The 113231-nt window shown below is 58.6% G+C and carries 109 protein-coding genes and 1 tRNA gene (2 of these 110 only partly in view); 41 read left to right on the top strand and 69 right to left on the bottom strand.

All coding sequences use genetic code 11. The features are described from left to right. The 3 genes from ACM6I0_RS23865 to cmoB all read left to right on the top strand — a co-directional run. A protein-coding gene (locus ACM6I0_RS23865) for a lysoplasmalogenase (protein WP_414923430.1) crosses the window boundary here: on the top strand, positions 1–340 show its 3' portion. It extends 296 nt beyond the left edge of the window; 340 of the gene's 636 nt are visible here — the last part of the coding sequence; the start codon falls outside the window, past its left edge; its stop codon occupies positions 338–340. 152 nt (positions 341–492) lie between these two features. Then, positions 493–1272 (top strand): carboxy-S-adenosyl-L-methionine synthase CmoA, encoded by a 780-nt coding sequence (gene cmoA / locus ACM6I0_RS23860; RefSeq protein ID WP_197678923.1) that lies wholly within the window; start codon positions 493–495, stop codon positions 1270–1272. Further along, complete coding sequence (cmoB, locus tag ACM6I0_RS23855) at positions 1269–2225, top strand: tRNA 5-methoxyuridine(34)/uridine 5-oxyacetic acid(34) synthase CmoB (protein WP_285432265.1); 957 nt, start codon at positions 1269–1271, stop codon at positions 2223–2225. Before cmoA ends, cmoB begins: the two co-directional genes overlap by 4 nt. Positions 2226–2415: 190 nt before the next feature. Here the strand turns inward: cmoB and tadA are convergent, their stop codons facing one another. Continuing rightward, entirely contained in the window at positions 2416–2913 is a 498-nt protein-coding gene (gene tadA, locus ACM6I0_RS23850) for a tRNA adenosine(34) deaminase TadA (protein WP_414923429.1), read from the bottom strand. Further along, entirely contained in the window at positions 2913–4289 is a 1377-nt protein-coding gene (locus ACM6I0_RS23845) for a multicopper oxidase family protein (RefSeq protein WP_414923428.1), read from the bottom strand. Before ACM6I0_RS23845 ends, tadA begins: the two co-directional genes overlap by 1 nt. A gap of 219 nt (positions 4290–4508) precedes the next feature. Between ACM6I0_RS23845 and ACM6I0_RS23840 the strand changes: the two genes are divergently transcribed. Beyond that, on the top strand, positions 4509–7487 hold the full coding sequence (locus ACM6I0_RS23840; protein ID WP_414923427.1) for a dermonecrotic toxin domain-containing protein: 2979 nt from the start codon (positions 4509–4511) through the stop codon (positions 7485–7487). 70 nt (positions 7488–7557) lie between these two features. On the opposite strand, the gene guaA is transcribed toward ACM6I0_RS23840, so the two are convergent. The 4 genes from guaA to ACM6I0_RS23820 form a co-directional block, all read right to left on the bottom strand. Continuing rightward, on the bottom strand, positions 7558–9135 hold the full coding sequence (guaA, locus tag ACM6I0_RS23835) for a glutamine-hydrolyzing GMP synthase (protein WP_090180527.1): 1578 nt from the start codon (positions 9133–9135) through the stop codon (positions 7558–7560). Positions 9136–9234: 99 nt separating this feature from the next. Next, entirely contained in the window at positions 9235–10704 is a 1470-nt protein-coding gene (gene guaB / locus ACM6I0_RS23830) for an IMP dehydrogenase (RefSeq protein WP_090180524.1), read from the bottom strand. A gap of 117 nt (positions 10705–10821) precedes the next feature. Then, complete coding sequence (locus ACM6I0_RS23825) at positions 10822–11370, bottom strand: sugar ABC transporter ATPase (RefSeq protein ID WP_414923426.1); 549 nt, start codon at positions 11368–11370, stop codon at positions 10822–10824. Between the two features lie 74 nt (positions 11371–11444). Next, positions 11445–12212, bottom strand: coding sequence for a sulfite exporter TauE/SafE family protein (locus ACM6I0_RS23820; protein ID WP_414923425.1), 768 nt, complete (start codon positions 12210–12212; stop codon positions 11445–11447). A 100-nt stretch (positions 12213–12312) separates the two neighbouring features. Here ACM6I0_RS23820 and ACM6I0_RS23815 point away from each other — a divergent pair, with 100 nt between their 5' ends. From ACM6I0_RS23815 to ACM6I0_RS23805, 3 genes are read left to right on the top strand one after another with little or no spacing between them, the layout of a single operon-like run. After that, positions 12313–13260 carry a LysR family transcriptional regulator gene (locus ACM6I0_RS23815; RefSeq protein ID WP_414923424.1) on the top strand — a complete coding sequence of 316 codons (948 nt, stop codon included), beginning with the start codon at positions 12313–12315 and terminating at the stop codon, positions 13258–13260. Positions 13261–13287: 27 nt separating this feature from the next. Further along, positions 13288–14667: an exodeoxyribonuclease VII large subunit gene (gene xseA, locus ACM6I0_RS23810; protein ID WP_285432256.1), complete on the top strand. Its 1380-nt coding sequence runs from the start codon at positions 13288–13290 to the stop codon at positions 14665–14667. A gap of 3 nt (positions 14668–14670) precedes the next feature. Then, complete coding sequence (locus ACM6I0_RS23805) at positions 14671–15492, top strand: peptidoglycan DD-metalloendopeptidase family protein (protein WP_208669752.1); 822 nt, start codon at positions 14671–14673, stop codon at positions 15490–15492. A gap of 136 nt (positions 15493–15628) precedes the next feature. Here the strand turns inward: ACM6I0_RS23805 and ACM6I0_RS23800 are convergent, their stop codons facing one another. Beyond that, positions 15629–15985, bottom strand: a complete 357-nt coding sequence (locus tag ACM6I0_RS23800) for a hypothetical protein (RefSeq protein WP_414923423.1) — start codon at positions 15983–15985, stop codon at positions 15629–15631. A gap of 398 nt (positions 15986–16383) precedes the next feature. Between ACM6I0_RS23800 and leuA the strand changes: the two genes are divergently transcribed. After that, positions 16384–18063 carry a 2-isopropylmalate synthase gene (leuA, locus tag ACM6I0_RS23795; protein WP_090180500.1) on the top strand — a complete coding sequence of 560 codons (1680 nt, stop codon included), beginning with the start codon at positions 16384–16386 and terminating at the stop codon, positions 18061–18063. A gap of 172 nt (positions 18064–18235) precedes the next feature. Here the strand turns inward: leuA and ACM6I0_RS23790 are convergent, their stop codons facing one another. The 21 genes from ACM6I0_RS23790 to trmJ all read right to left on the bottom strand — a co-directional run bounded on the left by ACM6I0_RS23790 (position 18236) and on the right by trmJ (position 37038). Then, complete coding sequence (locus tag ACM6I0_RS23790) at positions 18236–19027, bottom strand: amidohydrolase (RefSeq protein ID WP_414923422.1); 792 nt, start codon at positions 19025–19027, stop codon at positions 18236–18238. Next, complete coding sequence (locus ACM6I0_RS23785) at positions 19015–20163, bottom strand: pyridoxal phosphate-dependent aminotransferase (protein ID WP_285432249.1); 1149 nt, start codon at positions 20161–20163, stop codon at positions 19015–19017. Before ACM6I0_RS23785 ends, ACM6I0_RS23790 begins: the two co-directional genes overlap by 13 nt. A 158-nt stretch (positions 20164–20321) precedes the next feature. After that, entirely contained in the window at positions 20322–21791 is a 1470-nt protein-coding gene (der, locus tag ACM6I0_RS23780) for a ribosome biogenesis GTPase Der (RefSeq protein WP_090180494.1), read from the bottom strand. Positions 21792–21931: 140 nt separating this feature from the next. Then, positions 21932–23083, bottom strand: a complete 1152-nt coding sequence (gene bamB, locus ACM6I0_RS23775; protein ID WP_222588328.1) for an outer membrane protein assembly factor BamB — start codon at positions 23081–23083, stop codon at positions 21932–21934. Further along, positions 23076–23717, bottom strand: coding sequence for a tetratricopeptide repeat protein (locus tag ACM6I0_RS23770; RefSeq protein WP_222588329.1), 642 nt, complete (start codon positions 23715–23717; stop codon positions 23076–23078). The genes bamB and ACM6I0_RS23770 overlap by 8 nt, the downstream gene beginning before the upstream one ends. A 40-nt stretch (positions 23718–23757) precedes the next feature. Continuing rightward, positions 23758–25047 (bottom strand): histidine--tRNA ligase, encoded by a 1290-nt coding sequence (hisS, locus tag ACM6I0_RS23765; protein ID WP_090180486.1) that lies wholly within the window; start codon positions 25045–25047, stop codon positions 23758–23760. Between the two features lie 37 nt (positions 25048–25084). Further along, on the bottom strand, positions 25085–26194 hold the full coding sequence (ispG, locus tag ACM6I0_RS23760) for a flavodoxin-dependent (E)-4-hydroxy-3-methylbut-2-enyl-diphosphate synthase (RefSeq protein ID WP_008147751.1): 1110 nt from the start codon (positions 26192–26194) through the stop codon (positions 25085–25087). Positions 26195–26197: 3 nt separating this feature from the next. After that, complete coding sequence (locus tag ACM6I0_RS23755) at positions 26198–27250, bottom strand: RodZ domain-containing protein (protein WP_414923421.1); 1053 nt, start codon at positions 27248–27250, stop codon at positions 26198–26200. Next, positions 27250–28008, bottom strand: coding sequence for a type IV pilus biogenesis/stability protein PilW (pilW, locus tag ACM6I0_RS23750; RefSeq protein ID WP_222588332.1), 759 nt, complete (start codon positions 28006–28008; stop codon positions 27250–27252). The genes ACM6I0_RS23755 and pilW overlap by 1 nt, the downstream gene beginning before the upstream one ends. 12 nt (positions 28009–28020) lie before the next feature. Next, positions 28021–29169: a 23S rRNA (adenine(2503)-C(2))-methyltransferase RlmN gene (rlmN, locus tag ACM6I0_RS23745; protein ID WP_414923420.1), complete on the bottom strand. Its 1149-nt coding sequence runs from the start codon at positions 29167–29169 to the stop codon at positions 28021–28023. 28 nt (positions 29170–29197) lie between these two features. Further along, on the bottom strand, positions 29198–29623 hold the full coding sequence (gene ndk / locus ACM6I0_RS23740) for a nucleoside-diphosphate kinase (RefSeq protein WP_007903599.1): 426 nt from the start codon (positions 29621–29623) through the stop codon (positions 29198–29200). A 92-nt stretch (positions 29624–29715) separates the two neighbouring features. Next, a complete protein-coding gene (gene iscX, locus ACM6I0_RS23735) occupies positions 29716–29916 on the bottom strand; it encodes a Fe-S cluster assembly protein IscX (RefSeq protein WP_017340315.1) in 201 nt (66 codons plus the stop codon). A gap of 14 nt (positions 29917–29930) precedes the next feature. After that, complete coding sequence (gene fdx, locus ACM6I0_RS23730; protein ID WP_222588333.1) at positions 29931–30272, bottom strand: ISC system 2Fe-2S type ferredoxin; 342 nt, start codon at positions 30270–30272, stop codon at positions 29931–29933. 2 nt (positions 30273–30274) lie between these two features. Further along, complete coding sequence (hscA, locus tag ACM6I0_RS23725) at positions 30275–32137, bottom strand: Fe-S protein assembly chaperone HscA (protein ID WP_285432244.1); 1863 nt, start codon at positions 32135–32137, stop codon at positions 30275–30277. Between the two features lie 51 nt (positions 32138–32188). Continuing rightward, positions 32189–32710, bottom strand: a complete 522-nt coding sequence (hscB, locus tag ACM6I0_RS23720) for a co-chaperone HscB (protein ID WP_285432242.1) — start codon at positions 32708–32710, stop codon at positions 32189–32191. An 8-nt stretch (positions 32711–32718) separates the two neighbouring features. Further along, entirely contained in the window at positions 32719–33042 is a 324-nt protein-coding gene (iscA, locus tag ACM6I0_RS23715; protein WP_007903589.1) for an iron-sulfur cluster assembly protein IscA, read from the bottom strand. 34 nt (positions 33043–33076) lie between these two features. Then, on the bottom strand, positions 33077–33463 hold the full coding sequence (iscU, locus tag ACM6I0_RS23710) for a Fe-S cluster assembly scaffold IscU (RefSeq protein ID WP_003443374.1): 387 nt from the start codon (positions 33461–33463) through the stop codon (positions 33077–33079). Between the two features lie 83 nt (positions 33464–33546). Continuing rightward, positions 33547–34761, bottom strand: a complete 1215-nt coding sequence (locus ACM6I0_RS23705) for an IscS subfamily cysteine desulfurase (RefSeq protein WP_090180466.1) — start codon at positions 34759–34761, stop codon at positions 33547–33549. Positions 34762–34812: 51 nt separating this feature from the next. Continuing rightward, positions 34813–35304, bottom strand: coding sequence for a Fe-S cluster assembly transcriptional regulator IscR (gene iscR / locus ACM6I0_RS23700; protein WP_007903581.1), 492 nt, complete (start codon positions 35302–35304; stop codon positions 34813–34815). Positions 35305–35488: 184 nt separating this feature from the next. Continuing rightward, positions 35489–36265: a serine O-acetyltransferase gene (cysE, locus tag ACM6I0_RS23695; RefSeq protein WP_090180462.1), complete on the bottom strand. Its 777-nt coding sequence runs from the start codon at positions 36263–36265 to the stop codon at positions 35489–35491. 2 nt (positions 36266–36267) lie between these two features. Beyond that, positions 36268–37038, bottom strand: a complete 771-nt coding sequence (trmJ, locus tag ACM6I0_RS23690) for a tRNA (cytosine(32)/uridine(32)-2'-O)-methyltransferase TrmJ (RefSeq protein WP_201193707.1) — start codon at positions 37036–37038, stop codon at positions 36268–36270. A gap of 146 nt (positions 37039–37184) precedes the next feature. Here trmJ and suhB point away from each other — a divergent pair, with 146 nt between their 5' ends. Further along, complete coding sequence (gene suhB / locus ACM6I0_RS23685; RefSeq protein ID WP_008014726.1) at positions 37185–38003, top strand: inositol-phosphate phosphatase; 819 nt, start codon at positions 37185–37187, stop codon at positions 38001–38003. Positions 38004–38253: 250 nt separating this feature from the next. On the opposite strand, the gene ACM6I0_RS23680 is transcribed toward suhB, so the two are convergent. The 6 genes from ACM6I0_RS23680 to queA form a co-directional block, all read right to left on the bottom strand. Continuing rightward, the gene (locus ACM6I0_RS23680) at positions 38254–38805 is read right to left on the bottom strand and encodes a glycine zipper 2TM domain-containing protein (RefSeq protein WP_285432238.1); all 552 of its coding nucleotides are present in this window, start codon (positions 38803–38805) and stop codon (positions 38254–38256) included. Positions 38806–38925: 120 nt separating this feature from the next. Continuing rightward, a complete protein-coding gene (gene secF, locus ACM6I0_RS23675) occupies positions 38926–39840 on the bottom strand; it encodes a protein translocase subunit SecF (protein ID WP_285432237.1) in 915 nt (304 codons plus the stop codon). Between the two features lie 9 nt (positions 39841–39849). Then, positions 39850–41718, bottom strand: coding sequence for a protein translocase subunit SecD (gene secD, locus ACM6I0_RS23670; protein WP_090180453.1), 1869 nt, complete (start codon positions 41716–41718; stop codon positions 39850–39852). Between the two features lie 63 nt (positions 41719–41781). Then, positions 41782–42120, bottom strand: a complete 339-nt coding sequence (yajC, locus tag ACM6I0_RS23665) for a preprotein translocase subunit YajC (RefSeq protein ID WP_007916913.1) — start codon at positions 42118–42120, stop codon at positions 41782–41784. A 43-nt stretch (positions 42121–42163) separates the two neighbouring features. Further along, positions 42164–43279, bottom strand: coding sequence for a tRNA guanosine(34) transglycosylase Tgt (tgt, locus tag ACM6I0_RS23660; protein WP_167360532.1), 1116 nt, complete (start codon positions 43277–43279; stop codon positions 42164–42166). A gap of 14 nt (positions 43280–43293) precedes the next feature. Beyond that, a complete protein-coding gene (gene queA / locus ACM6I0_RS23655) occupies positions 43294–44343 on the bottom strand; it encodes a tRNA preQ1(34) S-adenosylmethionine ribosyltransferase-isomerase QueA (RefSeq protein ID WP_414923419.1) in 1050 nt (349 codons plus the stop codon). A gap of 107 nt (positions 44344–44450) precedes the next feature. Between queA and ACM6I0_RS23650 the strand changes: the two genes are divergently transcribed. From ACM6I0_RS23650 to ACM6I0_RS23630, 5 genes are all read left to right on the top strand, one after another. Next, positions 44451–44535: transfer RNA gene (locus tag ACM6I0_RS23650), tRNA-Leu, on the top strand. 161 nt (positions 44536–44696) lie between these two features. Next, positions 44697–45026 carry a hypothetical protein gene (locus ACM6I0_RS23645; protein ID WP_414923418.1) on the top strand — a complete coding sequence of 110 codons (330 nt, stop codon included), beginning with the start codon at positions 44697–44699 and terminating at the stop codon, positions 45024–45026. A 398-nt stretch (positions 45027–45424) separates the two neighbouring features. Beyond that, positions 45425–46120 (top strand): hypothetical protein, encoded by a 696-nt coding sequence (locus tag ACM6I0_RS23640; protein ID WP_414923417.1) that lies wholly within the window; start codon positions 45425–45427, stop codon positions 46118–46120. Then, the gene (csx15, locus tag ACM6I0_RS23635) at positions 46117–46509 is read left to right on the top strand and encodes a CRISPR-associated protein Csx15 (RefSeq protein WP_414923416.1); all 393 of its coding nucleotides are present in this window, start codon (positions 46117–46119) and stop codon (positions 46507–46509) included. Before ACM6I0_RS23640 ends, csx15 begins: the two co-directional genes overlap by 4 nt. 81 nt (positions 46510–46590) lie before the next feature. Then, positions 46591–47031 (top strand): hypothetical protein, encoded by a 441-nt coding sequence (locus ACM6I0_RS23630; protein ID WP_414923415.1) that lies wholly within the window; start codon positions 46591–46593, stop codon positions 47029–47031. A gap of 126 nt (positions 47032–47157) precedes the next feature. Here ACM6I0_RS23630 and ACM6I0_RS23625 read toward each other — a convergent pair whose 3' ends face one another. The 5 genes from ACM6I0_RS23625 to ACM6I0_RS23605 all read right to left on the bottom strand — a co-directional run bounded on the left by ACM6I0_RS23625 (position 47158) and on the right by ACM6I0_RS23605 (position 51500). Beyond that, complete coding sequence (locus tag ACM6I0_RS23625; protein WP_414923414.1) at positions 47158–47400, bottom strand: hypothetical protein; 243 nt, start codon at positions 47398–47400, stop codon at positions 47158–47160. Between the two features lie 407 nt (positions 47401–47807). Beyond that, on the bottom strand, positions 47808–47966 hold the full coding sequence (locus tag ACM6I0_RS23620) for a hypothetical protein (RefSeq protein WP_414923413.1): 159 nt from the start codon (positions 47964–47966) through the stop codon (positions 47808–47810). Between the two features lie 251 nt (positions 47967–48217). Beyond that, complete coding sequence (locus ACM6I0_RS23615; protein ID WP_414923412.1) at positions 48218–49297, bottom strand: serine/threonine-protein kinase; 1080 nt, start codon at positions 49295–49297, stop codon at positions 48218–48220. Next, positions 49294–50349, bottom strand: coding sequence for a serine/threonine-protein kinase (locus tag ACM6I0_RS23610; RefSeq protein WP_414923411.1), 1056 nt, complete (start codon positions 50347–50349; stop codon positions 49294–49296). Before ACM6I0_RS23610 ends, ACM6I0_RS23615 begins: the two co-directional genes overlap by 4 nt. 14 nt (positions 50350–50363) lie before the next feature. Next, entirely contained in the window at positions 50364–51500 is a 1137-nt protein-coding gene (locus ACM6I0_RS23605; RefSeq protein ID WP_414923410.1) for a PP2C family protein-serine/threonine phosphatase, read from the bottom strand. A gap of 558 nt (positions 51501–52058) precedes the next feature. Here ACM6I0_RS23605 and ACM6I0_RS23600 point away from each other — a divergent pair. After that, entirely contained in the window at positions 52059–52367 is a 309-nt protein-coding gene (locus tag ACM6I0_RS23600) for a DUF3077 domain-containing protein (RefSeq protein ID WP_414923409.1), read from the top strand. Positions 52368–52825: 458 nt separating this feature from the next. On the opposite strand, the gene ACM6I0_RS23595 is transcribed toward ACM6I0_RS23600, so the two are convergent. Together ACM6I0_RS23595 and ACM6I0_RS23590 are read right to left on the bottom strand one after the other, a co-directional pair. Then, the gene (locus tag ACM6I0_RS23595) at positions 52826–53194 is read right to left on the bottom strand and encodes a PH domain-containing protein (protein WP_090180398.1); all 369 of its coding nucleotides are present in this window, start codon (positions 53192–53194) and stop codon (positions 52826–52828) included. 73 nt (positions 53195–53267) lie between these two features. Then, positions 53268–53609 carry a potassium channel family protein gene (locus ACM6I0_RS23590; RefSeq protein ID WP_414923408.1) on the bottom strand — a complete coding sequence of 114 codons (342 nt, stop codon included), beginning with the start codon at positions 53607–53609 and terminating at the stop codon, positions 53268–53270. Between the two features lie 417 nt (positions 53610–54026). On the opposite strand from ACM6I0_RS23590, the gene ACM6I0_RS23585 reads away from it, so the two are divergent. The 7 genes from ACM6I0_RS23585 to ACM6I0_RS23555 all read left to right on the top strand — a co-directional run bounded on the left by ACM6I0_RS23585 (position 54027) and on the right by ACM6I0_RS23555 (position 62344). After that, positions 54027–54503: a formate dehydrogenase subunit gamma gene (locus ACM6I0_RS23585; protein WP_285432227.1), complete on the top strand. Its 477-nt coding sequence runs from the start codon at positions 54027–54029 to the stop codon at positions 54501–54503. Then, entirely contained in the window at positions 54500–56047 is a 1548-nt protein-coding gene (locus ACM6I0_RS23580; protein WP_414923407.1) for a formate dehydrogenase beta subunit, read from the top strand. Before ACM6I0_RS23585 ends, ACM6I0_RS23580 begins: the two co-directional genes overlap by 4 nt. Next, positions 56044–58926 carry a formate dehydrogenase subunit alpha gene (gene fdhF / locus ACM6I0_RS23575; protein WP_414923406.1) on the top strand — a complete coding sequence of 961 codons (2883 nt, stop codon included), beginning with the start codon at positions 56044–56046 and terminating at the stop codon, positions 58924–58926. Before ACM6I0_RS23580 ends, fdhF begins: the two co-directional genes overlap by 4 nt. Beyond that, positions 58923–59144 (top strand): formate dehydrogenase subunit delta, encoded by a 222-nt coding sequence (locus ACM6I0_RS23570; protein WP_414923405.1) that lies wholly within the window; start codon positions 58923–58925, stop codon positions 59142–59144. The genes fdhF and ACM6I0_RS23570 overlap by 4 nt, the downstream gene beginning before the upstream one ends. 278 nt (positions 59145–59422) lie before the next feature. Beyond that, complete coding sequence (locus ACM6I0_RS23565) at positions 59423–59788, top strand: hypothetical protein (protein WP_414923404.1); 366 nt, start codon at positions 59423–59425, stop codon at positions 59786–59788. Between the two features lie 130 nt (positions 59789–59918). Next, the gene (locus tag ACM6I0_RS23560; protein WP_414923403.1) at positions 59919–61829 is read left to right on the top strand and encodes an alkaline phosphatase D family protein; all 1911 of its coding nucleotides are present in this window, start codon (positions 59919–59921) and stop codon (positions 61827–61829) included. A gap of 14 nt (positions 61830–61843) precedes the next feature. Then, positions 61844–62344, top strand: a complete 501-nt coding sequence (locus ACM6I0_RS23555; RefSeq protein ID WP_414923402.1) for an adenylate kinase — start codon at positions 61844–61846, stop codon at positions 62342–62344. A 113-nt stretch (positions 62345–62457) separates the two neighbouring features. Here the strand turns inward: ACM6I0_RS23555 and ACM6I0_RS23550 are convergent, their stop codons facing one another. Continuing rightward, positions 62458–63633, bottom strand: a complete 1176-nt coding sequence (locus ACM6I0_RS23550) for an aspartate aminotransferase family protein (RefSeq protein WP_414923401.1) — start codon at positions 63631–63633, stop codon at positions 62458–62460. 102 nt (positions 63634–63735) lie between these two features. Between ACM6I0_RS23550 and ACM6I0_RS23545 the strand changes: the two genes are divergently transcribed. After that, complete coding sequence (locus tag ACM6I0_RS23545; protein ID WP_285432220.1) at positions 63736–64641, top strand: LysR family transcriptional regulator; 906 nt, start codon at positions 63736–63738, stop codon at positions 64639–64641. A 75-nt stretch (positions 64642–64716) separates the two neighbouring features. After that, positions 64717–65730 (top strand): diguanylate cyclase domain-containing protein, encoded by a 1014-nt coding sequence (locus ACM6I0_RS23540; protein WP_414923400.1) that lies wholly within the window; start codon positions 64717–64719, stop codon positions 65728–65730. Here the strand turns inward: ACM6I0_RS23540 and msrA are convergent. The 3 genes from msrA to msrB are packed head-to-tail and all read right to left on the bottom strand — an operon-like array spanning position 65727 to position 68797. Continuing rightward, positions 65727–66440: a peptide-methionine (S)-S-oxide reductase MsrA gene (gene msrA / locus ACM6I0_RS23535; protein ID WP_414923399.1), complete on the bottom strand. Its 714-nt coding sequence runs from the start codon at positions 66438–66440 to the stop codon at positions 65727–65729. The genes ACM6I0_RS23540 and msrA overlap by 4 nt on opposite strands. Positions 66441–66471: 31 nt before the next feature. Continuing rightward, on the bottom strand, positions 66472–68235 hold the full coding sequence (locus ACM6I0_RS23530) for a cytochrome c biogenesis protein DipZ (protein WP_414923398.1): 1764 nt from the start codon (positions 68233–68235) through the stop codon (positions 66472–66474). A 43-nt stretch (positions 68236–68278) separates the two neighbouring features. Further along, positions 68279–68797 (bottom strand): peptide-methionine (R)-S-oxide reductase MsrB, encoded by a 519-nt coding sequence (gene msrB / locus ACM6I0_RS23525; RefSeq protein WP_414923397.1) that lies wholly within the window; start codon positions 68795–68797, stop codon positions 68279–68281. Between the two features lie 152 nt (positions 68798–68949). On the opposite strand from msrB, the gene ACM6I0_RS23520 reads away from it, so the two are divergent. The 4 genes from ACM6I0_RS23520 (at position 68950) to ACM6I0_RS23505 (ending at position 72856) form a co-directional block, all read left to right on the top strand. Then, the gene (locus tag ACM6I0_RS23520; protein ID WP_090180352.1) at positions 68950–69666 is read left to right on the top strand and encodes a response regulator transcription factor; all 717 of its coding nucleotides are present in this window, start codon (positions 68950–68952) and stop codon (positions 69664–69666) included. Continuing rightward, entirely contained in the window at positions 69663–71180 is a 1518-nt protein-coding gene (locus tag ACM6I0_RS23515) for a sensor histidine kinase (protein ID WP_285432212.1), read from the top strand. Before ACM6I0_RS23520 ends, ACM6I0_RS23515 begins: the two co-directional genes overlap by 4 nt. Before the next feature lie 58 nt (positions 71181–71238). Further along, the gene (locus ACM6I0_RS23510; RefSeq protein ID WP_414923396.1) at positions 71239–71979 is read left to right on the top strand and encodes a DUF72 domain-containing protein; all 741 of its coding nucleotides are present in this window, start codon (positions 71239–71241) and stop codon (positions 71977–71979) included. A gap of 172 nt (positions 71980–72151) precedes the next feature. Then, complete coding sequence (locus ACM6I0_RS23505; RefSeq protein ID WP_222588362.1) at positions 72152–72856, top strand: hypothetical protein; 705 nt, start codon at positions 72152–72154, stop codon at positions 72854–72856. Positions 72857–72916: 60 nt separating this feature from the next. Here the strand turns inward: ACM6I0_RS23505 and ACM6I0_RS23500 are convergent, their stop codons facing one another. Continuing rightward, on the bottom strand, positions 72917–73408 hold the full coding sequence (locus tag ACM6I0_RS23500; protein WP_414923395.1) for a RidA family protein: 492 nt from the start codon (positions 73406–73408) through the stop codon (positions 72917–72919). Positions 73409–73530: 122 nt separating this feature from the next. On the opposite strand from ACM6I0_RS23500, the gene ACM6I0_RS23495 reads away from it, so the two are divergent. Next, on the top strand, positions 73531–74940 hold the full coding sequence (locus tag ACM6I0_RS23495) for a PLP-dependent aminotransferase family protein (RefSeq protein ID WP_414923394.1): 1410 nt from the start codon (positions 73531–73533) through the stop codon (positions 74938–74940). Between the two features lie 9 nt (positions 74941–74949). Here ACM6I0_RS23495 and ACM6I0_RS23490 read toward each other — a convergent pair whose 3' ends face one another. The 9 genes from ACM6I0_RS23490 to hmpA form a co-directional block, all read right to left on the bottom strand. Then, positions 74950–75402 carry a hypothetical protein gene (locus ACM6I0_RS23490; protein WP_414923393.1) on the bottom strand — a complete coding sequence of 151 codons (453 nt, stop codon included), beginning with the start codon at positions 75400–75402 and terminating at the stop codon, positions 74950–74952. Further along, entirely contained in the window at positions 75386–76024 is a 639-nt protein-coding gene (locus ACM6I0_RS23485; RefSeq protein WP_285432204.1) for a DUF6036 family nucleotidyltransferase, read from the bottom strand. Before ACM6I0_RS23485 ends, ACM6I0_RS23490 begins: the two co-directional genes overlap by 17 nt. Before the next feature lie 298 nt (positions 76025–76322). Beyond that, positions 76323–77210, bottom strand: coding sequence for a heme o synthase (gene cyoE, locus ACM6I0_RS23480; protein ID WP_090180333.1), 888 nt, complete (start codon positions 77208–77210; stop codon positions 76323–76325). 11 nt (positions 77211–77221) lie between these two features. After that, the gene (gene cyoD, locus ACM6I0_RS23475) at positions 77222–77563 is read right to left on the bottom strand and encodes a cytochrome o ubiquinol oxidase subunit IV (RefSeq protein ID WP_027922712.1); all 342 of its coding nucleotides are present in this window, start codon (positions 77561–77563) and stop codon (positions 77222–77224) included. Then, on the bottom strand, positions 77563–78189 hold the full coding sequence (locus ACM6I0_RS23470; protein ID WP_027922711.1) for a cytochrome o ubiquinol oxidase subunit III: 627 nt from the start codon (positions 78187–78189) through the stop codon (positions 77563–77565). The genes cyoD and ACM6I0_RS23470 overlap by 1 nt, the downstream gene beginning before the upstream one ends. A 3-nt stretch (positions 78190–78192) precedes the next feature. After that, complete coding sequence (gene cyoB / locus ACM6I0_RS23465) at positions 78193–80223, bottom strand: cytochrome o ubiquinol oxidase subunit I (protein ID WP_414923392.1); 2031 nt, start codon at positions 80221–80223, stop codon at positions 78193–78195. A 3-nt stretch (positions 80224–80226) separates the two neighbouring features. Next, entirely contained in the window at positions 80227–81171 is a 945-nt protein-coding gene (gene cyoA, locus ACM6I0_RS23460; RefSeq protein ID WP_285432201.1) for a ubiquinol oxidase subunit II, read from the bottom strand. 816 nt (positions 81172–81987) lie between these two features. Then, positions 81988–82497 (bottom strand): disulfide bond formation protein B, encoded by a 510-nt coding sequence (locus ACM6I0_RS23455; RefSeq protein WP_414923391.1) that lies wholly within the window; start codon positions 82495–82497, stop codon positions 81988–81990. Between the two features lie 284 nt (positions 82498–82781). Beyond that, on the bottom strand, positions 82782–83963 hold the full coding sequence (hmpA, locus tag ACM6I0_RS23450; RefSeq protein ID WP_414923390.1) for an NO-inducible flavohemoprotein: 1182 nt from the start codon (positions 83961–83963) through the stop codon (positions 82782–82784). Positions 83964–84109: 146 nt separating this feature from the next. On the opposite strand from hmpA, the gene norR reads away from it, so the two are divergent. The 5 genes from norR to ACM6I0_RS23425 all read left to right on the top strand — a co-directional run bounded on the left by norR (position 84110) and on the right by ACM6I0_RS23425 (position 88486). Next, positions 84110–85660 (top strand): nitric oxide reductase transcriptional regulator NorR, encoded by a 1551-nt coding sequence (gene norR / locus ACM6I0_RS23445; protein ID WP_414923389.1) that lies wholly within the window; start codon positions 84110–84112, stop codon positions 85658–85660. A 123-nt stretch (positions 85661–85783) separates the two neighbouring features. Beyond that, positions 85784–86686 (top strand): chemotaxis protein CheV, encoded by a 903-nt coding sequence (locus ACM6I0_RS23440; RefSeq protein ID WP_017340667.1) that lies wholly within the window; start codon positions 85784–85786, stop codon positions 86684–86686. Between the two features lie 27 nt (positions 86687–86713). Next, the gene (locus tag ACM6I0_RS23435; protein WP_414923484.1) at positions 86714–87172 is read left to right on the top strand and encodes a GNAT family N-acetyltransferase; all 459 of its coding nucleotides are present in this window, start codon (positions 86714–86716) and stop codon (positions 87170–87172) included. Between the two features lie 153 nt (positions 87173–87325). Further along, entirely contained in the window at positions 87326–87652 is a 327-nt protein-coding gene (locus tag ACM6I0_RS23430; RefSeq protein ID WP_414923388.1) for a hypothetical protein, read from the top strand. A gap of 84 nt (positions 87653–87736) precedes the next feature. Next, positions 87737–88486 carry a YkgJ family cysteine cluster protein gene (locus ACM6I0_RS23425; protein ID WP_414923387.1) on the top strand — a complete coding sequence of 250 codons (750 nt, stop codon included), beginning with the start codon at positions 87737–87739 and terminating at the stop codon, positions 88484–88486. Between the two features lie 137 nt (positions 88487–88623). Here the strand turns inward: ACM6I0_RS23425 and ACM6I0_RS23420 are convergent, their stop codons facing one another. Together ACM6I0_RS23420 and ACM6I0_RS23415 are read right to left on the bottom strand one after the other, a co-directional pair. Beyond that, positions 88624–88881, bottom strand: a complete 258-nt coding sequence (locus tag ACM6I0_RS23420; protein ID WP_259156762.1) for a hypothetical protein — start codon at positions 88879–88881, stop codon at positions 88624–88626. 213 nt (positions 88882–89094) lie between these two features. After that, positions 89095–89466, bottom strand: a complete 372-nt coding sequence (locus ACM6I0_RS23415) for a DUF6124 family protein (protein ID WP_414923386.1) — start codon at positions 89464–89466, stop codon at positions 89095–89097. Positions 89467–90513: 1047 nt separating this feature from the next. Here ACM6I0_RS23415 and ACM6I0_RS23410 point away from each other — a divergent pair. The 7 genes from ACM6I0_RS23410 (at position 90514) to ACM6I0_RS23380 (ending at position 99927) form a co-directional block, all read left to right on the top strand. Beyond that, positions 90514–91674 (top strand): efflux RND transporter periplasmic adaptor subunit, encoded by a 1161-nt coding sequence (locus tag ACM6I0_RS23410; protein ID WP_285435324.1) that lies wholly within the window; start codon positions 90514–90516, stop codon positions 91672–91674. Next, positions 91671–94772 carry a multidrug efflux RND transporter permease subunit gene (locus ACM6I0_RS23405; protein WP_414923385.1) on the top strand — a complete coding sequence of 1034 codons (3102 nt, stop codon included), beginning with the start codon at positions 91671–91673 and terminating at the stop codon, positions 94770–94772. Before ACM6I0_RS23410 ends, ACM6I0_RS23405 begins: the two co-directional genes overlap by 4 nt. A gap of 9 nt (positions 94773–94781) precedes the next feature. After that, the gene (locus ACM6I0_RS23400) at positions 94782–95459 is read left to right on the top strand and encodes a heavy metal response regulator transcription factor (protein ID WP_007916978.1); all 678 of its coding nucleotides are present in this window, start codon (positions 94782–94784) and stop codon (positions 95457–95459) included. Further along, positions 95449–96813 (top strand): heavy metal sensor histidine kinase, encoded by a 1365-nt coding sequence (locus ACM6I0_RS23395; protein ID WP_285435321.1) that lies wholly within the window; start codon positions 95449–95451, stop codon positions 96811–96813. The genes ACM6I0_RS23400 and ACM6I0_RS23395 overlap by 11 nt, the downstream gene beginning before the upstream one ends. 258 nt (positions 96814–97071) lie before the next feature. Then, entirely contained in the window at positions 97072–97296 is a 225-nt protein-coding gene (locus ACM6I0_RS23390; protein ID WP_285435320.1) for a hypothetical protein, read from the top strand. 462 nt (positions 97297–97758) lie between these two features. Then, complete coding sequence (locus tag ACM6I0_RS23385) at positions 97759–98220, top strand: hypothetical protein (protein ID WP_414923384.1); 462 nt, start codon at positions 97759–97761, stop codon at positions 98218–98220. Between the two features lie 210 nt (positions 98221–98430). Next, positions 98431–99927 carry a diguanylate cyclase gene (locus ACM6I0_RS23380; RefSeq protein WP_414923383.1) on the top strand — a complete coding sequence of 499 codons (1497 nt, stop codon included), beginning with the start codon at positions 98431–98433 and terminating at the stop codon, positions 99925–99927. A 71-nt stretch (positions 99928–99998) separates the two neighbouring features. Here ACM6I0_RS23380 and lpxC read toward each other — a convergent pair whose 3' ends face one another. From lpxC to ACM6I0_RS23320, 12 genes are all read right to left on the bottom strand, one after another. Next, entirely contained in the window at positions 99999–100910 is a 912-nt protein-coding gene (gene lpxC / locus ACM6I0_RS23375; protein ID WP_222588379.1) for a UDP-3-O-acyl-N-acetylglucosamine deacetylase, read from the bottom strand. Between the two features lie 112 nt (positions 100911–101022). Beyond that, positions 101023–102216: a cell division protein FtsZ gene (ftsZ, locus tag ACM6I0_RS23370; protein ID WP_007943486.1), complete on the bottom strand. Its 1194-nt coding sequence runs from the start codon at positions 102214–102216 to the stop codon at positions 101023–101025. Between the two features lie 71 nt (positions 102217–102287). Beyond that, a complete protein-coding gene (gene ftsA / locus ACM6I0_RS23365; RefSeq protein WP_046048247.1) occupies positions 102288–103547 on the bottom strand; it encodes a cell division protein FtsA in 1260 nt (419 codons plus the stop codon). A gap of 15 nt (positions 103548–103562) precedes the next feature. Then, positions 103563–104432, bottom strand: coding sequence for a cell division protein FtsQ/DivIB (locus tag ACM6I0_RS23360; RefSeq protein WP_090180278.1), 870 nt, complete (start codon positions 104430–104432; stop codon positions 103563–103565). A gap of 4 nt (positions 104433–104436) precedes the next feature. Then, the gene (locus tag ACM6I0_RS23355; RefSeq protein ID WP_222588380.1) at positions 104437–105405 is read right to left on the bottom strand and encodes a D-alanine--D-alanine ligase; all 969 of its coding nucleotides are present in this window, start codon (positions 105403–105405) and stop codon (positions 104437–104439) included. Next, positions 105402–106862, bottom strand: a complete 1461-nt coding sequence (gene murC, locus ACM6I0_RS23350) for a UDP-N-acetylmuramate--L-alanine ligase (RefSeq protein WP_285435312.1) — start codon at positions 106860–106862, stop codon at positions 105402–105404. The genes ACM6I0_RS23355 and murC overlap by 4 nt, the downstream gene beginning before the upstream one ends. Next, positions 106855–107925, bottom strand: coding sequence for an undecaprenyldiphospho-muramoylpentapeptide beta-N-acetylglucosaminyltransferase (gene murG / locus ACM6I0_RS23345; RefSeq protein WP_285435310.1), 1071 nt, complete (start codon positions 107923–107925; stop codon positions 106855–106857). The genes murC and murG overlap by 8 nt, the downstream gene beginning before the upstream one ends. After that, the gene (gene ftsW / locus ACM6I0_RS23340; RefSeq protein ID WP_414923382.1) at positions 107915–109132 is read right to left on the bottom strand and encodes a putative lipid II flippase FtsW; all 1218 of its coding nucleotides are present in this window, start codon (positions 109130–109132) and stop codon (positions 107915–107917) included. The genes murG and ftsW overlap by 11 nt, the downstream gene beginning before the upstream one ends. Then, positions 109129–110475, bottom strand: a complete 1347-nt coding sequence (murD, locus tag ACM6I0_RS23335; RefSeq protein ID WP_414923381.1) for a UDP-N-acetylmuramoyl-L-alanine--D-glutamate ligase — start codon at positions 110473–110475, stop codon at positions 109129–109131. The genes ftsW and murD overlap by 4 nt, the downstream gene beginning before the upstream one ends. 6 nt (positions 110476–110481) lie before the next feature. Beyond that, positions 110482–111564, bottom strand: a complete 1083-nt coding sequence (gene mraY / locus ACM6I0_RS23330) for a phospho-N-acetylmuramoyl-pentapeptide-transferase (RefSeq protein WP_090180261.1) — start codon at positions 111562–111564, stop codon at positions 110482–110484. Continuing rightward, the gene (locus tag ACM6I0_RS23325; RefSeq protein WP_414923380.1) at positions 111564–112931 is read right to left on the bottom strand and encodes a UDP-N-acetylmuramoyl-tripeptide--D-alanyl-D-alanine ligase; all 1368 of its coding nucleotides are present in this window, start codon (positions 112929–112931) and stop codon (positions 111564–111566) included. The genes mraY and ACM6I0_RS23325 overlap by 1 nt, the downstream gene beginning before the upstream one ends. Beyond that, positions 112924–113231, bottom strand: the 3' portion of a protein-coding gene (locus ACM6I0_RS23320) for a UDP-N-acetylmuramoyl-L-alanyl-D-glutamate--2,6-diaminopimelate ligase (protein WP_285435304.1). It continues 1156 nt past the right edge of the window; the window shows 308 of its 1464 coding nt (coding positions 1157–1464); its start codon lies off the right edge, out of view — the gene reads right to left on this strand; it ends in the stop codon at positions 112924–112926. The genes ACM6I0_RS23325 and ACM6I0_RS23320 overlap by 8 nt, the downstream gene beginning before the upstream one ends.

The raw sequence follows: 113231 nt of genomic DNA, 5'->3' as shown, positions 1-113231 counted from the left end.
GGCGTTGTTGCCGTTGGTGATGGCCCTCGTGGTGGGCTCGGTGCTGCTGGGGATCCTGATTTCCCACGGACTGGGCCCGTTACTGATTCCGGTGATCGTCTACGGTTTGGCCATCAGCGCGATGCTCTGGCGCGCGCTGGCTCGTTTGGGCAGCAATGTGCCCCAACGTTCGGCCCTGCTGGCGGCGGCCGGTGCGGTGGCGTTTGTGTTCTCCGACAGCGTGATTGGCATCAGCCGATTTGTCGTGCCGTTCGACGCAGCGCCTTACGTGATCATCCTCAGCTATTGGTTGGGGCAATGGGGGATCACCGCATCGGCGTTTGGCCCGAAACCGCACTGAGTTCATCGCGGGCAAGTCCGCTCCCACAGGGACAGCGCTGTACCTGTGGGAGCGGACTTGCCCGCGATAGCGGTCTCCCTGAAAACATAGAGTCCGGATCTGCCCGGCGCTTTATCAGACAACCCGCGCATCCCCCCGTCAATTTGGCTAAAATGCCAGCCTTTTCAACCGAAGCTGCTGGAACCGCCGTGAGCAAAGAACCCGATCGCCTTTTCGCCCAGCCTTTGGCCCAGGTGCCCGACTTCGCCTTTAACGAGGACGTGGTGCGGGTGTTCCCGGACATGATCAAGCGCTCGGTGCCAGGTTATCCGACCATCGTTGAAAACCTCGGCGTGCTCGCCGCGCAATTCGCCCAACCCAACAGCGTGCTCTACGACCTCGGTTCATCTTTGGGGGCCGTGACTCAAGCGTTGCGTCGCCACGTACGCACCGACGGTTGCCGCGTCATCGCTGTGGATAACTCCGCAGCGATGGTCGAGCGTTGCCGCGAATACCTCAACGGTCAGGACTCGATGTTCCAGGAGTTGCTGCCGGTGGAAGTGATCGAAGGCGACATCCTCGCCCTTGAGTTCCAGCCTGCTTCGGTCGTTGCGCTGAACTTCACCCTGCAATTCATCGCCCCCGACCAGCGCACCGCCTTGCTCTCGCGCATCCGTCAATCGCTGCTGCCCGGCGGCGCGCTGATTCTGTCGGAGAAACTGCGCTTCAACGATCCTGAAGAACATGCGCTGCTCACCGATCTGCACGTCGCGTTCAAGCGCGCCAACGGCTACAGCGAACTGGAAATCGCCCAGAAACGCAGCGCCATCGAAAACGTCATGAAGCCCGACAGCCTCGAAGAACACCGCGAACGCCTGATGGCGGCCGGGTTCTCGAAAGTCGTGCCGTGGTTCCAGTGTCTTAACTTTGCCTCGTTGATTGCCTTGCCATGATTGATCTGTCCCCCCTCGCCCGCCGTCTGGCTGGCACCCCACTGGCCGAATGGGCCAACACCCTGCAAGCGCAACTCGACAAGAAAATGGAGAAGGGTCACGGCGACCTGGAACGTTGGCAAAGTGCGCTGGACGCGTTGCCAAAAATTCAGCCGAGTGAAGTCGACCTGCTCAATGGCCTGACGCTGGACACCGAGTGCGACGACGAAACCCGTGCGCAAATGCGCACAGCGCTGATGGGGCTGTCGCCGTGGCGCAAAGGGCCGTTCGACTTGTTTGGCGTGCACGTCGACACCGAATGGCGCTCGGACTGGAAGTGGTCGCGGGTCGCGCCGCATCTGGACCTCAAGGGCAAACGCATCCTCGATGTCGGCTGTGGCAACGGCTACTACATGTGGCGCATGCTCGGCGCAGGGGCCGACAGTGTGATTGGCGTCGATCCGAACTGGCTGTTTTTCTGCCAGTTCCAGGCCGTGCAGCGTTACCTGTCTGAACCCAATGCCTGGCACCTGCCATTCCCGTTCGAAGACCTGCCGCCGAACATGGAAGGCTTTGACACGGTGTTTTCCATGGGCGTGTTCTATCACCGGCGCTCGCCAATCGAGCACTTGCTGGCGCTGAAGGATTGCCTGGTCAAGGGCGGTGAGCTGGTCCTGGAAACGCTGGTGATCGAAGGTGATCAGCAACAGGTGCTGGTGCCGGAAGACCGTTATGCGCAGATGCGTAACGTGTGGTTTCTGCCGTCGGTGCCGGCGCTGGAGTTGTGGTTGCGCCGCGCCGGGTTTACCGATGTTCGCTGTGTCGACGTGAGCGTGACCACGGTCGAGGAACAACGCGGGACGGAGTGGATGAAGTTTCAGTCGCTGAGTGACTTCCTTGATCCCGAGGATCACAGCAAGACCATTGAAGGACTGCCGGCGCCGATGCGTGCCGTCATCGTCGCCCGCAAGTAAAACTCCAATTTCTCAGACACCAGATCGATCGTTCCCACGCTCCGCGTGGGAATGCATCCGGTGACGCTCTGCGTCACGCTTGCAAAGGGACGCGGAGCGTCCCGGGCGGCATTCCCACGCAGAGCGTGGGAACGATCATGGACTGATACGCCGCCATCGCGAGCAAGCTCGCTCCCACAGGTGTCGGTGTTCAGTCTGCTGGTTTAGCTCTTCGGGCCTTGAAGAACTCGCTCAACACCGCCCCGCACTCCTCGGCCAACACCCCGCCTTCATACAGCACCCGGTGATTCAAAAAGCCCTGGGTAAAAAACTGCCCCTGACTCTGCACAATCCCGGCTTTCGGTTCCAGGGCGCCATACACCACCCGCGCAATCCGCGAATGCACGATCAGCCCGGCGCACATGCTGCACGGTTCAAGCGTCACGTAGAGCGTGCTGCCCGGCAGGCGATAGTTGCTGGCCGCTAATGCTGCAGCACGAATCGCGACCATCTCGGCATGGGCACTCGGGTCGTGGCGGCTGATCGGGCAATTGAATCCGCGCCCGATGATTTCACCGTCCTGCACCAGCACCGCACCGACCGGCACTTCGCCAAGGGCCGCGCCTTGAGCCGCGAGGGCCAGGGCTTCGCGCATGAAGTCGCGGTCGCGGCTGCGGTCAATGATTGCGGCGGGACGAATCTGACGCATCAGGCCACCTCGATTGCGGCCATCAGGCCGGTTTCCATGTGGTCGATCACATGGCAATGGAACATCCACACCCCCGGGTTATCCGCCACCAAGGCCACTTGTGCACGCTCGTTCTTGCCCAGCAAGTAAGTGTCGGTGAAATACGGAATGACCTTGTGCCGGTTCGAGGCGATGACTTTGAAGCTCATGCCATGCAGGTGAATCGGGTGCTGATACTGAGTCATATTCTTCAATTCGAATATGTAGCTCTTGCCCTTCTCGAGCTTGGCAATCGGGCGGTCGGCGCAGGTCTTGTCGGTGATGTCCCAGGCCTTGCCGTTAATCTGCCACAAGCTGGGTGGCTTGCCGTTGTCGACGTTCACCGAGACCGAGCCCACCCATTCGAAATTGAAGTTGAGTTTCTCGGCATTGGCCAGGTCCGGCTCGGCCACCGGGTTGGCGGGCAGCGCGGGCGGCCACGCGGTGGGAGCATCGGTGTTCGCCACCGAACGAAACGTGCCCAAGCGAACCGGGCCGTTGCGCAGGGACAACTCCTCACCGGCCGGCGGTGCCTTGATCGCCAGGCAAATCCGCATGCCCGGGCCAAGCCAGTATTCCTTGCCTAACGGGCGCGGTTCGATCGGGTTGCCGTCCAGCGCGTAGATCTGCGCTTCGACGCCGGGAATATTGAGGCGATACGTCAGCGTGTTATCGAGGTTGAGCAAACGCACGCGGGTGATTTGCCCGGCGGGCAAGTCGATCACCGCTTGCGATTCACCGTTGATGGTCGACAGGCGCCCGGCGGTGCCACCACGGGCGGCTTCGCGAGGAACGCTGAAAGCGACGAAAGCGCCCTCTTCATCCACGTGCCAGCTCTTGAGGCTCAGGGTTTTCTCGTACTTGAAACCGGTGGGCTCGCGCTCTTCGATGATCAGCGGGCCGACCAGGCCGCGACCAAGTTCTTCGCTGCTGTTCACGTGCGGGTGATACCAGTAGCTGCCAGCGTCGGGCACGCGGAATTTGTAGTCGAAGTATTCGCCGGGCAGCACCGGCAATTGCGAAACGTACGGCACACCGTCCATTTCCAGCGGCAGGCGGATGCCATGCCAATGGATGGTGGTCGCCACCGGCAGGTGGTTGATGAACCGCACCCGCAGCCAGTCGCCCTGACGCACGCGCAACTCGGTGCCAGGTGCCGACGGGCCGAACGCCCAGGCTTGAGTCTTGTGCCCGGCGACCAGCTCGACGTCCAGCGGCGCAGCGATCAGCTCATAGTCATGGCCGGCGTCAGCGTCGGCCATCTTGCCCAACCAATAGCGCGACGCGCCACCGGCCCCCACGCCAACCACCACAAGACCGGCCAGACCACCGAGTATTTGTCGACGGGTAAAGGACATGAACTCAACTACCTCACGTATCAGCGACAGGCCTGCGGGCCTGCAAAAGGCGAATACGATACACCTGCGGATGAGAAACAGTAAGGGCTGCGTGGCGGATGGCCGCAGTGCGTCGCTGCCTCTACACGATTGCGCATCCCGTGTGGGCATATCTATGTAGTGCACTCCTCCTGAGCAAATGGGCGATCCTCACCGTCCCATTTTCTCAAGGAGCGAGAAATGAACTTACCTGAATCAATTGCCCCATCCCTTTTGCCGAATCCCACGGACGAGCAATCCCTGAAAGCACTGGTGCTGCCTTTTACCGAGGCCTGCCCCGACATGCATGCGATGGCCTACGACGTCGCAAAAGGCATACTCGATAAACACGGAATCAAAGGTATCGACCCGGACAAGGTCTGGTGGCACCGTTTCGATAATGTGTCAGTCAGCAGCACCAAGGCTTTTCTGGGCTGGGAGCGTTATCCGAAGCCTTGCGAGTCGCTGACCTTGCCGCAACTGGTGGTCCAGCGATTCCGCCTCAGCGATCAGGAAGACCCTGGCATGCCGGATGGCGACGGCGGCTTCTACAGCGTAGGCCCTCACGCCTCGATTTTTAACGAAACCAACGAAATCAGGATGTACCCAAGGGATGTTCTGAAGGACTTCTGGGCCCTCAATTTCGCTCAGTCCTACCGAGAAAAAATGGAGCGATTCTGGCCACTCCATTCGGACGATTTTCGGACCCTCGCCAAACTCAACTTCCTGGTGCAGGCACTGGACGAACACGACGGCGCCCGACTGAACAACGAAAACCTCAAGACAGTGATCAAAGCCGTGGCCGGCAATGTGAGCTGGCCAGTCAGCCTCGACATGCTGCAAGCGCAGGCACCGACGGTGGACGGATTACGCGTGTGCGCACTGGATATCGGCGGTTATCAGGCGACCGATATCCTGTGCATCACCGATCGCAACGGCGTGAACATTCTTTACACACCGGGTGAAACCCAGACGTTCCACATCTTTACCACCCTGCTCGATTTTCATTGGTGGCTATTACTGCAAAACAACTATGCAGAGAATCGGGCGCGATTCATGAGCCATTTCCCGTTGTCCGCCCAACAGCAGGACGACGGCAAAATCGGTTTGAACGCCACGATCGACCTGCTCTACACCACGTGGGGCGCCTACGACCATCACCTAATCAATCAAAACGCCGAGCCGATCACCGGCGATGTTTTCAGCTGGTTGCGCGACTCGGTGAAGGCGCGCATGTACAGCGATGCGGACCTGTCCCTGCACTCCAACGGACAACTGCGAAAAAAGATGTGGATCGGTTATTTGAACGCGTTCGTCCACCTCTTCAGTTCGATGGCGGGCCTTGGATGGCCCGTGGCGCTGGCTGCCGTTGGCGCCGGCATTGCCGATATGGGTTTGAACATTGACCAGGCAATCAATGGCAGCACTAAGGCTGAGCGTAAGGCGGGGGTCTTGGGTGCCATCTTCAGCGGTATCGAAACCCTGTTCAACCTGCCTTTCCTGCGTGGGGCAACGGAGCTCGCCGAAGTCAGTGAAGCCAGCGAAACCTTCACGCCACAGGACAGCGTCACTGAACCTGCCAATGAACGCCCCACCAGCCCTTCAGGGCTCCCACCCATCGCCCGATTCGCCCCCGGCCCGGCGTATGCCGAGCAAGGTGCGGAGCTGCTGTCATCCTTTGAAACCAATGAAGTGCTGGATGGCTTGTTGCCTGTAAGCGACGAAGGCAAATTCGCTGGCATCTATCAGCCGCCGAACGGCGGCAACTATGTGCTGATCAACGACAGTTACTACCTTGTACGCTACGTCGAGGCACTGAAAACCTGGGTCATCATCGACCCGGCCAACCCCTATTCGTTTTATCGCAGCCTGCCGGTCCGGCTGGATGCAGCGGGAGAATGGCAACCCATCAACCGTCCGGGTCTGTTCGGTGGCGGCAAGTTCGACGGACTATGGCCGTGGGGCCGTGACAGCACCGCACTGCCTGACATCGATAGCCCGCCCAGCGCATACGATATGCCACAGGCCTCGCGCGAGCAGCTCAAAAACCTTGCTCAAGGGGGAGGAAGCAAATACGACCTCAAAGACTACACCGCCAGCCTGCCCAAGCCTGACGGCAGCAATCCCGTTGCCGACTTCAAGGACATGCGCAAAACCCTGTACCGGGACGCCACAGAATTCTTCGAATCAAACACCCTTCCGGCCAGGCCCGAAATCCCTACGCTGCCAGCGCGTCTGCCCTACAAAGACATCATCAAGAAGCTGTTTCGCCAGGCATCAGGACTGGTGGTCGGTGAGAGCCATTCAAGTGTCGCCAGCAAGCAGTTCCTGATTGAAAACATGGAGGTGCTCAGCAAGCAAAAGGTCAAGACGCTCTACATGGAGCACTTGCTGACCGACTTTCATCAGGCCGACCTGGATGTCTTCAACCGAACGGGAACGATGTCGGAAAATCTCGAGAACTACCTGAAAGTTCTGGATCAAGGGCACGGCACCGACCCCAGCGGTCAGTTCACCTTTCTGGAAGTGGTCAAGGCGGCCCGCCGAAACCATATCCGGATACAGGCCATCGATTGCATGGCCAGCTACCGGAGCACGGGAATGACCGGTGTCGAACCTGATTTCCGGCAAAGGATGATGAATTTTTTTGCCCATCAGGTCATCAGCGCCGACCAGGCTGCCCGAAGTGCTCATCGCTGGGTCGCACTAATGGGCGACAGTCACGCCAGCACATGGGGCGGCGTGCCCGGTGTCAGCGAACTGGAGGGCGGCATCAGCTTGCGCATAGAAAGCACCGATGCAGGTACGGCGCGAGGTATCGAAGTGGACCCGGGACGCATTCCCACCGATAACTTCGGCCGGCCGCTGGCCAGCGTCAAAGGTGATCTGCGTCTGCAACTGGATACACCGCCCAGTGTTGTGCTGGCCGAAACACTGGAAAAGAGCCTGCGCAATACGGGTGATTGCATAGTGACGAATATCGATAACACGCCCACGCTCATTCACCGCAGCAGCGACGGCACTATCGCTCGCACAGTGATCCATCGTGATTCCGGTACGTTCTACATTGAGCGGCCAAGTTGGCCGTCCCTCAACGGCCGACGTTTCCCCAACATCACGGACCTCTCGACAGCGTTAAGACTCATCGGCCTGAGACCGATCAGAGTGGCTGGCTCCTGATATAAAAAAAGCCCCGTGAACTCGCGTTCACGGGGCTTTCAGGTGTTACAGACGATCAATCAGACCGGGATCACTCCCACTCAATCGTCGCTGGCGGCTTGCTCGACACGTCGTAAGTGACGCGCGAAATACCTTCGATTTCGTTGATGATCCGGCCGCTGACGGTTTCCAGCAGTTCGTAAGGCAGGTGTGCCCAACGCGCGGTCATGAAGTCGATGGTTTCAACGGCACGCAGGGCAACTACCCAGGCGTAACGACGGCCATCGCCAACCACGCCAACCGATTTCACCGGCTGGAACACCACGAATGCCTGGCTGACCTTGTGGTACCAGTCGGCCTTGCGCAGTTCTTCGATGAAGATGTGGTCGGCACGACGCAGCAGGTCGGCGTATTCCTTCTTCACTTCACCGAGGATCCGCACGCCCAGGCCCGGGCCCGGGAACGGGTGACGGTAGACCATGTCGTACGGCAGGCCGAGTTCCAGGCCCAGACGACGGACTTCGTCCTTGAACAGCTCGCGCAGGGGTTCAACCAGCTTGAGGTTCATTTCTTCCGGCAGGCCGCCCACGTTGTGGTGCGACTTGATCACGTGAGCCTTGCCGCTTTTGGCGCCAGCCGACTCGATCACGTCCGGGTAGATAGTGCCTTGAGCGAGGTACTTGATGTTGTCCAGTTTGTTGGACTGGGCATCAAACACGTCGATGAAGGTACGACCGATGATCTTGCGTTTTTTCTCTGGGTCGGACTCGCCGGCCAGGTTGTTCAGGAACTGCTCTTCGGCATTGGCGCGGATCACTTTGACGCCCATGTTCTCAGCGAACATGGCCATCACTTGCTCGCCTTCGTGCAGACGCAGCAGACCGTTGTCGACGAAGACGCAGGTCAGTTGGTCGCCGATGGCTTTGTGCAACAGCGCGGCAACTACCGAGGAGTCAACGCCGCCGGACAAGCCGAGCAGTACGTTGTCGGTGCCGACCTGGGCGCGAATGTTGGCAATGGCGTCTTCAGCAATCTTCGACGGCGTCCACAGGGCTTCACAGCCGCAGATGTCGAGGATGAAGCGCGACAGGATGCGACCGCCCTGCTTGGTGTGGGTCACTTCCGGGTGGAACTGCACGCCGTAGTAGCCGCGAGCATCGTCGAACATGCCGGCAATCGGGCAGCTCGGGGTGCTGGCCAGGATGTGGAATTCCTGCGGCATCTTAGTGACTTTGTCACCGTGGCTCATCCATACGTCGAGGCCGAACAGGCCATCGGCGTCGATGTGGTCTTCGATGCCGTCGAGCAGGCGGCTCTTGCCGACCACGTCGACACGGGCGTAACCGAACTCACGCAGATCGGAGCCTTCAACCTTGCCGCCCAGTTGTTCGGCCATGGTTTGCATGCCGTAGCAGATACCGAAGACCGGCACGCCCAGGTCAAACACCGCTTGCGGGCAACGAGGGCTGTTGGCTTCGTGCACGGACTCGGGGCCGCCGGCGAGAATGACGCCTTTTGGAGCGAATTCGCGAATCGCTTCTTCATCCATGTCGAACGGATGCAGTTCGCAGTACACGCCGATTTCACGCACGCGGCGGGCAATCAGCTGGGTGTACTGGGAACCGAAGTCGAGGATCAGGATGCGGTGAGCGTGAATGTCGAGGGCCATGATTCAGTCTCGTCTAAGTAATTCAGAAACAGTCGTGATTCAGAAACAACTCGGGGCTGAATAAAACAGCCCCGGTTACTTAACTTTTTGCTTGAAGCCTCAACCTACGCGGTAGTTTGGCGCTTCTTTGGTGATTTGCACGTCGTGAACGTGGGACTCGGCCATGCCAGCACCGGTGATCCGCACGAACTCAGGCTTGGTGCGCATTTCTTCGATGTCGGCACTGCCGGTGTAACCCATCGAGGAGCGCAGGCCACCCATCAGTTGATGAATGATGGCGCTCAGGCTGCCCTTGTACGGCACACGGCCTTCGATGCCTTCCGGTACGAGCTTCTCGGCGCCTGCCGAGGAGTCCTGGAAGTAACGGTCGGAAGAACCTTGAGCCTGGGACATGGCGCCCAGCGAACCCATGCCGCGATAAGCCTTGTACGAACGGCCCTGGAACAGTTCGATCTCGCCCGGCGCTTCTTCAGTACCGGCGAACATCGAGCCCATCATCACGCAGGAAGCACCGGCTACGATGGCCTTGGACAGGTCACCGGAGAAGCGGATGCCGCCGTCGGCGATCAACGGCACGCCTGTGCCTTCAAGGGCAGCGGCGACGTTGGCGATGGCACTGATTTGCGGGACGCCGACACCGGCGACGATCCGGGTGGTGCAGATAGAGCCAGGGCCGATACCGACCTTGACTGCATCGGCGCCGGCTTCGGCCAGGGCCTTGGCGGCAGCGCCGGTGGCGATGTTGCCGCCGATGACCTGCACTTCAGGGAAATTCTGTTTGACCCAGCGAACGCGGTCGATCACGCCTTTGGAGTGACCGTGTGCGGTGTCGACCACCACCACGTCAACGCCGGCATTGACCAGGGCCGCGACGCGGTCACCGGTGTCTTTACCGGTGCCGACCGCAGCGCCTACGCGCAGACGACCTTGATCGTCCTTGCTGGCCAGCGGGTAAGCCTTGGCTTTTTCGATGTCGTTGACGGTCATCATGCCTTTGAGGGCGAATTTGTCGTCGACGATCAGGACGCGTTCGATGCGGTGCTTGTGCAACAGCTCGCGGACGTCGTTCTTGTCGGCGCCTTCCTTGACCGTGACCAGACGCTCTTTAGGCGTCATCACTTCACGGACGGTGGCGTCCAGACGGTTTTCGAAGCGCACGTCACGGGAAGTGACGATGCCGACCAGGTCGCCATCGTGCAATACCGGAACACCGGAGATGTTGTGCATGCGGGTCAGTTCGAACAGCTCACGAACCGTGGCATCGGCCTCGATAGTGATCGGGTCCTTGACCACGCCGGCCTCGTAACGCTTGACCTTGCGCACTTCGGCAGCTTGCTGCTCGATGGTCATGTTCTTGTGGATGATACCGATGCCACCTTCCTGAGCCATGGCGATTGCCAGACGGGCTTCAGTAACGGTGTCCATGGCGGCAGAAACCAGAGGAATATTCAGCTCGATGCCACGGGTTAGGCGGGTCTTGAGACTGACTTCGTTAGGAAGCACCTCGGAATAACCAGGCACTAGGAGAATGTCGTCGAATGTCAGAGCTTCTTGGCTGATACGCAGCATCGCGGGGGCTCCCGAGCGGGAAAATGGAAGCGCGCCATTATAGTCAGACACCCCCTCGGGTTCAATGTAAAACTCTGTCTATTATTAGCATTACTGATATACGGGGATTGTCACTTCCTACAACTCGACTTTCACCCAACTGACGGGCAGATCAAGCCAATCGGCAAACTCGTCGATAAAGCCCTGCTTGAACCCGGCCTCGGCCCAGTTGTTAAAGATGAACCCCAGGTTGGAAAAGCCGCATTCCTGCAAGAAAAGAAACCCGTTGATGTCATCTTCATGCCCGCACTCGGGGCAGGTGAAATTATCGGTGCGTCCTGGCATCCAGTCTTCCAGGCTTTCGAACAACGCTTCACCGATTTCCTTGCGACACTCGGGGCAGCCAGCCTCACTCAGGAACCCCTTGGCGGGCGTATAGATGCAGCGTTTGGTGATGATCTCCAGGCCATTGATCGGCTCGCCGAATGGCAGCGCTTCGGGGCGCAACACCACGTCGCGAGCCCCCTCGGCAATGGCGTGGGCCATGCGGTTACCGGTACGACCGCACGTGGTCAGCTCTTCCTTGACGATGTTCTTGCGCACCAGCCAACGCACGACGGCCCGGGCCCGGGGTTCGTGAACCGGCAGCGTGGAGATTTTCGGGACGATGATGCTTTGCGAGTTCATGGTGCAAGCCTGCCAATACTTAATGATCCCCCTGTGGGATTGCGGCCGGCAGCTTAATCCCTGACGAAATCCGGTCAAGTACTCAAGTAACGCCCGATCAAGGCGATCCCGCTGGCCAATACCAACCAGGTCACCAGCCGCACGAACGCCTCGCGGGACAACTTCATGGTCAATCGCCGGCCGATCCACAGCCCCACCGCCATCGCTGGCAACAAACACAACGCCAATATCAACAAGGGTAGCTCGGCATACACCCCGGCGATGGCAAACAGACTCAAACGCACCACCGTGCTGCAACTGATCAGCGCACTTTGGGTGGCCCGGGCCTCGTCCTTGGGTAACCGACTGTTCAAATAGATCGCATACAGAAAACCACCGCTGCCAAACAGTGCCCCGAACATCCCGCCCACCGTGCCCATCGGCACCGCCCAAATAGCGGACAATTGCGTCGGCCGGGTTTTGACCCACAGGCTGTAAATCGCATAGGCGCTGATAAACAGCCCCATCAACAGCAGCAACACATCGGACTTCAGGTTCAGCAGAAAAATCACCCCCAACGTGCAACCCACCGCCATGCACGGCAGCAGTCGCAGCAACTCCGACCGCTCTACATTTCGCCGCGAGGGCAGCAGATTGCCGAACGCGGCGACGAAATCCAGCAGTACCAACAGCGGCACGATTTTCGACAGAGGCATGAACAGAATCAGAACCGGCCCAGCCACCAGCGCGGTGCCAAAACCAGCGATGCCGAACACGATGTAGGCCAGGGCGATGCCCAGCCCAATCACCAACCAATCCACCGCACCCCACGGCCACTGGTTTAACAACTCCAACACATTCATCGACGCGGCTTCCTTTTATTCCTGTGATGACTTTAGCCAGCACCCGGCGTTGCGACTAATATCTTCAACACCGGCCACTCATCTCAAAAAGGCATACCTCGTGCTTTCAACCCGCCAATTGCGTTACTTCGTGGAAATCGCCGAGAGCGGCAGCTTCAGCGCGGCGGCCGAACGCCTGTTTATTGCTCAATCGGCCTTGAGCCGACAGATCAAGGATATGGAAACCCGCCTGCAAACACCGCTGTTCGAGCGTACCGCGCGCCAGCCACGATTGACGGCGGCGGGTGAAGCCTTTTTGCCTCGCGCCAGAAACCTGCTGAACGAACTGACCAAGGCCAGCGAAATGGCCACCCAGGTGGGAACCGGTCAACGGGGCATTTTGCGCCTGAGTCACTCAAGCACCGTGACGATGAGCGGCCAACTGCTGCGCGGCATCAGTGTTTATCTGGATCAGCACGCCGGCGTGTCCATGGAAATCGCCAAGCTGTCTTCCGAAGCGCAACTGGAAGACCTGGCCGAAGGTCGCCTTGATGTGGGTTTGTTACGCCTGCCGGTGCTGCGTCAGCGTGAGGGGGTGCACATCGTTCCGCTGTACAGCGAACGTCTGTTGCTCGCGGTGCCGCCGAATCATCGGCTGGCTGTGGATAAGTCCGCAGGCGGCATCGATCTGGCACAGTTGAAAGATGAAGCGTTCATTTCCATCCCTCATCCACAGCGCGGCGGCCTGAGCTATCTATCCGCCGAGTTGTGCATGCGCCAAGGCTTCTTTCCCCGGGCGGCTCGGGTGGTGTCGCGTAAAACCACGCAGCTGCAATTGATCCAGGCCGGGTTCGGCATCGCGCTATTGCCGGAATCGATGCAGGACATTGCGCCGCCGGATATCCACTTTCTCCCCTTGGCCGATCCGGATTGCCACAGCACCGTCGCCCTCGCCTGCCGGCAAGATCCCAGCGCGCTGGTTCAGCACTTCATCAACACCTGCACGGATCATTGTGGGAGTGAGCCTGCTAGCTCCCACAGGGGATTTTCGCCGGATCATGGAGATTGAGCGCCGAATGCCTTTAAACTGCGCCCCATGATTAAAGATCCCTTTGCAAGACTCGGCCTGGACCGTGAAGTCCTGACTGTCAGCCAGCTCAACGGCCGCGCGCGGGTGTTGCTCGAAGACGTGTTCAGCAATATCTGGGTCGAAGGCGAGATCTCCAACCTCGCCCGCCCGGCATCCGGCCACGTGTACTTCACCCTCAAGGACAGCGGCGCCCAGGTGCGTTGTGCGTTGTTTCGGCAGAATGCGGCGCGGGTTCGCCAGGCGTTGAAAGATGGCCTGGCGGTGAAAGTGCGCGGCAAGGTTTCGCTGTTCGAAGGTCGCGGCGATTATCAGCTGATCCTCGACACGGTGGAGCCGGCGGGTGACGGCGCCCTGCGCCTGGCTTTCGATGCCTTGAAGGAAAAGCTCAGTGCCGAAGGCCTGTTCAGCGCCGAACGGAAGGTGCCGCTGCCGGCGCATCCGCAGCGCATCGGCATCATCAGTTCGCCGACAGGCGCAGTGATTCGCGACATCATCAGCGTATTCCGCCGCCGCGCGCCGCAGGTTCAACTGACGCTGATCCCCACCGCCGTGCAAGGCCGCGAAGCCACCGCGCAGATTGTCCGTGCGTTGAAACTGGCGGACGCCCGGGGTTTTGATGCGTTGATCCTGGCCCGGGGCGGCGGTTCGCTGGAAGACCTCTGGTGTTTCAACGAAGAAGCCGTGGCCCGCGCCGTGGATGCCTGCGTGACGCCGATTGTCAGCGCCGTTGGCCATGAAACCGACGTGTCGATCAGTGACTTCGTGGCCGACGTTCGCGCCCCCACGCCATCGGCCGCCGCCGAACTGCTCGCCCCGGACTCCAGCGACCTGGTGCGTCGGGTCGAAAGCCTGCATCGTCGCCTGGTGATGCGCATCCGTGACCGCCTGATGCGCGATCGGCTGCGCCTGGAAGGCATATCCCGCCGCCTGCGTCATCCCGGCGAACGCCTGCGCCAGCAAGCACAACGTCTGGATGATCTGGACATGCGCCTGCGACGAGCCTTCGAGCGCAGCCTCAATACCCGTCGCGAACGACTGATCCGTCTGGAAACCCGCCTCGCCGGGCAACACCCGGGGCGGCAACTGGCGCTGCTGCGCCAGCGCCTCGACAACTTTGCCGAACGCCTGCCTCGAGCCATGCGCGAAGGCCTCAAGTCCCGTCGCCTGCAACTGCAAAGCCAGGTGCAGACGCTGCAAGTGGTCAGCCCGCTGGCGACGCTCGCTCGTGGTTACAGCATCTTGCTGGATGAGCGCGGCAATGCGATTCGCAGCGCCGGGCAAACCCACACTGGTCAACGCTTGAAAGCCAAGCTCGGTGACGGCGAGTTGCAAGTGCGGGTCGAAGACAACCACCTGACGCCAGTCACCCTTTCTTTACTGGATTAATCGATGCCGCGTTTTTTTGCTTCACTGCTGTTGCTGTGCCTGACCTTCAACGCTCACGCCGACAGTTACATCACCCGCCTGCTTAACAAGCCGGTCCCGGGCGGCGTGGCCGTGGTGGATCTGGGCGCTGCGGCGCAGGCGCCGAAAGCCAGCTATCAAGGCAAACCGGTGCTGGTGGTCAAGGAACAGAATAATTGGCTGGCGATTGTCGGCGTGCCGTTGACGGTCAAACCGGGCACGCAACAGGTCAGCAGTGGCGGGCGTAATCTGAGTTTCACGGTCGGCAACAAGAAATACCCGGAACAGCACATCACCCTGAAAAATACGCAACAGGTCAATCCGAACCCGGAGAATCTCAAGCGTATCGAGGGCGAACTGGCCGAACAGATCCAGGCCTACCGCAGCTTCAGCCCCAACACCCCAAGCAACCTGCTGCTGGACAAACCGGTCAACGGGCCGCTGTCGAGCAAGTTCGGGGTGCGCCGGTTCTTCAACGGTGAGGAGCGCAATCCGCATGCGGGACTGGACTTCGCGGTGCCCGCGGGCACACCGATCAAGACTCCGGCGGCGGGCAAGGTGATTCTGATCGGCAACTACTTCTTTAATGGCAACACGGTGTTTGTCGACCACGGGCAGGGCTTTATCAGCATGTTTTGCCACATGTCGAAGATTGATGTGAAGGTCGGCCAGTCACTGGCACGTGGCGATGTGGTCGGCAAAGTCGGCTCCACCGGGCGCGCGACCGGGCCGCACATGCACTGGAATGTCAGCCTGAATGATGCTCGGGTGGATCCGGCGATTTTTATCGGGGCGTTTCAACCATAAACAATTGTTGAGGCTGATGGCCTTATCGCGGGCAAGCCCGCTCCCACATTAGCTTTTCGGCGTTCACAGAATATGTGTTCACGCCGATCAAATGTGGGAGCGGGCTTGCTCGCGAAAGCGGTCTCATTGGCACCACTTACTCAGCCTCCAGATCCTCAATCCCATGGACTTCCCGGTGCGCCAGACACTCTTTGATCCAGTCCTGGGTTTCCTGCGAGAAGCCCGCCAGCTCTTCGGCCGTGATCAACTCACGCGAACACAGCCCCAGCAAGTGACCGGGCGCTTCATTGCGTGAATGCCTGAATGCGTCAAACGCCCAATACAGCTCCTTCTGACCGGCTTTGAGCCTTTCTTCACAGGCTTCGATACGCTCGTAGGGCGTCAGGCTTTTATCCAGCACCGTGCGCTCGACCTCATCCATGATCCCGATGCACATCCGCTCGTGGGCCCATGGACGCAACGCGCTATAGAGCTTCCAATCCGACTCGTTCATGGCTGACTCCTGCGTACAAGTCGTCCTGTTGAGGCTTTAAGAATAGCTGTACTGACACGTCCCATCCGCTGAAGCCTGCGATTGCGCATCGCTCAAACCTCGCGCAACCATCCAGACGATCATCGTCATTCAGAACAATAAAATCGCGACAAATCCGCTTTTTCGGGTATTCCTCTCAATTTTTTTCGACTGCTTGCCATCCTCCACAACGGCGGTTAGGGTTGAAGACATGAAAACCTCTCACACCCTCATTCAGCTTCGCCAGCACCGCAGCCTGTGCCTCGTCAGTGCACGACTGCCGGGCTGAATTTGCGGTGCCTCGCCCTACGCTTTTCCCCAAGAACATTTGATCCACCGGCAGGCCGCCTTTTTTCGGCCCACACAATAAGGATTTCCCGATGAGCATGCTCAAAGACCCGTCTTCGAAATACCGCGCGTTCCCGACCATCGACATCCCAGACCGTACCTGGCCATCGAAGACCATCACCGCCGCGCCGATCTGGTGCAGTTCCGACCTTCGTGACGGCAACCAGTCGTTGATCGAACCCATGGACGCGGTCAAGAAGCTGCGTTTCTGGAAAACCCTGGTGCAGGTCGGCGTGAAAGAAATCGAAGCCTCCTTCCCGGCCGCTTCGCAAACCGACTTCGACTTCGTACGCACCCTGATCGAAGGCAATCACATCCCGGACGACACCACCATTCAGGTGCTGACCCAAGGCCGTGAAGACTTGATCGAGCGCACCTTCGAATCCCTGCGCGGGGCGAAGAAAGCCATCGTTCACCTGTACAACGCGACCTCCCCTTCCTTCCGCCGCATTGTCTTCAACCAGGACAAGGACGGGATCAAGGCCATCGCCGTGAACGCGGCCAAGCTGTTCGTCAAATACGCAGCCCAGCAGCCGGACACCCAGTGGACCTTCGAGTACTCGCCGGAAACCTTCAGCGCGACCGAGCTCGAGTTCGCCAAGGAAGTCTGTGACGCCGTGATCGAAGTCTGGAACCCGACGCCTGAGCACAAGGTGATCCTCAACCTGCCAGCGACGGTTGAATGTGCGACCCCGAACATCTATGCCGACCAGATCGAATGGTTCGGCCGTCACATCAACCGTCGTGACAGCGTGATCATCAGCCTGCACACCCACAACGACCGTGGCACTGGCGTTGCCGCCACCGAGCTGGGCCTGATGGCCGGCGCCGACCGCGTTGAAGGCTGCCTCTTCGGTAACGGCGAGCGCACCGGTAACGTCGACCTCGTGACCGTGGCCTTGAACCTCTACACCCAGGGCATTCACCCTGAGCTGGACTTCTCCGACATCGACGGCGTGCGCAAAGTCGTCGAAGAATGCAACCAGATCCAGGTGCACCCACGTCACCCTTACGTTGGCGACCTGGTTCACACCGCGTTCTCCGGCTCCCACCAGGATGCCATCCGCAAGGGCTTCGCCCAGCAGAAACCGGACGCGCTGTGGGAAGTGCCGTACTTGCCGATCGACCCTGCGGACATCGGCCGCAGCTACGAGGCGGTGATCCGCGTCAACAGCCAGTCGGGCAAAGGCGGGATTGCTTACCTGCTGGAACAGGAATACGGCATCAGCTTGCCGCGCCGCATGCAGATCGAGTTCAGTCAGGTCGTGCAGCGTGAAACCGATCGCCTCGGCCTGGAAATGACTGCCCAGCAGATCCACGCGTTGCTGCACAGCGAATACTTGCAGGCCAACACTCCGTACGCGCTGGTCAGCCATCGCCTGCAGGAAGAAAACGGTCACAGCGCCGTCGAAGTGGAAGTCTCGGGCAAAGGCCAGGGCGAAACCAACCTGCACTGGCGCGGCAAGGGCAACGGTGCCCTGGAAGCGTTGGTGGCCGGTCTGCCGATTCCGGTTGAGATTATGGACTACAACGAACACGCGATCGGCGCGGGCACCAATGCCAAGGCTGCGGCCTACATTGAACTGCGCGTGAACGGTGAACGTGCGGTGCACGGCGTCGGTATCGACGAAAACATCACCACCGCCAGCTTCAAGGCCCTGTTCAGCGCGCTGAACCGCTCCCTGAGCCAGCCGGAAGCGAAAGCGGCGTAAGCCTTCGCTGCAATGCAAAAGGCCCCGAGGTGCGAACCTCGGGGCCTTTTTGTTTGCCTGATCGTTCCCACGCTCCGCGTGGGAATGCAGCCCGGGACGCTCTGCGTCCCATCAGAAGCCGAACGCAGAGCGTCCGTAGAGGCATTCCCACGCAGAGCGTGGGAACGATCAGTTAGGTGAATTCGAAGGTATCGGCATCCAGATTCGCTGGAAAACGCGTGCGATAAGCCTGCAGATCCGCAGCATTCAACACCACCTGAAACACCCCATCCGCCTCGCCTGCACTGAGCAATGTCTCGCCCTGGAAGTCCAGCACCTGACTGTCGCCGGTATAGGCAAACCCTTTACCGTCAGTCCCGATGCGATTCACCGCCGCCACATAGCAGAGGTTTTCAATCGCCCGCGCCGGCAGCAAACGGTTCCAGTGTTGGCGCCGGGCACCCGGCCAGTTGGCGGTGTACAGCAACAGGTCGGTGTCCTGTGCATCGCGGCTCCAGACCGGGAAGCGCAGGTCGTAGCAAATCAGTGGCCGCACACGCCAGCCCTTGAGCTCAAACTGCATCTGACGCTCACCAGGCGTGAAGTGGTTGTGCTCGCCAGCCATGCGGAACAGGTGGCGCTTGTCGTAATGCCACACCTCCCCGTCCGGTCGCGCCCAGAGCAGACGGTTGCGATGGCTGCCGTCAGCGGCCTGGACGATGATGCTGCCGGTAATCACCGCATCGAGCTTCGCAGCCTGAACCCGCAACCATTTGCTGGTAGGACCGTTTTCCGGCTCGCAGAGGGTTTGCGACTCCATGGAAAAACCGGTGGTGAACATCTCCGGCAGGATAATCAGGTCAGCGCCGCGAGCCTGTTCAAGCAATTGCTCGAAATGCTCCAGGTTGGCCTGGCGGTCATGCCAGGCCAGGGTGGTCTGGATCAGCGCGATATTCAGATTGGGCAGAGCACTCAAATCACGCATAGTTTTGCCGCTGCTTCACGCAGGGTCTCCTCGCGTTTGGCGAAGCACAGTCGCACCAGGCGCTGGCCTTCGGGCGGGGTCTGGTAGAACACCGAAATCGGGATGCTCGCCACACCATGTTCGCGGGTCATCCACAACGCCATTTCGACGTCATTGAGGTCCGGGCGGATCTGCGAATAATCAACCAGCTGAAAATAGGTGCCGGTCACCCGCTTAAAGCTGAATCGCGACGGCGTCAGCAGATCGCAGAACAAATCGCGCTTGGCCTGGTAGAAACCAGGGAGCTCCTCGACGTGTTCCGGGTGCTCGGCCATGAAGTCGGCCAAGGCATATTGCAACGGCGTCACGCCGCAGAAACTGACGTACTGGTGCACTTTGCGCAGTTCTGCAGTCAGGGCCGGCGGTGCAACCACGTAACCGGTTTTCCAGCCCGTCACGTGATAGGTCTTGCCGAAGGAACTGACCACGAACGCTCGTTGATACAGCTCTTCGTGATTCAGCACGCTGACGTGAGGCACGCCGTCGAAGACCAGGTGTTCGTAGACTTCGTCGCTGACGATGTAGATGTCGCGGTCTCGAATCAAGGTCGCCAGCTGATCCAGTTCCGCACGGCTGATCAGTGCGCCACTTGGGTTATGCGGAGCGTTGAGAACGATCATCTTCGTGCGGGGCGTAATCGCCGCCGCGAGCTTTTCAAAGTCGATGGCAAAATCATTCAGGCCCAGTTGCACATGCACGCAACGGCCACCGGCCAGCTCCACCGACGGTTCATAGCTGTCGTAGCACGGATCAAAAACGATCACTTCGTCGCCGCTGTGGATAACTGCCTGTATGGCACAGAAGATCGCCTGGGTGGCGCCGGGCGTGACCGTCACTTCATGGTCGGCATCCACGTTGACGCCGTAGCTGCGAGCAATCTTGGCCGAGATTTGCTGACGCAACGCCGGCAGGCCGGTCATCGGCGAGTATTGGTTATGGCCATTGGCAACATGCCGACCGACCGCATCGCACAGGGCTTGCGGCGCATCGAAATCGGGAAAACCCTGGGACAGGTTGATCGCCCCGGTTTGCGCCGCGAGCTGAGACATCTGAGTGAAGATAGTGATGCCGACATTCGGCAGCTTACTGGTGATCATCGGTGATTCCCTGCTCAACACCCGGCTCTAACGGCGGCGCGGGAGAGCCCGAGGATAGCCCATCCGGCGCCCATAAAAAAAGGGCACCCATTGGCGGGTGCCCTCTCTATGTTGATCGTTCCCACGCCGGAGCGTGGGAACTATCATTGAAGCTGCTTCTACTTCTTATCGCGGCGCTTTTTGTCGGCTTTCTTGTGGTGCGACATCATGCGACGCTTCTTGTTGACCTGGCGGTCGGTCAGCGTGGTCTTTTTGCCTTCGAACGGGTTCTCGCCGCCCTTGAACTCGATACGGATCGGCGTACCGACCAGCTTCAACACGCGACGGTAGGTGTTTTCCAGGTAACGAACGTACGACTTCGGCACCTTCTCGATCTGGTTACCGTGGATCACGATGATCGGCGGGTTCGCACCACCCAAGTGGGCATAACGCAGCTTGATCCGGCGGTTGTTGACCATCGGTGGTGCGTGCTCGCCAACCGCATCTTCCAGAATCTGGGTCAGGCGGTTGGTCGGCCAGCGGGTGACCGCAGACTTGAACGAGTTCTGTACGGACGCGTAGAGGTTGCCCACGCCAGTGCCATGCAGGGCCGAGATGAAGTGGATGTCGGCGTAGTCAACGAAGAACAGTCGACGTTGCAGCTCGACCTTCACGAAGTCGCGCTCGCTTGGCGTCATGCCGTCCCACTTGTTGATCGCGATGACCAGCGCACGACCCGACTCAATGGCAAAGCCCAGCAGGTTGAGGTCGTGGTCCACCACGCCTTCGCGGGCGTCCATCACAAAGATCACCACGTTGGCGTCTTTGATCGCTTGCAGGGTTTTGACCACGGAGAATTTTTCGACTTCTTCGTGGATCTTGCCGCGCTTGCGCACACCGGCGGTGTCGATCAGCGTGTACTTCTCGTCGTTACGCTCGAACGGGATGTAGATACTGTCGCGGGTAGTGCCGGGCTGGTCATAGACGATTACCCGGTCTTCACCGAGCATGCGGTTGACCAGGGTCGACTTGCCGACGTTCGGGCGGCCGATGATTGCGATCTTGATCCCGTCTTTTTCGCTTGGACCAGGAATGCGCTTGGCTTCCTCGCCTTCGGCAACGATCTCTTCTTCGCCTTCTTCCTGCTCATCTTCGTCTTTCGGGAAGTCGCTCAGGGCGATTTCCAGCATCTGGGTGATGCCACGACCATGAGCACCGGCGATTGGAATCGCGTGGCCCATGCCCAACGGGGCGAATTCAGCGCGGGCCATTTCAGGGTCGATGTTGTCGACCTTGTTAGCCACTACGTAGGAACGCTTGTTACGTTTGCGCAAATGCTCGGCGATCATCTGGTCGGCGGCGGTGAAACCGGCCTTGGCATCTACCAGGAACAGAACGACATCCGCTTCTTCAATGGCCAGCAGCGATTGCTCGGCCATTTTTTCGTCCATACCGTGCTCGTCACCGGAGATACCGCCGGTGTCGACCAGAATGTAGGAACGCCCTTGCCACTTGGCCTCACCGTATTGGCGATCACGGGTCAGACCGGACAAGTCGCCGACGATGGCGTCACGAGTCCTGGTCAGGCGGTTGAACAAGGTGGACTTGCCGACGTTCGGTCGGCCCACCAGGGCGATTACGGGAACCATGCGGCTCTCCACTTCGTTATTTCAGAAAATACAAAAGCCGCTGCGAGGCAGCGGCTGGTGCTCGGGGCAGCGCTTGAGGGCGCTGCGAACCCCGTGGTTACGGGGCTGCCTGGGGAATAACCCCAAGCATAGTCAAACCTTTACTTAATGGTCAGGGCTTCCAGCTTGCCACTGTTGCCATAGACATAAATCGTGTCACCCACCACCAGCGGACGGGCACGCAGGCCGTCGCTGTCGATGCGCTCGCGACCGACGAAACGACCGTCCACCTGGCTCAGCAGGTGCAGGTAGCCTTCCATGTCGCCGACTGCAACGTAGCTGGAGAACACTTCCGGAGCCGACAGTTGACGACGGGCCAGCGAATCGTTGCTCCACAAGGCTGTGGTGGAACGTTCGTCGACGCCTTCAACGGTGCCCGAAGACAGGCTCACGTAAACGTTGCCAAAACCCTGGGCGACACCGGCATAGCTGGAAGCATCACGCTGCCAGAGCTGACGACCGCTTTCCAGGTCCAGTGCCGCAACGCGACCCTGGTAGCTGGCAACGTACAGAGTGCCGCCGGACAACAGCAGACCGCCGTCGATATCGACAACGCGCTCCAGTTCCGAACGACCCTGTGGAATCGCAACCCGTTGTTCCCATACCGGCACGCCGTTGGAAATATCGAGAGCGACCACTTTACCGGTCGACAGGCCAGCCACAGCGAGGCGGTTGGTCACGATCGGTGCGCTGGTGCCGCGCAGGGTCAGGACCGCAGGCGTGCTGTCATACAACCAGCGCTGGTTGCCGGTGGCGGCATCCAGACCGATCAGACGGTCGTCCTGAGTCTGAACCACAACCACGTCACCGTTGTTGGCCGGCGGTGCGAGTACTTCGCTGGACACGCGAGCGCGCCATTTCTCTTCACCGTTGATCGCATCCAGGGCAACGATTTCGCCCTTGAGCGTACCGAACGTAACCAGACCGTAACCCACGCCAACGGCGCCGGAAACAGGCAGATCAAGATCCTTCTTCCATTTGACGTCGCCGTTGCTGCGATCCATCGCCATCACCACACCAGTGACGTCCGCGGCATAAATGGTATCGCCGTCGATCGCCGGAACCAGCATGTTGTAGGTTTCGCCCTGACCGTTACCGATCGAACGACTCCACTGCTTGTGCAGAACCACTTCTTCCTTGAAGTCGGTCAACTCGGCCGGAGGCAATTCTTTTTTGCCGTTGCTGCTGCAACCCGCGGCCAATATGGCCAGAGCCAGCAATGCTGCATGTTTCCAACGAATCACGTCACGCATCCCCTTTGGCCAGGTCGTCCAGCTTGATTTGTAGGCCACCGACTGCCGCTTCATCCGACAGTGCCGCCTTGGCTTTTTGATACGCCGTATTTGCTTCGTCGGTACGACCCAACTGCACCAGCAGGTCACCCTTGAGTTCTTCGCGAGTAGCCAGGAACGCCTTGTCGGCATCGCCTTCGAGCAGCTTCAAGGCCTCATCGGCCTTGTTCTGCGCGGCCAGTACCTGCGCCAGACGCTGACGGGCGATTTCGCCCAGCGCCGGGTTTGCCGGTTTGTCGACAATGGCTTTCAGTTCGGTGCCAGCATCGTCCAGCTTGCCGCTGTCGACCGCGACTTTCGCCACGAACAGGCTGCCGTACTGCGCATAAGCGGTGCCGCCGAACTCGCTTTTAAGCTTGCCGGCCAGATCCGAAACACGGGCAGCGTCAGGCTTGCCGTCAGGCGTCAGCGTGGTTTCCAGCAGTTGCTGATAGAGAATCGAGGCAGTTTGCGACTGATTGCTCTGATACTTGTGAAAGGCCTGCCAGCCGAACACGATGACCAGCGCCAACAGGCCGCCAGTGACCAGGGGCTTGCCGTTGCGTGTCCACCAGTCCTTCAAATCCGCCAGCTGTTCGTCTTCGGTACTCGACACCCCAATACTCCTTAATCGCTAATTCGGCTGTTTGACAGCTTCAACCCTGCACGACGCAGGTGGCCAGGTGTGCAGCAAGCGCATCCCAGGCAATGCTTTGTTGTTCGCCCTGGCCACGCAGGGGTTTGAAACCTACCACTTGCTGGGCCATTTCATCGTCGCCGAGGATCAGCGCGTACAGCGCACCGCTCTTGTCGGCCTTCTTGAACTGGCTTTTGAAGCTGCCGGCGCCGGCATTGATCTGCAGGCGCAGGTTTGGCAACTGATCACGCACCTTCTCGCTCAACGTCAGGGCAGCCAGTTCGGCCGCCTCGCCGAAGGCGCACAGGTAGACATCAACCTGACGGGAGATTTCTTGCGGGATCTGTTCCAGGGTTTCAAGTAGCAGCACCAGGCGCTCGATACCCATGGCGAAACCTACGCCCGGGGTCGGCTTGCCACCCATCTGCTCGACCAGACCGTCGTAACGACCACCGGCACATACGGTGCCCTGGGCGCCCAACTTATCGGTGACCCATTCGAAAACGGTCTTGCTGTAGTAATCCAGCCCGCGAACCAGCTTCGGGTTGATGACATAAGGAATACCGGCGGCGTCCAGGCGAGCCTTCAGGCCCTCGAAGTGCACGCGGGATTCTTCGTCCAGGTAGTCGGCCATTTTCGGCGCGTCCACCAGGACTGCTTGAGTGTCGGCGTTCTTGGTGTCCAGAACCCGCAGCGGGTTGGTCTTCAGACGGCGTTGGCTGTCTTCGTCCAGTTGGTCCAGGCGAGCCGAAAGGTATTCGACCAGCGCTTCGCGATAACGACCGCGAGACTCGCTGGTGCCCAGGCTGTTGAGTTCAAGCTTGACCGCATCACGGATGCCCAGCTCGCCCCACAGGCGCCAGGTCAGCACGATCAGCTCGGCGTCGATGTCCGGACCGTCGAGGTTGAACACTTCGACACCGATCTGGTGGAACTGACGATAACGGCCTTTCTGAGGACGTTCGTGGCGGAACATCGGGCCGATGTACCAGAGTTTCTGCACCTGGCCGCCGCCGGTGATGCCGTGCTCGAGCACCGCACGCACGCAGGCTGCCGTGCCTTCCGGACGCAGGGTCAGGGAATCGCCGTTGCGGTCGTCGAAGGTGTACATCTCTTTTTCGACGATGTCGGTCACTTCACCGATGGAGCGCTTGAACAGTTCGGTGAACTCGACGATCGGCATGCGGATCTGCTTGTAACCGTAGTTATCCAGCAAACGCGAGACGGTGCCCTCGAAATGACGCCACAGGGGTGTCTGATCGGGCAGGATGTCGTTCATGCCACGTATGGCTTGCAGAGACTTGCTCACTATAAATCCTTAAATTCGTTCAGCGCTTTAGTCGGGCTCAGCCACGCGCGATAACAGCAGCGTCGGCTTCGACCTTTTCGGCCGCTTTCTGGCGGATCAAGCGTTCGAGCTCATCCACCAGATTGTCATTCGTCAGTTTCTGCGACGGTTTGCCGTCGATGTAAATCAGGTTTGGCGTGCCACCGGTCAAGCCGATATGGGCTTCCTTGGCTTCACCCGGCCCGTTGACCACGCAACCGATGACCGCGACGTCCAGCGGCACCAGCAGATCTTCGAGGCGCCCTTCCAGCTCGTTCATGGTCTTGACCACATCGAAGTTCTGCCGCGAGCAGCTCGGGCAGGCGATGAAGTTGATGCCACGGGAACGCAGGTGCAGGGATTTGAGAATGTCGTAGCCGACTTTCACTTCCTCGACCGGGTCGGCCGCCAACGAGATGCGGATGGTATCGCCAATCCCTTCGGCGAGCAGCATACCGAGGCCTACGGCGGATTTCACCGTGCCTGAACGCAAACCACCGGCTTCGGTGATACCCAAGTGCAGCGGCTGGACGATTTCCTTGGCCAGCAAGCGGTAGGCGGCGACGGCCATGAACACGTCGGAGGCTTTCACGCTGACCTTGAAGTCCTGGAAGTTCAGGCGTTCGAGGTGCTCGACATGACGCAAGGCAGACTCGACCAGTGCAGCCGGCGTTGGCTCGCCGTACTTCTTTTGCAGGTCTTTTTCCAGGGAGCCGGCGTTGACGCCGATGCGGATCGGAATCCCGCGGTCGCGAGCGGCATCGACCACCGCGCGCACACGGTCTTCACGACCGATGTTGCCCGGGTTGATCCGCAGACAGTCAACGCCCAGTTCGGCTACGCGCAATGCGATCTTGTAGTCGAAGTGAATGTCGGCCACCAACGGCACCTTGACCAGTTTCTTGATCTTGCCGAAAGCCTCGGCGGCATCCATATCCGGCACCGAGATGCGCACGATATCGACGCCCGCTGCTTCCAGGCGATTGATCTGGGCCACGGTGGCGGCCACGTCATTGGTGTCGCTGTTGGTCATGCTCTGCACAGCGATAGGTGCATCGCCGCCCACAGGCACGTTACCGACCCAGATCTTGCGGGATTCGCGACGTTTGATTGGAGATTCGCCGTGCATGACTTATTGACCCAACTTCAGGCGAGCAGTCTCGCCACTGGTGAACGGAGCGACATCAACCACTTGACCGTTGTAGCTGACTTGGGCGCCACGGGCGAAGCCCAGACGCACTGAAAACGGTGGTTTGCCGCTGACAGAAACATTTTCGCCTTTGCGCTTGAGACCGCTCAACAACACCTTGCCGGTGCCGTCGCTCACTTGCGTCCAGCAATCAGCCGTGAATTGCAGTTGAACCTGGCCTTGGCCGGCCACCGGAGCTGCTGCTGCGGCTGGAGGAATGGTCGGTGTCACCGATGCGCTTGCCGGCGGGGTCGACACAACAGGGGCTGTCTGCGCAGGCGAGAGCGGTGTCGTGACAACTGGCGCGGTGCTGTGAGCCGGGGCCGCGACAACTGGCGCAGTGCTATGAGTCGGGGCCGCAGGCGTTGGCGCAGGCGCTGTCGGCGCGACCGCTTCAGCGGCTGCCGGTGCTTCGGCGGAGGTCTCGGCTTGTGGCAATGCAAGTGCGGTGGTGCCTTCAGCCTGACCTTGCGCGACGGCCTGGTCTTCCGGCTCGTCCAGCGGATGGATCTGGGTGGTGCCGTCGGCGCCTTCGACTTCAACGTGTTCCGGAGCCAGGGTGGTCAGGTCCTTGGTACGCGACGAAGTTTGATCCTGCCACCAGACAAAACCACCGCCAATCACCGCGATCAGCAATAGCAGGCTGACGATACGCAAAATAGTGTGGGAAACCCGAACCGGCTCTTCGATGCGACCCAGGCTGTGGACATTGCTGCCTTGGGAGTCGGTACCGGTGGATTGGTCGAACTGTTGGACCAGAACGGTCTGGTCCATGCCGAGCAGCTTGGCGTATGCGCGAATATAACCGCGAGCAAAGGTGTGCCCAGGCAGCTTGTCGAAAGCGCCCGCTTCCAGATTGCTCAAGGAATTGACGGTGAGGTTGAGCTTGAGGGCCACTTCGGCCAGCGACCAGCCATTGCTTTCGCGGGCCTGGCGCAAAGTCTCACCGGGGTTAACGCGATTCGCTGCTACAACTTCGGGATGCGCCGCTTTCATCATTGCTCCGACAGGTATTGCTGATATTCCGGCGTACCGGGATAGAGTCGTTTTAATTGCAGGCCTGCACTTGCAGCCTTGTCGCGATCTTCAAACACTTTTGCCAGCCGAACGCCGAGCAATAGACTACGTGCATTTTGTTCGGTGAGCAGGCTAAAACGATCGTAGTAGTCACGCGCGGGCACATAATGCCTGTCTTCGAAGGACAACTCAGCCATTTCCAGCAATGCACGTGGTTGTTGGCGGTTCAAACGCAGGGCTTTTTCCAGCTGCTGCTTCGCCAGATCACGTTCCCCCAGCTTCGAAGCCGTCATGCCGAGGTTCTCGAACACCCGCGAACGCTCAGGATACAGGGTATCGGCGGCGGCCTGTTCAAAGCGCTCGTAAGCTTCCTTGTAACGCTTTTCTTCGAAAAGAAAGCTGCCGTAGTTGTTCAGTATTCGTGCATCGCCGGGACGTGAAGACAGTGCCTTGCGAAAATGTTCGTCCGCCAGCTCCGGTTCCATCTCGGCCTGGAACACCAGCCCCAGGGCCGCATTGGCGTCAGGGTCAGAGCTATCCAGATCCAGCGCCTTCTTCAACGGGACCTTGGCGCGCTCGGTCATGCCCTGCTGCAAGTAGCCCAAGCCCAGTTGCACGTAGGCGGTGCGCGCTTCATCGCGGCCCTTGCTGGTCTTCATCGGGTTGAAATCGCCCGACAGGACGCAACCAGCACACAGGCTGGCCAGCAGCAACAGCAGCGCAAAGCGCAGGGACATAGAGATCCTCTCTTAATTATTGTTCGCAGCGTTCTGTGCGATATCGTTTTCGGCGCTCAGCTCGCGCACGGCGATATAACGTTCGCTGCGACGGGTGCGATCCAGCACCTGCCCTACCAATTGGCCACACGCGGCATCGATGTCTTCACCGCGAGTGGTGCGTACGGTGACATTGAAACCGGCATGGTGAAGCTGATCCTGGAACCGGCGAATCGCGTTGTTGCTCGGGCGCTCGTAACCGGAATGCGGAAACGGGTTGAACGGAATCAGGTTGATCTTGCACGGGATGTTCTTGAGCAGTTCGATCATCTCAACGGCATGCTCGACCTTGTCGTTGATGTCCTTGAGCAAGGTGTACTCGATGGTCAGCACGCGCTTTTCGCCCAGGGACGACATGTAGCGCTGGCACGACTCGAGCAGTATCTTAAGCGGATATTTCTTGTTGATCGGCACCAATTGGTTACGCAATGCGTCGTTTGGTGCGTGCAGCGACAACGCCAGGGAGACGTCGATGTGCTTGGACAGCTCATCGATCATCGGCACCACGCCCGAAGTGGACAGGGTTACGCGGCGCTTGGAGATCCCGTAGCCCAGGTCATCCATCATCAGATGCATGGCGGCCACGACGTTGTCGAAGTTCAGCAGCGGCTCACCCATGCCCATCATCACCACGTTGGTGATGGCACGGTCGGCGGTTGCCGGGATGCTGCCGAACGATTTATTGGCAATCCACACCTGGCCGATGACTTCGGCGGCAGTGAGGTTGCTGTTGAATCCTTGCTTGCCGGTGGAGCAGAAACTGCAATCCAGGGCACAGCCTGCCTGGGACGAAACGCACAAAGTGCCGCGTTTGCCCTGGGGAATGTAGACGGTCTCGACGCAGCTACCGGACGCCACGCGCACCACCCACTTACGGGTGCCGTCGGTGGAAATGTCCTCGCTGACCACTTCGGGACCGCGAACCTCAGCAATCACCTTGAGCTTGTCGCGCAAGGCTTTGCTGACGTTCGTCATGGCGTCGAAATCATCGACGCCAAGGTGGTGAATCCATTTCATTACCTGACCGGCACGGAAACGCTTCTCCCCGATTGAGTCGAAGAATTTTTCCATTTCCTGTTGAGTCAGACCCAGCAGGTTGGTTTTTACAGTCGATGTAGTCATGGATTCACCTTCACTCTTAAGCCAATGCTTAGCGAGTGGTTACTTCAGTAGCTGCGAAGAAGTACGAGATTTCGCGAGCAGCAGCGGCTTCGGAGTCCGAACCGTGTACAGCGTTGGCATCGATGGAGTCAGCGAAGTCAGCACGGATGGTGCCAGCAGCAGCTTCTTTAGGGTTGGTAGCGCCCATCAGCTCACGGTTCAGAGCGATAGCGTTTTCGCCTTCCAGAACCTGAACGACAACTGGACCGGAGATCATGAAAGCAACCAGGTCGTTGAAGAAACCACGAGCGCTGTGCTCAGCGTAGAAGCCTTCAGCTTCAGCTTTGGACAGTTGCTTCAGTTTCGAAGCTACAACGCGCAGGCCTGCTTTTTCGAAACGAGTGGTGATCTCGCCGATGACGTTTTTTGCAACAGCGTCAGGCTTGATGATGGAGAAAGTACGTTGAACAGCCATGGTGTAACTCCAGAAACGGTAATTTGTGAAAAATTAAACCCGCGAATTATACGCGGGTTCTTGGGTATTGCCTAACTGCGTACGGTGCAGACTCAGTCTGCTTCTTCGATCCAGGCGGCCTGAATGGCTTCAAGCACCTTCTCGCCACCGCGGGTCGGATCATCACTGAACTCCGGCAATGCCAGCACCCATTTGTGCAGATCGACGAAGTTCACGTAACGCGGATCCACTTCCGGCTTGCTTTCAGCCAGCTGGATCGCTATTTCCAGCACATCAACCCATTTCAGACTCATGTCACTTCCTTGAATCAGTGCGGCGCTTCGGCTGCATGGTTGAGCGAATATTTCGGAATTTCGATGGTCAGGTCTTCAGTCCCGACTTTTGCCTGACAGGCCAGACGCGACTGCGCTTCCAGACCCCAGGCCTTATCAAGATAGTCTTCTTCCAGCTCGTCAGCTTCTTCCAGCGAGTCAAAGCCTTCGCGGACCAGGCAGTGACACGTTGTGCAGGCGCAAACGCCGCCGCAAGCGCTTTCCATCTCGATATGGTGTTCGTGAGCCAGTTCGAGGATGGAGATGCCGGGCTCAGCCTCGACAACCATGCCATCCGGGCAAAACTTCTCGTGTGGCAGAAAAATGACCTGCGGCATCGTTATTCCTCAATCTCATTCAGGTTGCGCCCCGCCAGCGCGGCTTTCACCGTCGAATCCAGGCGGCGGGCAGCAAAGGCGTCGGTCACTTGCGACAGACGCTTGGTCTGCTGCTCGATGGCGTAACCATCGGTACCTTTCATCAGTTCGGTCAGTTCCTGCATCTGCAATTCGATGACCATGCGCTCTTCGGCATCGAGCAGGCGGTCGCCGTCGACATCCAGAGCGCCTTGCACGGCTTCGATCAGACGCTGGGCATCGACCTGATGCTCACGCAGCACGCGGGCGACTTTATCGTCGTTGGCATGCTGGAACGAATCCTTGAGCATCTTGGCGATCTCGCCGTCGGTCAGGCCGTAGGACGGCTTGACCTGGATGCTGGCTTCAACGCCCGAACCCAGTTCGCGCGCCGAAACACTGAGCAGACCATCGGCATCGACCTGGAAGGTCACGCGAATTTTCGCCGCACCGGCCACCATCGCCGGAATGCCGCGCAATTCGAAACGTGCCAACGAGCGGCAGTCGCTGATCAGCTCGCGCTCGCCCTGCAGGACGTGAATCGCCATGGCCGACTGGCCATCTTTGTACGTGGTGAAGTCCTGGGCACGGGCAACGGGAATGGTGGTGTTGCGTGGAATCACCTTTTCCATCAGGCCGCCCATGGTTTCCAGCCCCAGGGACAACGGAATGACGTCGAGCAGCAGCAGTTCGCCGCCGTCGCGCTTGTTGCCCGCCAATGTATCGGCCTGGATCGCAGCACCAATGGCCACCACTTGATCCGGATCGATTTCGGTCAACGGCTGACGACCGAAGGCTTCGGCAACTGCTTCGCGAACACGCGGCACGCGAGTCGAACCGCCGACCATGACCACCGCGTGCACTTCTTCCAGCTCGACGCCGGAATCACGCACTGCGCGACGGCAAGCTTTCAAGCTGCGAGCTACCATCGGCTCGATCAGCGCATTGAATGCTTCGCGGGTCAGCTCGGCTTTCCAGTCGCCATAAGCGACTTCAACGGAAGCGGCATTGGTCAGCGCTTCCTTGGCCGCACAAGCGGCTTGCAACAGATGACGCTGCGCGCCCGGATCGAGGTCGGCGGACAAACCGGCGCTCTCGATAATCCAGCCAGCAATCGCGTGATCGAAATCGTCGCCGCCCAGGGCGCTGTCGCCACCGGTGGCGAGCACTTCAAACACACCGCCAGTCAGGCGCAGAATCGAAATATCGAACGTACCGCCGCCCAGGTCATAAATGGCAACCAGGCCTTCGGCGTGTTGATCCAGACCGTACGCCACGGCAGCGGCAGTCGGCTCATTGAGCAAGCGCAGCACGTTCAGACCGGCCAGCTTGGCCGCATCCTTGGTGGCTTGACGCTGAGAGTCGTCGAAATAGGCCGGAACGGTGATCACCGCGCCCACCAACTCGCCACCCAACGTCGCTTCGGCGCGCTGACGCAGCACTCTGAGGATATCGGCGGAGACTTCAACCGGGCTTTTCGGCCCCTGAACCGTGTCGATGAACGGCATGTGCGATTCGCCGCCAACAAAGCGGTACGGCAGTTGATCGCCCAATTGCTTGACGTCGGACAGACCACGACCCATCAAGCGCTTGACCGACAGCACGGTGTTCAAGGGATCGGTAGCGGCAGCCAGCTTGGCTGACTCGCCCACTTCGACGCGGTCGGCGTGGTAGCGCACGGCGGACGGCAGGATGACCTGCCCATCAGCATCGGCCAGGGGCTCGGAAAGACCACTGCGCAACGCAGCGACCAGCGAATTGGTAGTGCCCAAGTCGATCCCCACAGCCAGACGACGCTGGTGCGGTTGAGGACTTTGGCCGGGTTCGGCGATCTGCAGTAGGGCCATCGTGATCAGGACTTATCTGTATATCAGGCGTGCGACCGGAGCGGCACTGGGTTAATCGTCGAGGCGCTCTTCTAACTGGCGCACTTCGTAGGTGAGCTTGTCGAGGAACTGCATGCGCCGCATCAGGCGTTCGGCCTGCTCACGTTGCGCTGCATCATTCCAACAGGCTGCGAAGCTTTGGTTCAGTTCATCCTGAGCCGTTTTCAGGCGACGCTTGAACGCTGCAATACCGGCCATGTCGGCGCTGTCTTGCAGGTCTTCGAGCTCTTCACGCAACTCCATCTGCTGCAGAAGAAACTCCGGATCATGCACCGTGACCTCCAGCGGCAGCTCGCGACCGCCCATGGCGAGCAAGTAACGCGCGCGTTTGGGAGGACTTTTGAGCGTCTGGTAGGCCTCGTTGAGGCTCGCGGATTGCTCTAGCGCCAGCCGTTGCTCGCGCTCGGAAGCATCCGCAAAACGGTCCGGATGAACGCCGCGCGCCAACTCACGGTAGCGCGTAGCCAGCTGGTCGAGATCCAGATTGAAGCTCGGTTGCAGCTCAAATAAAGCGAAATGACAAAGAGTACCCACAAGCAGCCTCAGATGTTGAAGCTTTCGCCGCAGCCACATTCACCGCGCACGTTGGGGTTGTTGAACTTGAAGCCTTCGTTCAACCCTTCCTTGACGAAATCGAGCTCGGTGCCGTCCAGGTACGCCAGGCTTTTCGGGTCGATGATCACTTTCTCGCCGTGACTTTCGAACACCTGATCCTCTGCAACCACCTCGTCGACAAACTCCAGCACGTAGGCAAGGCCGGAACAGCCTGTGGTACGAACGCCCAGACGAATCCCTTCACCTTTGCCGCGCCCGTTGAGGGAGCGCCGCACGTGTTGAGCAGCCGCTTCTGTCATGCTGATAGCCATCGGTGACTCCTTACTCGTCGCCAAATCTTGAAAGTCAGATCAAGCCTTTCTTCTGCTTGTAATCGCGAACAGCCGCTTTGATAGCGTCTTCAGCGAGTACGGAGCAGTGAATTTTTACCGGCGGCAGTGCCAGTTCTTCGGCCAGCTGAGTGTTCTTGATGGTCTCTGCTTCATCCAGAGTCTTGCCTTTCATCCACTCGGTCGCCAGGGAGCTGGAGGCGATAGCCGAACCGCAACCGTAGGTCTTGAACTTGGCGTCTTCGATGATGCCTTGCTCGTTGACCTTGATTTGCAGACGCATTACGTCGCCGCACGCTGGCGCGCCGACCATGCCGGTGCCGACATCCGGGTCTTCCGCGTCCATCTTGCCGACGTTACGCGGGTTTTCGTAGTGGTCGATGACCTTTTCGCTGTAAGCCATGATTCTTAATCCTCACTCATCAGAGAGTCGCTCTAGAGCCCTGCACCCGAAGGTTCACAGGGCCGGTTGGCGGCGACTTGAAATCAGTGTGCCGCCCACTCGATTTTCGAGATGTCGACACCGTCTTTGTACATGTCCCACAGCGGCGACAGGGTGCGCAGCTTGGTAACGGCCTCGCAGACTTTCTTCGCGGCGTAATCGATTTCTTCTTCGGTGGTGAAACGACCGAAGGTGAAGCGGATCGAGCTGTGTGCCAGCTCGTCGTTGCGACCCAGGGCGCGCAGCACGTACGAAGGCTCAAGGGACGCCGAGGTGCAGGCCGAACCGGACGAAACCGCCAGGTCCTTGAGCGCCATGATCAGCGACTCGCCTTCAACGTAGTTGAAGCTCAGGTTCAGGTTGTGCGGTACGCGAGCGGTCATGCTGCCGTTGACGTACAGCTCTTCCAGGCCTTCGACCTGCTTGAAGAAACGGTCGCTCAACGCTTTGATGCGCACGTTCTCGGCAGCCATGTCTTCCTTGGCTACGCGGAAAGCTTCACCCATGCCGACGATCTGGTGGGTCGCCAGGGTGCCGGAACGCATGCCACGTTCGTGACCGCCGCCATGCATGGTCGCTTCGATGCGAACACGCGGCTTGCGGCTGACGTACAACGCGCCGATGCCTTTAGGGCCGTAGGTTTTGTGAGCCGAGAACGACATCAGGTCGACTTTCAGCTTCGACAGGTCGATCTCGACCTTGCCGGTGGACTGAGCCGCGTCGACGTGGAACAGAATGCCCTTGGAGCGGGTCAGTTCGCCGATGGCTTCGATGTCGTTGATGGTGCCGATTTCGTTGTTCACGTGCATGACGGAGACCAGGATGGTGTCATCGCGCAGCGCGGCTTCAATCATTTCAGGGGTGACCAGACCATCGGTGCGAGGCTCGATGTAGGTCACTTCGAAGCCTTCACGTTCCAGTTGGCGCATGGTGTCGAGGACAGCCTTGTGCTCAATCTTGGTGGTGATCAGGTGCTTGCCCTTGGTGGCATAGAAATGCGCCGCACCCTTGATAGCCAGGTTGTCGGACTCGGTAGCACCGGAGGTCCAGACGATTTCACGCGGATCGGCGTTGACCAGGTCAGCGACCTGACGACGAGCGTTTTCGACGGACTCTTCAGCTTTCCAGCCGAATACGTGGGAACGGGACGCCGGGTTACCGAAGTTTCCGTCGACCAGCAGGCATTCACTCATCTTTTGCGCGACACGCGGATCAACCGGGGTGGTCGCAGAGTAATCAAGGTAAATCGGCAATTTCATGGACTATCTCCTAAATCAGGCTGGCTGGCGTGCCGCTTGGCTCTTTGGCTGTCATTCGACGGCGGACGCTTCAATCTTGTCCAGGCGTGGCGCCTTGCTGTTGCAACGGCGCTGGTCCTGACGCTGGGCTACTTCTTGTACCTCACGGCGAGTGACAAGGTCAGCCAAGCTGATACCGCTCAGAAATTCGTGAATCTGCAGGCTCAGATCGCACCACAAGTGGTGAGTCAGGCAGGTGTCGCCTTGATGGCAATCACCCTGGCCCTGGCATTTGGTCGCATCGACCGATTCGTTTACCGCATCGATCACCTGGGCGACCTGGATGCCCTGCATGTCGCGGGACAGTTGGTAGCCACCGCCTGGGCCACGAACGCTGGAAACCAGATTGCTGCGGCGCAATTTGGCGAAAAGCTGTTCGAGGTAGGACAGGGAGATGCCTTGGCGCTCGGAGATATCGGCCAGGGACACCGGCCCGTGCTGCGCGTGCAACGCCAGGTCAAGCATGGCGGTCACGGCGTATCGGCCTTTTGTAGTCAGTCGCATGGACAATTACCACGGAGTTCGGAATGGGGCGAGTATGCAATTCCCGAGTGTTTAAGTCAACTATAAGACCTAGTACTTTAGTCAGGATTACCCGCAAAATAGCGGCGGCATCATATCAGGGTCTGCGGCCTAATGGCACACCGCCGAGCGCTGCGCCATTGCCTGAATACGACCTGCCTTGGCCTTAACCGGCCTTTGTTTCGTCTTTGCCTTTTACGCAGGCAAAGTCTTCTTCGCGCAGCTCAGGCAGATCCTTGGCACAGTAATTACTGCCCAGGTCCTTCAACGCCCCGCACATCCCTTCCAGGCGACCATCGACCGCCTGCAAGTGATCCAGCAACTGGCCGATCGCACGCGCCACCGGATCCGGCATGTCTTCGCCGACACCATAGGCATCGAAGCCGATCTTCTCGGCCATGGCCTTGCGCTTGGCGTCCTGCTCGTCATCGGACTTGACGATGATCCGCCCCGGAATCCCAACGACTGTCGCACCCGGCGGAACCGCTTTAGTCACTACCGCATTGGAGCCGACTTTGGCACCCGCTCCGACAGTGAAAGGGCCGAGCACCTTGGCGCCCGCCCCCACCACAACACCATCTTCGAGAGTCGGGTGACGCTTGCCCTTGTTCCAGCTGGTGCCGCCCAGAGTCACGCCCTGGTAGAGGGTGACGTCGTTGCCGATCTCAGCGGTTTCACCAATGACGATGCCCATGCCATGGTCAATAAAGAAGCGACGGCCGACCTTGGCACCCGGATGGATCTCGATCCCGGTCAACCAGCGACCGAAGTTCGACACCAGCCGCGCCAGCCACTTCCAGCCCATGCCCCACAGGGCCGACGACAGGCGATGGATCCAGATGGCGTGCATGCCGGGGTAGCAGGTCAGGACTTCAAAGGCGTTGCGCGCTGCCGGGTCACGATGGAAAACACTCTGGATATCTTCACGCAAACGCTCGAACATTTTTAATCCTTCCGCTTTAGAAGCTCGCCACGGGCCGCTTTCTGGGTTTCCGTGAGGATGCCACGCAATATATTCATTTCCGCCCGGCTGACCGAGCTGCGTCCGTACAACCGGCGCAGGCGCGCCATCAAGTGCCGTGGTTTTTCCGGGTCGAGGAATTCGATGGCCACCAGGGTTTGCTCCAGGTGCTCATAGAATCGTTCCAGCTCATCCATGGTCGCCAGTTCACCGCTTTTGGTGGACGCCACTTCATCCTTCTCGACCTTGCTCGGCTGCCCTTGGGCTGCGAGCCAGGACATGCGCACTTCATAACTCAACACCTGCACCGCTGCCCCAAGGTTCAGCGAGCTGAACTCAGGGTCTGATGGGATGTGCACGTGATAATGACATCGCTGCAGCTCTTCGTTGGTCAGGCCGGAATCTTCACGACCAAAAACCAACGCGATCTCAGCGCCCTGCCCGGCTTCCTCAACCACTTTCACACCGCATTCGCGGGGATCGAGCAACGGCCAGGGAATACGACGATCACGGGCGCTGGTGCCGAGCACCAGGTTGCAGCCGACCAAGGCATCTTCCAAGGTGGCGACGACTTGCGCGTTTTCAAGGATGTCCCCGGCGCCGGATGCACGCGCATCGGCTTCGTGGTGCGGGAACAACCTTGGCTCGACCAGCACCAGCCGCGACAGGCCCATGTTCTTCATGGCACGCGCAGCCCCGCCGATATTGCCGGGGTGGCTGGTATTGACCAGGACGACACGAATGTTTTGCAGCAAGGGAGGCGCTCTCGAACACAATAATCGGGAGCAGAATCTTACAGCTCAACCTACCGTTAAGCTATGAATGCGAACACCAACCTTCACCTGTAGAAAAGTTCTGATAGAATGCCCGGCTTTCTTTAACAACCTTAGGTGACACATCCATGCAGCCCATGCTGAATATCGCGCTGCGCGCCGCCCGCAGCGCCAGTGAATTGATCTTCCGCTCCATCGAGCGCCTGGATACCATCAAGGTCGACGAAAAAGACGCCAAGGATTACGTATCCGAGGTGGATCGCGCTGCTGAACAGAAAATCATCGACGCGCTGCGCAAGGCCTACCCGAACCACTCGATCATGGGTGAAGAAACCGGCATGCACGCTGGCACCGGGATCGAAGGCGAAGAATACCTGTGGATCATCGATCCGCTGGACGGCACCACCAACTTCCTGCGCGGCATTCCTCACTTCGCTGTCAGCATCGCCTGCAAATACCGCGGTCGCCTGGAACACGCTGTTGTTCTGGATCCGGTTCGCCAGGAAGAATTCACCGCCAGCCGTGGTCGCGGCGCTCAACTGAACGGTCGCCGCCTGCGTGTCAGCGGTCGCACCAGCCTCGACGGCGCCCTGCTGGGCACCGGCTTCCCGTTCCGCGATGACCAAATGGACAACCTCGACAACTACCTGGGCATGTTCCGCGCCCTGGTTGGCCAGACTGCCGGTATCCGCCGCGCCGGTTCGGCGAGCCTGGACCTGGCCTATGTAGCTGCCGGTCGTTTCGATGCGTTCTGGGAGTCGGGCCTGTCCGAGTGGGACATGGCTGCAGGCGCCCTGCTGATCCAGGAAGCCGGCGGCTTGGTGAGCGACTTCACCGGCGGTCACGATTTCCTTGAAAAAGGCCACATCGTTGCCGGCAACACCAAGTGCTTCAAAGCCGTACTGACGGCCATCCAGCCGCACCTGCCGGCCTCGCTGAAACGCTAAGCGACCGCGCACAAAAAAGCACCCTTCGGGGTGCTTTTTTTATGCCTGTATTTCCACCCAAGGCACACCGCAGATCCCTGTGGGAGTGAGCCTGCTCGCGATAGCGGCCTCACATTCAACATCTGTATTGTTTGATCCACCGCCATCGCGAGCAGGCTCACTCCCACAGGGGTTTTGCTGTGTCGCTGAAATCGTGAGCACAAAAAAAGCACCCCGAAAGGTGCTTCTTTTTGACTCTAAGCCTGAATATTTAGCGATTCTGTTCGTTGTTCTGCGACAGGATCAGCTTGCCTTCCTTGTCGACCGGAATCTGGTTGCCCGGATCACGATCCATCCGCACCTTGCCTTCCTTGCCATCGAGCGAATAACGAACGTCATACCCTACGACTTTGTCGCTGATGTCATTCACCGTGTTACAGCGAGTCTGGGTCGTGGTGTAGGTGTCACGCTCCTGCATGCCCTCCTGAACCTTATTGCCCGCGTAACCGCCACCGACTGCGCCCGCCACCGTGGCGATTTTCTTGCCGGTGCCGCCGCCGATCTGGTTACCCAACAGGCCGCCTGCCAGCGCACCCACCACCGTGCCGGCGATCTGGTGCTGGTCTTTCACCGGCGCTTGCCGGGTTACAGCTACATCCTTGCACACTTCACGTGGCGTTTTGATCTGTGTCTTGACCGGTTCAACGGCTAGAACTTGCGCATACTCAGGGCCGCTTTTAACCAGGCTGTAGGTGGCAACAGCACCCCCGGCAGTCACACCGACAGCACCCAATACCGCACCAACCAGCAACGACTTGTTCACATGAACCTCCTGACCATCACCCGCGGAACATGTCCGCGCTTCTCCCAGCCTTGGAGCACAAAAAAAGGCGCGAGTTCAACTCGCGCCTTTTTGGGCTGACAACTGGAAGAGCGATGGCCGTTATGGACGGTCGTCGACTTCCTTCTCGCTTGCCGCAGGAGGAATCAGATCCTCGCTGTTCAGGTTCAGCCAGATCAGCACCACGTTCGCGATGTAGATCGACGAGTAAGTACCCGCCAGTACGCCGATGAACAGCGCAATGGAGAAGCCGAACAGGTTGTCGCCACCGAAGAACAACAGCGCTGCAATCGCCAGCAAGGTGGAGATCGACGTCGCCATGGTCCGCAGCAGGGTTTGCGTGGTCGAGATGTTGATGTTCTCGATCAGGTTGGCCTTGCGCAAAACACGGAAGTTCTCACGAACCCGGTCGAATACCACGATGGTGTCGTTGAGCGAGTAACCGATGATCGCCAGTACCGCCGCCAGCACCGTCAGGTCGAAAGTGATCTGGAAGAACGACAGGATACCGATGGTCACGATCACGTCGTGGATCAGGGAAACGATGGCACCGATCGCGAACTTCCACTGAAAGCGGAAAGCCAGGTAGATCAGGATGCCGCCCAACGCCATCAGCATGCCGAGGCCGCCCTGGTCGCGAAGCTCTTCACCTACCTGAGGACCGACGAACTCAACGCGCTTGACCACCGCTGGGTTATCGCCACCGACCTTCTGCAAGGCCTCGGCAACCTGGTGACCCAGCTGCGGGTCTTCACCCGGCATGCGCACCAGCAAATCGGTAGTTGCACCGAAGCTCTGCACGATTGCCTCGTGATAACCCGCTGTAACCAGTTGCTCACGCACTTTGGTGACATCGGCCGGACGCTCGTAGGTCAGCTCAATGAGCGTACCGCCGGTGAAGTCCAGACCCCAGTTCATGCCCTTATGAAAGACACTGAAAATGGCCAGCGCGGTGAGGAACAATGTGACGCCGAACGCAAAGTTGCGAACGCCCATGAAGTTGATTGTACGTAACATGGCAGCCCCTTAAATCCACAACTTCTTGAAGTCACGACCGCCGAAGATCAGGTTGACCATCGCGCGGGTCACCATGATGGCCGTGAACATCGAGGTAAAGATCCCGAGGGACATGGTCACTGCGAAGCCTTTGACGGGACCGGTGCCCATCGCAAAGAGAATCCCGCCGACCAACAGTGTTGTCAGGTTGGCGTCGAGAATCGCGGTGAATGCCCGGCCGAAGCCTTCGTTGATTGCCCGTTGTACCGTCATGCCTGCCGCGATCTCTTCACGAATCCGCGAGAAGATCAGTACGTTGGCGTCGACCGCCATACCCATCGTCAACACGATACCGGCGATACCTGGCAGGGTCAGCGTTGCACCCAGCAGCGACATCAGGGCCAGCAGCAACACCATGTTCACAGCCAGTGCGACGGTGGCGATGATGCCGAAGAAGCGGTAGATGGCGATGATGAACAGCGAGACAAACAGCATGCCCCACAACGATGCATCGATACCTTTGGTGATGTTGTCAGCACCCAGGCTCGGGCCAATGGTGCGCTCTTCAGCGAAGTACATCGGTGCAGCCAGACCACCGGCACGCAACAGCAGCGCCAGTTCGGACGACTCGCCCTGGCCGTTCAGGCCAGTGATGCGGAATTGAGCACCGAGCGGCGACTGGATGGTCGCCAGGCTGATGATCTTCTTCTCTTCTTTAAACGTTTGTACCGGTACGTCTTTCTCGACGCCGTTGACCATTTGCTTGACGTAAGTGGTCACCGGGCGCTGCTCGATGAAGATCACCGCCATGCTGCGACCGACGTTGCTGCGAGTCGCACGACTCATCAGCTCGCCACCGTGGCCATCCAGACGGATGTTCACTTCTGGCGTGCCGTGCTCGCCGAAGCCAGCCTTGGCGTCAGTGACCTGGTCACCGGTGATGATCAAGCCGCGCTCGATCTGTGCAGGCGGACGCTTGCCTTCACGGAACTCGAAAGTTTCGGAAGTGGCTTTGGAGGCACCCGGCTCAGCAGCCAGACGGAACTCGAGGTTGGCCGTCTTGCCGAGGATACGCTTGGCTTCTGCGGTGTCCTGCACGCCTGGCAGCTCAACCACGATGCGGTTGGCGCCCTGACGCTGGACGATCGGTTCGGCAACACCCAGCTCGTTGACGCGGTTACGTACCGTGGTCAAGTTCTGCTTGATGGAGTATTCGCGGATTTCCGCCAGCTTGGCCGGGGTCATCGCCAGACGCAGCACCGGTTGGCCATTGAGGTCGGCCGGAACAATGTCGAAATCGTTGAAGTTCTTGCGGACCAGCGCGCGGGCCTGTTCGCGGGAAGCTTCATCACTGAAACCCAGCTGAATGGCACCGTTGAGTTGCGGCAGGCTGCGATAGCGAAGTTTCTCTTTACGCAACAGGCTCTTGACGTCGCCTTCGTAGACTTTCAGGCGTGCGTCGAGGGCTTTATCCATGTCCACTTCGAGCAGGAAGTGCACACCACCGGACAAGTCCAGACCCAGCTTCATCGGGTGCGCGCCCAGGCTGCGCAGCCATTGCGGGGTGGTTTGCGCCAGGTTCAGTGCAACGACGTAGTCATCACCCAAGGCCTTGCGCACGACGTCTTTGGCCGGCAGCTGATCTTCAGCCTTGGTCAGACGGATCAGGCCGCCCTTGCCGTTTGCCGCCAGAGTGGCCGCCTTGACGCTGATCCCGGATTCCTTGAGCGCAGTGCTCACACGGTCCAGATCAGCCTGATTGACCAACAGCGCAGTACTTGCACCGCTGACCTGAATGGCCGGGTCATCAGGATATAAATTGGGAGCGGAATAAATCAGACCGACCGCCAGCACCGCCAGGATCAGAATGTATTTCCACAGAGGGTATTTGTTCAGCATCACGCCGCCCGCTTATGACGCGGGGCGCCTTGCGCGCCCCGTCGATTGAGTAGAAGTTGAAACTTAGATCGCTTTTAGCGTGCCTTTTGGCAGCGTGGCGGCAATAGCGCCTTTCTGGAACTTCATTTCGACAGTGTCGGAAACTTCCAGAACAACGAAATCGTCGGCTACTTTAGTGATCTTGCCGGCGATACCACCGGTGGTCACAACTTCGTCGCCTTTCTGCAGGCTGCTCAGCAGGTTCTTCTGCTCTTTGGCGCGCTTGGCCTGTGGACGCCAGATCATCAGGTAGAAGATGACCAGGAAACCGACCAGGAAAATCCACTCAAAACCGCCACCCATTGGGCCGGCAGCTGCCGGTGCAGCAGCGTCAGCCATGGCATTAGAGATAAAAAAGCTCATTTAGCACTCCAGTTGCAAATGTTGAATCTTGGGGTCAGAAAACTCAGTCCAAAGGCGGAACAGGTAACCCGCGTTTGGCGTAGAAGGCATCGACAAAGGCGGCCAATGTACCCTGTTGAATAGCCTCGCGCAAACCAGCCATAAGCACTTGATAATGACGCAAGTTATGGATGGTATTGAGCATGCTTCCCAGCATTTCGCCGCACTTGTCCAGGTGGTGCAGATAAGCACGGGAGAAGTTCTGGCAGGTATAGCAATCGCAGGTCGGATCGAGCGGCGAATCATCATGGCGATGGAACGCGTTACGGATCTTCAGCACGCCGGTATCAATGAAAAGATGCCCATTGCGGGCATTACGGGTTGGCATCACGCAATCGAACATGTCCACACCGCGGCGCACACCCTCAACCAGATCTTCCGGTTTGCCAACGCCCATAAGGTAACGAGGTTTGTCAGCCGGCATCTGACCCGGCAAGTAATCCAACACTTTGATCATTTCGTGCTTGGGCTCGCCCACCGACAGACCGCCAATGGCCAGGCCATCAAAGCCGATGTTGTCGAGGCCTTCCAGGGAGCGCATGCGCAGATCCTGGTGCATGCCGCCCTGAACGATGCCGAACAGCGCCGCCGTGTTGTCGCCATGGGCTTCCTTGGAACGCTTGGCCCAGCGCAACGACAGCTCCATCGATACCCGCGCGACGTCTTCGTCGGCTGGGTACGGCGTGCATTCGTCGAAGATCATCACGATGTCCGAGCCCAGGTCACGCTGGACCTGCATCGACTCTTCCGGGCCCATGAACACTTTGGCGCCGTCCACAGGCGAGGCGAAGGTAACGCCCTCCTCCTTGATCTTGCGCATGGCGCCCAGGCTGAACACCTGGAAACCGCCGGAGTCGGTCAGAATCGGGCCTTTCCACTGCATGAAATCGTGCAGGTCGCCGTGCTTCTTGATCACTTCGGTGCCTGGACGCAGCCACAAGTGGAAAGTGTTGCCCAGAATGATTTCCGCGCCGGTGGCGACGATATCCCGCGGCAGCATGCCCTTGACCGTGCCGTACGTGCCCACCGGCATGAAAGCCGGGGTCTCGACGGTACCGCGAGGGAAGGTCAAACGACCGCGACGAGCCTTGCCGTCTGTGGCAAGCAACTCAAACGACATACGACTTTGGCGACTCATTCTTTGTCCTCAGGGCCACGTGGTGCGGGATTACGGGTGATAAACATCGCATCACCGTAGCTGAAAAAGCGGTATTCGTTGTCGACGGCGGCTTTATAAGCGGCCATGGTCTCGGGATAACCGGCGAACGCCGAAACCAGCATCAACAGCGTGGATTCGGGCAAATGGAAGTTGGTGACCAGGGCGTCGACCACATGAAAAGGTCGGCCCGGGTAGATAAAGATGTTCGTGTCGCCGCTGAACGGCTTGAGCACGCCGTCACGCGCGGCGCTTTCCAGGGAACGCACGCTGGTGGTCCCCACCGCCACCACACGACCACCGCGAGCGCGGGAAGCCGCCACGGCATCAACCACGTCCTGACCGACTTCCAGCCATTCAGTGTGCATGTGGTGATCTTCGATCTTCTCGACGCGCACCGGCTGGAACGTGCCCGCACCGACGTGCAAGGTCACGAACGCGGTCTCGACGCCCTTGGCGGCAATCGCCTCCATCAGCGGCTGATCGAAATGCAGCCCCGCCGTCGGCGCCGCCACCGCGCCCAGGCGCTCGGCGTACACCGTCTGATAACGCTCGCGGTCCGAGCCTTCATCCGGGCGATCTATATAAGGTGGCAGCGGCATGTGCCCGACACGGTCGAGCAGCGGCAACACCTCTTCGGCAAACCCCAGCTCGAACAACGCATCGTGACGCGCGAGCATTTCAGCCTCGCCACCGCCATCGATCAGGATCTTCGAACCAGGCTTGGGCGACTTGCTGGACCGCACATGGGCCAGCACGCGATGACTGTCGAGCACCCGCTCCACCAGGATTTCCAGCTTGCCGCCGGAAGCCTTCTGGCCAAACAGCCGCGCCGGAATCACCCGGGTATTGTTGAACACCATCAAATCGCCCGGGCGCAAATGCTCGAGCAAATCAGTGAATTGACGGTGTGCCAGGGCGCCGCTGACCCCATCAAGGGTCAACAGGCGACTGTTGCGACGCTCGGCCAAAGGGTGGCGAGCAATCAGCGAATCAGGGAGTTCGAAAGTAAAGTCAGCAACGCGCATGATGGGGTTCGTCTAGCAGGGGCCGGAAGTCTAGCCGAAATAGTGAAAATTCTCTATGTACCTGATTGACCGACGGTAATCTCATCTCTATACTTCGCCGCCATTGAGCCCTGATGGCGGAATTGGTAGACGCGGCGGATTCAAAATCCGTTTTCGAAAGGAGTGGGAGTTCGAGTCTCCCTCGGGGCACCAAAATTAAGAAAGGTCTTGCTTAGCAAGGCCTTTTTTTTCGCCTACAGAAAAGTGACTATCACCCCACCGACCTGTAGGAGCTGCCGAAGGCTGCGATCTTTTGATCTTGCTTCTCTTCCACACCGCCCGCACCGGTGGAACATTTCACAAGGATTCCCCCCATGGAACTGCTGCTGGAAACCGTCGCCCTGTTCTGCCTCAAGCTTGCTTATGAGACGGAGGATTCGAGTCCGATTCTTAGGGATGATCCGATCATGAGTGATTATGAGCGGGAGGTGTTTGGGTTATTGGTGCGGCGGGGGGATGTTGAGGGGATTCAGCTTAGAGTGGCGCACTGTGTAGATTTGGCGCTGGTCGCCATAGGCGGGGCTGATACGCCGTTGGGGCGGGAGTTGCGGAGGTTGGCAGGTGAAATGGGCAGCATTCAGGTGATGGAGCAGCTTGATACCCCGCTCGTTGCGCTCAAGGATTATCTGAAAGCCATTCAATGAAGAAAGCGGGAGACCTTAAATCGAAGCATTCGATAGTCGAACCGACTTTGGTCGCGCTTCTTAACCGATAAAAAATCTGTCCCTTTCTTCCTCCGTCTCCCTTTCCCAACTTTTTACCGCCTATTGGTGTTTAGCCAAGTCCGCTTCCAGCCAAAGGCTGGTCACTAGCAGAGCGATTACCCTTCACACCCAGCCATAGACACTTTGACAAAGACTTCGTAACCTTTAATCTATGATAGCCGTATTTTTTCCTTACCCCCTGACGTCAAGTATTGAGCGAGCGATTCAATTAGATAATGGATTTATAGGAAAACCACGAACGTTATGCGACAAAAAGTGGCGAAATCGTATACCCCCTGTGCTGTCTGCTTTTATTCATCCCGGATTAGGAATCATCAATGATATTAGGTTGGCGGAAAATATGGAACGATCCAGTCTGGAGCAAAGTTATTTCTGCTTTGATTTTATTGTTTTTTGGCTTGTTAGCTACAGCACTACCTCCGAACCTTGCGGAATATTTTATATACTTAGCTCAATACAAAATAGTCCTTTCCGCCTGGATAATAATCCTTACACTTGGCACATTAGCAGCTACAACCATTCTAATTATTAGAACGAGCAGCAGATCGAAATTAGCAGACTTAACAAGCAAACAGTGGTTTTCTGAAATAGACCAACAAATAAAAGACTGTAATTTTGCACGCATATACCTTAGAGACTTCGCTCATCCAGATCAATTTAAATCCGACCATCGCGAGTCTTTACTATCATTTATGCGCTCGTTAGCTGAAAGACTTGAGGCTGGCGCGGATATAAGAGTTATAGCATACCACACCTCATTATCAGACAAGTCAGGGCTTGACTGGTTAAGCTCGGAAATAACAACCAATAAAGCAGCATTGGACAAGATCAAACTTATCAAAAATCAGCCTATATCAAACGCATCGTCAATGTATTTATTTGATAGCGGAGCTGTCCTCTACAACCGCCGACTTAAAAGCGGTCACTCATATCACATCGAAAATTTGCAGGGCTCAATTGTTCACTTCTTAATCGAGAGTGGATTTAATTCATCCGAAGGTGAACTATCATGAACTCCGTATTAATCAACTTTTCCGGCCACTCACTCAACCAAAAGGTCATAGATGAATTAACATCAACTTATGACAAGCTCATCGATGCCAAGCCAATTGAGATAACATTCGATGGCGATGTCGAAAAACAAATTCATGGCTTAGTGGAAAGCCTTCCCGTCAAAATTGACGGGTCGTTTTCGATAACAATTATTCCGCCTGGGCAAGCCACATTCGCGATTTTACTGGTTAGTTACCTACATGGTCTGATCGGGCATTTTCCAAATCTTTGCTATTTAGAAAGATCAAATAGCGGGATATATATACCCAAAACGGAATATCAAGTTCAACCACAGGAAATTAGATCTGCGGGGCGTAAATTCAGATACTCACAACACTTGGCACAATGAACATCCCAAGCTCATTCGCTTGCCGTTTTTAGGCGCCCTTAAACTGCCTTCCACCTAAAACTTATGTACCCTGAGAATAATATGAACTACGAAATCCCTCTGCCGACACATGATGATTTAGGAGGCTTTAAAAATATTCTGCACCTTAAATTAACAGACCCTCGTTCGCATCGAGATTCGTTAGAGCTTATGGCGACCTACTTTAAAAGAGAGTTTAAGTATGATCACCTTCAGTACGAAACCTCCGAGCATACAGCCGGCTTTACTGGAATTTTATTTCTCGAAAGAGCGATGGACTTGGTAGAAGATTTTGATCACTATCCGAACAGAGTAATAGGCGGCGCCGGGTTTTGGAAAAAAACTAACGGGTATATTCTAGACTGGGTGTGGCTCCATCCATTTTTTAGAAATAGAGGTAATCTTAAAAAACACTGGCCCGAACTCAGAAACAAATTTGGTGATTTTGATGTTTCGCCACCAGTTTCTAGTCAGATGGGTAAGTTCTTAGAAAGAAATGCATAACGGATCAATCAGCTACGCACCTGTGGCGTCAGACAATAAATGGGACAGATTTAATTCTCTGCGGAACAAAGGGAAAATAAATTTGCCCTTTTTTAGCCGCTTTGAGCCGAATCTCCTTTTCCCACATCAATTAGCAGCCCGCTCAATAAACGCCTTCCTTTTGGCATGCGCCCCCAGCGTGGCGAACCGACGCCAAAAGCTTTTCGGGGTACCCTTACCAAGCTGTCCCATTGTTTGAAGTGCCTGGAGTGCACTTAGCGCCTCCCCCTCTGTAAACATAGGGCCAAGCGCCTCAAGCGCCAATCTTGCATTACGTCGATAGCCGTAGTTCAAATCGTGTCCGGCTTGGGTCAGGCGATACATGGTCATGGTATGCAGCCTTCAAGGGTCATGAACCTTTTAGATTAGACGGGGTTAAGACTTGGTCGCACCGAAGTTCGCAAGGGCAAATACGCGACCTCCCTGCGGGGCTTGAGCTTGTTGGTATAGAAGTCGACGGGGCGAAGAAATTCGCACTCAGGTTCGCAGCGAACTCGGCCTTTGCCGAGTGCGAACCATCCCGAATTAGTGAAGCCGGCGCCAAGGCAGCAAGCAATGGCGATTTATTTCTATTAGCCGGAAAATAAATCGGTCCCCTTTTAAATTGATCGGAGCTCGCCCCTAGAAATCGCCGAATAATGTAGAAAAAACCGAAGCCGAAGGCCGCTTTCGGCCCAGATCGGATGAAAATAGATCTGTCACCTTTTCTGTGCCAACGTCAACTGGAACGGATTCTCTTAGCGCAGGAACCCTGGATTGTCCCGTTCGTATTCCAGCTGTCGGGCGAGTACGTCATACAGATTCTCGAAACCATTGAAACGCATCTGCCAACGCTCGATCCGGCGCTTTATGGTCGATTCATCCGAGACAATCAGGCGTACTTTCAAACGACGCATGCTCGCATGATCAGTTACTGGAATTGCTACTACCGGCATCTCTGCAAACACCCATCGGACTATGTCGGGTTTCGCGTGCTTGCGAAGCTTTGGGGATTTTCCAAAAGCGGCTAGAACCCGACTCGGCTCAGCCCCCACACTGCGGCCAAAACCGCACGAACCGTCCACCGTGCGTTTTACCGTGAGTAGGCCTATTTAATCGAAAGAATATTAAATCTACCCTTTTTTTTGACTTTCCGGTTATCAAATGTTTACTTCGGGGCAATACGAAGCTTAACAACAGGCAATGCACGAGGGGAACCGCCTCCATCGTACTTTGCAAACAAAACATCCTCCCCTATTTGAGGAAACTCGCCATATACGCACTCTTTATGAAAGAAGACCCTACCAGCCGATGACGAAATATGTCCATATGCACCAAAAACAAAATCACCTATTTTCCCTCGATAACGAGAAGCAGACGAATAACAAAGTTCGCTACACATAGAGACCAACTCATCAGCTGTGGGACGCTGCTTTGAGTCCTTTGTCATACAGATAAATGCAAGATTAATCAGTTCAGTTGCTAGCGGTGAAAATTGAGGATTGGCTGTTAAAAATGCTGGCACAGATGGCTTTTGTGCCGCTACGATTTTTGGCACTGCGCGAAGGCCTTGTCCGAATGGATATTCTCCCGTAAGCAAGTGGTACATCATTGCACCGATCGACCAAATATCGGCAGGTGCACCTACATCTCTAGGAGTGTCTATCGCTTCAGGAGCCATGTAGGGGAGTGCACCTACTGCTGTCTGTGATGTCGTTAAGCTTGCATCCCCCCCCTCCACAGCCTCAAGTAATTCATCCTCGGCCATTTTAGCAATACCAAAGTCAGTTACTTTAAGCTCCAACAACGAATAATCCCCCACGACCATTATATTCGTGGGCTTTAGATCTCGATGTACTACACCTGCATGATGAGCTGCGGCGACCCCCTTAGCGACATGGTGAAATACCTTAGCTGCGAGGTAAGGATCAAGAAACAACGAGTCCTCAAGCAGGGCTGCTTTTAAGTCTTTCCCCACTATAAGCTCTTCGATTAAAAACTGTTGACCATTCGCATTAATATAATCGAGGGTTTTTGCCACATTAGGGTGGTTTACCTTTGCAGCGACAACAGCACTTCGATGAAAGCGCTTCTCCGCAGATCTATTCTTTGGAGTCTTTAGGGCCACAACTCGACCGGTGACATTATCACTAGCTACATAAACAAACTGCATACCACCTTCAGCTAGATAGTGCTCAATTTTGTACCTACCACCAATCACATCATTCGGCGAAAGAGTACCAGTCATAAAACGATCTCCGGATGAGATAGATCAAAGGTAATGTATCTACGGCGACTTTTTTGCTCGGGAGCCCCAAGCGCAACTACACAAGCACCTGGAAGCTTCCCGCCTATGACAGCCCTACGGTTGTTTATAAACACATCACCAGATAAAGCACGAACAACAAAATCAAAACCGTCGTAAAAAATTTCAACATCCCCCATAGCCGGAAGACTAAGTACTACCGAGCGATTTGAAACACTCAAGTACGACGGCATCCCCTTATAAACCACTAGCGCCTTATGCCGATCCTGAAGTAAGTGCTTCGCCAGAACGTCTCGCACACTTACCATATTTGGTCGATTTTTTGGATCAATTTCAATACAAGAATTCAATACATCCAGCACATCGCCTCCGAGCTGAAAGTGTAACGCGGAAAACGGATTTACCTTTGAAGCCACTGGAGGCTGAACCATCAATTCATGCGGCAGCCCCCGAAGGCCTATGAATAAGGCCGTAGCCCCAAAGGCATAAGTATCTACCGCACTCGTGAAAGTCGCGTTATGAGCATAAAGTTCAGGAGCAGCAAATCCTTTGGTCCCTACAAAACCTACAGTCGCAGCATTCCCACCTTCATCTCGAGCAAGTCCGAAATCGAAAATCTTTACGATCCCCTCGGCATCAACCTTCATATTATTAGGCTTTATATCTCTATGAATTATGCCAACACTATGAATATCTGACAAACCTGATGCGATTTGCCACAATAATTTTAAATACTCATTAGCACTTGTCGGCGCAGTGGCATCATCAAAAAAGTCCAAGCCATCGACATACTCCTGCACAATGGCCAAGTCTTCGTGAGCCAGAGCCAAAACATCATATATCTGCACGACATGTTTAGAGCGCATTTTCAGAAGTGCGTTCAGCTCATCCAACACCCGTCGACGATTGGCGTCACCCGGCATAACTTTAATAGCTACTCGCCGCTCTAGAACCATATCATTACAAGGCAAAACCTGAGCCATGCCACCAACATGCGCTACTCCGTCAATCTTGTAACGATCCGCAATCAGCATCTTAAAACATCCTGTCAATTATTCTTATTCGGAAATTCCATTAACAACTGAGGAACTTCAGACTTTACCTTTTTTTGCTGAGTTTTCTCTTTTTTTACTGATACAGGCTTTTCTCTAGAGATCGTCTTTTGAGAGCTTGCTTTGCGTGCAGATGATGCCCCTCCCCCACCAGCTCGTGGCGCCGAAGCAATGGGTACGGCTGCATAAGCAACCGCAGGAGGGCGAGAGATATCTCTCCGTGATTTTATCAATGTGTCCAAAGAGGCACTTTCAAATACTAACTGCAACTCACCAAACGAATCCCAAACCTCTAGGCAATCATACGATGGCTTAACATCAGAATCCCAACTAGAGCTCATTGGCATTACGGCAACTGTTGCATTATCAGGGCCACCACACCAACTGGCCAATTCTACGAGGCGCTTGACACAAACACCCGGATCAGGAGAGTTAAAAATAATTCGCCCTAGCCAACTAGGACTCTTATCTAAATAATGCACACCATCAGTTGTGAGTATTACTGAGCTCTCTGGATCGCCGTAAATTTTTTCAATGTGTGGTTCAAGATCGCTCCCCATACCAATAAACTGAAGCAGTTTTGACTGTTCTATTTCAGCATCTTCTTTCTTTCCGAGCTGACCTGCGATTGTGTCATCTATAGAGACCTGAACCAGGCTGTTCCCAGAAGTAAGATATACTCGACTATCACCAACACTTAGCCAAACAACCGGATAGTTTGGCCTGACTAACACTGCGACCAGCGTCGAACCGCCTTCGTTTCTAAATTTGGAATGCACAGCTTCGTTAGCGGCAAAAACTGCTCGATGAAGCAAGTCCTCTGATCCAAAGGAACCGGTACGGGCGGATTCATTCAGTACCGCAATAAAGGTTCCTAGCGCTAGCGCAGCGCATGCGCCGCCATCACGCATTCCTCCGATACCATCCGCCACTGCGGCAACCGCGAAACGCTTGCCATCAACATCCCATCCATGTGCGACGATCGCTCGGTCTTGGTTTTCGTTACGTACGTTACCAATCTCACTTGCAACTGCAGCAGCCAATGGTATGACCCGACGAACGCCGGTTCTCGCAGTTCGGCGAGACAGCCAATCTGTAAGCTGGTTTTGAAATGGCAAATTCCAGTGGTTCATATCAGCCTTATCTAAATGCTTGCGTTCGCACCATTTTCTGGGAACGCTTGAATTGCGTTGCCGCTAGGATAGTACATACACCTCTAGCTTCGAGACGTTTTTAATAAATGGACAAATAATGGGGACAGTCCACATTTTTTCGTCATAGGTTGTTTGGGATCGCCCCCTTCGGAGGTTGCAGGGAAGGGATCTGCACTATACCCTCCCACCGTCGCTGCCAATTCAGCGACCGGGTGTGGTAACCCGAGTTATTCAAGGCGCAACAGCGCCCCAGACACGTCATCAGGCGCTTTTTTTATGCCTGCGGCGTGAGTCATGGCGGCTGTGCGTGGGACGCCCTCGGGCGTGCCGGTTTCCTTGATTCCCGGTTTACCACCCTGCGCACAGCTGTCACCCATTCGTGTGGTAACGAATCTGGCAGCTCCATATATCAAGGAGTCTGATAATGCGCAGCATCAATCCGTACAAAATTTGGCTGTTCCCTCAACGCGACTTTCAGTTGCGTAATGTTCCACTGTCCGCCCTCTCCCACCGCCTCTCCGTCATCGGAGGTGGCCAATGACCGATCAATCCGAGCTGAAAACCATCGGCCTAACCCCTGCCATTTACTGCGCCGATCTACCACTATTCCACGTAACTCGCGGCGTTCACCTCGGCGATGCATTAGCCATGGCTTCTGACTTTCTGTTTCTCGCCAAGAAGCTGAATGAAGATGCCGCGTACGCCACGGACACCGACCGCCACGCCTGGGCTGCGCATTATTTGACGGCGATGAGTAAGGCGGTAGTTGATGATGCGGTGAAGGTGCTGACGCGAGATCGGAAGGTTGCGCCGATGTCGAAGCAGGCAGCGGAGGCTGAAGAGTAGCTTCTGGTTTTTAGACGTCAGGCATAACACATGTAGGAACGGGTTTGGTCGCGGGCTTGGGCATTCAGCGGGACTGATGGTTGCCTTGAGTTTTTCGCGAGCAGGCTCGCTCCTACAGAGGGTGGTTGGAGCGGCGGTGGAAAGTTGGCTTAGACAACTTCCATGTTTCAGAAACAAGAAGGCCCGAACGTAATGCCGGACTGAGCCAGCACCAGAGGATCGGGCGCGATTGGGGTTGATGCTGTCGAAGCCTGATGATCATGTCAACGTTAACGGCACATAAAACACTGGTTTGTGACTACGCCCAAGCGGATGACGGCGATGGCTAAACAGGAGACGCAAGCTTTCAGCATTGATGTTGGCCGGTCTGGCCCTATCGCGAGCAGGCTCACTCCCACATTGGATGTGTATTGAGTCAGTTGGAGCCCCGAGTTTTTCGGGGCTTTTTAGTGTTTAGGTCACAGCAAGTGCTGGGATATCAGTTTGGAAATTTCAACCATTGATGTCCTGCCAGTGAATTCGAATTTCACTTTTCCCAGCGACGAGAAGTAAATCTCCAGTTCGGAGTCCAGGTCGAACGTGCCAGAGGTTTCCACCGAGTACGCCACGATGTTTTTGTAGGGCAATGAGGTGAAGTCTTTTTTGCTGCCGGTGATGCCTTGGACGTTGACTGCGATGATGCGTTTGTTGGTAAACACCACGCCGTCACGCATGGATTTATAAGAGTCGATAACGTGTTCGCCGTCGATCAAAAGGTCGGAAACGCGTTCGGCGTATTCGTCGTTTTGCTTGAGTTTGAAGAATCCTTTGTTGTTGAAATCAATCATCAGTCTTTCCCTGTTTTTCAAATGAACATCGTAAGCATGACGTCATAGCGCATTTGCCTCTACGCCGCCTCCCCTACTCCAAGTGTTCTGTCGCCCGCACCGCATTCTCAATCGCCCGAATGCTGATCGCCGCAAATATTGCCGTCATCAGCACCCCGTTGAATCCCAGCAAAATCGCCAGCACCCGCGAGACGGCCAGTTTCGGGACGAGGTCTCCATATCCGATGGTCAGGCCGGTCACGAACGCGAAGTAGATACCGTCAAACGGATCCCATCCTTCCAGATAGCTGATGATCAGACCGAACAGCACAATCAAGAACAGCAGGACGGAAAAAATCGGCCAGACCACGTGAAAGTAGAACCTGACGGCTTTGTAGAACTCTCGACGCACGTGTGCTGCATGGATGATGTTCATGTCATGGGCCCTTTGGGGGTTAGCCTGACCGGCAATTGAATGCTCGGCGTTTCAACTTCCTTTCAGCTTGGCACAAGCGAGGTCGATGGGCCGTTCATCGTCCTCAAGGGGTATCTGAAAGATATTTGGTGAGCAAACGCTACGCTTTGCGCTCTTCTAGACTTATTGGAGAGTCGTAGGCAGAACTGAGCACGTCGCTTTGGTGCAGATGAATCAAAAGCGGCGTGGCAAGCTGCCTTAATGCCCTTTATGAGCTGCGGCGAAGACCGTGCCGGGCACAACAAGATGCCCGCTCAGGGTGCCCTGGCCAACGGCCTGAAAATGCCACGATTCCGTGACGTGGTGTGAATGCCGCAGCCGACACTTTCGGACGACCGACAACCGCCTGGTTTGTCCGTGACCCGTGAGGAATGCTGTATGCCTGATGAGATGTTGCAATTGCCGATGGTCAACAGCGTGCTGGAGCGTCATAAACGCTCCCCGGGCGCACTGTTGCCCATTCTCCATGAGATTCAGGAGGGCATCGGTTACATCCCTGATGCCGCCATCCCCGAGATTGCCCACGCCCTGAACCAGAGTCAGGCGGAGATTCGTGGGGTGATCAGCTTTTACCATGACTTCCGTACCGCACCGCCCGCTCGGCATATCTTGCGTCTGTGCCGCGCCGAATCCTGCAAAAGCCGTGGTGCCGAGGCGCTTGCCGCGCAATTGCGCGAACGCCTGCAACTGGATGATCACGGCAGCAGTGCCGACGGCAGTATCAGCCTGCGTCCGGTGTATTGCCTCGGCGCCTGTGCCTGTTCGCCCGCCCTGGAGTTGGATGGCCAGGTGCACGCGCGGCTGAATCCTGAGCGTCTCGATGCCTTGCTCGACGCTTGCCGGGAGGACGCATGATGCCGTCTCTCTATTTACCGTGTGATTCGCTGGCCCGTGCGGTCGGCGCTGATGACGTGGCCTCGGCCCTCTCGAATCAGACTAATGTGGACCTGCAACGTAGCAGTTCTCGCGGCCTGTACTGGCTGGAACCGCTGCTGGAAGTGGACACCCCACAAGGCCGTATCGGCTTTGGTCCGCTGACCGCTGCCGATGTGCCGTCCGTGCTCGATGCGCTGCAAGGCGAGCCGTCCGCTCATCCGCTGGCCTTGGGTCTTGTGGAAGAGTTGCCTTATCTCAAGTCTCAACAACGCCTGTTGTTCGCCCGCGCCGGTATTACCCGGCCGCTGTCGCTGGACGATTACCGAACCCATGGCGGTTTCGAGGGTTTGAAAAGAGCCGTCACCATTGGCGGTGAGCAGACCGCGACGGACGTGTTCGATTCCGGCCTGCGTGGCCGTGGCGGCGCGGCGTTCCCGGCCGGGATCAAATGGCGCACGGTGCGCGCCACTCAGGCGGCGCAGAAATACATCGTGTGCAACGCTGACGAAGGCGACTCCGGCACTTTTGCCGACCGCATGTTGATGGAAGGCGACCCCTTCCTGTTGATCGAAGGCATGGCCATTGCCGGCATTACCGTCGGCGCCACGTATGGCTACATCTATGTGCGCTCGGAATATCCACAGGCTGTGGCCACTCTGCGCGAGGCGCTGGAGATTGCCCGGTCCAACGGTTACCTCGGCGCCAATGTCGGCGGCAGCGGCCTGGCTTTCGATATGGAAGTGCGGGTCGGTGCCGGCGCTTACATCTGTGGTGAAGAAACTGCGCTGCTCGACTCGCTCGAAGGCAAGCGCGGGATCGTCCGCGCCAAGCCACCGATCCCGGCGTTGCAGGGCCTGTTCGGTCTGCCGACCTTGGTGCACAACGTGCTGACGTTGGCCTCGGTGCCGCTGATTCTGGCCAAGGGTGCGCAGTTCTATCGCGATTACGGCATGGGCCGTTCCCTGGGCACCATGCCCTTCCAGTTGGCGGGCAATATTCGTCACGGCGGTTTGGTAGAACGGGCGTTTGGCCTGACCTTGCGCGAACTGGTGGAAGAGTACGGCGGTGGCACCGCCAGTGGCCGTCCTCTAAAAGCTGCGCAGGTCGGCGGCCCGCTCGGCACGTGGGTGCCGCCGTCGCAATTCGATACGCCGCTGGATTACGAAGCGTTCACCGCCATCGGCGCGATGCTCGGTCACGGTGGTGTGGTGGTGGCGGATGACACGGTGGACATGGCCCAAATGGCGCGTTTCGCCATGCAATTTTGCGCTGAAGAATCCTGTGGCAAATGCACGCCGTGCCGCATCGGCTCGACCCGGGGCGTGGAGGTGATCGATCGCCTGCTCGCTGCGCCTGACCAGAGCGGTCGCGAAGAGCAGGTGATCATCCTCAAGGACCTGTGCGACACGATGCAATACGGTTCGCTGTGTGCGTTGGGCGGCATGGCCCCGTTTCCGGTGGCCAGCGCCCTCAAGTACTTCCCCGCCGACTTCGGTCTGCAGCCCTCGGAGGCCGACCAATGATTACTCTCTTCGACCCGAAAACCGATATCGACCTGGGCACACCCGCCCGCGACAGCGACGTGCAAGTTACGCTGAGCATCGACGGTCGCAGCATTAGCGTGCCCGAAGGCACCTCGGTGATGCGCGCCGCCGCGTTGCTGGGCACCACGATTCCCAAACTGTGTGCCACCGACAGCCTGGAAGCCTTCGGCTCGTGCCGTATGTGCCTGGTAGAAATCGACGGCATGCGCGGTTATCCGGCGTCCTGCACCACGCCGGTCACCGAAGGCATGACCGTGCACACCCAGACGCCAAAGCTGGCGACCCTGCGCCGCAACGTCATGGAGTTGTACATCTCCGATCACCCGCTGGATTGCCTGACCTGCTCGGCCAATGGCAACTGCGAGCTGCAAACCGTGGCCGGTCAGGTGGGTCTGCGGGAAGTGCGTTATGGCTATGAAGGCGACAACCATCTGGCTGACGTGAAGGACACTTCCAACCCTTACTTCGACTATGACCCGAGCAAGTGCATCGTCTGCAACCGCTGCGTGCGCGCCTGCGAAGAAACCCAGGGCACGTTTGCCCTGACGATTACCGGGCGCGGTTTTGAATCCCGGGTCTCCGCTGCTGGCGGTGATAATTTCCTTGATTCGGAATGCGTGTCCTGCGGCGCCTGTGTGCAAGCCTGCCCGACCGCGACCTTGATGGAAAAAAGCGTGGTCGAACTGGGTCAGCCCGAGCGCAGCGTGATCACCACCTGTGCCTATTGCGGCGTGGGCTGCTCGTTCCGCGCCGAGATGAAAGGCGACCAGTTGGTGCGCATGGTTCCGGACAAGAATGGCCAAGCCAACCACGGCCACTCTTGCGTCAAAGGGCGCTTTGCCTGGGGCTACGCCACTCACCCGGATCGCATCACCAAGCCGATGATCCGCAAACACATCAACGACCCGTGGCAGGAAGTCAGCTGGGATGAAGCGGTGACCTACGCCGCCAGCGAATTCCGCCGGTTGCAGCAAAAATACGGTCGCGATTCCATCGGTGGCATCACCTCCAGCCGCTGCACCAACGAAGAAACCTATCTGGTGCAAAAACTCGTGCGCGCCGCGTTCGGCAACAACAACGTCGACACCTGTGCGCGGGTTTGCCATTCGCCGACCGGTTATGGCTTGAAGCAAACTTTGGGCGAGTCCGCCGGCACCCAGAGTTTCGACTCGGTGATGCAGGCTGACGTGATCCTGGTGATGGGCGCCAACCCCAGCGATGCCCACCCGGTGTTCGCCTCGCAGCTCAAGCGCCGCCTGCGCGAAGGCGCGCGGCTGATCGTCATCGACCCTCGGCGCATTGATCTGGTGGACTCGGTGCATGCTCGCGCCGAACTGCACCTGGCCCTGCGTCCAGGTACCAACGTTGCCATGCTCAACGCGCTGGCCCACGTTATCGTCACCGAAGGCTTGCTCAACCAGGCCTTTATCGACGCTCGTTGCGAGGACATCGATTTCGACCACTGGCGCGAATTCGTCAGCCGCGCGGAGAACTCGCCGGAAGCACTGGGTCCTGTCTGCGGTGTAGAGCCTGCCGACATCCGCGCCGCTGCGCGCCTGTACGCAACCGGCGGCAACGCGGCGATCTACTATGGCCTGGGCGTCACCGAACACAGCCAGGGCAGCACCGCTGTCATGGGCATTGCCAACCTGGCCATGGCCACCGGCAACATCGGCCGCGAAGGCGTGGGCGTGAACCCGCTGCGTGGGCAGAACAACGTTCAGGGTTCCTGCGACATGGGTTCCTTCCCGCACGAGTTGCCTGGCTACCGGCACATCTCCAACGAAGTGGTTCGGGCGCAGTTCGAACAGGCGTGGAACGTCTCTTTGCAACCCGACCCGGGCCTGCGCATTCCCAATATGTTCGAGTCTGCCTTGGCCGGCAGCTTCAAGGGCCTGTACTGCCAGGGCGAAGACATCGCCCAGAGCGATCCGAATACCCAACACGTCACCGCGGCCCTGTCGGCCATGGAATGCATCGTGGTGCAGGACATTTTCCTCAACGAAACCGCCAAGTTCGCCCACGTGTTCCTGCCGGGCGCTTCGTTCCTGGAAAAAGACGGCACCTTCACCAACGCCGAGCGACGCATCTCGCGGGTGCGCAAGGTCATGGAACCGCTCGGCGGCCTGGCCGACTGGGAAGGCACGGTGGCCCTGGCCAACGCCTTGGGCTATCCAATGAACTACAAACATCCGTCAGAAATCATGGATGAAATCGCCAGCCTGACGCCGACCTTCACCAACGTCAGCTACGCCGAACTGGACCGCCACGGCAGCCTGCAATGGCCGTGCAACGCCGAGGCACCGGACGGCACGCCGACCATGCACATCGAAGAATTCGTGCGCGGCAAAGGACGCTTCATGCTCACCGGCTACGTGCCCACCGAAGAGAAGGTCAACAGTCGCTATCCGCTGCTGCTGACCACCGGGCGCATCCTCAGCCAGTACAACGTCGGCGCACAGACACGGCGTACTGAAAACGTTGCCTGGCACGACGAAGACCGCCTGGAAATCCATCCGACCGACGCCGAGAGCCGTGGCATCAACGAAGGTGACTGGGTGGGCATCGGCAGTCGCGCCGGCCAGACCGTACTGCGTGCACGGGTCACCGAACGGGTTGCTCCGGGCGTGGTGTACACCACGTTCCACTTCCCGGAATCGGGGGCCAACGTCATTACCACCGACAACTCCGACTGGGCGACCAACTGTCCGGAGTACAAGGTCACCGCCGTTGAAGTCAGCCGCGTCTACCACCCTTCCGAGTGGCAAAAACGCTACCAGGCCTTCAGTGATGAACAGGACCGCTTGCTCAAGGAACGCCGGCATAGTCGTGGCGCAAAAGCGGAGGTGCGCCGATGAGCACTGAGAACCTGATCAAGATGGTCAACCAGATCGCCCAGTACTTCGCCATCGAACCGGACCATCAAAAAGCCGTGCTTGGTGTGCGTAATCATCTGCAGCTGTACTGGACGCCCGGCATGCGCAGGGAATTGCTGGCCTGGCAGACAGAGCATCATGGGGCTGATTTGCTCCCTCTGGCGCAAGAGGCGGTCAGCGGGGCGGGTTGGGAGGCTTAGGTTCACCCAAAAACCTGTAGGAGCGAGCCTGCTCGCGATAGCGTCAGTTCAGCCAGCAATCATGCTGAATGTTTTGACGCCATCGCGAGCAGGCTCGCTCCCACATTCGGTTGTTGAGTGCCTGGGATTTGTGATGCCTCCCAGGCAATCATCTCGCGCCTTTCATTGCCTGTTGAATCGCCCCTCTCACTTCAACACCCAGCCACTGATTTGCTATCGTGCACGCCTTCGCCTCACCTCAAAGAACAATGGACGCCATTGTTAACAAGGAAGAATGAATGGTACTCATGGCAATCTTGGTGTTCTTCGCTGCGTCAGCGGGAAGTTGGTTCTGGATAGTGAGGAATCGCGGCAGCTTCAATCTGTTGTTCGCCAACCTGACCGGTGCATTGGCCAGTTTGATCATCGGGATTGTCGTGCTGATGTTCCTGGCCCCCGATGACACCAGAACACGGAGCCCGGCCTACTTTCTATACGCGTTCATGGCGATCATTGGCGTCTTCATCGGCACATGGCGCTTCGTAAGCAGCCGATTCAAGCCAGAGGAGTACCCGGTCGCACGTCATGTGATTGCTGGCTCGTGCAGCCTGGTGATGGCGTCCATCACGTTAGTGGTGTGGGCAGTGATCTTTCCGGCCAAATGACCATCCCCCAACCCCATCACCCCTCGACACGGCTTTACAGATTCAGCTGCAAGCCAGTGGCCAGCAGCTAATCCTGGACGCTGGCTGCGCTATCATCGCGCGCTCTGTGCGCCAAGAGTTTTGAACCTGCATGCCCATGCCTTCGCCTGATCACTCTCTGCCACCGGTTCTCGCCGGCCCGCTGTTGCGGCGTCTGGAGCCCACGCGCCTGGTGCTTTGGCTGGTGGGAACCCGGGCCTTGTCGCTGACATTGCGCCTGCAAGGCGTCGGCGACATTCGCCTCGACGCCGGGCAATGCACGATCATCCCGGTGGGCACTCATGCGTTTATCCACCTGCTCGATGTGCCGCTGGCGACCGCCCTGCCCTGCGACACGCTGATCGAGTACGACCTGCTGATCGATGGCGACGACGAAGGCATCTCCAATTGGGCGCCTTATTTGTTGTACGGCGAAGCGCGTTGCCCGAACTTTGTTTTGCGCTCGAGAATCGATCAATTGCTGCATGGCTCTTGCCGCAAACCTCACCATCCGGCGGCAGACGGTTTGCTTTGCGTTGATCAGCTGTTGGCGACCGAACATGACGCATCGCAGCGCCCGGCACTGTTGATGATGAGCGGCGATCAAGTGTATGCGGATGACGTCGCCGGCCCGATGTTGCGGGCGATTCATGCCTTGATCGAGCGCCTGGGATTGTTCGAAGAACACCTGGAAGGCGCCGTGGTCAGTGACAGCGCCACGCTCTACGAACATCCCGCCAGTTATTACCATCGCGCGGATTTGTTACCGGCGCTGGAGAGCAACGAAACCCTGCGCGAACGATTTTTTGGTGGCGCGCGCAAGCCGATTTTCACCAGCAGCAGCGCCGACAACCATCTAGTGACGTTCGCCGAAGTCATGGCCATGTACTTGCTGGTCTGGTCACCGACACCCTGGACGCTGATCGCGCCACAACCACCGGCACTGACGCAGGAAAGGCGCGAGCGATATGCCCTCGAACAAACGCGCATCGATCACTTCAAGGCTGGCCTGGGCGGCGTCGCGCGCGCAATGGCCCACCTGCCGTGCCTGATGATTTTCGACGACCATGACGTCACCGACGACTGGAATCTTTCCGCGCAATGGGAGGAAACGGCCTACGGCCATCCGTTCTCCAAACGCATCATCGGCAACGCGCTGATCGCCTACATGCTGTGCCAGGGTTGGGGGAATAACCCGGATGCGTTCGGCGGTGTCCTGGAAAAAACCCGTTTATTGAGCGCCACTGGGGATGACCGTTATCTCGACAGCCAGGCGCAGGATGACCTGATCGATCTGCTGCTGCGCTTTCAGCACTGGCATTACGTGCTGCCCACCACCCCGGCGCTGGTGGTGATCGACACCCGCACCCGACGCTGGCGCAGCGAGATAAACCTCAAGCGACCCTCAGGCTTACTGGACTGGGAAGCGCTCAGCGAACTGCAACAGGAACTGCTCGATCATCCATCGGCGATCATTGTTTCGCCGGCACCGATCTTCGGCGTCAAGCTGATCGAAACCGTGCAAAAAGTGTTCAGCTGGTGCGGTTATCCACTGCTCGTGGATGCCGAAAACTGGATGGCCCATCGTGGCGCGGCCCAGGTGATCCTGAACATTTTCCGCCACTCGCGTACACCGGGTAACTACGTGGTGCTGTCGGGTGATGTGCATTACTCCTTCGTCTACGAAGTGCTGATCCGACACCGCAAGGCCGGCCCACATATCTGGCAGATCACTAGCAGCGGCATCAAGAACGAATTTCCACCCGCGCTGCTCGAATGGTTCGACCGCCTCAATCGCTGGCTCTACTCGCCACGCTCGCCGCTGAACTGGTTCACCAAACGCCGCCGCATGCGCATCATCCCGCACGTCCCCGAGCATGCCAAAGCGGGCGAACGGCTGTGGAATTCGGCAGGGATCGGCCAAGTGTTCTTCAATGAGAAAGGACAGCCGCAGGCTATTTATCAGCACAACTCAAACGGTGCACCAAAGACGCGAATGGTTGCGCCCGAAAACAACGACTAAGCGTGTGAGCCGCCATGAACCTCACCCGAACCTTGATCATCGGCAACTCTGGCTCAGGCAAAAGTTGGCTGGCTAAACGATTGGCCGAACAACTTAATGTGCCTTCGGTTGATCTCGATCAGATCCACTGGGTGTCAGAGGAATGCAGCATCGCCCGCCCCCGCGCCGACGCACTCGCCATGGCGCGGGTCGCGGCGGACGAACCACGCTGGGTGATCGAAGGTGTGTACGGCTGGATCGTCAGCGAACTTATCCACCGTGCAACTGCGCTTGTCTGGCTGTGCATCGACGACGACACCTGCGTCGCCAATATCCGCCAGCGGGAAAACCGGCGGGACGATGATGCGTTGCTGATCGCGCTGCTGGAATGGGCTGGCAGTTATCGGTTGCGCGAGGACTCCTGCGGATTTAACGCGCACCGGCAATTGTTTGAGGGGTTCAGTGGTTCGAAAATCAAGCTCGTGGATTGGGCTGACGTGAGCGCATTTGCCAATTCCCTGTTGCAACCCGAGTAATTGATCGTCCCCACGCTCTGCGTGGGGATGCAGCCCGGGACGCTCCGCGTCCCAACAGCGGACGCAGAGCGTCCAATGGGGCATTCTCCTGCGGAGCGTAGGAACGATCTCTACTAGGCAGTGATTAGCGCCCGACAAACCCCTCTGACAATCATCTCCACCTCCCGCTCATCGATCGTCAACGGTGGCAGCAGGCGTATGGTCTTGCCCCGTGTCACGTTGATCAGCAGGCCGTGATCCCGGGCGGCGATCAGGGTCAGGTCGCGGATCGGCTGTTTCAGTTCGATGCCGATCATCAAGCCCTGGCCACGAATCGCCAGGATGTTCGGGTCATCTGACAGTTCGGCACGCAGTCTGGCCAGCAGGCGCTCACCCTGGAGCCTGGCGTTTTCCAGCAGCTTTTGTTCTTCGATGATTTCCAGCACGGTGCAACCGACCCGGCACGCCAGCGGATTGCCGCCGAAGGTGCTGCCGTGGCTGCCTGGGGTGAACAACTCGGCGGCTTTTCCCCGGGCCAGGCAGGCGCCGATGGGGATGCCGTTGCCGAGGCCTTTAGCCAGGGTCATGACGTCCGGGACGATGCCTTCGTGCTGAAACGCGAACCACTGGCCGGTACGACCGATGCCGGTCTGGATTTCATCGAGCATCATCAGCCACGCACGCCGGTTACACAGTTCGCGTACGGCTTTTAGGTAACCGGGAGGCGCCATCTGCACGCCGCTTTCACCCTGAATCGGCTCCATCAGGATCGCCACGATGCGTTGGCCATGGGCTTGCTGCACTTTTTCCAGCGCCTCCAGATCGCCAAACGGCACTTTGACGAAGTCGCCCGGCAGCTCATTGAAGCCCAAGCGCACGGCCGGGCCATCGCTGGCGGACAAAGTGCCCAGGGTGCGGCCATGAAAAGCGTTTTCCATGACCACCACCAGCGGCTGTTCGACGCCTTTGTGCCAGCCGTAAAGCCGCGCGAGTTTCAGCGCGGTTTCATTGGCTTCGGCACCGGAATTGTTGAAGAACGCCCGCTCCATGCCCGCCAACGTCGTCAATGTCTGCGCCAGCCGCTGTTGCCAGTCGATGCTGTAGAGATTGGAAGTGTGCAGCAACAACCCGGCTTGCTCGCTGATCGCCGAGACGATTTTGGGATGAGAGTGGCCGACATTGGTCACCGCCACACCGGCCACCGCGTCCAGATACTCACGACCGTCCTGATCCCAAAGTCGGGTGCCCAGGCCTTTGTTGAAACTCAAGGCCAGAGGTTGGTAAGTGGTCATCAGGCAAGCGGCGGTCATGACATCAAGCTCCATCAATTGTCGGTGTTTTTGCAGTATGGTTAGCCACCTGAACTGGATAAACGCTGCAACACTTCAATCATCTTAAAGCTGGGCTTGATAATGGATCTGTTCCAGGCAATGACGGTTTACGTAAGAGTGGTGGAAACCGGCAGCATGACGGCGGCTGCTCAGCAGTGCGATATGTCCACGACCATGGTCGGCAATCACCTTCGAGCCCTTGAGCAGCGCCTTGGCGTACGCTTGCTTAACCGGACGACACGGCGCCAGCGCCTGACCGAATTCGGCACCGCGTACTATCAGCGCTGCCTTGAGGTGTTGGGTTTGGTGGCTGATTCCGAGCGACTGGCGGAACAGAGCCAGGACACACCGACCGGCACCTTGCGCATCACGGCTCCCCTGACCTTCGGTACAGAAAGACTCGCGCCCGCACTCAGCGAGTTCGCCCTGCAGTGCCCGCAAGTCAAACTGGATGTGGTGCTTACCAACGGGCGCCCTGATCTGCTCGAAAACGGTCTCGACGTGGCGTTTCGCCTGGGGGCTATCGAACCCACCAACCTGATCGCCCGCCCACTTATCGACTACACCCTGACCATGTGCGCCTCGAAGGATTATCTGGCGCGTCGGGGCACACCGGAAAAACCCGAAGATCTGCAACATCACGACTGCCTGTCCTTTGCGTATCCGGTCGGAGACGACTGGCATTCCGTGGGCAAACAATGGCGTCTGAGCGGCCCTGAAGGCGAAGTCATGGTGACGGTCAGCGGGCCGATGCTGATCAACAGTTCGGCAGGCCTGCATCAGGCCGCTCGCACGGGCATGGGCGTCGTGATGTTGCCCGATGCCCTGGTCGAGCAGGATTTGCGCGACGGCAAACTGGTGGCCTTGATGCCGGATTTCCAGCTGCCGAGCCGGCCCATGAGCCTGTTGTATGCCCAGGATCGCTACCGATTGCCGAAACTACGTCGCTTCGTCGACTTTGCCATGCAGATGTGGGGCAAACACTAGCCGCAACAATAGGCCATGCCTTAATCTCCGCGACTGACGGGTCACTTTGATATCAGTGCGGCAGGGAGAGCGGTGATGGGTGAGGCATCAAATATCGAGCCGTTGAAATTCAATGTGTCGGATATGAACGAAGACATGTTGCACACCATTCTGGAACTGGTCAGTGACGGCATTTGGGACTGGAACGCCAACACCGGGTTTGTCTACCGCAATCCAGCGTGGTACGAGATGCTTGGCTACGCCGCGCACTCCCTGGACAACACCGTGTTTACCTGGGAGAACGTCATCCACCCCGACGATTTCCCGCAGGTGATGGCCGTGTTCGATGATTACTTGAGTCAACGGGCTCCGGGTTATCAGGCCGAGTATCGCTGTCGCAGGCAGGACGGCAGTTACACCTGGATCGAAGATCGTGGCTACATACTGGCCCGCAATGCCGACGGATCGGTCGCGCGAATGGTCGGCGCTCACCGCAGCATCGACGACAAGAAACGCCTCCTCGAAGAGATGGAGAGGCGCAATCAGTCCCTTGAAGCCATCGTCGAAGAGCGCACCCGGGAGTTGTCCCGGGTCAATCAGCAGTTACAGATCCAACTGGAAGAAAACCGCAAACTCGCGGAAACCGATGTCCTGACATCGATCGCCAATCGCTATCTTCTAGAGAAAACCCTGCCCCAGGAATGCGAGCGAGCCCAACGTTTTCGGCAACCGTTATCGCTGATCGCCATGGACATCGATGACTTCAAGAACATCAACGATTACTACGGCCATGCGCTGGGAGATGCAGCGTTGGTGCAGGTCGTCGAAAGCGTGAAGCGCTACGTGCGCGAAGGCGACCTATTGGCGCGCTGGGGCGGCGACGAGTTCATCTTGATCCTGCCCAACACTGCGCTGGCCGATGCCCGATCCTTGGCCGAGACCATCCGCCATGGGCTGGCGAGCCTGCCGCCCGTGGGCGAGTTTCACGTAACCATGAGTTTTGGCGTGGTCCAGCGTTTCGAGGAAGAGCAACAGACCGGCCTTCTGGCCAGGGCTGATCAGGCGCTGTATCGGTCGAAAGTCGCTGGCAAGAATGTGATTTCGGGCTAACTGCTGCTCCCCGCCTTCACCAGCACCGGTTTCTCCTGATACCGCTCTGGATACAGCTGTTTCAGCTGCGCCACTTTCGGCAGATCGTTGATCACAATGTACGGATACGTCGGGTGTTCGGTCAGGAAGTCCTGATGCTCCTCCTCAGCCGGGTAGAAACCGTTGTAGGTTTCCAGTGTGGTCACAATCGGCTTGTTGAACAAATGCGCGGTGTTGAGCTGAGCGATGTAGGCCTTGGCCACGCGCTGCTGTTCAGTGTTCTCGGGGAAGATCGCCGACCGATACTGGGTGCCGCTGTCGGGTCCCTGACGGTTCAACTCGGTGGGGTTATGCGCCACCGAGAAATAGATTTGCAGCAAAGTGCCGTAACTGACCTGCGCAGGATCGAAGGTGACCTCGACCGATTCCGCATGACCGGTATCGCCCTCACTGACGCGTTCATAGCGGGCGTTGTTCGCTGCACCGCCGGCATAACCTGACACGGCTTTCTTTACGCCTTTGACGTGTTGGAACACGCCTTGTACGCCCCAAAAGCAGCCGCCGGCGAAGACCGCCGTTTCGCTGTGGGCCTGGGTGGTTTCGTCGAGGGCTGGCGGCGGAATGACGACCGCCTCTTCGGCGGCACCGAAAGAGAACGCCGCGCATTGGCCGATGACACCCGCAGCAGCCAGACCCAACAGGGTGCGGCGCCAGGTAAACGGGGTTTTCATGAGTCTGACTCCTGAGTAAATGAAAAGGCTATCAACCGAACGTAAACGCATACGCCGACACACCTGGATCGAGAAACTCGATGCTGAAGGTGTGGTCGTTCACAACGCTGCTCTGGCGCACCAATTGATACAAACGCTGTTCGGTGACGAGGCCACGACCATCGGGTGCCACGTCAGTGCCGTGGGCATCGCCGGGCGCTTTTCCGTCAATCAGCACTTTGAAGCGCACCGGTTTACCGTCCGTATTGGGCCCCAAGACCAGATGCAGATCCCGTGCGTGAAAGCGGTAGACGATTCGACTGGCCGGCGCGCTTGACGTGGCACGTTCGGAGCCGACTTTCCATTGACCGTCGAGGCTCCAGTCGTTGAGGGCCAGTTGGGACGGCGGGTTGTACGTCGCGACCGTGTCGGGAGCCAGACTGGCCTCAGGTACAAAATGCTCCGCGCGCTGATAGCCGACATAGGTTTCCGGCGATTGCACTTCGTTCATGTCCGGCGCGAGTTGAACACCGGTGGCGTTGGCATTGATCAACCCGTTGTCGACCTTTGCGGCACCCGCTTCACGCAGCAACTGCTGGATAACCCTTTCCGATTCGGCGTACTCGCCTTCACCAAAATGGTGATAGCGAATGCGGCCTTGAGCATCGGCAAAATAATGAGCCGGCCAGTATTCGTTGTTGAAAGCACGCCAGATCCGATAGTCGTTATCGACTGCCACCGGGTAGTTGATGCCCAGGTCCTTCATGGCTTTGGTGACATTGCCCACATCACGCTCGAATGCGAATTCGGGGGCATGAACACCAATCACCACCAGCCCCTGATCACGGTATTTTTCGGCCCAGGCTTTCACATACGGCAAGGTACGCAGACAGTTGATGCAGGAGTAAGTCCAGAAATCCACCAACACGACTTTTCCCTTCAACGCCTGCGCGGTCAGAGGCGGTGAATTGAGCCATTGGACCGCACCGTCAAGCGGCGGGAGGTTACCTTCGACCGGCAATGCACCCGGCGCTTGCGCCGACACTTTCATCGCACCGCCAGCGGCCATCATTGCCCCGCCGTTACTCGGTGACTGACCGGCCAACCGGCCTACCAGTGCTTGCTCGATGCCGCCCGTGGAAGCGGTCGAAAACCGCGCCAGAATCCCGGTATCCAACCCCAGGGCAATCGCCGCCACACCGGCCAGCATTGCCGCGCCCAATCCTCGACGCACCCACTCGCCAGCGCCAATCGAACGTTTCATCGCCGCAAAGACTTTACCGCCCAGCAACAGCGCCACGGCGAGGGAGGTAGCGGCACCCGCGGCGTAGGCCAGCAACAACAAGGTGGTTGCGATGCTTGCCCCTTGCAGCGCGGCCCCGGTCAGCAGCAGGCCCAGAATCGGCCCGGCGCAGGGAGCCCAGAGCAGGCCCGTGGCGACGCCGATCAGGAACGAAGCGCCGGGGCGCGGTTGGGAATCGGCGCCCGCCGCTTCCGACAGGCGACTGCCGGCGGCCACCAGTGGCCGGGTCAGGCGCTCGGCCAGCCGGGGCAGCAACAGCGTCAGACCGAACAGTGCCACGAACAGCAACGCGAGCCAGCGACCGTACTGATTGACTTGCACCACCCAGCCGCCGCCCACCGCCGCCAACGAGGCGACGAGCGCGAAGGTCAGTGCCATGCCCGCCAACAGCGGCAAACCACTTTTCATAAATGGCTGCCCGGTGCGCGCGAAGACAAAGGGCAGTACCGGCAGGATGCACGGACTGACGATCGTCAGCACACCACCGAGATAAGCGAGAACCAGAAGCCACATAGCATCGACCTGCATGACGTGAGTGAAAGGATGGGCCCACGGATCAAACCGTCCGGGGCACGAAGGTCAGCGCCAACCCGTTCATGCAGTAGCGCAGGCCGGTGGGTTTGGGCCCGTCATCGAAGACATGACCCAGATGACCACCGCAACGTCGGCAATGGACCTCTTCACGCACGACGCCAAAGGACCGGTCCTGACTGGTGGCCACCGCGTTGTCCAGCGGCGCCCAGAAACTCGGCCAGCCGGTGCCGCTGTCGAATTTGGTGCTGGAAGAAAAAAGCGGCAGATTACAACCGGCGCAGACGAACATACCCTCGCGGTGCTCATTGTTCAGCGGGCTGCTGTAGGCCCGCTCCGTGCCCTCTTTTCGCAGGATTTCGTATTGCTCGGGGCTGAGCATGGCGCGCCATTCGCTGTCGCTGTGAGTCACCTCGAAAACCTCCGCTGCACTGGCTTCGCTGACCAGCGCCGTGCTGCTGGCAAATTTTGGCAATACACCGATCACCAACGCTGCAGCCCCCAGCCCGCCGCTCGCTGCAAGAAATTGTCGCCGTGAAAACATGGCCTTCTCCAAAATTCCAGGTGCCTGACATGGAACACAGCCTAGGCTTGGGTTGATCGCCAAATCCTCACGGGGAGTTAAACAATTCGTGATAACTCGACCCGAGGAAAACCCGCACAATGTGCCCATTGCGCTACAAAGGATTGAGCTTTATGGAACAGACCAAACGTGTCCTGGTGGTCGAAGACGACCTGCACATCGCCGACCTTATCTGCCTGCATCTACGCGATGAGCAGTTCGAGGTGGTGCACTGCGCCGACGGTAACGAGGGCATGCAACTGCTGCAGCAAGGAAGCTGGGACGCCCTGATCCTCGACCTGATGTTGCCCGGTGTCGATGGCCTGGAAATCTGCCGTCGAGCGCGGGCAATGGCTCGCTACACACCGATCATCATCACCAGCGCACGCTCCAGCGAAGTGCACCGCATTTTGGGGTTGGAGCTCGGTGCCGACGATTACCTGGCCAAGCCTTTTTCCATGCTTGAACTCGTCGCCCGGGTCAAAGCCCTGCTGCGACGTGTCGATGCGATGGCGCGCAATCTGAAAATGGATGCCGGCAGCCTGATCGCCGACGGTCTTTCCATCGACCCGATCACCCGCGACGTCACGCTCGACGGTCGACGCCTGGACCTCACGCCACGGGAATTCGACCTGCTGTATTTCTTCGTCCGCCAGCCGGGCAAGGTGTTCTCGCGCATGGACCTGCTCAACGCCGTCTGGGGCTACAGCCACGAAGGCTACGAACACACGGTCAACACGCACATCAACCGCCTGCGGGCCAAGATCGAGGCCGATCCGGCACAACCCGCGCGCATCCTCACGGTATGGGGTCGTGGTTATAAATTCGCGGCCCGGGAGGAGCAGCCATGAGGCTGACCCTGACACAACGCCTGTCCCTGGTGTTTGCCGCTCTGTTGCTGGTGTGCTGCGGCACATCGGCCTGGATGCAAGTGCGCTCCAACCAGATGCATGAACTGGAAGTGGTGCAAGGGTTGTCCCGGGACCTGGCCCAGCACATTGCCCGCGACACGGTGCTGATGGACAGCAATGGCCTGATGCCCGATGCCGTGCGTGAATTGTTCAGCAAACTCATGCTGGTCAATCCCAGTGTCGAGGTGTACCTGCTGGACACCGAAGGCCGCATTGTCGGCAGTGCCGCGCCGGAAGGCCGGATACATCGCGAGCGCATCGATCTGACGCCGATCAAGCGTCTGCTCAAGGGTGATGCGCTGCCGATTCTCGGTGACGACCCGCGCAGCACCGAGGGGCGCAAGGTGTTCAGCGCCGCGCCGTTGCAGGTCAACGGTAAACCGGCGGGCTATCTCTATGTGGTGTTGCTCAGCGAAGAACACGACCGCTTCGCCGAGCGCGGTGCCACCAGCGCCGCGCTCAATACCGCCCTGTTGTCCATTGGTCTGGTGGCGTTGTTGTGCCTGATCGCCGGCCTTACGGCATTTGCCCTGATCACCCGGCCGCTGCGACGCTTGACCGAAAGAGTCAGCCAGTTCGACATCGACGCCGCTCCCACCACACCGCCCGCCCCGGAACCGGTTGAAAAGGCAGCCAGTCACGATGAAATCGCCGTGCTCGACGCCGCCTTCCGCCAGATGCAAACCCGCCTCAGCGAACAATGGCGTTCGCTGACCCGCCAGGATCAGGAACGCCGCGAACTGGTGGCCAACATCTCCCACGACCTGCGCACACCGCTGGCTTCGCTGCACGGTTATCTGGAAACGCTGTCGCTCAAGGACACCACGCTGTCTCCCGCTGACCGTAGGCGCTACCTGGGCATCGCGCTGGATCAAAGCCGCAAGGTCGGCGGCCTGGCGCAATCACTGCTGGAACTGGTGCGGCTTGAACACGGTTTTGTACAACCCGTGCTCGAACGTTTCTCGCTGACCGATCTGGTGCAGGACATCTTCCAGAAATTCGAACTCACCGCCGAGGCACGCCAGATCGAACTCAAGGCGAGCTTCGCACCGAACATTTCGACGGCCTGCGCCGATCTGGGGCTGATCGAACGGGTGCTGACCAATCTGTTCGACAATGCCCTTCGCGATACACCACAAGGTGGCGAAATCGAGTTGAGCCTGCGCCCTCACGGGTCGTTTATCGAAGTCACCGTCAGCGACACCGGTCCGGGCATCGCCCCGCAACTGCGCGAAGGCTTGTTCCTGCGTCCGTTCAACATTGGCGGTGCCCGACGCGATGGCGGATTGGGATTGCGCATCGTGCATCGGATCCTGCAGCTACACGGTATCGAGATTCAGTTGATCGATGTTCCAGGGCGCGGCGCGACTTTCCGTTTCTCCTTGCCGGTGGATGAGCAAACCGCTGAACAATGGGCCGTTCGCTCGATGAACCTGAACTCGATGGGGAAATAGCCTCTTTTCAGCGGTCACAGCTTTGAACCTGACCCGACGCTGAGGCGAGAAACCCTCGATGACTGCCACGACTCCCTTGTACATCGGCTGCGCCGGCTGGAGCCTGCCCCGTGATCATTGGGAGGCATTTCCCACAGCAGGCACGCACTTGCAGCGCTATGCCGCCCGGATGACGTGCGTGGAAATCAACAGTTCGTTCTATCGACCCCACCGCCCGGCAACGTATGCCCGGTGGGCCGAGAGCGTACCGGAGCGCTTTCGGTTCTCGGTCAAAGTCCCCAAGCAGATTACCCACGAAGCGCGTTTGCTGGGCTGTGAACAGTTGATCGATGAGTTCATCGGGCAATGCTCCCATTTGGGCCAGAAGCTTGGTTGCCTGCTGATCCAGCTCCCACCTTCCTTGGCCTTTGAAGGCGAGACAGCTCAACACTTCTTCAGCGTGTTTCGATCACGCTACGACGGGTTTGCGGTGTTGGAACCCAGGCATGTCAGCTGGCAAACACCGCAGGCGCAGACACTGTTGATTGAGCATCGAATCGGGCAAGTGGCAGCCGATCCTTCGCCGATCCCCGAGGGTGACGTGCCCGGCGCCTGGCCAGGTATCCGCTATTTCCGATTGCACGGCTCACCGAGAATTTACTACTCAAGCTACGAGTCGCCATGGCTGGAAGAGCTGGCTATAACGCTACAACCCCAGGCGCAAGACAGGCCCACCTGGTGCATTTTCGACAATACGGCCAGTGGCGCGGCGACCGCCAATGCGCTGGAGCTTCAACATTTGGCTAGCCCGAGCACCTGACGCAAGAAACAACGCCAACCCTAAACCGCAGGCTAAAGCCCTCAAGGCAAAAATGATGACCAGCGGCCTGTTCATCCGTGACAACTCAGGCTGGGTCCAATAGATTAGGCGGCCTGAAAAGGCCCAGTGCTTTCTCGCCTAAACCCAAGTTAAAAGAAGTAGTGAAATTTCAATGTCCGATTCCAATACCGCTGAATCCGTAGTCACCTTGTCGTCCAAAGCGGAATACGAAAACTCCATCAATCTTTCACAGCACGTCCCACAGGCCAAGACCATCAGCGAGATGGTCCTGGACGCGTTTCAATCCACTCGGGAAAGTGACCAGATCCGCGAGCTGCGCACTGCGATCCGCCAGGCCCACGACAGCTTCGACGACGATAAAGCCTACGAATTGATGGGTGAGCTCAAGCAACTCAAAGATGCCGAAGCCGCAGACATTGCCGCGCTGGAAGACCTGAGCAGCAAATTCCCGATCAGCCGCATTCTGTCCAGTTTCAAGGACGACCCGGCCTTTCAGGAAATCGTCTATGGATTGGCCTTGAAGGTGCTGAACCAGACGCATCAGGCCATCAGCAACCCGAGCAGCGGCAAGAGCAAAGCGGCTCGCGCCAAGAAAGATCTGGAAGTGTTCACCATCAGCAAGGACGGCGTGAGCGTCACGCTGCCGCTGCGCACTCCCCGTTCGAGCCTGAACGTTGATCGCAAAGCGCTGGAATTCCTCGGCTTCACCTTCGTCGGCGAAGGCGATGACGCAGAGATCGAGAGCGAGACATTCCTGGACAACACCGGGGCCGAACAAGCGGTCAACCGCAAGAACATCATCACCGCCCTTCAGCAGCAAACCGCGTTCGACGGCTACAGCATCGCCGCGCAGTAACACGCCACACCTCAAAGCCCCGCCCTCGCAAGCGGGGCTTTTTATTGCCCGCTGGGTTGATTACATCGACGGATGCAGGGCCGCGATCATGTCGATTTCGATGGGGGCGTTTTTCGGCAACTGGTAAACACCGACAGTCGTTCGCGTATGTCGACCGGCATCGCCCAATACATGGGTGAGGACATCCGAGGCGCCGTTGGCCACTTCGCTCAGGTCCACAAAATCGAATGTGGACTTCACATACACTGTGATGCGAAGGAGCGCCTTGACGTTATCCAGTGAACCAATGGCCTCTCGGATCAGCGCCAGCCCGCGTATCGCACTGATGCTGGCGGCTTCTTGAGCATCGGCCATATTGAGTTCCAGCCCGACGCGGCCGGGGTACTGGATTTTGCCGTTCATGCGCGGCACCAGGCCGCTGACATACACCTCGTCGCCGTGCCGAAGCAGCGGCGCGTAATGCCCTCCGGCAGCGTTCTCGTCGTAGATATCAAAGCCGAGTTCTTTCGCCATCGCGAGGAAACGTTCGTCGCGGGTTATCTGCTGAATCATCTACTGGACCCCCTTGGTCAATGATGCGAACCGCGCAGATGATGGTAGAGGCAGACGTTTGCGTTGATCAGGGCAAGTTCGTATAGAATCCAGCGAACTTTACTGCCAGGGAGACCAGTAAAATGCAGGCTCAGCGCGCAGTGATCGCCGCCATCGAATTCCAGCCGGGAGTTCCGTTGGTGCAGCAGATTGTCGATCAGCTGTCTGTGGCAATCAGCCAGGGTGGCTTGCCTCACGGGGCCAGGCTGCCACCGATTCGCGAACTGTCCGAATTGATGAACGTGGGCAAATCCACGGTGGTCGATGCCTTGGACCGATTGCGCGCCAAGGGGCTGGTGGTTTCACGCCAGGGCTCGGGGCACTACGTGCAACGGGCCATGAACCAGCCACCGGCTGCGCCAGGCCCGGACCTGCAACCCCAGGACATACTCAGTCGGGTCCGCCGCGCAATCCTGTTGAACAATGGCGCGTTGCGCCCCGGTTGCGGATTCTTGCCCGGTTCGTGGCTGCCCGCCGAAGAACTGCTCAAAGCCGTGCGCGGCACCCTTCGTGCGACTGCGCTGCGCATGGGTGAATACGGTGAGGTGGGCGGTTACCTGCCGCTGCGCGAGGCGTTGCGAGTAAAGTTGTCGACCGTCGGCATCGAGGTGCCGGTGGAGCAGATCATCACCACCGCCAACACCGTACAAGCCATCGACCAGCTGATGCGCCTGTTGATACAACCCGGCGATACGGTGGTACTGGACGATCCGTGCTATTTCAACATGCACACCAACCTGGCGCTGCACGGCGCCAAGGTCATCACCATTGCCCGCGATTGCGAGGGCCTGAATCTGGAGGCGTTCGAGCAATTGCTGATTGCCCATCGCCCCGTGTTGTACATGACCAACAGCACACTGCACAACCCGACCGGGCACTCGTTCTCCGCCGCCCAGGTTTACCGTTTGTTGGAGCTGAGTCACCGTTACGGTTTCCACATCGTGGAAGACGACCTCTATGGCGATCTTCAGCAAAGACACACGCCACGACTGGCGGCCAGTGGTCTGGACAACGTCAGCTACGTTTCCGGTTTTTCCAAGACATTGACCGCCAACAGCCGGGTCAGTTACGCAGTGCTATCGCCGCAACTGGCCGCACGGTTGATCCGTTTGAAGATGAGCTGCGGCGGAGTGACCTCAGAGCTGGCGGAACAAATTATCTGCACGATGCTCACCAACGGCACTTACGCCAAACACACACGCCGCACCGTCGACCGCCTCTACGAATCGAGCAGCCGCGTGGCGCGCTGGCTGGTGGAGGCCGGATGCTCGGTGTCTTCGTTGCCGGGCGAAGGCCTGTTCATCTGGACCCGTTTGCCCGATGGATTGCACGCCGAGACGCTGGCCAATAAAGGCCTTGAAAACGACCTCGTCCTGGCACCCGGCACCTTGTTGAGCAAAGCGGCTGATGCCAGCAGCTTCCTGCGCTTCAACGTCGCGCACAGTGATATTCCACAGGTGCGTGAGCGGTTTTTCAGATTGCTCGATAGCTGAAGTGTATGTTCAGGAAAACGTGGCGCGTTGCTCTGCTGCGTAATGTCGAGTCTGAAAAGGCATCAGGGTCTGGGCCTTCAAACCAAGGCCTTCACTCAACCCCCATGAGGCAGCAAGTTCATCACGGCGACGGCGAAGCGGAGCGGCTGGTTGTGGCTTCACGTCTTGCTTGAAAGTCGAGTATGCAAAAAGCTCAAGGACATTGAAGGTTTCCAGCACGCGGCTATCAGACACGCATGCAAAACGAGTGAAACGTTCGAGCAAGTAGCCTGCACGGCGGATTTCGATGTCATCAGAATGCCGACTCAAAAATGCCGAGACTTCACTTTCAAGGTTCGAGTCCGAGTACCAAACAGCTTCGGCCGCGCTTACAAGCGCAGCATCATCTGCTTGATTCAAAGGGCTTTTGACCAGCGTGTCCAAAGCGGATGAGAGGACGTGGCCGTTAAGGGGCTTCGTCATCTGTTATCTCCAGATAATTTTGCAAAATATTGTCGAGAACGGACGTTGGTGGCTCTTTGTTGCCAACATATACATCAATTGCCTGCAACGCCAATCGACGGAGTTCGGTAGTGATTATGAAGCCGCTCCTGAGAAGCGCCATGATATCGCCAATGTCTTGATCCGTAGCTCTGCCCAATTTAGATATCGCAATGTCGATGGGCGATGCAATGTGAACATGTAGAGGAGACTCGGTCGGAAACTCGGCAAGTGGCAGGCTCCGCTCCCAATAGTCCTCGTGAATTGGGCCAAAGCTTGTGTTGTATTGAAGGTCATAGTTCAGCTCCATCAACCGACCGGAGCGTTCATCGATAAATTGTTCGGGAACCTCTGCGAGCATGGTTTGGAGGTGAAGACTTTTGGGGACATTCGCTTCGTAAACTTCTGCATCGACATCTGTTGAAACACGGTGACTCGTATAAAGGTGAACTGCGCACCCACCGAAAACGATAATTTTTACCGCCCCTGTCTCTGCGTACTCAAGTACCAGCTCCGCTTCGACAGATTTGAACATCGAAATCAAAGCCTGCCCCAACGCCGTGCTCGTATTGACGCGGGGGATAATTACATCCGACAACTCCATGTTCGAACCTCAAACTGATGTGGGATAGCGATGCCGGTGATGGCGCGCGGGTCAACGCCTGGCGGCTATTGCGACTGAATTAGCCACACCCCGAGGTTAGAAAGGCGACTTCCGAGCGACAACCTGAAAACCTTGTAGGAGGGTTCTGCTGCATGAGTAGGCATGGACTTCGATACCCTTGGGGACGCGTTTCAATGGCAGCCTTGCTCTCAACCGACACCAAACCGACTGAATCGCCCCCAACAAAAAGCCCCGCTCTTCTCTCGAAGGCGGGGCTTTTCTTTACAGCGTCCGACGCTTAAGGCGCGTACGTCAGCAACAGCTCGCTCGGCACTTTGAAGTCCAGGGACATCATTACGCTCAACGCGGTAATGGTGAAGATCGAGAACACGAACAGCTTGCGTGCCCAGACCGTGTCATCCACTGCCTTGTAACCGGTCCAGGCCATGTACAACCAGTACATGCCCATGGCCGCGGCGACGGCGAGGTAGCTCATGCCGGCGTAGCCGCTGAAGGTCAGCATCAAGGTCGCCACGAGGAACGCCAGGATGTAGAGCAGGATGTGCTTCTTGGCCACTTCGATCCCGCGTTTAACAGGCAGCACCGGAATCGATGCGGCCAGGTAATCGTTGAAACGGAAAATCGCGATGGCGTAAGAGTGCGGCATCTGCCACAGGCTGAACATCACCAGCAACGTCAGTGCGGCCATGTCGAAGCTGTTGGTCACAGCGACGTAACCGATCACCGGCGGCATGGCGCCCGACAGACTGCCCACCAGCGTGCCGTGAACCGACTTGCGCTTGAGGTACAGGCTGTAGAAGCCGACGTAGATGACGAAACCGATCACGGCGAACAGCGCGGCCAACGGATTGGCCACCTTGTACAACAAGGCAACGCCGGCAACACCAAGGACGGTCGCGTAGATCAGTGCCAGTTTCAGGGAGATCAAGCCCTGGACCAGCACACGATTCTTGGTGCGTTCCATCTTCAGGTCGATGTCGCGGTCGATGCAGTTGTTGAACACGCAACCGGAAGCCACCACCAGGGACGTGCCGATCATGGCGGCCAGGAAAATGGCCAGATCGACATGCCCTTTCGAGGCCAGGAAAAATCCGCCCGCCACAGAAAGCACGTTACCGAAAATGATCCCCGGTTTGGTGATTTGGATAAAGTGCTTAAAGGACATCCGGACTTTCCTCAGTGCGCCATCATGACGGTGTGGATGCTGAACATGATCCACAGCGACAGGCCTACCAACAAGACGATTACCAGTGCGGCGAAAACAAACGCGATCACGTTGTTACGCTGGGCAGCCGAACGGTCCAGGTGGAGGAAGTACACCAGGTGCACCAGCACCTGGATTACTGCGAAGGCCAGTACGATCCACAGGGTCATTGCTTTAGGCAGCGATGGGTACATCACCAGGCCAAAAGGAATGATCGTCAGGATCACCGACAGGATGAAGCCGATGGCGTAGGACTTGACGCTGCCGTGGCTGTCGTCGTGGCCGTGACCATCGTGGGAGTGTGCGTTAGCCATTACAGAGTCCCCATCAGGTAAACAACGGTGAATACGCAGATCCACACCACGTCCAGGAAGTGCCAGAACAGGCTCAGGCAGCTCAGACGGGTCTTGTTGGTCGCCGTCAGGCCGTTTTTCTGGACCTGATACATCATGATCGCCATCCAGATCAGACCGCTGGTCACGTGCAGACCGTGGGTGCCGACCAGGGTGAAGAATCCGGACAGGAAGCCAGAGCGGTTAGGACCGTAGCCTTCGGAGATCAGCATGTGGAACTCGTTGATCTCCATGCCGATGAAGCCCAGGCCGAACAGGAAGGTAATGGCCAACCAGCCCAGTACCGCCTTCTTGTTGCCCTTGAACAACGCCAGCATGGCGAAGCCGTAGGTGATCGAACTGAACAACAGGCAGGCGGTTTCGCCCAGCACGTATGGCAGCTCGAAGATGTCGTGGCCCGACGGGCCACCCGCTACGTTGTTAACCAGTACCGCGTACACCGCGAAGATCGACGCAAACAAAATGCAGTCGGTCATCAGGTAGAGCCAGAAACCGAATACGGTCATCTCGCCCGAGTCGTGGTGATGGTCATCGTGCCCATGTCCATCGACATGGGTGTGTCCAGCATTGGTCACTAAGTTCGACATGGTTTAAGCCTGTTCCAACGAGGTTTCAACACGGGTGGCAGTGGCCTGGAGTTTCCCTGCGGCTACCAGACGTTTGCGCTGCTCGGCTTCGGTGCGCTCGATCACGTCGACCGGCACCATGTAGCCCTGGTCATCACGGGCAGCGTGGATCACGAAGTAGATCACGGCGCCGGCGAGGCCGAAGATGGCCATCCACCAGATGTGCCAGATCATCGCGAAACCGAACACAGTCAACAGAGCACCCATGACCAGGCCGGTCGCGGTGTTGTTTGGCATGTGGATCGGCTCGTACTTGACCGGAGTCTGGTACGCAGTACCGTCTTCCTTGGCTTCAGTGAACGGGTCGATGCAGTCGGCTTTTGGCAGTACGGCAAAGTTGTAGAACGGTGGTGGCGACGAGGTCGACCATTCCAGCGTGTGGGCATTCCACGGATCACCGTGCTCGCACATGTTTTCCGGCTTCTTACGGTCACGGACACTGACGTAGAGCTGGATCAACTGGCAGGCGATACCGCAGGCGATCATCACCGCACCGAACATGGCAACGTACAGGTACGGCACCCACTCAGGGTTGGTGGTGGCGTTCAGACGACGGGTCATGCCCATGAAGCCCAGTGCATAGAGCGGCATGAACGCGACGAAGAAGCCCGAGATCCAGAACCAGAACGCAGCCTTGCCCCAACCTTCGTGCAGCTTGAAGCCGAACGCTTTAGGGAAGTAGAAGCCGAAGCCTGCGATGTAACCGAACACGGCGCCGCCGATGATCACGTTGTGGAAGTGAGCGATCACGAACAGGCTGTTGTGCAGGACGAAGTCCGCACCCGGAATGGCCAGCAGTACGCCGGTCATGCCGCCGATGGCGAAGGTCACCATGAAGCCCAGGGTCCACAGAACCTGGCTGGTGAAACGCAGACGCCCTTGGTAAATGGTGAACAGCCAGTTGAATAGCTTCACCCCCGTAGGGATCGAAATCAGCATCGTCGCCAGGCCGAAGAAGGCGTTGACGTTGGCACCCGAACCCATGGTGAAGAAGTGGTGCAGCCAAACCATGAAGCCCAGGATCGAGATCGCGCCCGAGGCGTAGATCATCGAGTGGTGGCCGAACAGTTTCTTGCCGGTGAACGCCGAGATGACTTCGGAGAAGATCCCGAACGCCGGCAGAATCAGGATGTAAACCTCGGGGTGACCCCAGGCCCAGAACAGGTTCACGTACATCATTGGATTGCCACCAAGTTCATTGGTGAAAATGTGGAAATCCATGTAACGGTCAAGCGTCAGCAAAGCCAGGGTAGCGGTCAGGATCGGGAAGGAAGCGACGATCAATACGTTGGCCCAGGTGCAGGTCCAGGTGAAGATCGGCATGTCCATCAGTTTCATGCCCGGGGTACGCATTTTCAGCACGGTGGCCAGGAAGTTGACCCCCGTCAGTGTCGTCCCGAGTCCCGATAGCTGTAGGGCCCAGATGTAATAGTCGACACCCACGCCAGGGCTGTAGCCCAGTTCCGACAGCGGTGGATACGCAACCCAACCGGTACGGGCGAATTCGCCGACACCCAGGGACACGTTGACCAGCACCACGCCGGACATCAGCAGCCAGAAGCTCAGGGAGTTCAGGAACGGGTAGGCAACGTCACGCGCGCCGATCTGCAGCGGCACCGCAAGGTTCATCAGGCCGGTGAAGAATGGCATCGCCATGAAGATGATCATGATCACACCGTGAGCGGTGAAGATCTGGTCATAGTGTTCAGGCGGCAGGTAGCCAGGCGAACCCTCGGTGGACATGGCCAACTGGGTACGCATCATGATGGCGTCGGCAAAACCACGCAGCAGCATGACCATGGCAACGATGATGTACATCACGCCGATTTTCTTGTGGTCGACCGACGTCAGCCACTCGGACCACAGGTAGGTCCACTTCTTGAAATAGGTGATTGCAGCGAACACGCCCAGACCGCCGAGCGCGATCATGGCGATGGTCACCATCACGATCGGTTCGTGGAACGGGACCGCTTCCCAACTTAATTTACCAAACATCGTTTACTCCTCTGCCCCGGCAGCTGAATGCGAACTCATGTCCATCCCTTCCATCTGGGCCACTTCTTTCTCTTTCTTCTCGTGGTCCACTTTCGGACCCGGTTTCATGCCTTCGTACTTGTCGACGATGGTCTGGAACAGGTTCGGCGTGAACGAGGAGTAGAGCTCTACTGGATTGTTCTGGCTTGGTTTGGAAAGGGCTTCGTATTCAGCTTTTTCAAGCTGTTTAGGTGCCTTCTTGACATCACTGACCCAGGCATCGAAATCCGCCTGAGAGGTGGCGATTGCTTTGAACTTCATGCCGGTGAAACCCGCGCCGCTGTAGTTGGCGGAGATACCGTCGAATTCAGCGTTCTGGTTGGCAATCAGGTGCAGCTTGGTCTGCATGCCCGCCATCGCGTAGATCTGGCCGCCCAGGCCCGGGATGAAGAACGAGTTCATCACGGTGTCGGAGGTGATCTGGAAGTTAATCGGCGTGTTGGCCGGGAAGACGATCTTGTTGACCGTGGCGATCCCTTGCTCTGGATAGATGAACAACCACTTCCAGTCCATCGACACCACTTGAATGGTGATCGGCTTGACGTCGGATTCCAGCGGCTTGTACGGGTCCAGAGCGTGGGTCGACTTGTAGGTGACATAACCCAGGGCAATGATGATCAGTACCGGAATCGCCCAAACGGCGACTTCGATCTTGGTGGAGTGCGACCATTTTGGCGTGTACACGGCGTCCTGGTTAGAGGCGCGGTATTTCCACGCAAACAGGAAGGTCATGACGATGACCGGTACCACGACCAGAAGCATCAGCAGCGTTGCGGTGATGATCAGGTTTCGCTCGTCCAGGCCGACCTGACCCTTGGGATCGAGCAAGGTCATGTTGCAGCCTGACAGCAACAACGTGCCGAGCAGCGGCAATAAGCCTAGTAGTCTGGGGTACCTGTTTTTACTCATCTCACGACCTCTAAAGCAGCTTGCGCAATGCAGTTGGGTTTTGATCGCCAACACTTCACCCTGCCAAGGGTTGGCATTTTTCTTGGATTGAATAAGTGGCTGCCCGTCGCGCGTCAGACGCTGTTCGACAAATCCTGGGCAAGCGTTAAGTTCTTATTCGAATTCGTGGTCAAAGGCCTTGTTACAGACCAATTCCATTTGGTGCGGATAGTTGGAAGGCTCCGACACCTGGGGGTCGCATGGAGCATTCATGCTCCTCGACGCCCTACTTCATGCTCAAGGTGAGCAGTGCCGGGAATTCAGTGCGGGCGATTGTAGATATGTAACGATTCATAAACCATGTCTCATCCCGAAATAATTTTTATCCATTCCAGCAACAATCATTAACGGTTTTTGCAAAAGTGCGGCATCTTATCGAAATTCATTCTCAACAAAAACACCAAAATTAGTAGGGCTACCTCGCGCAGTTCAGACAGCATCGATGCCCTCGCCACCGCCCCCGACCCTGCCCAAGCCCCTATGTGACAAGGGTTCTGGCAATTCGCCAGGACCTGTTAAAACTGCCTGTTTCGCTGTTTTCAGCGAGCGGCATCCAGACGTTTAAAGAGACCAATGTTGTTGCGCTGCCATGCACCAATTCGCCGCGTTGAAACGCCTTGCGACAGTCGCGCTGTGACAACATGTCGCACACGTGTCGCACCCTTCCCTGTCACACATCACGTGTCTTTTAAATTGAGCCCTGAAATGCAAAACGCCCCGGTCCTCTCAACGAGGGCCGGGGCGTTTTCAGGTTGACTCAACGGTGCGGCGACAGCCTCAGCGCAGTGCTTTGCGGTTACGCACAGTGAGCAGCGGAACCAGTACCACGATCAGCACGAACGCCACCAGCGCCCATTGCGCCAGCGACAAACCGAGGATCGGCGGATACGGCGTGGAGCAGAAACCATCGACCTGGAAGCCCAGCGGGAAGATCTTCGCCAGCGGCAGGCCATCGACAATCGGTTGCAGCACATCGATGCCGCAACTGACCGACGGATAGAACTGGGTAAAGACGTGATGCCCGGCCACCGCGACGCCGGCCAATGCGCTGATCACCACCAGGGTTTCAAACACCGTGATGCTGCGACGGGTGCGCATGGCCGCGCCGATGAAGGCAAACAGCGCAACCAGCAACAACGCATAGCGTTGCAGGATGCACAGCGGGCATGGCGCCTCGCCCAGCACAATCTGCATGTACAGCGCGCCGCCGATCAGCGCCAGGCAGATGATGCCCAACAGCACCAGATAACGCCGTTCACGTCCCAACCGCATCGTTTCCTCGCTCATCGCGCTTCCCTTTTAAAAATCGATTGCCCGCAAGTCTACACGCAGGCTCCAACCTTTGAGAGCCCGGCGCGTTCCGGTGGTGACTGGGGAATAGACGACAAAACAGTTAAGGAGGGATTAACTTTCGAAGGATTTTTACGAAGGAAGACCGAGGTGGGCCAATCGCGGGCAAGCCCGCTCCCACAGGTGTTGTGTTGTTCGCGCGATCACGGCAAACACAAATCCTGTGAGAGCGGGCTTGCCCGCGATGAAGGCGACCCGGTCTCCCGAGTCGCCGCAGAGGTTTATTCCAGCGCCGAAGCCGGCCCGAAGAACTCGTAACGGCTTTGCTTCTCCGGCACACCCAAGGCTTTGAGGTGGCGCTTGATGGCCGCCATGAAACCTTTAGGCCCGAGGAAGTAAGCATCCAGATCGCGCTGCTCCGGCAGCCACTCGCCCAGTTGCTCACGGCTCAGCAGCCCGACCTTGTCCGCCGCCGGACTCACGCCGTCATCCTCGTCGTAGCAATAGAAGCGCTTGAGCTGCGGGTGACGCTCGGCCAGACCATCGATCCAGTCGCGGAAAGCGTGAACGCTGCCGTTGCGCGCGCAGTGGATAAAGTGCACCGGACGCTCAGTCGCCAGCGCCGCTTCAAGCATTGCCAGGGTCGGCGTGATCCCGACGCCGCCGCTGATCAGCACCAGCGGTTTGTCGCTGGCGGTCAGCGTGAACTCGCCCGATGGCGGGAACAGCTGAATGCTCGCGCCAACATGCAACTGATCGTGCAAGTGATTGGAGGCGCGGCCACCGGTCTCACGTTTAACACTGATGCGGTACTGGCCCTTGTTGGCCAGCGCCGACAACGAATAGTTGCGACGGATCTCTTCGCCATCAAGGATCAGCTTCATGCCGATGTATTGGCCCGGTTCAGCGGCCAGAATCGCGCCTTTGTCGGCAGGTTCGAAGTAGAACGAAGTGATTTCCGCGCTTTCCTCGACTTTGGCCGCGACGATGAATTCCCGCGCCCCGCGCCAGCCGCCCGGCGCCTGTTCTTTTTGGTCGTAGATGCTGGTTTCGGCGCCGATCAGGATCTCGGCCAATTGACCATAGGCCGCGCCCCAGGCGCTCATCACTTCAGGCGTGGCGATTTCGTCGCCCAGCACTTCGCTGATGGCGCGCAGCAGGCACGTGCCGACAATCGGGTAATGTTCAGGCAGGATTTGCAGGGCCACGTGCTTGTTGATGATCTTGGCCACCAGATCGCCCAATTGATCGAGCTGATCGATGTGCCGCGCATACATCAGCACGCCGTTGGCCAGTGCGCGGGGCTGATCACCGCTGGCCTGGTGAGCCTGGTTGAATAGAGGGCGGACTTCCGGGTATTCGGAGAGCATCATGCGGTAGAAGTGCGTGATCAACGCTTCACCACCGCTTTCGAGCAGCGGCACGGTGGATTTGACGATGGCACGGTCTTGAACGCTAAGCATAAGGTCGACTCCAGCTTTATGTGAATTACCTTAGCTTTATCAGTTTCCGTGCCAATGTTTTAAACCTTTAAAATCAACAACTTAAAAACAACGTAGTCATATAGACACTCACTGACTTATAGTCATGTCGACTACATGGAGTCACTATGACTGCAAAATCGCTGCTCACCGCCCTGCTGCCCCTGGTCTCCGACCTTTCCCGCGAACTGCCCGAAGGCGAGCGCTATCGACGCTTGCTCGAAGCCATGCGCGCCCTGCTCCCCTGCGATGCCGCCGCCCTGCTGCGCCTTGATGGCGATTGGCTGGTGCCGCTGGCCGTGGACGGGTTGAGCACCGACACCCTCGGCCGACGCTTCAAAGTCAGCGAACACCCGCGCTTCGAAGCACTGCTCAGCAGTCACGGCCCGACGCGGTTCGCCGCCGACAGCGACTTGCCCGACCCTTACGACGGCCTGGTCGATGGCCTCGACGAACATCTGGAAGTTCACGATTGCATGGGCTGCCCACTGTTTATCGACGAGCGCCCGTGGGGCTTGCTGACCCTCGACGCCCTCGACCCGGAACGATTTGAACCGATAGAACTGGATGCCCTGCAAGCCTTCGCCAGCCTCGCCGCCGCCACCGTCAACGCCGCCGAACGTATAGAACGCCTGGCCAATCGTGTCGAAGATGAGCATCAGCGTGCCGAGGTTTACCGTCAGGCCAGCGGCCAGCAGAACCGCGAGATGATCGGCCAGAGCAAGACGCATAAACGCCTGGTCGAAGAAATCAACCTGGTGGGCGGCAGCGACCTGACCGTGCTGATCACCGGCGAAACCGGCGTCGGCAAGGAATTGGTCGCACAGGCGATTCACGCCGCCTCCCCTCGTGCGGACAAACCGATCATCAGCCTCAACTGCGCCGCCCTGCCGGACACGCTGGTCGAAAGCGAACTGTTCGGCCATGTGCGCGGCGCCTTCACGGGTGCGACGAATGATCGTCGCGGCAAGTTCGAACTGGCCAATGGCGGCACGCTGTTTCTCGATGAAGTCGGCGAACTGTCGCTGACCGTGCAGGCCAAACTGTTGCGGGTGCTGCAAAGCGGTCAGTTGCAGCGCTTGGGGTCGGACAAAGAACATCAGGTGGACGTGCGACTGATCGCGGCGACCAACCGCGACCTGGCCGAGGAAGTGCGCAGTGGCCGCTACCGGGCCGACTTCTATCATCGCCTGAGTGTTTACCCGCTGCAGGTGCCGGCGCTGCGGGATCGCGGACGGGATGTGTTGTTGCTCAGCGGCTACTTCCTGGAACAGAACCGCTCGCGCATGGGCCTCAATAGCCTGCGGCTGACCAGCGACGCGCAAGCTGCATTGCTGGCTTACGACTGGCCGGGGAATGTGCGGGAGCTGGAGCATCTGATCGGGCGCAGCGCGTTAAAGGCGCTGGGCAATTGCAAGGAACGGCCGAAGATTCTCAGCTTGAGTGCGGCGGATCTGGACTTGCCCAATGGCAGCGTCGAACTCCCCGCTGAACAACCCGCTGTCGTGCCTGTCGCGTTGGTCGCCGGAGATTTGCGTGAAGCCACCGAAAATTATCAGCGTCAATTGATCAGCGCCTGCCTGGAACGGCATCACGACAACTGGGCGAGTGCGGCACGTGAGCTAGGCTTGGATCGTGCGAATCTGGGCCGGATGGCCAAGCGATTGGGGATGAAGTGACGCCCCTATCGTCGGAACGCCGCCTGATTTACTAAAGCCTGCCCCCAACAAGTCGATAACCCGGCATCAATAGATTTTGGCGATTCTTTACTCGCCCATCACCTTTTTCCACAGAAGGTTTTTATGTCCACCACCAAAGCCCGCGCAGACTCACTTTCGCTTCTGCTGTTTACCTTGCGCAGCGGCAAGCTGATGGCAATCAACCTGCTGAAAGTCAGCGAAATCATTCCCTGCCCGCCGCTGACCAAGCTGCCGGAGTCGCACCCCCACGTCAAAGGCATCGCCACATTGCGCGGCGCCTCGTTGTCGGTGATCGACCTCAGCCGCGCTATCGGCGAGCGTCCGCTGGAAGACCCGAACGGTGGCTGCCTGATCGTCACCGACGTCAGCCGCTCCAAACAGGGCCTGCATGTTCAGGCCGTGAGCAAGATCGTCCATTGCCTGACCACTGACATCCGCCCGCCGCCCTTTGGCTCCGGCGGTGTGCGCTCGTACATCACTGGCGTGACCTCGGTCGACGGCACGCTGGTGCAAGTGCTGGACATCGAAAAAGTCATCCACGGCATCGCCCCGGCACAGATCGAAATGGCCCCGACCGAACTGAGCATGGAAGACGCTGAAGTGCTGGGCAACGCACGAATTCTGGTGGTCGACGACAGCCAGGTCGCCCTGCAACAATCGGTGCACACCCTGCGCAACCTCGGCCTGCAATGCCACACCGCCCGCAGCGCGAAGGAGGCCATCGACTGCCTGCTGGACCTGCAAGGTACGGCGCAGCAGATCAACCTGATTGTCTCGGACATCGAAATGTCGGAGATGGACGGCTATGCCTTCACCCGCACTCTGCGCGAAACCCCGGACTTCTCGCACCTTTATGTATTGCTGCACACGTCTCTGGACAGCGCGATGAACAGCGAAAAAGCGCGCCTGGCCGGGGCCAACGCGGTGCTGACCAAGTTCTCGTCGCCGGAACTGACCAAGTGCCTGATCGAGGCGGCCAAGGCTGTCGCCGAACAAGGTCACTGAGTCTTGGCCGAGCAATTCTGCTTTTTGATGCGGCGCAACCTGGCGCAGGCCGTGCCCGACATCACCTGGCCCAAGGGAATCGTCCTCGTTCAATACCGCCCCGAACTGGCCGAAGCCGTTCATCGCTTGATGGAAACGGGTTATCAGGAAGGTGGCGGCCGCGTGCCTGCCCTGGACGTTTGGCAACAGCGCTTTGAGACCGATCCCGAATACGATCCTTCCCTGTGTTTCATTGCGCTCGAGAGCGACCGCATCGTCGGCGTGTGCCAGTGCTGGACCAGCGCCTACATCAAAAACCTGGTGGTGCATCCTCAGGCCCAAGGCCTCGGGCTCGGCCGTGCGTTGCTGCTGCATGCATTCAAAGTGTTTCAGGATCGCCGGGAAGGCTTTGTCGATCTGAAGGTCCTGGAAGACAACCTTCGGGCGCAGCGGTTGTATGAAAGCGCCGGGATGTATGTGGTCCGCCGGGAACCGGTTCCGGTCTGAACCACCGCCATCGCTAGCAGGCTCGCTCCCACAGTTGATCGCGTACCCTCTGTGGGAGCGAGCCTGCTCGCGATGAGGCCGACACATTCAACACAAAACCATCAGGCATACTCCGACCCTCGGCGAACTCAATGCCCAAGGATGCCTGCCCCCATGAAAGCCACCGCCCTGACCGTCCTCTGCCTCACTGCCCTCGCCAACCAGGCCCACGCCTCCAGCCCCGACGCCTGGGCCGCCTACGACAAAGCCGTCCTCGCCAGTTGCACCAAGGCCAGCGGCCTGAAAGACGCCAAACCCGTCGGCACCGCCGCCCAGTTTGACGACCGCGTCGGCTACACCGCGTTGCTGCTGCAAGGCCAATACCCGCAGAAACACATGAAAGGCCAGCAAGGCACCGAACTGTGCCTCTACAACAAAAAAACCAAAACCGCCTACGTGACCGAATGGGACGCCATCCGCCCCGCCACCAAAGCCCAGTGACTGGCGCATAACTTGCTTCGACGCAGGTCTGTGCGGTGAGATTCTGGCGCCGCTTCCTGCCTTCTACCTGCGACCTGAAGCCTGATGAATACGACGTTTTCCTGCGTAGGCTGCGGCAAATGCTGCAACGACCACCACGTGCCCCTGACCCTGGCCGAAGCCCGCATGTGGGCGGCTGACGGCGGTCAAGTGATCGTGCTGGTGGAAGGTTTCCTGGGCAACGGCCTGGGCCTGCCGGTGCAACAACGCGAACACGCCGAACGCCGCTCAGCGCGGGTTCGAAGCGGCACGTCTGACGCCTACGTCGCGATCACCTTTGCCGCCTACAACGTCGGTCCCTGCCGGAATCTTGACGAAGACAACCTCTGCCGCATCTATGAGCGTCGGCCGCTGGTCTGCCGCATCTACCCGATGGAAATCAACCCGCACATCGCGCTGAATACCGCCGTGAAGGAATGCCCGCCGGAGTCGTGGGAACAAGGCCCGGACTTGATTATCGGCGGCCAGTTGGTGGATCACGAACTGGCAGGATTGATCCAGCGTTCACGTCAGGCGGATCGCGACGACATTCAGACCAAGGATGCGATTTGCGGCTTGCTGGGGATTCGGACTACAGCGCTGAAAGGGGATGGGTTTACCGCTTATCTGCCGGACATGAGCGCGTTTGCCGCGGTCATTGATCAGGTTTCAGCGCAACCGCTGGAGACGTCTGGCAGTGACTGGTTGTTTCATGTGTCGGGGGAGGATATCGCCGGGCAGGTGCAGGCAGCCGGGGCGCAAGTGGCGACGGATGCGCCGTTGAACTATGCGTTTATTTCGTTGCGGGCGGCTTGATTCAGAAGATGTATTGCCTTTGATGGCCCCTTCGCGAGCAAGCCCGCTCCCACATTGGGTCCGTGTCGTACACAGATCAAATGTGGGAGCGGGCTTGCTCGCGAAGGCTATAGATCAGGCACCGCAGAAACAGAAACTCAGCGCTTACCCATCGAACGACGCGTCCCCGGAGGCGCAGCCCCCGGCGTCTTGGTATGGCCATTCTTCGCGCCATTCTTGTACCAAGGCTGGCTGGCATTCTTCGCAGCGGCCAGCTCACCCGGCTTGAACGGGAACTTGAACGCCGGAATCGCGGCTTTGGATTCGCTGTCTGCGCTGGAGTCGACGCTGTCTGGCAGGTCTGCCTGGTCGTCGCTCAAAGCGTCGGCAACCGGCGGTTGTGTCGGGGAAGTCATGAAAGCTCCGGGTGATGCAAAAGAGTCGGGCCCGGTCAGCGAGCCGCGAAAGGCGGCAGTATACCCGTGTCGAGCGCCGCAAGCTTCACGCCGCAAGCGAGTCCGTCGGGTTTAGTGCTGACTGACACACCGCAATCGCGAGCAACCCCAACACCTGTGGGAGCGGGCCTGCTCGCGAAGAACGATAACGCGGTCAACCTGACCGGACGCTATTTACGCCGGAACCTCAACCCTGTCCAACACCCGATTCACCGCCAACTCCGCCAACATGATCACCTGCTGAATCGCCAACACCGTATGACGCTGCGGCCCCACCAGATTCGTCGCAAAATCACTCGCCATCACACTCGCTGACGCCAAAGACTCACAGGCATGGGCCAACAGACTTTCAGAATCAATGTCGGGGACGACCATGAACATCGTGCTTGGACGACGGGGTTTTACGCTGTATTGCCCGGGCGGATCGAGGTAGTAATCGAGTGCGCGTTTTATCGCTTCGCGGTCTTTGATGAGCGCTTCGGCCTGGGTGGTCTCGGCGTTGGGGGTTGCGGTGTTGAGGGGTGGGTCGGGGATTAACTTATCCATGCAAACTCCTACTGAAATGGGTACCACCATTCGCCGGATCTCAAGCGGCGAAGAGGTGGCAGCTATGTGCAGTGTGAGATCACCGGTAGTAGGCACCCGGCCAGACCGAAGTCTGCCCGCACACAGCCGCCATAACGCATTTACAGGCAGCGGATAAGCTGGCGCCAATTATGGTGACATTGGCGCTAGATGCATACTGGTAGCCGGGGATCTCACGCCCGGTCGCTGAATTTGCAGCGACGGCTAGAGGTTAGAGAACACGCTTCCTACCCGGCAACCTGAAAAATGCGTGGGAATTCGCTGTGTTTCTTACACATCTTTCAACACACAAAAATGGAACGCGGAGCGTCCCGGGCTGCATTCCCACGCGGAGCGTAGGGAACGATCAATGGGCAGCAGGAAGAGACTGGTCGGCTGTCAGGCCGCTTTCGCGAGCAAGCCCGCTCCCACAGTTGGACTGGGTACATCTGGGAGAGATTGGTCGGCTGTCAGGCCGCCATCGTCGGAACGCCGCCCGGAGCTGGCTCACTCCTACAGTAAATCGAGGCGTACCGCCCGCTCCTCACCACTCAACAGGCCGAGCGGTAGCTCGCCTGCAGCTCTTGATCTTGATCCACCCGCCCCTTCGGCAGGCTGAGTGGAGGCGTTCATCTGGGGGGGAGGCGCGTAGCGCCGTTCGACGAAGTCGAACACATCGAGAGGAGGTCGAAGCGAAGCCGACCGGAGGCGATGCCCCCAGATGAATGCCGGAACGAAGGAACACCGAGCCTAAGCGAGGGGCCGGACGTCGGGGCAAAGACCTTTGCTTCCTTTGGGGCGTTTGCCAAAGGGAGTCGCCGTCAGGGCGAAACCCTAAGCCGCCGTTACCGCAGCAACGGATATACACCCAATCAACCCAAAACATGGTCGGCCCAAAGGCCGCCAAGACCAAAAGAACGCCCCAAACTGACAGCGCCGTCAGTTACCAGTCACCTTCCCGACCACCAAACAGGTTTATAAAGGAAAATACAAACCCGACAAAACCCCAAGCCCCGGCGCCCCACACGCATGCGAATTCAGAAAAAACCCGCCCTGCTCGCAACCCTTCTGATCGTCATGGCAGCGCTGGGCGTGTGGTACGCCACCAAACCCGCCACCGCCAAACTCGCCGCGCCCACAGCAATCCCCGTTCGCGTCGTCAGCGTCACCACAAAAGACGTCCCCCGCTACGTCAGCGGCATCGGCTCAGTGCTATCACTGCACAGCGTCGTCGTCCGCCCACAAATCGACGGCATCCTCACCAAAATCATGGTCAAAGAAGGCCAACTGGTGAACAAAGGCGACCTGCTCGCCACCATCGACGACCGCTCCATCCGCGCCAGCCTCGACCAGGCCCGCGCCCAACTCGGCGAAAGCCAGGCACAACTGCAAGTCGCACAAGTCAACCTCAAGCGCTACAAACTCCTGAGCGTCGACGACGGCGTATCCAAACAGACCTACGACCAGCAACAAGCCCTGGTCAACCAACTCAAAGCCACCGCCCAAGGTAACCAAGCCTCGATCGACGCCGCTCAAGTGCAGCTTTCCTACACACAGATTCGCTCCCCGGTCACCGGCCGCGTCGGTATTCGCACAGTGGATGAAGGCAACTTCCTGCGCATGGCCGACGCCCAAGGCCTGTTCACGGTGACCCAGATCGACCCGATTGCCGTGGAATTCTCCCTGCCACAGCAAATGCTGCCCACCCTGCAAGGCCTGATCAACGACCCGGAGCACGCGGTGGTGAAAGCCTACATCGGTGCCGACACCGACGGCGAAACCGGCAACCTGCTGGGCGAAGGTCACCTGACCCTGATCGACAACCAGATCAGCGCCAACACCGGGACCATCCGCGCCAAGGCTGAATTCGACAACCCCGGGCAAAAGCTCTGGCCGGGCCTGCTGGTGACGGTAAAGATTCAGACAGCGCTGGATAAAGATGCGCTGGTGGTGCCGCCCACCGTCGTACAACGCGGCCTCGATCAACATTACGTGTACCGGGTCAACGGCGACAAAGTCGAAACCGTCACCGTACAGATGGTTGCTCAAGGCAGCGGCCAGGACATCATCAAAGGTGTCAAACCGGGCGATGTATTGGTCAGCGATGGCCAGTCGCGGCTCAAACCCGGTTCCACCGTTCAGGTGCTGACCGACCCGCCGCAAGTGGTTCAGTCGGAGTCCAAGCCATGAAGGGCCACGGCTCGATCTCGGCGTGGTGCATCGATCACCCGGTCGCCACCGTTCTGCTGACGTTTGCCTTGGTACTGTTGGGCGTCATCGCCTTTCCGCGCCTGCCCATTGCGCCGCTGCCAGAGGCGGAATTCCCGACCATTCAGGTCGCCGCGCAACTCCCCGGCGCCAGCCCGGAAACCATGGCGTCGTCGGTGGCCACGCCGCTTGAAGTGCAATTCAGCGCCATCCCCGGCGTGACCCAGATGACCTCGAGCAGCGCCCTGGGCTCGACCAACCTGACCCTGCAATTCACCCTCGACAAAAGCATCGACACCGCCGCCCAGGAAGTACAGGCCGCGATCAACACCGCCGCCGGCAAGCTGCCCAAAGACATGCCGACCCTGCCGACGTGGCGCAAGGTCAACCCGGCCGACAGCCCGGTGCTGATTCTCAGCGTCAACTCGACACAAATGCCCGGCACTGAGCTCAGCGACCTGGTGGAAACACTGCTCTCGCGTCAGATCAGTCAGATCAACGGCGTAGGCCAAATCAACATTACCGGTCAGCAACGTCCGGCGATTCGCGTTCAAGCCTCGGCGGACAAACTCGCCGCTATCGGCCTGACGCTGGCGGACATTCGCCAGGCAATCCAGAACACCAGCCTCAACCTCGCCAAAGGTGCGTTGTACGGCGAGTCGAGCATCTCGACGCTGTCGACCAACGACCAGCTCTTCCATCCCGAGGAATACAGCCAACTCATCGTTTCCTACAAGGATGGCGCACCGGTTCACCTCAAGGACGTCGCCAAAGTCGTCAACGGTTCGGAAGATGCCTACGTGCAAGCCTGGGCTGGTGACAAACCGGGGGTGAACCTGGTGATTTCCCGGCAACCGGGGGCCAACATTGTCGAGACGGTGGATCGCATTCAGGCCGCCCTGCCCGGCCTCGAAGCCATGCTGCCGGCGTCGGTGCAGGTCAAGGTGCTGGTCGACCGCACACAGACCATCCGCGCCTCGCTGCATGAAGTGGAGGTCACCCTGCTGATCGCAATCCTGCTGGTGGTGGCGGTGATGGCGCTGTTCCTGCGCCAGTGGTCGGCGACCATGATCGTGTCCGCGGTGCTGGGTGTTTCGCTGACCGCCAGTTTCGCCCTGATGTACATCATGGGCTTCAGCCTCAACAACCTGACGCTGGTGGCGATCGTGGTGGCCGTGGGGTTCGTGGTCGACGATGCGATTGTGGTGGTGGAGAACATTCACCGTCACCTTGAGGCCGGCGACGGCATGCGAGAGGCGGCGATAAAGGGCGCCGGCGAGATTGGTTTTACCGTGGTGTCCATCAGCTTCTCGCTGGTGGCGGCGTTCATTCCGCTGCTGTTCATGGGCGGTGTGGTCGGGCGGCTGTTCAAGGAATTCGCCCTGACGGCTACCTCGACCATCATGATTTCGGTGGTGGTATCCCTGACACTGGCGCCGACGCTGGCCGCGCTGTTCATGCGTGCGCCGGTGCATCACGCCCACAGCAAACCTACGTTTGGCGAACGCTTGCTGGCCGGCTATGAAAAACTCCTGCGCCGCGCCCTCGCCCATCAAAAATTGATGATCGGGGTGTTCTGCCTGTCACTGGGCCTGGCGATTGCCGGTTACATCTTTATCCCCAAGGGCTTCTTCCCGGTGCAGGACACCGGTTTTGTCCTCGGGACCACCGAAGCCGCCGCCGATATTTCCTACGGCGACATGGTGAAAAAACACTTGGCGATGGCCGAAATCGTCGCCGCAGACCCTGCTGTTGAGGCGTTTTCCCACTCGGTTGGCGTCTCGGGCAGTAACCAGACCATCGCCAACGGCCGCTTCTGGATCTCGCTGAAAAAACGCGGCGACCGAGACGTCTCGGCCAGTCAGTTCATTGACCGGATTCGCCCGAAACTGATGAAAGTCCCGGGCATCGTGCTGTACCTGCGTGCCGGCCAGGACATCAACCTCAGCTCCGGCCCGAGTCGCGCCCAGTACCAATACGTGCTCAAGAGCAACGACGGCGCGACCCTCAGCACCTGGACCCAGCGCCTGACGGAAAAGCTGCGCGCCAACCCGGCGTTCCGTGATATTTCCAACGACCTGCAACTGGGCGGCAGCATCACCCACATCAGCATCGACCGCAGCGCCGCCGCGCGTTTCGGCCTGACCGCCAGTGATGTCGACGAAGCGCTGTACGACGCGTTCGGTCAGCGGCAGATCAACGAGTTCCAGACCCAGATCAACCAATACAACGTGATTCTGGAGCTGGATACCAAACAACGCGGCAAAGCCGAAAGCCTCAACTACTTCTACCTGCGCTCGCCCCTGAGTGGGGAAATGGTGCCGCTGTCGGCGCTGGCGAAATTCGATGCGCCCACCGTCGGCCCGCTGTCCATTGCCCATGACGGCATGTTCCCGGCCGCCAACCTGTCGTTCAACCTGGCGCCCGGCGTGGCGTTGGGCGATGCCGTGATCATGCTCAACCAGGCCAAGGCCGAGATCGGCATGCCGGCGGCCATGAGCGGTAACTTCCAGGGCGCGGCGCAGGCGTTCCAGAGTTCGCTGGCCAGCCAGCCGTGGCTGATTCTGGCGGCGCTGGTGGCGGTGTACATCATTCTCGGCGTGCTTTACGAGAGCTTCGTGCATCCGCTGACCATCATCTCGACACTGCCATCGGCGGGGCTCGGCGCGGTGATCATGCTGTGGATCTGTGGCCAGGACTTTTCGATCATGGCACTGATCGGGCTGGTGCTGCTGATCGGGATCGTGAAGAAAAACGGCATCCTGATGATCGACTTCGCGCTCGACGCCCAACGCAACGGTGGCTTGCCGCCTGAAGAGGCGATATTCAAGGCCTGTATCACGCGGTTCCGGCCGATCATCATGACCACCCTCGCCGCCCTGCTCGGTGCGTTGCCGCTGATGCTCGGCTACGGCACCGGCGCCGAACTGCGCCAGCCGTTGGGGATCGCGGTCGTCGGCGGCTTGTTGGTGAGCCAGGCGCTGACGTTGTTCACCACTCCGGTCATATACTTGTGGCTTGAGCGGCTATTCCATCGGCCTAAACCCGCACCCTTGCCGGTGCTGGCAACCACAGACTGAGGCGGGGTCATGCGCGTTCTGATTATCGAAGACGAAGAAAAAACCGCGGATTATTTGCACCGCGGCCTGACGGAACAGGGTTACACCGTGGACCTGGCGCGCGACGGCGTCGAAGGCCTGCACCTGGCGCTGGAAAGCGACTATGCGGTAATCGTCCTCGACGTCATGCTGCCGGGCCTCGACGGCTTTGGCGTACTGCGCGCCTTGCGTGCGCGCAAGCAAACCCCGGTGATCATGCTCACCGCCCGCGAGCGTGTCGAAGACCGCATCAAGGGCCTGCGCGACGGCGCCGACGATTACCTCGGCAAGCCGTTTTCCTTCCTGGAACTGGTAGCACGCCTGCAAGCGCTGACCCGGCGCAGCGGCGGCCACGAACCGGTGCAAGTGAGCATTGCCGACCTGTGGATCGACTTGATCAGCCGCAAGGCGACCCGCGCCGGTACGCGCCTGGACCTGACCGCCAAGGAGTTTTCGCTGCTGAGCGTGCTGGCCCGCCGGCAGGGTGAAATCCTCTCGAAAACGGCGATTGCCGAAATGGTCTGGGACATCAATTTCGACAGCGACGCCAATGTCGTCGAAGTCGCGATCAAGCGCCTGCGGGCCAAGCTCGACGGGCCGTTCGACGAAAAACTGCTGCACACCATTCGCGGCATGGGTTATGTGCTGGAGAGCCGCGGTGTCCAGTAACTCGATTGCGCTGCGCCTCAGTGGGATGTTTACGTTGGTGGCGCTGCTGGTGTTCCTGCTGATCGGCTGGGCGCTGTATCAACAGGTCGATAAAGGCCTGGGCCTGCTGCCGGAAGCCGAGCTGGACGCGCGCTACAGCGTGCTCGAATCCACCGTCGGGCGTTACGGCACGCCCGAGCATTGGGTGAAGATCAACAACAAGCTCAAGCTGCTCGGCGAAGAAGACAAACGCATCAGTTTCTGGATCATCAGCGGCGATCCGAACTACGAATACGGCAACCTGACGCCGCAGATCCGCGCCTTTGCCGAAGGCGCGCTGGGGATGCGCGACATGACCCTGCCGGATCATCCTTATCCGCTGAAAGTGCTGGTCAGCCAGTTCCCGGCCAAGGATCAACGTCCGCCGCTGCGCTTCATGATCGGCATCGACACCGAGACGTTTTTCCAGACTCAGCATCACCTGCTGATCGCCCTCATCAGCCTGGCGATCGTCGGCGTGTTACTGGCTTCGGCACTCGGGTACTGGGTGGCGCGCATTGGTCTGAAACCGTTGATCAAGTTGTCTCAGGAAGCCCAGCGACTGGCGCCGCCTTTGCGTTCCGGGCGTTTGCGCATGTCGTCATTGCCGCCGGAACTCAATCAGTTCGTCAATTCGTTCAACTCGACACTGGAGCGGGTGGAACAGGCCTATTCGCGGCTGGAGTCGTTCAACGCCGACGTTGCCCATGAACTGCGTTCGCCCTTGACCAACCTGATCGGCCAGACCCAGGTGGCGCTTACTCGCGGGCGTTCTGCCGAACACTATTTCGAAGTGCTGCAATCGAACCTTGAAGAGCTGGAGCGGCTGCGTTCGATCATCAATGACATGCTGTTTCTTGCCAGCGCGGACCAGGGCAGCAAGGCCACCAAACTGACGTCCACCTCGCTGGCCGCTGAAGTGGCGACGACCCTCGAATATCTGGATTTCATTCTTGAGGATGCACAGGTTCAGGTGCGCGTCAGTGGTGATGCGCAAGTGCGGATCGAGATTGCACATTTGCGCCGGGCGCTAATTAACTTGTTGAGTAACGCGGTTCAGCACACCGAGCCCGGACAAGTAATCGAGGTGAAAATCGAGGTTGAGGCGCATCAGGTAAGCATCGGTGTCGCCAACCCAGGTTCGCCGATTGCCAGCGAGCATTTGCCTCGACTGTTCGAGCGTTTTTACCGGGTGGATGCGTCACGCAGCAACAGCGGCAACAACCACGGGTTGGGGCTGGCGATCGTCAAGGCGATTGCGCTGATGCACGGCGGGGATGTGTTTGTGCGCAGCGATCACGGGATGAATACCTTCGGCATCCACCTCCCGGTTTAGCCCTTCTCAACGGATCGTTCCCACGCTCTGCGTGGGAATGCCTCAACGGACGCTCCGCGTTCGGCTTTTGTTGGGACGCGGAGCGTCCCGGGCTGCATTCCCACGCGGACGGTTCGACGCCTCAACGTGGGAACGATCAGTGTGTAACTATTGCTTTTAACGCAACAGTCCTTTCATGAATCCGCTCTTTTTCCCCTCCGCAATCCCCCTTATCTTTGCCGCACCAAACAGCACTTGCCAAGCAAGAAGGTTTTAAAGATGTCCAACACTATGGGTATTGCCAGCGCTTTCGTTTTGTCCTCATTGTTCCTGTCACCGTTCGCCATGGCTGAAGAGTCGCAGACCTTCGCCGCACAAAACGAGGCACGCGTCGCAGCCTACGAACAGTATCAGAGTGAAATGACGGCCAAAGCCCAGGAAGCTGCGCAAACCCCTCAAGCGTCAACGTCTGCCAACCAGCCACGGGCTGAAAAAGACAGCTGACCCACCCAGTTCGCACCTGTTCCCTCGACACTTTTCATCGGCTCTTCCCTTTGAAAAGTTGTCTTCAAAGCCGCTGCTATCAGCGGCTTTTTTTCGTCGTGGTTTAACACCGGCCTCGTTCGTCTTCCCCTATAAGAAACAGCCTGCACTTCAACCAATGAAGTGCTTGATTGACTCCAAGGAGCTTTACCGCACGTGCGTTTCCCTCTCAGTTTCAGCCCGTTGTTCATTGCAGTTGCTGCAACGATGACCGCCACCTTATAAGCCTGCTAAAAGTCGATAAGGGCTACGGCGCGCTCTGTCAGCAGCACCCCACCCAGCGACAACAGATTGATTCCACTCGTCAGAAAGGGCAACAAAACAGCCGTCTACTGTCAGATCTGACAGTAGCTGAAAAAATAGTGATCGTATTCAATCCAAATGGAATGAAGGTGCCTGACCTTCCTGCCCAAGGAGTTCATCATGACAATTGAATCGGCCAACCCTGATATTCAACTGCGCGCCAGTACAGGTTATGTGGACGTGGATATTGCTTACGGCGGGGGGTTCAAGTCCTCGACAGTCGAATACCGCGAGTCGTCTTCCGACATCGGTTTTATTACCCTGGTTGGTCAAACTGAACGTGTGGCAGATCAATCCAGAGGCATCCAGATCGGTTTCTACGATTCGATTACGCCAGGACAATACCTGTTACCAGCAGAGGCTTTCCCAAAAAACTATTACTGCCGCTACTTCACTCAGAATGGCGATCACCGGATGAGCTACGAAGCGATTGATGGCACCCTGACAATCGAAAGTTTCAATAGAGAGCAAGCGTTCGCAACCGGGAAATTCTCTTTTAACGCCAAAATCGACGACAGCGCACCCAGAGAACTCTTCGTGGGCACATTTGATATTCGCTGGGTCGATGACGAGAAAAATTAATAATTGGCGAGTTAACTGACGAATACAGGGTGTTCGTCGACTACCCGCTGAATGTCTTCTAAACTTCACCGTACAAATGGCCAGCACGTTTTGCCGGCCTTTTTTTTATCCGGGTTTTATTCAGGCGCTCTGGACGCGACCGGTTTCTGGAACTCTGCCCGATTCATGCGAAAGCACCTTCATAACGCCTCATTAGCAGAAGTCAGAACCATGAGCGTGAGCAGTTCACAACCTCAAGATCCGGTCCGTTCGCCCCGGTCGGAGCGGCTTCTGGTTCTTGGCAGTTTGCTGCTGGTGGTCGCCATCCTGAGCATCGTGGCGTTTCTGTTGGTCCGTGAGCGCGCCACCGCAGAACTGTCTGCCACGCGTGCCGCGTCCAATATCGTGCAGTTGATCGACGCCGACGTGCTGCGCAATGTCGAGCTCTACGACCTGTCCCTGCTCGGTCTGATTGCGGCCTCGCAACGAGAAGACCTCAAGAATGTGTCTCCCGCCATCCGCCATCTGGCCTTGTTTGACCGCGCCACGGCCGCACCGTACAAGGGCGATATTCTGCTGTTGGACAACAAGGGCGATGTCATTGCCGATTCGGCCTCGGTGGAGCCCAGAAAAGGCAATTTCGCCGACCGTGAATACTTTCAGTCTCACGTGAGCAATCGCGACCCGGGCATGTTCATCAGCCGCCCCTTTCGCTCCAGGCAGCCTGAACATGAGTGGCGAATCAGCTTCAGTCGCCGGGTCAGCGGTACACAGGGCGAATTCCTCGGTGTCGCCGAAGCCGCGATGCGCCTGAGTTACTTCGATCAATTGTTCAACAGCTTGAACATCGGTCGTGACAGCTCAGTCAACCTGATCAGCTCGGACGGCATCCTGCTGGCCCAGGAACCGCGCCCGGCCGAAGAGTTGGTCGGCAAGGATTTCAGCAACCGCCCCAATTTCCAGCGCATCGTCAAAGAGGGCAACGGCAGCTTCACCAGCGTTTCAAGCCAATACCAGGACAAACGCCTGTACACGTTTTCCAAGGTGGGCAACCTGCCGCTGATCGTCGTCGTTGCTCTGTCGAGCGATGAAGTGTTTGCCTCCTGGAAGCGCACGACGTTGGTGGTCAGCGTGGCGACCCTGGCGTTGTGCATCAGTCTGCTCTGGTTGACCTGGATGTTCTGTCGAGAACTGCGCCTGCGCCACAACGCCGAACGGGGGCTGGCGCAACTGGCCGCCACCGATGCGTTGACCGGCCTGGCCAATCGCCGGACGCTGGACCAGGCCCTGCGTCATGAATGGTTTCGGGCGCAACGATCGGGCAAACCACTGTCGGTGCTGATGATTGACGCCGATCACTTCAAGGATTTCAACGATCGGTATGGCCATCAGGCCGGCGACCAAGCGTTACGTACGCTGGCCAGTGTCATCAGCGCCCATGTGCGACGACCGGCTGATCTGGCGGCCCGTTACGGTGGCGAAGAGTTTTCAGTGATCCTGGCGGAAACCGACAGCGCCGGCGCGCAACAGATTGCCGAACACATTCGCAAAGCTGTTGAGCAGTTGCCGTTCATCGAGGGTGCCGAATCGCCGATCACTGTCAGTATTGGTATCAGCACCTGGACAACGGCAACTGATATCAGCCTGGAAAGTGTGCTGTTCGCGGCGGACAAGGCGCTGTATCAGGCCAAGGAAAATGGGCGTAACCGGGTGGTCTCTGCTGACTGAGGAACGATCGGCATACAGGCATAAAAAAAGGCCACCCGAAGGCAGCCTTTAAAAACTAGAGAGGTTTTTACTTACACGGCCGCAACGGGACGCATGTAAGAGATCGGTGCAGTGCTGGCGTCTTCGAAAGTCACGACTTCCCAAGCATCTTTCTGCTCAATCAACTTGCGCAGTAGCTGGTTGTTCAATGCATGTCCGGACTTGAAGCCCTTGAACTCACCAATCAGGCTATTGCCCAGCAGGTAGAGGTCACCAATTGCATCGAGGATCTTGTGCTTCACGAATTCGTCTTCATAGCGAAGGCCGTCTTCGTTAAGTACACCATCCGCGTCGACCACAATAGCGTTTTCAACGCTGCCGCCGAGTGCGAGGTTGTGCTTGCGCAGGTACTCGATGTCACTCATGAAACCAAAGGTGCGGGCGCGGCTGACTTCTTTTACGAACGAAGTGCTGGAAAAATCCACGCTTGCACTTTGTGTGCGGTCACGGAAAACCGGGTGATCGAAATCGATCTCGAAGCTCACTTTGAAACCTTCGAAAGGGACGAAAGTGGCGCGCTTGTCGCCGTCTTCCACTGTCACTTCCCGCAGGATCCGGATGAACTTCTTGGCGGCGTCCTGTTCTTCCAGGCCAGCCGACTGAATCAGAAATACGAAGGGTCCAGCGCTACCATCCATGATTGGGACTTCAGACGCGGAGAGCTCGACGTAGGCGTTATCGATGCCCAGGCCAGCCATGGCCGAGAGCAAGTGCTCCACCGTATCCACTTTGGTGTCACCACTGACCAATGTGGTCGACATCGTGGTTTCACCAACGTTTTCCGCGCGGGCAGGGATTTGCACGACCGGATCGAGATCGGCACGACAAAACACAATGCCGGTGTCGATAGGTGCTGGCTTGAGGGTCAGGTATACCTTCTCCCCGGAGTGCAGGCCTACACCTGTGGCACGGATAATATTTTTCAGTGTGCGTTGTTTAATCATGGCTTGGGCCGCTTCAGCGCAAATTGCGAACTGGTATCAACAAAGGCTGGCGATAATAGCAGACCAGACCTTTGCTGAACACCAATCACCTTCATAGCCCTGATACATTCCATCAATCAGCCTGGCGACGCAGGAAAGCCGGGATGTCCAGGTAGTCCAGATCATCTTGCGGATTCATCTTCGCGGCAGTCGCAGCACCGGCCTGAGCCTGGTTGCGCATGACGGTCGGACGGTCCAGGTCACGGTAGTTTACCGCTGGTTGTTCCTGACGAGCGGGTGCCGATTGTTGCGGCTGGGAAGCCATCGAGGTGTGAACGGTATTGTCGATGACCTTTACAGGCTTCTCGATTTTAGCGCCCAGACCGGTAGCAACCACGGTCACGTGCAGTTCGTCGCGCATGTCCGGATCGATAACGGTACCGACCTTGACCATTGCGTGCTCGGAAGCGAAGGCTTCGATGATGCTACCCACGTCGGAGTACTCACCCAGGGACAGGTCAGGACCGGCGGTGATGTTCACCAGGATGCCGCGTGCACCTTGCAGGTTCACGTCTTCGAGCAACGGGTTGCGAATGGCCGCTTCGGTGGCTTCGCGTGCACGGTTCGGACCGCTGGCGCAGCCAGTGCCCATCATCGCCATGCCCATTTCGCTCATCACGGTGCGTACGTCGGCAAAGTCGACGTTGATCATGCCCGGACGCTTGATGATGTCGGAGATACCGCGAACGGCACCGGCCAGTACATCGTCAGCCTTGGCGAAAGCCGACAAGAGGCTTGCGTCCTTACCGAGGATGGTCAGCAGCTTCTCGTTGGGAATGGTGATCAACGAGTCAACGCTTTCAGACAGCAGACGGATACCTTCGTCAGCGATCTGCATGCGCTTGCGGCCTTCGAACGGGAACGGACGAGTCACCACCGCAACGGTGAGAATCCCCATTTCCTTGGCCACTTCAGCAATGATCGGCGCAGCACCGGTACCGGTACCACCGCCCATGCCAGTGGTGATGAACACCATGTTGGTGCCCTGCAGGACTTCGGCAATGCGCTCACGGTCTTCGAGAGCGGCCTGACGACCTACTTCAGGGTTGGCGCCAGCGCCCAGACCTTTGGTCACGCCGGTACCCAGTTGCAGGATGGTCCGCGCGCCGATGGATTTCAGCGCCTGGGCATCAGTGTTGGCGCAGATGAATTCAACGCCTTCAATGTTGCTCTTGACCATGTGGTTGACAGCGTTGCCGCCGCCTCCGCCAACACCGATAACTTTAATAACCGGGCTTGCGGGGATGTTGTCTACGAGTTCGAACATTTTCCCTCTCCTTTACGTTCTCTAGTTTTTTCGCCTACTGCCTGTATCTACAACGGTGCTGCGGTAAATCTTTAGAAGTTGCCTTGTACCCAGCTCTTGATGCGATCGAGCAAGGCGGCTTTCGGTTCTTCATTGCTGTAGCTGTCGCGGCTGCTGATGCCCGAGAACGAAATCCCGTCGGACTGCTTTTGCAGGCCGTACATCAACAGGCCAACGCCAGTGGAATAAATCGGGTTGCGGACCACGTCATCCAGACCCTTGACGCCGTGAGGCACGCCCAGGCGGACCGGCATGTGGAAGATCTCTTCGGCCAGTTCGACCGCGCCTTCCATTTTCGATGTACCACCGGTCAGCACGATGCCGGCAGGGATCAGGTCTTCGTAGCCGCTGCGACGCAGTTCGGCCTGGATCAGCGTGAACAGTTCGTCGTAACGCGGCTCGACCACTTCGGCCAGGGCCTGGCGCGACAGCTCGCGCGGCGGACGGTCGCCAACGCTTGGGACCTTGATGGTCTCACCGGCACCGGCCAGCTTGGCCAGGGCGCAGGCGTAGCGAATCTTGATTTCTTCGGCGTACTGGGTCGGGGTGCGCAACGCCATCGCGATGTCGTTGGTCACCTGATCGCCCGCAATCGGGATCACCGCGGTGTGACGGATCGCGCCTTCGGTGAAGATCGCGATGTCGGTGGTGCCGCCACCGATGTCCACCAGGCACACGCCCAGCTCTTTCTCGTCGTCGGTCAGCACCGAATACGCGGACGCCAGTTGCTCGAGAATGATGTCGTCGATTTCCAGGCCACAACGACGCACGCATTTTTCAATGTTCTGTGCGGCGTTGACGGCGCAGGTCACCACGTGAACCTTGGCTTCCAGACGTACGCCCGACATGCCCAGAGGCTCACGAACGCCTTCCTGGTTATCGATCACGTAATCCTGCGGCAGGGTGTGCAATACGCGCTGGTCAGCCGGGATCGCCACGGCCTGGGCGGCGTCGAGGACGCGCTCAAGGTCGGCGGCGCTGACTTCGCGATCACGAATCGCCACGATGCCGTGGGAGTTCAGGCTGCGGATGTGATTGCCGGCCACGCCGACGAACGCCGAGTGGATCCGGCAACCGGCCATCAGCTGCGCTTCTTCGATCGCGCGCTGAATCGATTGCACGGTGGACTCGATGTTCACCACCACGCCTTTCTTCAGGCCACGGGACGGATGAGTGCCGATCCCGACGATTTCCAGCGTGCCGTCGTCCGAGACCTCGCCGACCAGCGCCACCACCTTGGAGGTGCCGATATCGAGACCGACGATCATTTTGCCGCTTTGCACGTTTGCCATGGGTCCTGCCTCTTCTTAATTCTTCGCGACAGCGGGTTGGGCTGTCGTGGGCGCTACAGGTTCCCGCCAGCCAACAGCGAGGCCGTTGGCGTAGCGCAGATCGATGCGCGCAATGTTCGTAATCTGTTCTTTAAGCGTCTTGTCGTAGATGGCAATGAAGCGGCGCATCTTTTCCACCAGGTTGCCGCGTCCCAGCAGCAGTTCGATCCCCGGACCCGCGCTGCCGGCGCCGGTGGTCAGGAACCAGCTGCCTCGTTCACGCAATTCCAGGCGTGCAATCGAGAAGCCCAACGGCCTGAGCATCTGGCTCAGCACCTGGTATTGCTGCATCACTTGCTGTTGTGCCCGTTGTGGACCGAACAGCTGTGGCAAGTGTTCATAGTTCGCCAGCTCACGCGGGGTGAAGGCCTGCCCCTGGTTGTTCAACAGCGACTCATCGCCCCAACGGGCCACGGGCAGTTGTTCTTCCAGGCGGATCACCACTTGATCCGGCCACACCCGACGCACTTCGGCGTGGGCAATCCATGGCATGGTTTCAAGCTCGGTGCGCATGCTCTCCAGGTCGATGGTGAAGAAGCTCGACGCCACGTACGGGGCGATCCGCTGCTGCACCGCTTGCTGGCTGATGTAACTCAAATCGCCCTGCACGTTGATCTTGGTGATCGGCCGGTCGGCGTACGGCAGCAAACGCTGTGCGCCTTCGTAAGTGCCGAACCCCAGTGCAACCAACAGCACCGGCCAGAACAAGGCTTTGAGAAAGCCGAAATTGGCTTTGGGCAGGCGCGCGGACATCGGCTCTTTCGCCACCATTCGGCTGGCACCCCGCGGCACCGGCTTGCGGCCGGGTACTGGAGGGGGCTGATGTCTCAGCTGTGCGCCTTGCATGGTCTTAACCTCGAGGCTCGTTGTTGCCGGCAATGCTGGCGGCCAAAATCGCCAGAACCAATTGCTGGAAATCCAGACCGGCAGCACGGGCCGCCATCGGCACCAGGCTGTGATCGGTCATGCCCGGTGCGGTGTTGACTTCCAGGAACCAGAACTGCCCGTCGGCGTCCTGCATCACGTCTGCCCTGCCCCAACCGGCGATACCCAGCGCCTCACAGGCTTTCGCCGTGAGGTCCATCAGTTCTTTTTCCTTGTTGCTGTCCAGGCCACACGGAATCCGGTACTGGGTATCGGAGGCCACGTACTTGGCGTCGTAGTCGTAGAAACTGTGCGTCGTGCCCAGGGCAATCGGTGGCAACACCTGGTCACGCAGGGTGGCGATGGTGAACTCCGGACCTTGAATCCATTGCTCGACCAACACTTGCGAATCGTAGGTACTGGCCGCTTTCCAGGCGTCGATCAACTCCGGCGCGGAGGTCACTTTGGCCATACCGATACTTGAACCTTCATGGGCCGGTTTGACGATCAAAGGGAAGCCCAGTTCCGTCGCTGCCGAAATACAATCGGCCTCGCAACTCAGTACGGCGTGGCGTGGCGTCGGAATCCCGAGGCTGTGCCAGACCTGTTTGGTGCGCAGCTTGTCCATCGCCAGTGCCGAGGCAAGAATGCCGCTGCCGGTGTACGGAATGCCCAGGCACTCGAGCAGGCCCTGCATGCTGCCGTCTTCACCGCCACGACCGTGGAGAATGATGAAGGCGCGGTCGATTTTTTCGTTCAGCAGACGCTGCAACAGGTCATCGCCCACGTCGAGGCCGAACGCGTCCACCCCGGCGCTCAGCAGCGCGTCGAGAACAGCGTTGCCCGACTTGAGGGAAACCTCACGCTCGGCACTCTTGCCGCCGAACAGCACGGCAACGCGGCCGAAGTCTTTCGGTGCGATCGTGGAGACGAGGTTGGCGTAGGCAGCAGTCATTTCAATTTCCCCGGAGTCGGTGCGGCAACAGCACCCGCGAATAGCGGGCTGGCCAACAGTTTCGGGGCGAGACCACCGATATCACCGGCGCCCTGGCACAGCAGGATGTCGCCGGCACGCAGCAGCGGCTTGACCAGCGGCGCAAGGTCGACACCGCGCTCGATGTAGATCGGGTCGAGCTGGCCCCGCTGACGAATGCTGTTGCACAGCTTGCGGCTGTCGGCGCCCGGGATCGGTTCTTCACCGGCCGGATAGACTTCCATCAGCAGCAACACGTTGGCGTCGGCCAATACATTGACGAAATCGTCGTACAGGTCGCGGGTGCGGCTGTAACGGTGCGGCTGGTAAACCATCACCAGACGGCGCTCCGGCCAGCCACCGCGCACGGCTTTGATTACAGCGGCGACTTCAGTCGGGTGGTGACCGTAGTCGTCGACCAGCATCACGTTGCCGCCCTCGACCGGCAGTTCGCCATAGACCTGGAAGCGTCGACCGACACCCTGGAACCCGGACAGGCCCTGGACGATGGCCTCATCGCTGACGCCCTCGTCGGAGGCGATGCAGATGGTCGCCAGCGCGTTCAATACGTTGTGGTTGCCCGGCATGTTCACCGAGACATCCAGCGGTTCGCGATCAGGGCGCAGCACGGTGAAGAAAGTCTGCATGCCCTGCTGGCGCACATTGATGGCGCGCACGTCGCAGTCATCGCCGAAGCCGTAGGTAACCGTAGGACGTTTCACCAGCGGCAGGATTTCACGCACCACCGGATCGTCCAGGCACACCACCGCCAGACCGTAGAACGGCAGGTTGTGCAGGAACTCGACGAAGGTTTTCTTCAGTTTGTTGAAGTCGCCGTCGTAGGTCGCCATGTGGTCGGCGTCGATGTTGGTGACCACGGCCACCAGGGGCTGCAAGTGCAGGAAGCTCGCATCGCTTTCGTCGGCTTCGGCGATCAGGTAGCGGCTGGTGCCGAGTTGGGCATTGGTGCCCGCGGCATTCAGACGGCCACCGATGACGAACGTCGGGTCCAGGCCACCGGCCGCGAACACCGAAGCGATCAGGCTGGTGGTGGTGGTTTTACCGTGGGTCCCGGCAACAGCGATGCCGTGGCGGTAGCGCATCAGCTCGGCCAGCATCTCGGCGCGTGGCACCACAGGAATGCGGCGTTCCAGTGCGGTGGCGACTTCCGGGTTGGATGTGTTCACGGCACTCGACACCACCAGCACGTCGGCAGAAGCGGCGTTCTCGGCACGGTGGCCGATGAAAATGTGCGCACCGAACGATTCAAGACGCTCGGTCACCGGCGACGCTTTCAGGTCGGAACCGGACACTTGATAGCCCAGGTTCAACAACACTTCGGCGATGCCGCACATGCCCACGCCGCCGATGCCGACGAAGTGGATTTTACGGATGCGGCGCATTTCCGGTTGCGGCATGGCTTTCTGATTCTCAACCATGGGCCACCTCCAGACAGGTATCGACCACGTTACGGGTTGCATCGGGTTTGGCGAGGCGGCGTGCCGCGCTGGCCATGTCATTGAGTCGTTGCGGTTGCATCAGGACCTCTGTCAGGCGTGCGGCAAGATCCGCTGCGCCAGTCGTTCTTTGCGGCAACAGGAAGGCAGCGCCTTCACGGGCCAAATAATCGGCGTTGCGGGTCTGGTGATCGTCGATCGCGTGGGGCAAAGGCACCAGCAACGAGGGCAGACCGGCGGCAGCCAGTTCACTGATGGTCAATGCGCCTGCGCGGCACACCACCAGGTCGGCCCAGCCATAGGCTTGAGCCATGTCTTTGATGAAGGGCTGCACTTGCGCCTCGACGCCAGCCGCGCGATAGCGCTCTGCAGTCACTTCATCGTGGTTTTTGCCGGCCTGATGAAACACTTCCGGGCGCAGGTCGGGGGCGACTTGCGACAGGGCTTCAGGCAGCAACTTGTTCAACGGTTCTGCGCCCAGGCTTCCACCCAGGATCAGCAAACGCGCCTTGCGACCGGCCAGGGCCTGTCGCGGTGTTTCGAGGAACAGCTCGGTGCGCACCGGGTTACCGGTGGTCCGACGGCTGTCCGACAGGGTAAAGGTGTCGGGGAACGCTTCACAGACTCGGGCGGCCAACGGCACCAGCAACCGATTGGCGGTACCGGCCACCGCGTTCTGCTCATGAACGATCACCGGCACGCCGGCCAGTTTGGCTGCGACACCGCCGGGACCGGTCACAAAACCACCGAAGCCGACGACACATACTGGCCGCAGCTGGCGAATGATCGCCCGCGCCTGCCAGACAGATTTGAGCACCATGAACGGGGCCTTGAGCAGGGACAATTTGCCCTTGCCGCGCACGCCGCTGGCGTTGATCCGATGCAGCTCGATACCGGCCATCGGCACCAGGTCGTTCTCGATGCCACGGGGCGTTCCAAGCCAGTGCACGGTGTAACCGCGGGCCTGAAACTCGCGAGCGCAAGCCAGCGCCGGAAACACGTGGCCGCCGGTGCCGCCCGCCATGATCAATACGTTAGCGCCCATGGGTCGACTCCTCGGCGAAGTCGCTCTCTTGGAATTCCATTTCTTCGCTGCCCAGGTGGGTTCGACTCTCCCACTCGATGCGCAACAACAACCCAAGGCAAGCACCGCAGATCACCAACGAACTGCCGCCATAACTGAGGAACGGCAGGGTCAGGCCCTTGGTCGGCAGCAGACCGACGTTCACGCCGATGTTGATCAGGAACTGGCCGATCCACAGGAACGACAAGCCGTACGCAATGTAGGCGGCAAAGAATTGCTTGGCCTTCTCGGCCCAATAACCGATGTACATGCCGCGAATACACACGAAGACGAACAGCGCGACCGTGCACAAGGAACCCACGGCCCCCAGCTCTTCGGCCAGGACCGAGAACACGAAGTCGGTGTGGGCTTCCGGCAGGTAGAACTGTTTCTGCACGCTGTTGCCCAGGCCAACACCCAGCCATTCACCGCGACCGAAGGCGATCAATGCCTGCGACAACTGATAGCCGGCGCCGAACTGGTCGGCCCATGGATCGGCAAAGTTGGTCAGACGCGCCATTCGATAGGGTTGCACTTGAATCAGCAACACCACCGCCGCAACCGCCAGGACCACCATCAGGGAAAACCGGAACAGCCCGACTCCACCAAGGAACAGCATCGCCGCGGCGGCACCCATCATTACGACGGTGGCACCGAAGTCAGGCTCCATCAGCAGCAGGCCAGCCATTGGCAATAGAACGATGAACGGCTTGAAGAAGCCCATCCAGCTTTCACGTACCTCTTTCTGGCGACGCACCAGGTAACCGGCGAGGTAGATCACCACGAACACCTTGGCGATCTCGGAAGGCTGAACGTTGAAGAAACTGAAGCCGATCCAGCGCATCGAACCGTTCACTTCACGGCCGATACCCGGAACGATCACCATCACCAGCAGACCGAACGCACCCAGCAGCATCAGCCAGCCCAGGCGTTGCCAGGTGGCGATCGGAATCATCATGGTGATGACGCAGGCGCCCAGGCCCAGCACGATGTAGATAAGGTGGCGAATCATGTAATACAGGGCGCTGCCCGATTGCGCCGCCGCCACTTCGGTCGAAGCCGAGGCGATCATGACCAGCCCGAGGCCGATCAAGGCCAGGCAACCGGCGAGCATCGGGAAGTCGAGGTCGATACCGCGCCCGGTGATGATCGGCGACGGGTAAGGCTTGATGATGTTTCGCAGGCTCATGCCAGATCCTCCACAGCGCGGACGAACTGGTGACCACGGTCTTCATAATTCTTGAACATGTCGAAACTGGCGCAGGCTGGCGACAGCAGCACCACATCGCCCGGTTGGGCAGCGGCGCGGCATTGCTCCACCGCTTCAACCAGCGAACCGACCCGGATCAACGGCACCGCATCGCCGATGGCCTCACCGATCTTGTCGGAGTCGCGGCCCATCAAAATGACGGCGCGGCAGTTGGCGGCCACGGGATCACGCAGATCCTTGAACTCGGCGCCTTTGCCGTCGCCCCCGGCGATCAACACCACCTTGCCGTCAATGTCCGCGCCCAAACCTTCGATGGCGGCCAGTGCGGCGCCGACGTTGGTGGCTTTGGAATCGTTGTAGTAGCTCACGCCATCCAGGTCACGGACCCACTGGCAGCGATGCTCAAGCCCGGCAAACGTGCGCAGGCTCGACAGCATGGCGTCGAATGGCAGGCCGACGGCATGGCCCAGCGCCAACGCCGCCAGGGCATTGGACTGGTTATGGGCGCCACGGATTTTCAACTCGCGCACCGGCATCAGGTTCTGGAATTCAAACGCCAGGTACTTTTCGCCGTTTTCTTCGCGAATGCCAAAGGCCTTGAAATCAGGTTTGCTCAGGCCGAACGTCCAGCACGGCTGACCTTCGCCCATCAACGGACGGCTCAGGGCGTCCTGACGGTTGACCACAAACTGCCTGGCCCCGCGGAAAATCCGGTGCTTGGCCAAGTGATAGGCCGGCAGGCCGCTGTAGCGGTCCATGTGGTCTTCACTGACGTTAAGCACGGTGGCCACTTCAGCGTTGAGTTGGTCGGTGGTTTCGAGCTGGAAGCTCGACAATTCCATCACGTACAACTCGACGTCATCGCTGAGCAAATCCAGCGCCGGCGTACCGAGATTGCCGCCCACGGCGACACGCTTGCCCGCCGCTGCGGCCATTTCGCCGACCAGGGTGGTCACGGTGCTTTTCGCGTTGGAACCGCTGATGGCCACAATCGGCGCCTTCGCATTTCGCGCGAACAGCTCGATGTCGCCGGACAACTTCACGCCACGGGCGGCGGCAGCCTGCAGGGCCGGGGTCGCCAGCGCCAGGCCGGGGCTCACGTAGAGCTCGTCGGCGCGGCACAGGAATTCGACGTCCAGCTCGCCACAACGCACTTCCACGTGCGGATAGTCACGCTTGAGCGTGGCCAGTTCCGGTGGATTTTCCCGCGTATCGGCCACAGCAAACGACGTGCCCCGGTTCGCCAGGAAGCGAACCAGGGACATGCCGCTCTTGCCGAGGCCGACAACGATGCGGAAGTGGTCAGAAGCGATCAGAGACACGAGTTTCTACCTCAGCTTCAGGGTGGCAAGGCCGACCAATACGAGAATCACGGTGATGATCCAGAAACGGACAATCACGCGCGGCTCAGGCCAGCCCTTGAGTTCAAAGTGGTGGTGAATCGGTGCCATGCGGAACACGCGGCGACCGGTCATCTTGAAAGAAGCAACCTGGATAACCACCGACAGGGTTTCCATCACGAACACGCCGCCCATGATGAACAGGACGATTTCCTGACGGACGATCACCGCGATGGTGCCCAGGGCCGCGCCCAGCGCCAGTGCGCCGACGTCACCCATGAAAACCTGTGCCGGATAGGTGTTGAACCAGAGAAAGCCCAGGCCCGCACCGATCAACGCGCCGCAGAACACGATCAACTCACCTGCGCCGGGGACGTAGGGAATCAGCAGGTATTCGGCGAATTTCACGTTACCCGACAGGTAGCAGAAAATGCCCAGGCCACCACCGACCATCACGGTCGGCATGATCGCCAGGCCGTCGAGGCCGTCGGTCAGGTTGACGGCGTTGCTCGATCCGACAATCACGAAGTAAGTCAGGACGACGAAGCCTATGCCCAACGGAATGCTGTAGTCCTTGAGCATCGGCAGGATCAGTGTGGTTTCCACCGGCGAGGTCGCGGTCATATAAAGGAAGATCGCAGCGCCGAGGCCGAACACCGACTGCCAGAAGTATTTCCAGCGGCTTGGCAAACCTTTGGAGTTTTTCTCGATCACCTTGCGGTAGTCATCGACCCAGCCGATAGCGCCGAACAGCAACGTCACCAGCAAAACGGTCCAGACATAGCGATTGCTCAGGTCAGCCCAGAGCAAGGTGCTGACGCCGATGGACGACAGAATCAGCGCGCCGCCCATGGTCGGGGTGCCGGATTTGGACAGGTGCGATTGTGGACCGTCGTTACGAACGGATTGACCGATCTGACGGTTCTGCAAAGTGCGGATCATCCACGGGCCATAGCACAGCGACAAAACCAGCGCGGTCAGCACACCGAGGATCCCGCGCAGGGTCAGGTACTGAAAGACCGCGAAGCCTTTGTAGAACTGTTGCAGATACTCCGCTAGCAGCAGCAGCATTAATGTTTCTCCAGACTGGACCCGCACAAAGCGGCGACGATGTTTTCCATCGCAGCGCTGCGCGAGCCCTTGATCAAAATAGTGGTGTTTGTGTCCTGCTCGGCGCCGAGTGCCTTGATCAGTTCAGCCTGAGTGCTGAAGTGAAAAGCTTGCGGGCCGAAAGCGTTTACGGCGTGAGCCATCAATGGCCCGACAGCGTAAAGCGCGGAAACCTTGCCGCGGGCGTACTCGCCCACATCCCGGTGCCCCTGCTCCGCCCAGTCGCCCAACTCGCCGATATCCCCGAGCACCAGAACGGTGCGGCCGGAAAAGCCGGCGAGTATATCAACGGCCGCGCACATGGAGGTGGGGTTCGCGTTGTAGGTGTCATCGATCACGCGCATGCCATTGCTGGCCAGTTGCGCGACGGTCCGGCCCTTCACCGGTTGCACCGCGCCGAGACCGGTGGCAATGCCCAACAGCGACACGCCCAAGGCGTGTGCGGCGGCAGCGGCAGCCATGGCGTTGGCGACGTTATGGGTGCCGAGCAGGTTCAGTTGAACGCGCTCCACACCTTCAGGGCTGTGCAGATTGAAGGACGGGCAACCGCGTGCATCGCGGTCCAGATCACTGGCGTAGAAGTCGGCGCTGACATTGCTCAAGGCAAACGTCAGCACTTTGCGGCCGGCAGCGCGGGTCTTCCAGATGCCGAACGCCTTGTCGTCCAGATTCAGAACGGCGACGCCATCGGCGTCCAGCCCTTCAATAATCTCGCCCTTGGCTTCAACGATTTTTTCCGGCCCGCCGAACTCGCCAACATGGGCAGTCCCGGCGTTGTTCAACACGGCTACATGCGGTTTGGTCATGCCGACTGTGTAGGCAATTTCACCCAGACGCGACGCGCCAAGCTCGATCACGGCAGCGGTGTGTTCCGGTGCGAGTTCGAGCAAGGTCAACGGCACGCCGAGGTCATTGTTCAGGTTGCCACGAGTCGCCAGCACCGGACCGCGCGTGCGCAGGATGCTCGCGAGCATTTCCTTGACGGTGGTCTTGCCGCTGGAACCGGTGATTGCGGCGACCGGGTTGGTGAACGCTGCACGGTTCATCGCGCCCAACTGGCCAAGGGCCTGGCGGGTGTCTTTGACCACCAATTGCGGCAGCGCACTGTCGGCGACTTCACGCTCGACCAGCGCCGCGACGGCGCCTTTGTTTGCCACGTCATTCAAATAGTCATGACCGTCGAAGCGCGGACCGGTCAGGGCAATAAAGAGTTGGCCGGGCTTGATCGCGCGGCTGTCGATGCTGACGCCATCGAACGTGGCGTCGGCCACGACCATCCGACCGCTCAGTGCGCTGGTCAGCTGGCTCAATTTCCAGGGCTTAAGCATGAGCTACCTCCCATGCGGTCAAGGCATGATCAGCCTCGACCAGGTCGGAGAAATCGTGACGCTCGCCGTTGATTTCCTGATAGTCCTCGTGACCTTTGCCGGCCAGGACAATCACGTCGTCCACCGAAGCGCTGGCGATCAATTGGGCAATCGCCTGGCCACGGCCCGCGACGAAGGTGACTTTATCCACGTTGGTGAAACCGACACGGATGTCGTCGAAAATCACGGCTGGATCTTCGGTGCGCGGGTTGTCATCGGTCACCAGCACGCCATCGGCCAGACGCTCGACCACTTCGGCCA

The sequence above is a fragment of the Pseudomonas sp. IT-P294 genome, assembly GCF_949767865.1.
GTDB lineage: Bacteria > Pseudomonadota > Gammaproteobacteria > Pseudomonadales > Pseudomonadaceae > Aquipseudomonas.
This window is presented reverse-complemented; position numbering and strand designations above follow the sequence as displayed.

Excerpts from the sequence above, each read along its gene's own strand:
- ACM6I0_RS23620 (WP_414923413.1), bottom strand. The coding sequence starts at position 47,966 with ATGCGTCGTTTGAAAGTACGCCTGATTGTCTCGGATGAATCGACCATA.
- cysE (WP_090180462.1), bottom strand. The coding sequence starts at position 36,265 with ATGTTCGAGCGTTTGCGTGAAGATATCCAGAGTGTTTTCCATCGTGAC.
- ACM6I0_RS23755 (WP_414923421.1), bottom strand. The coding sequence starts at position 27,250 with ATGAAAGCGGCGCATCCCGAAGTTGTAGCAGCGAATCGCGTTAACCCC.
- queA (WP_414923419.1), bottom strand. The coding sequence starts at position 44,343 with ATGCGCGTTGCTGACTTTACTTTCGAACTCCCTGATTCGCTGATTGCT.
- ACM6I0_RS23385 (WP_414923384.1), top strand. The coding sequence starts at position 97,759 with ATGACAATTGAATCGGCCAACCCTGATATTCAACTGCGCGCCAGTACA.
- ACM6I0_RS23515 (WP_285432212.1), top strand. The coding sequence starts at position 69,663 with ATGAGGCTGACCCTGACACAACGCCTGTCCCTGGTGTTTGCCGCTCTG.
- ACM6I0_RS23405 (WP_414923385.1), top strand. The coding sequence starts at position 91,671 with ATGAAGGGCCACGGCTCGATCTCGGCGTGGTGCATCGATCACCCGGTC.
- ispG (WP_008147751.1), bottom strand. The coding sequence starts at position 26,194 with ATGCACGGCGAATCTCCAATCAAACGTCGCGAATCCCGCAAGATCTGG.
- hscA (WP_285432244.1), bottom strand. The coding sequence starts at position 32,137 with ATGGCCCTACTGCAGATCGCCGAACCCGGCCAAAGTCCTCAACCGCAC.
- ACM6I0_RS23570 (WP_414923405.1), top strand. The coding sequence starts at position 58,923 with ATGAGCACTGAGAACCTGATCAAGATGGTCAACCAGATCGCCCAGTAC.
- ACM6I0_RS23630 (WP_414923415.1), top strand. The coding sequence starts at position 46,591 with ATGAACTACGAAATCCCTCTGCCGACACATGATGATTTAGGAGGCTTT.
- cmoA (WP_197678923.1), top strand. The coding sequence starts at position 493 with ATGCCAGCCTTTTCAACCGAAGCTGCTGGAACCGCCGTGAGCAAAGAA.
- ACM6I0_RS23705 (WP_090180466.1), bottom strand. The coding sequence starts at position 34,761 with ATGAAATTGCCGATTTACCTTGATTACTCTGCGACCACCCCGGTTGAT.
- der (WP_090180494.1), bottom strand. The coding sequence starts at position 21,791 with ATGGTTCCCGTAATCGCCCTGGTGGGCCGACCGAACGTCGGCAAGTCC.
- ndk (WP_007903599.1), bottom strand. The coding sequence starts at position 29,623 with ATGGCTGTTCAACGTACTTTCTCCATCATCAAGCCTGACGCTGTTGCA.
- secF (WP_285432237.1), bottom strand. The coding sequence starts at position 39,840 with ATGTTACGTACAATCAACTTCATGGGCGTTCGCAACTTTGCGTTCGGC.
- guaB (WP_090180524.1), bottom strand. The coding sequence starts at position 10,704 with ATGCTGCGTATCAGCCAAGAAGCTCTGACATTCGACGACATTCTCCTA.
- ACM6I0_RS23430 (WP_414923388.1), top strand. The coding sequence starts at position 87,326 with ATGAAAGCCACCGCCCTGACCGTCCTCTGCCTCACTGCCCTCGCCAAC.
- ACM6I0_RS23645 (WP_414923418.1), top strand. The coding sequence starts at position 44,697 with ATGGAACTGCTGCTGGAAACCGTCGCCCTGTTCTGCCTCAAGCTTGCT.
- msrA (WP_414923399.1), bottom strand. The coding sequence starts at position 66,440 with ATGAAAACCCCGTTTACCTGGCGCCGCACCCTGTTGGGTCTGGCTGCT.
- ACM6I0_RS23590 (WP_414923408.1), bottom strand. The coding sequence starts at position 53,609 with ATGAACATCATCCATGCAGCACACGTGCGTCGAGAGTTCTACAAAGCC.
- ftsW (WP_414923382.1), bottom strand. The coding sequence starts at position 109,132 with ATGAGCCTGCGAAACATCATCAAGCCTTACCCGTCGCCGATCATCACC.
- ACM6I0_RS23495 (WP_414923394.1), top strand. The coding sequence starts at position 73,531 with ATGCAGGCTCAGCGCGCAGTGATCGCCGCCATCGAATTCCAGCCGGGA.
- ACM6I0_RS23550 (WP_414923401.1), bottom strand. The coding sequence starts at position 63,633 with ATGACCGCCGCTTGCCTGATGACCACTTACCAACCTCTGGCCTTGAGT.
- ACM6I0_RS23640 (WP_414923417.1), top strand. The coding sequence starts at position 45,425 with ATGATATTAGGTTGGCGGAAAATATGGAACGATCCAGTCTGGAGCAAA.
- ACM6I0_RS23500 (WP_414923395.1), bottom strand. The coding sequence starts at position 73,408 with ATGATTCAGCAGATAACCCGCGACGAACGTTTCCTCGCGATGGCGAAA.
- cyoD (WP_027922712.1), bottom strand. The coding sequence starts at position 77,563 with ATGGCTAACGCACACTCCCACGATGGTCACGGCCACGACGACAGCCAC.
- xseA (WP_285432256.1), top strand. The coding sequence starts at position 13,288 with ATGATTAAAGATCCCTTTGCAAGACTCGGCCTGGACCGTGAAGTCCTG.
- bamB (WP_222588328.1), bottom strand. The coding sequence starts at position 23,083 with ATGCGTGACGTGATTCGTTGGAAACATGCAGCATTGCTGGCTCTGGCC.
- ACM6I0_RS23595 (WP_090180398.1), bottom strand. The coding sequence starts at position 53,194 with ATGATTGATTTCAACAACAAAGGATTCTTCAAACTCAAGCAAAACGAC.
- pilW (WP_222588332.1), bottom strand. The coding sequence starts at position 28,008 with ATGTCCCTGCGCTTTGCGCTGCTGTTGCTGCTGGCCAGCCTGTGTGCT.
- ACM6I0_RS23420 (WP_259156762.1), bottom strand. The coding sequence starts at position 88,881 with ATGACTTCCCCGACACAACCGCCGGTTGCCGACGCTTTGAGCGACGAC.
- ACM6I0_RS23580 (WP_414923407.1), top strand. The coding sequence starts at position 54,500 with ATGATGCCGTCTCTCTATTTACCGTGTGATTCGCTGGCCCGTGCGGTC.
- cyoE (WP_090180333.1), bottom strand. The coding sequence starts at position 77,210 with ATGTCCTTTAAGCACTTTATCCAAATCACCAAACCGGGGATCATTTTC.
- ACM6I0_RS23505 (WP_222588362.1), top strand. The coding sequence starts at position 72,152 with ATGTCCGATTCCAATACCGCTGAATCCGTAGTCACCTTGTCGTCCAAA.
- ACM6I0_RS23545 (WP_285432220.1), top strand. The coding sequence starts at position 63,736 with ATGGATCTGTTCCAGGCAATGACGGTTTACGTAAGAGTGGTGGAAACC.
- cmoB (WP_285432265.1), top strand. The coding sequence starts at position 1,269 with ATGATTGATCTGTCCCCCCTCGCCCGCCGTCTGGCTGGCACCCCACTG.
- ACM6I0_RS23840 (WP_414923427.1), top strand. The coding sequence starts at position 4,509 with ATGAACTTACCTGAATCAATTGCCCCATCCCTTTTGCCGAATCCCACG.
- secD (WP_090180453.1), bottom strand. The coding sequence starts at position 41,718 with ATGCTGAACAAATACCCTCTGTGGAAATACATTCTGATCCTGGCGGTG.
- suhB (WP_008014726.1), top strand. The coding sequence starts at position 37,185 with ATGCAGCCCATGCTGAATATCGCGCTGCGCGCCGCCCGCAGCGCCAGT.
- ACM6I0_RS23390 (WP_285435320.1), top strand. The coding sequence starts at position 97,072 with ATGTCCAACACTATGGGTATTGCCAGCGCTTTCGTTTTGTCCTCATTG.
- ACM6I0_RS23615 (WP_414923412.1), bottom strand. The coding sequence starts at position 49,297 with ATGACTGGTACTCTTTCGCCGAATGATGTGATTGGTGGTAGGTACAAA.
- lpxC (WP_222588379.1), bottom strand. The coding sequence starts at position 100,910 with ATGATTAAACAACGCACACTGAAAAATATTATCCGTGCCACAGGTGTA.
- ACM6I0_RS23610 (WP_414923411.1), bottom strand. The coding sequence starts at position 50,349 with ATGCTGATTGCGGATCGTTACAAGATTGACGGAGTAGCGCATGTTGGT.
- leuA (WP_090180500.1), top strand. The coding sequence starts at position 16,384 with ATGAGCATGCTCAAAGACCCGTCTTCGAAATACCGCGCGTTCCCGACC.
- iscX (WP_017340315.1), bottom strand. The coding sequence starts at position 29,916 with ATGAGTCTGAAATGGGTTGATGTGCTGGAAATAGCGATCCAGCTGGCT.
- mraY (WP_090180261.1), bottom strand. The coding sequence starts at position 111,564 with ATGCTGCTGCTGCTAGCGGAGTATCTGCAACAGTTCTACAAAGGCTTC.
- ACM6I0_RS23800 (WP_414923423.1), bottom strand. The coding sequence starts at position 15,985 with ATGAACGAGTCGGATTGGAAGCTCTATAGCGCGTTGCGTCCATGGGCC.
- ACM6I0_RS23585 (WP_285432227.1), top strand. The coding sequence starts at position 54,027 with ATGCCTGATGAGATGTTGCAATTGCCGATGGTCAACAGCGTGCTGGAG.
- ACM6I0_RS23555 (WP_414923402.1), top strand. The coding sequence starts at position 61,844 with ATGAACCTCACCCGAACCTTGATCATCGGCAACTCTGGCTCAGGCAAA.
- ACM6I0_RS23360 (WP_090180278.1), bottom strand. The coding sequence starts at position 104,432 with ATGCAAGGCGCACAGCTGAGACATCAGCCCCCTCCAGTACCCGGCCGC.
- fdhF (WP_414923406.1), top strand. The coding sequence starts at position 56,044 with ATGATTACTCTCTTCGACCCGAAAACCGATATCGACCTGGGCACACCC.
- iscA (WP_007903589.1), bottom strand. The coding sequence starts at position 33,042 with ATGGCTATCAGCATGACAGAAGCGGCTGCTCAACACGTGCGGCGCTCC.
- guaA (WP_090180527.1), bottom strand. The coding sequence starts at position 9,135 with ATGGCCCTCGACATTCACGCTCACCGCATCCTGATCCTCGACTTCGGT.
- ACM6I0_RS23425 (WP_414923387.1), top strand. The coding sequence starts at position 87,737 with ATGAATACGACGTTTTCCTGCGTAGGCTGCGGCAAATGCTGCAACGAC.
- ftsA (WP_046048247.1), bottom strand. The coding sequence starts at position 103,547 with ATGGCAAACGTGCAAAGCGGCAAAATGATCGTCGGTCTCGATATCGGC.
- ACM6I0_RS23440 (WP_017340667.1), top strand. The coding sequence starts at position 85,784 with ATGTCCACCACCAAAGCCCGCGCAGACTCACTTTCGCTTCTGCTGTTT.
- ACM6I0_RS23540 (WP_414923400.1), top strand. The coding sequence starts at position 64,717 with ATGGGTGAGGCATCAAATATCGAGCCGTTGAAATTCAATGTGTCGGAT.
- fdx (WP_222588333.1), bottom strand. The coding sequence starts at position 30,272 with ATGCCGCAGGTCATTTTTCTGCCACACGAGAAGTTTTGCCCGGATGGC.
- ACM6I0_RS23820 (WP_414923425.1), bottom strand. The coding sequence starts at position 12,212 with ATGAATGTGTTGGAGTTGTTAAACCAGTGGCCGTGGGGTGCGGTGGAT.
- ACM6I0_RS23520 (WP_090180352.1), top strand. The coding sequence starts at position 68,950 with ATGGAACAGACCAAACGTGTCCTGGTGGTCGAAGACGACCTGCACATC.
- norR (WP_414923389.1), top strand. The coding sequence starts at position 84,110 with ATGACTGCAAAATCGCTGCTCACCGCCCTGCTGCCCCTGGTCTCCGAC.
- ACM6I0_RS23530 (WP_414923398.1), bottom strand. The coding sequence starts at position 68,235 with ATGTGGCTTCTGGTTCTCGCTTATCTCGGTGGTGTGCTGACGATCGTC.
- ACM6I0_RS23805 (WP_208669752.1), top strand. The coding sequence starts at position 14,671 with ATGCCGCGTTTTTTTGCTTCACTGCTGTTGCTGTGCCTGACCTTCAAC.
- tadA (WP_414923429.1), bottom strand. The coding sequence starts at position 2,913 with ATGCGTCAGATTCGTCCCGCCGCAATCATTGACCGCAGCCGCGACCGC.
- ACM6I0_RS23510 (WP_414923396.1), top strand. The coding sequence starts at position 71,239 with ATGACTGCCACGACTCCCTTGTACATCGGCTGCGCCGGCTGGAGCCTG.
- ACM6I0_RS23605 (WP_414923410.1), bottom strand. The coding sequence starts at position 51,500 with ATGAACCACTGGAATTTGCCATTTCAAAACCAGCTTACAGATTGGCTG.
- csx15 (WP_414923416.1), top strand. The coding sequence starts at position 46,117 with ATGAACTCCGTATTAATCAACTTTTCCGGCCACTCACTCAACCAAAAG.
- ACM6I0_RS23455 (WP_414923391.1), bottom strand. The coding sequence starts at position 82,497 with ATGAGCGAGGAAACGATGCGGTTGGGACGTGAACGGCGTTATCTGGTG.
- ACM6I0_RS23355 (WP_222588380.1), bottom strand. The coding sequence starts at position 105,405 with ATGACTGCTGCCTACGCCAACCTCGTCTCCACGATCGCACCGAAAGAC.
- ACM6I0_RS23790 (WP_414923422.1), bottom strand. The coding sequence starts at position 19,027 with ATGCGTGATTTGAGTGCTCTGCCCAATCTGAATATCGCGCTGATCCAG.
- iscU (WP_003443374.1), bottom strand. The coding sequence starts at position 33,463 with ATGGCTTACAGCGAAAAGGTCATCGACCACTACGAAAACCCGCGTAAC.
- tgt (WP_167360532.1), bottom strand. The coding sequence starts at position 43,279 with ATGTCGTTTGAGTTGCTTGCCACAGACGGCAAGGCTCGTCGCGGTCGT.
- ACM6I0_RS23325 (WP_414923380.1), bottom strand. The coding sequence starts at position 112,931 with ATGCTTAAGCCCTGGAAATTGAGCCAGCTGACCAGCGCACTGAGCGGT.
- ACM6I0_RS23825 (WP_414923426.1), bottom strand. The coding sequence starts at position 11,370 with ATGAACTCGCAAAGCATCATCGTCCCGAAAATCTCCACGCTGCCGGTT.
- ACM6I0_RS23490 (WP_414923393.1), bottom strand. The coding sequence starts at position 75,402 with ATGACGAAGCCCCTTAACGGCCACGTCCTCTCATCCGCTTTGGACACG.
- hmpA (WP_414923390.1), bottom strand. The coding sequence starts at position 83,963 with ATGCTTAGCGTTCAAGACCGTGCCATCGTCAAATCCACCGTGCCGCTG.
- cyoB (WP_414923392.1), bottom strand. The coding sequence starts at position 80,223 with ATGTTTGGTAAATTAAGTTGGGAAGCGGTCCCGTTCCACGAACCGATC.
- ACM6I0_RS23565 (WP_414923404.1), top strand. The coding sequence starts at position 59,423 with ATGGTACTCATGGCAATCTTGGTGTTCTTCGCTGCGTCAGCGGGAAGT.
- ACM6I0_RS23435 (WP_414923484.1), top strand. The coding sequence starts at position 86,714 with ATGCGGCGCAACCTGGCGCAGGCCGTGCCCGACATCACCTGGCCCAAG.
- ACM6I0_RS23785 (WP_285432249.1), bottom strand. The coding sequence starts at position 20,163 with ATGATCACCAGTAAGCTGCCGAATGTCGGCATCACTATCTTCACTCAG.
- ACM6I0_RS23380 (WP_414923383.1), top strand. The coding sequence starts at position 98,431 with ATGAGCGTGAGCAGTTCACAACCTCAAGATCCGGTCCGTTCGCCCCGG.
- rlmN (WP_414923420.1), bottom strand. The coding sequence starts at position 29,169 with ATGACTACATCGACTGTAAAAACCAACCTGCTGGGTCTGACTCAACAG.
- ACM6I0_RS23400 (WP_007916978.1), top strand. The coding sequence starts at position 94,782 with ATGCGCGTTCTGATTATCGAAGACGAAGAAAAAACCGCGGATTATTTG.
- ACM6I0_RS23600 (WP_414923409.1), top strand. The coding sequence starts at position 52,059 with ATGACCGATCAATCCGAGCTGAAAACCATCGGCCTAACCCCTGCCATT.
- ACM6I0_RS23485 (WP_285432204.1), bottom strand. The coding sequence starts at position 76,024 with ATGGAGTTGTCGGATGTAATTATCCCCCGCGTCAATACGAGCACGGCG.
- ACM6I0_RS23560 (WP_414923403.1), top strand. The coding sequence starts at position 59,919 with ATGCCCATGCCTTCGCCTGATCACTCTCTGCCACCGGTTCTCGCCGGC.
- cyoA (WP_285432201.1), bottom strand. The coding sequence starts at position 81,171 with ATGAGTAAAAACAGGTACCCCAGACTACTAGGCTTATTGCCGCTGCTC.
- yajC (WP_007916913.1), bottom strand. The coding sequence starts at position 42,120 with ATGAGCTTTTTTATCTCTAATGCCATGGCTGACGCTGCTGCACCGGCA.
- ACM6I0_RS23415 (WP_414923386.1), bottom strand. The coding sequence starts at position 89,466 with ATGGATAAGTTAATCCCCGACCCACCCCTCAACACCGCAACCCCCAAC.
- ACM6I0_RS23470 (WP_027922711.1), bottom strand. The coding sequence starts at position 78,189 with ATGTCGAACTTAGTGACCAATGCTGGACACACCCATGTCGATGGACAT.
- iscR (WP_007903581.1), bottom strand. The coding sequence starts at position 35,304 with ATGCGACTGACTACAAAAGGCCGATACGCCGTGACCGCCATGCTTGAC.
- ftsZ (WP_007943486.1), bottom strand. The coding sequence starts at position 102,216 with ATGTTCGAACTCGTAGACAACATCCCCGCAAGCCCGGTTATTAAAGTT.
- msrB (WP_414923397.1), bottom strand. The coding sequence starts at position 68,797 with ATGTTTTCACGGCGACAATTTCTTGCAGCGAGCGGCGGGCTGGGGGCT.
- ACM6I0_RS23625 (WP_414923414.1), bottom strand. The coding sequence starts at position 47,400 with ATGACCATGTATCGCCTGACCCAAGCCGGACACGATTTGAACTACGGC.
- ACM6I0_RS23410 (WP_285435324.1), top strand. The coding sequence starts at position 90,514 with ATGCGAATTCAGAAAAAACCCGCCCTGCTCGCAACCCTTCTGATCGTC.
- murC (WP_285435312.1), bottom strand. The coding sequence starts at position 106,862 with ATGGTTGAGAATCAGAAAGCCATGCCGCAACCGGAAATGCGCCGCATC.
- ACM6I0_RS23845 (WP_414923428.1), bottom strand. The coding sequence starts at position 4,289 with ATGTCCTTTACCCGTCGACAAATACTCGGTGGTCTGGCCGGTCTTGTG.
- murG (WP_285435310.1), bottom strand. The coding sequence starts at position 107,925 with ATGGGCGCTAACGTATTGATCATGGCGGGCGGCACCGGCGGCCACGTG.